This window comes from Bradyrhizobium sp. HKCCYLS20291 (genome assembly GCF_051167715.1).
Lineage (GTDB): Bacteria > Pseudomonadota > Alphaproteobacteria > Rhizobiales > Xanthobacteraceae > Bradyrhizobium.
The window spans coordinates 1-113,677 of record NZ_JBNPTO010000011.1 but is presented as its reverse complement, the minus strand read 5'-3'; the positions used below and the strand labels follow the sequence as shown (position 1 = coordinate 113,677).

At 66.4% G+C, this 113,677-nt stretch carries 100 protein-coding genes (1 of these 100 cut by a window edge); 43 read left to right on the top strand and 57 right to left on the bottom strand.

The features are described from left to right. A protein-coding gene (locus ACQR07_RS23330) for a DUF2339 domain-containing protein (RefSeq protein ID WP_434904474.1) crosses the window boundary here: on the top strand, window positions 1-2,460 show its 3' portion. 222 nt of this gene lie to the left of the window's left edge; only the last 2,460 of its 2,682 coding nucleotides appear in the window; its start codon lies off the left edge, out of view; it ends in the stop codon at window positions 2,458-2,460. Between the two features lie 3 nt (window positions 2,461-2,463). Here the strand turns inward: ACQR07_RS23330 and ACQR07_RS23325 are convergent, their stop codons facing one another. From ACQR07_RS23325 to ACQR07_RS23305, 5 genes are all read right to left on the bottom strand, one after another. Then, complete coding sequence (locus ACQR07_RS23325; RefSeq protein WP_434904473.1) at window positions 2,464-4,152, bottom strand: methyl-accepting chemotaxis protein; 1,689 nt, start codon at window positions 4,150-4,152, stop codon at window positions 2,464-2,466. A gap of 407 nt (window positions 4,153-4,559) precedes the next feature. Continuing rightward, window positions 4,560-4,793 (bottom strand): DUF6894 family protein, encoded by a 234-nt coding sequence (locus ACQR07_RS23320; RefSeq protein ID WP_434868502.1) that lies wholly within the window; start codon window positions 4,791-4,793, stop codon window positions 4,560-4,562. A gap of 179 nt (window positions 4,794-4,972) precedes the next feature. Further along, window positions 4,973-5,587, bottom strand: a complete 615-nt coding sequence (locus ACQR07_RS23315) for a hypothetical protein (protein ID WP_434904472.1) — start codon at window positions 5,585-5,587, stop codon at window positions 4,973-4,975. Between the two features lie 113 nt (window positions 5,588-5,700). After that, the gene (gene acuI, locus ACQR07_RS23310; protein ID WP_434904471.1) at window positions 5,701-6,687 is read right to left on the bottom strand and encodes an acrylyl-CoA reductase (NADPH); all 987 of its coding nucleotides are present in this window, start codon (window positions 6,685-6,687) and stop codon (window positions 5,701-5,703) included. A gap of 64 nt (window positions 6,688-6,751) precedes the next feature. Then, the gene (locus ACQR07_RS23305; RefSeq protein WP_434904470.1) at window positions 6,752-7,999 is read right to left on the bottom strand and encodes an MFS transporter; all 1,248 of its coding nucleotides are present in this window, start codon (window positions 7,997-7,999) and stop codon (window positions 6,752-6,754) included. 357 nt (window positions 8,000-8,356) lie between these two features. On the opposite strand from ACQR07_RS23305, the gene ACQR07_RS23300 reads away from it, so the two are divergent. The 3 genes from ACQR07_RS23300 (at window position 8,357) to ACQR07_RS23290 (ending at window position 13,791) form a co-directional block, all read left to right on the top strand. Continuing rightward, entirely contained in the window at window positions 8,357-9,955 is a 1,599-nt protein-coding gene (locus ACQR07_RS23300) for an L-aspartate oxidase (protein WP_434904469.1), read from the top strand. Window positions 9,956-10,531: 576 nt separating this feature from the next. Then, window positions 10,532-11,329: a hypothetical protein gene (locus ACQR07_RS23295; RefSeq protein ID WP_434904468.1), complete on the top strand. Its 798-nt coding sequence runs from the start codon at window positions 10,532-10,534 to the stop codon at window positions 11,327-11,329. 80 nt (window positions 11,330-11,409) lie between these two features. Further along, entirely contained in the window at window positions 11,410-13,791 is a 2,382-nt protein-coding gene (locus ACQR07_RS23290) for an ABC transporter substrate-binding protein (RefSeq protein WP_434904588.1), read from the top strand. An 88-nt stretch (window positions 13,792-13,879) separates the two neighbouring features. Here ACQR07_RS23290 and ACQR07_RS23285 read toward each other — a convergent pair whose 3' ends face one another. After that, window positions 13,880-15,364 (bottom strand): cell wall hydrolase, encoded by a 1,485-nt coding sequence (locus ACQR07_RS23285; protein WP_434904467.1) that lies wholly within the window; start codon window positions 15,362-15,364, stop codon window positions 13,880-13,882. Between the two features lie 156 nt (window positions 15,365-15,520). On the opposite strand from ACQR07_RS23285, the gene ACQR07_RS23280 reads away from it, so the two are divergent. Beyond that, window positions 15,521-15,706 (top strand): hypothetical protein, encoded by a 186-nt coding sequence (locus ACQR07_RS23280; RefSeq protein WP_434904466.1) that lies wholly within the window; start codon window positions 15,521-15,523, stop codon window positions 15,704-15,706. 379 nt (window positions 15,707-16,085) lie between these two features. On the opposite strand, the gene ppdK is transcribed toward ACQR07_RS23280, so the two are convergent. Together ppdK and ACQR07_RS23270 are read right to left on the bottom strand one after the other, a co-directional pair. Further along, window positions 16,086-19,034, bottom strand: coding sequence for a pyruvate, phosphate dikinase (gene ppdK / locus ACQR07_RS23275; protein WP_434904465.1), 2,949 nt, complete (start codon window positions 19,032-19,034; stop codon window positions 16,086-16,088). A 112-nt stretch (window positions 19,035-19,146) separates the two neighbouring features. Then, window positions 19,147-19,302 carry a DUF3096 domain-containing protein gene (locus tag ACQR07_RS23270; RefSeq protein WP_434868509.1) on the bottom strand — a complete coding sequence of 52 codons (156 nt, stop codon included), beginning with the start codon at window positions 19,300-19,302 and terminating at the stop codon, window positions 19,147-19,149. Between the two features lie 238 nt (window positions 19,303-19,540). On the opposite strand from ACQR07_RS23270, the gene ACQR07_RS23265 reads away from it, so the two are divergent. Next, window positions 19,541-19,891 carry a DUF1236 domain-containing protein gene (locus tag ACQR07_RS23265; RefSeq protein WP_434904464.1) on the top strand — a complete coding sequence of 117 codons (351 nt, stop codon included), beginning with the start codon at window positions 19,541-19,543 and terminating at the stop codon, window positions 19,889-19,891. A 264-nt stretch (window positions 19,892-20,155) separates the two neighbouring features. Here the strand turns inward: ACQR07_RS23265 and ACQR07_RS23260 are convergent, their stop codons facing one another. From ACQR07_RS23260 to ACQR07_RS23225, 8 genes are all read right to left on the bottom strand, one after another. Further along, a complete protein-coding gene (locus ACQR07_RS23260) occupies window positions 20,156-20,749 on the bottom strand; it encodes a class I SAM-dependent methyltransferase (RefSeq protein WP_434904463.1) in 594 nt (197 codons plus the stop codon). Window positions 20,750-20,751: 2 nt separating this feature from the next. Next, window positions 20,752-22,857 (bottom strand): glycine--tRNA ligase subunit beta, encoded by a 2,106-nt coding sequence (gene glyS, locus ACQR07_RS23255; protein ID WP_434904462.1) that lies wholly within the window; start codon window positions 22,855-22,857, stop codon window positions 20,752-20,754. 128 nt (window positions 22,858-22,985) lie between these two features. Next, on the bottom strand, window positions 22,986-23,231 hold the full coding sequence (locus ACQR07_RS23250; protein ID WP_434904461.1) for a CDGSH iron-sulfur domain-containing protein: 246 nt from the start codon (window positions 23,229-23,231) through the stop codon (window positions 22,986-22,988). Continuing rightward, on the bottom strand, window positions 23,228-24,160 hold the full coding sequence (locus ACQR07_RS23245; protein ID WP_434904460.1) for a glycine--tRNA ligase subunit alpha: 933 nt from the start codon (window positions 24,158-24,160) through the stop codon (window positions 23,228-23,230). The genes ACQR07_RS23250 and ACQR07_RS23245 overlap by 4 nt, the downstream gene beginning before the upstream one ends. Window positions 24,161-24,287: 127 nt before the next feature. Beyond that, a complete protein-coding gene (locus ACQR07_RS23240; protein WP_434904587.1) occupies window positions 24,288-24,479 on the bottom strand; it encodes a hypothetical protein in 192 nt (63 codons plus the stop codon). A gap of 105 nt (window positions 24,480-24,584) precedes the next feature. Continuing rightward, window positions 24,585-25,499, bottom strand: a complete 915-nt coding sequence (locus tag ACQR07_RS23235; protein WP_434904459.1) for a S49 family peptidase — start codon at window positions 25,497-25,499, stop codon at window positions 24,585-24,587. A gap of 242 nt (window positions 25,500-25,741) precedes the next feature. Then, the gene (locus tag ACQR07_RS23230) at window positions 25,742-26,503 is read right to left on the bottom strand and encodes a tRNA1(Val) (adenine(37)-N6)-methyltransferase (RefSeq protein ID WP_434904458.1); all 762 of its coding nucleotides are present in this window, start codon (window positions 26,501-26,503) and stop codon (window positions 25,742-25,744) included. Beyond that, on the bottom strand, window positions 26,496-26,723 hold the full coding sequence (locus ACQR07_RS23225) for a DUF2007 domain-containing protein (RefSeq protein WP_431334024.1): 228 nt from the start codon (window positions 26,721-26,723) through the stop codon (window positions 26,496-26,498). Before ACQR07_RS23225 ends, ACQR07_RS23230 begins: the two co-directional genes overlap by 8 nt. A gap of 152 nt (window positions 26,724-26,875) precedes the next feature. Between ACQR07_RS23225 and ACQR07_RS23220 the strand changes: the two genes are divergently transcribed. Next, window positions 26,876-27,886 carry a polyprenyl synthetase family protein gene (locus tag ACQR07_RS23220; protein WP_434904457.1) on the top strand — a complete coding sequence of 337 codons (1,011 nt, stop codon included), beginning with the start codon at window positions 26,876-26,878 and terminating at the stop codon, window positions 27,884-27,886. A 304-nt stretch (window positions 27,887-28,190) separates the two neighbouring features. Here ACQR07_RS23220 and ACQR07_RS23215 read toward each other — a convergent pair whose 3' ends face one another. The 3 genes from ACQR07_RS23215 to ACQR07_RS23205 form a co-directional block, all read right to left on the bottom strand. Next, on the bottom strand, window positions 28,191-29,093 hold the full coding sequence (locus ACQR07_RS23215) for a 4-(cytidine 5'-diphospho)-2-C-methyl-D-erythritol kinase (protein ID WP_434904456.1): 903 nt from the start codon (window positions 29,091-29,093) through the stop codon (window positions 28,191-28,193). Window positions 29,094-29,234: 141 nt separating this feature from the next. Further along, window positions 29,235-31,028, bottom strand: a complete 1,794-nt coding sequence (locus ACQR07_RS23210) for a tetratricopeptide repeat protein (RefSeq protein ID WP_434904455.1) — start codon at window positions 31,026-31,028, stop codon at window positions 29,235-29,237. Between the two features lie 239 nt (window positions 31,029-31,267). Then, on the bottom strand, window positions 31,268-32,926 hold the full coding sequence (locus tag ACQR07_RS23205; RefSeq protein WP_434904454.1) for an electron transfer flavoprotein-ubiquinone oxidoreductase: 1,659 nt from the start codon (window positions 32,924-32,926) through the stop codon (window positions 31,268-31,270). Between the two features lie 305 nt (window positions 32,927-33,231). On the opposite strand from ACQR07_RS23205, the gene ACQR07_RS23200 reads away from it, so the two are divergent. Next, window positions 33,232-34,047, top strand: a complete 816-nt coding sequence (locus tag ACQR07_RS23200; protein WP_434904586.1) for a uracil-DNA glycosylase — start codon at window positions 33,232-33,234, stop codon at window positions 34,045-34,047. Between the two features lie 224 nt (window positions 34,048-34,271). Here ACQR07_RS23200 and ACQR07_RS23195 read toward each other — a convergent pair whose 3' ends face one another. The 4 genes from ACQR07_RS23195 to ACQR07_RS23180 all read right to left on the bottom strand — a co-directional run bounded on the left by ACQR07_RS23195 (window position 34,272) and on the right by ACQR07_RS23180 (window position 38,547). Continuing rightward, window positions 34,272-35,780, bottom strand: a complete 1,509-nt coding sequence (locus tag ACQR07_RS23195) for a glycosyltransferase family 39 protein (RefSeq protein WP_434904453.1) — start codon at window positions 35,778-35,780, stop codon at window positions 34,272-34,274. A 194-nt stretch (window positions 35,781-35,974) separates the two neighbouring features. Next, window positions 35,975-36,823 carry a ribonuclease HII gene (locus ACQR07_RS23190; RefSeq protein ID WP_434904452.1) on the bottom strand — a complete coding sequence of 283 codons (849 nt, stop codon included), beginning with the start codon at window positions 36,821-36,823 and terminating at the stop codon, window positions 35,975-35,977. A gap of 79 nt (window positions 36,824-36,902) precedes the next feature. After that, the gene (locus tag ACQR07_RS23185) at window positions 36,903-37,352 is read right to left on the bottom strand and encodes a VOC family protein (protein WP_434904451.1); all 450 of its coding nucleotides are present in this window, start codon (window positions 37,350-37,352) and stop codon (window positions 36,903-36,905) included. Between the two features lie 16 nt (window positions 37,353-37,368). Then, window positions 37,369-38,547: a PA0069 family radical SAM protein gene (locus ACQR07_RS23180; protein ID WP_434868523.1), complete on the bottom strand. Its 1,179-nt coding sequence runs from the start codon at window positions 38,545-38,547 to the stop codon at window positions 37,369-37,371. A gap of 192 nt (window positions 38,548-38,739) precedes the next feature. Here ACQR07_RS23180 and ACQR07_RS23175 point away from each other — a divergent pair, with 192 nt between their 5' ends. The 4 genes from ACQR07_RS23175 to ACQR07_RS23160 all read left to right on the top strand — a co-directional run bounded on the left by ACQR07_RS23175 (window position 38,740) and on the right by ACQR07_RS23160 (window position 43,692). Further along, entirely contained in the window at window positions 38,740-41,163 is a 2,424-nt protein-coding gene (locus ACQR07_RS23175; RefSeq protein WP_434904450.1) for a phosphoketolase family protein, read from the top strand. Between the two features lie 409 nt (window positions 41,164-41,572). Next, window positions 41,573-42,145 carry a glycosyl transferase gene (locus ACQR07_RS23170; protein WP_434904449.1) on the top strand — a complete coding sequence of 191 codons (573 nt, stop codon included), beginning with the start codon at window positions 41,573-41,575 and terminating at the stop codon, window positions 42,143-42,145. 66 nt (window positions 42,146-42,211) lie between these two features. After that, on the top strand, window positions 42,212-43,141 hold the full coding sequence (locus tag ACQR07_RS23165; protein ID WP_434904448.1) for a bifunctional helix-turn-helix transcriptional regulator/GNAT family N-acetyltransferase: 930 nt from the start codon (window positions 42,212-42,214) through the stop codon (window positions 43,139-43,141). A gap of 131 nt (window positions 43,142-43,272) precedes the next feature. Next, window positions 43,273-43,692, top strand: a complete 420-nt coding sequence (locus tag ACQR07_RS23160) for a hypothetical protein (RefSeq protein ID WP_434904447.1) — start codon at window positions 43,273-43,275, stop codon at window positions 43,690-43,692. A gap of 33 nt (window positions 43,693-43,725) precedes the next feature. On the opposite strand, the gene moaB is transcribed toward ACQR07_RS23160, so the two are convergent. Genes moaB through ACQR07_RS23145 form a run of 3 tightly spaced genes read right to left on the bottom strand, consistent with a single transcriptional unit; the run spans window position 43,726 to window position 45,460 of the window. After that, window positions 43,726-44,286 carry a molybdenum cofactor biosynthesis protein B gene (gene moaB / locus ACQR07_RS23155; RefSeq protein WP_434904446.1) on the bottom strand — a complete coding sequence of 187 codons (561 nt, stop codon included), beginning with the start codon at window positions 44,284-44,286 and terminating at the stop codon, window positions 43,726-43,728. A 12-nt stretch (window positions 44,287-44,298) separates the two neighbouring features. Beyond that, complete coding sequence (ypfJ, locus tag ACQR07_RS23150; RefSeq protein ID WP_434904445.1) at window positions 44,299-45,219, bottom strand: KPN_02809 family neutral zinc metallopeptidase; 921 nt, start codon at window positions 45,217-45,219, stop codon at window positions 44,299-44,301. Next, a complete protein-coding gene (locus ACQR07_RS23145) occupies window positions 45,206-45,460 on the bottom strand; it encodes a hypothetical protein (protein WP_434904444.1) in 255 nt (84 codons plus the stop codon). Before ACQR07_RS23145 ends, ypfJ begins: the two co-directional genes overlap by 14 nt. Window positions 45,461-45,607: 147 nt before the next feature. Between ACQR07_RS23145 and ACQR07_RS23140 the strand changes: the two genes are divergently transcribed. After that, window positions 45,608-46,741 carry a site-specific DNA-methyltransferase gene (locus tag ACQR07_RS23140; RefSeq protein WP_434904443.1) on the top strand — a complete coding sequence of 378 codons (1,134 nt, stop codon included), beginning with the start codon at window positions 45,608-45,610 and terminating at the stop codon, window positions 46,739-46,741. 3 nt (window positions 46,742-46,744) lie between these two features. Here ACQR07_RS23140 and ACQR07_RS23135 read toward each other — a convergent pair whose 3' ends face one another. The 7 genes from ACQR07_RS23135 to ACQR07_RS23105 form a co-directional block, all read right to left on the bottom strand. Further along, window positions 46,745-47,458 carry a hypothetical protein gene (locus tag ACQR07_RS23135; protein WP_434904442.1) on the bottom strand — a complete coding sequence of 238 codons (714 nt, stop codon included), beginning with the start codon at window positions 47,456-47,458 and terminating at the stop codon, window positions 46,745-46,747. 70 nt (window positions 47,459-47,528) lie between these two features. Then, the gene (locus ACQR07_RS23130; protein ID WP_434904441.1) at window positions 47,529-47,684 is read right to left on the bottom strand and encodes a hypothetical protein; all 156 of its coding nucleotides are present in this window, start codon (window positions 47,682-47,684) and stop codon (window positions 47,529-47,531) included. Between the two features lie 528 nt (window positions 47,685-48,212). Next, window positions 48,213-49,856 carry an EF-hand domain-containing protein gene (locus tag ACQR07_RS23125; RefSeq protein ID WP_434904440.1) on the bottom strand — a complete coding sequence of 548 codons (1,644 nt, stop codon included), beginning with the start codon at window positions 49,854-49,856 and terminating at the stop codon, window positions 48,213-48,215. Between the two features lie 141 nt (window positions 49,857-49,997). After that, entirely contained in the window at window positions 49,998-52,565 is a 2,568-nt protein-coding gene (locus ACQR07_RS23120) for an HWE histidine kinase domain-containing protein (protein ID WP_434904585.1), read from the bottom strand. 2 nt (window positions 52,566-52,567) lie between these two features. Further along, a complete protein-coding gene (locus tag ACQR07_RS23115) occupies window positions 52,568-53,161 on the bottom strand; it encodes a biliverdin-producing heme oxygenase (protein ID WP_434904439.1) in 594 nt (197 codons plus the stop codon). Between the two features lie 372 nt (window positions 53,162-53,533). Next, on the bottom strand, window positions 53,534-53,947 hold the full coding sequence (locus ACQR07_RS23110) for a nuclear transport factor 2 family protein (RefSeq protein ID WP_434904438.1): 414 nt from the start codon (window positions 53,945-53,947) through the stop codon (window positions 53,534-53,536). 33 nt (window positions 53,948-53,980) lie between these two features. Further along, a complete protein-coding gene (locus ACQR07_RS23105; protein WP_434904437.1) occupies window positions 53,981-54,406 on the bottom strand; it encodes a nuclear transport factor 2 family protein in 426 nt (141 codons plus the stop codon). 98 nt (window positions 54,407-54,504) lie between these two features. Between ACQR07_RS23105 and ACQR07_RS23100 the strand changes: the two genes are divergently transcribed. Then, entirely contained in the window at window positions 54,505-55,437 is a 933-nt protein-coding gene (locus tag ACQR07_RS23100) for a LysR family transcriptional regulator (protein WP_434904584.1), read from the top strand. Between the two features lie 49 nt (window positions 55,438-55,486). On the opposite strand, the gene ACQR07_RS23095 is transcribed toward ACQR07_RS23100, so the two are convergent. The 4 genes from ACQR07_RS23095 to mutY all read right to left on the bottom strand — a co-directional run bounded on the left by ACQR07_RS23095 (window position 55,487) and on the right by mutY (window position 59,657). Next, window positions 55,487-56,107 (bottom strand): glutathione S-transferase family protein, encoded by a 621-nt coding sequence (locus ACQR07_RS23095; RefSeq protein ID WP_434904436.1) that lies wholly within the window; start codon window positions 56,105-56,107, stop codon window positions 55,487-55,489. 135 nt (window positions 56,108-56,242) lie between these two features. After that, window positions 56,243-57,229 (bottom strand): MBL fold metallo-hydrolase, encoded by a 987-nt coding sequence (locus tag ACQR07_RS23090; protein WP_434904435.1) that lies wholly within the window; start codon window positions 57,227-57,229, stop codon window positions 56,243-56,245. Between the two features lie 312 nt (window positions 57,230-57,541). Next, entirely contained in the window at window positions 57,542-57,694 is a 153-nt protein-coding gene (locus tag ACQR07_RS23085) for a hypothetical protein (RefSeq protein WP_434904434.1), read from the bottom strand. A gap of 859 nt (window positions 57,695-58,553) precedes the next feature. Continuing rightward, a complete protein-coding gene (mutY, locus tag ACQR07_RS23080; RefSeq protein ID WP_434904433.1) occupies window positions 58,554-59,657 on the bottom strand; it encodes an A/G-specific adenine glycosylase in 1,104 nt (367 codons plus the stop codon). A 106-nt stretch (window positions 59,658-59,763) separates the two neighbouring features. On the opposite strand from mutY, the gene ACQR07_RS23075 reads away from it, so the two are divergent. From ACQR07_RS23075 to ACQR07_RS23035, 9 genes are all read left to right on the top strand, one after another. After that, entirely contained in the window at window positions 59,764-60,243 is a 480-nt protein-coding gene (locus ACQR07_RS23075; protein ID WP_434868543.1) for a DUF721 domain-containing protein, read from the top strand. A 118-nt stretch (window positions 60,244-60,361) separates the two neighbouring features. Continuing rightward, entirely contained in the window at window positions 60,362-61,018 is a 657-nt protein-coding gene (locus ACQR07_RS23070; RefSeq protein WP_434868544.1) for a DsbA family protein, read from the top strand. A gap of 276 nt (window positions 61,019-61,294) precedes the next feature. Then, entirely contained in the window at window positions 61,295-64,759 is a 3,465-nt protein-coding gene (gene smc / locus ACQR07_RS23065) for a chromosome segregation protein SMC (RefSeq protein WP_434904432.1), read from the top strand. A gap of 63 nt (window positions 64,760-64,822) precedes the next feature. Continuing rightward, window positions 64,823-65,812 carry a small ribosomal subunit Rsm22 family protein gene (locus tag ACQR07_RS23060; RefSeq protein WP_434904431.1) on the top strand — a complete coding sequence of 330 codons (990 nt, stop codon included), beginning with the start codon at window positions 64,823-64,825 and terminating at the stop codon, window positions 65,810-65,812. 144 nt (window positions 65,813-65,956) lie between these two features. Next, the gene (locus ACQR07_RS23055; RefSeq protein WP_434904430.1) at window positions 65,957-66,385 is read left to right on the top strand and encodes a COG4315 family predicted lipoprotein; all 429 of its coding nucleotides are present in this window, start codon (window positions 65,957-65,959) and stop codon (window positions 66,383-66,385) included. 186 nt (window positions 66,386-66,571) lie between these two features. Next, window positions 66,572-67,129, top strand: coding sequence for a LemA family protein (locus tag ACQR07_RS23050; protein WP_434904429.1), 558 nt, complete (start codon window positions 66,572-66,574; stop codon window positions 67,127-67,129). 33 nt (window positions 67,130-67,162) lie between these two features. Then, window positions 67,163-68,356 (top strand): M48 family metallopeptidase, encoded by a 1,194-nt coding sequence (locus ACQR07_RS23045; protein ID WP_434904428.1) that lies wholly within the window; start codon window positions 67,163-67,165, stop codon window positions 68,354-68,356. 261 nt (window positions 68,357-68,617) lie between these two features. Continuing rightward, the gene (locus ACQR07_RS23040; RefSeq protein ID WP_434868550.1) at window positions 68,618-69,379 is read left to right on the top strand and encodes a hypothetical protein; all 762 of its coding nucleotides are present in this window, start codon (window positions 68,618-68,620) and stop codon (window positions 69,377-69,379) included. Window positions 69,380-69,435: 56 nt separating this feature from the next. After that, complete coding sequence (locus tag ACQR07_RS23035; RefSeq protein ID WP_434868551.1) at window positions 69,436-70,104, top strand: hypothetical protein; 669 nt, start codon at window positions 69,436-69,438, stop codon at window positions 70,102-70,104. Between the two features lie 19 nt (window positions 70,105-70,123). On the opposite strand, the gene ACQR07_RS23030 is transcribed toward ACQR07_RS23035, so the two are convergent. Both ACQR07_RS23030 and ACQR07_RS23025 read right to left on the bottom strand, forming a co-directional pair. After that, window positions 70,124-70,663 (bottom strand): adenine phosphoribosyltransferase, encoded by a 540-nt coding sequence (locus tag ACQR07_RS23030; RefSeq protein WP_434904427.1) that lies wholly within the window; start codon window positions 70,661-70,663, stop codon window positions 70,124-70,126. Between the two features lie 117 nt (window positions 70,664-70,780). After that, a complete protein-coding gene (locus ACQR07_RS23025) occupies window positions 70,781-72,946 on the bottom strand; it encodes an anthranilate synthase component I (RefSeq protein ID WP_434904426.1) in 2,166 nt (721 codons plus the stop codon). A gap of 1,008 nt (window positions 72,947-73,954) precedes the next feature. Here ACQR07_RS23025 and ACQR07_RS23020 point away from each other — a divergent pair. After that, entirely contained in the window at window positions 73,955-74,083 is a 129-nt protein-coding gene (locus ACQR07_RS23020; RefSeq protein ID WP_434904425.1) for a hypothetical protein, read from the top strand. Window positions 74,084-74,497: 414 nt separating this feature from the next. On the opposite strand, the gene ACQR07_RS23015 is transcribed toward ACQR07_RS23020, so the two are convergent. Beyond that, a complete protein-coding gene (locus tag ACQR07_RS23015) occupies window positions 74,498-75,070 on the bottom strand; it encodes a TetR/AcrR family transcriptional regulator (protein ID WP_434904424.1) in 573 nt (190 codons plus the stop codon). A 132-nt stretch (window positions 75,071-75,202) separates the two neighbouring features. Here ACQR07_RS23015 and ACQR07_RS23010 point away from each other — a divergent pair, with 132 nt between their 5' ends. Further along, a complete protein-coding gene (locus ACQR07_RS23010; RefSeq protein ID WP_434904423.1) occupies window positions 75,203-75,619 on the top strand; it encodes a 4-oxalocrotonate tautomerase in 417 nt (138 codons plus the stop codon). A 79-nt stretch (window positions 75,620-75,698) separates the two neighbouring features. On the opposite strand, the gene ACQR07_RS23005 is transcribed toward ACQR07_RS23010, so the two are convergent. The 5 genes from ACQR07_RS23005 to petA all read right to left on the bottom strand — a co-directional run bounded on the left by ACQR07_RS23005 (window position 75,699) and on the right by petA (window position 81,564). Next, window positions 75,699-76,751 carry a hypothetical protein gene (locus ACQR07_RS23005; protein ID WP_434904422.1) on the bottom strand — a complete coding sequence of 351 codons (1,053 nt, stop codon included), beginning with the start codon at window positions 76,749-76,751 and terminating at the stop codon, window positions 75,699-75,701. A gap of 629 nt (window positions 76,752-77,380) precedes the next feature. Beyond that, window positions 77,381-78,055 (bottom strand): dienelactone hydrolase family protein, encoded by a 675-nt coding sequence (locus ACQR07_RS23000; protein WP_434904421.1) that lies wholly within the window; start codon window positions 78,053-78,055, stop codon window positions 77,381-77,383. A gap of 118 nt (window positions 78,056-78,173) precedes the next feature. Continuing rightward, window positions 78,174-78,506 (bottom strand): YnfA family protein, encoded by a 333-nt coding sequence (locus tag ACQR07_RS22995; RefSeq protein WP_434904420.1) that lies wholly within the window; start codon window positions 78,504-78,506, stop codon window positions 78,174-78,176. A gap of 401 nt (window positions 78,507-78,907) precedes the next feature. After that, window positions 78,908-80,971: a cytochrome c1 gene (locus ACQR07_RS22990; RefSeq protein ID WP_434904419.1), complete on the bottom strand. Its 2,064-nt coding sequence runs from the start codon at window positions 80,969-80,971 to the stop codon at window positions 78,908-78,910. 62 nt (window positions 80,972-81,033) lie between these two features. After that, window positions 81,034-81,564 carry a ubiquinol-cytochrome c reductase iron-sulfur subunit gene (petA, locus tag ACQR07_RS22985; RefSeq protein WP_434868789.1) on the bottom strand — a complete coding sequence of 177 codons (531 nt, stop codon included), beginning with the start codon at window positions 81,562-81,564 and terminating at the stop codon, window positions 81,034-81,036. Between the two features lie 266 nt (window positions 81,565-81,830). Between petA and ACQR07_RS22980 the strand changes: the two genes are divergently transcribed. The 5 genes from ACQR07_RS22980 to ACQR07_RS22960 all read left to right on the top strand — a co-directional run bounded on the left by ACQR07_RS22980 (window position 81,831) and on the right by ACQR07_RS22960 (window position 85,079). After that, entirely contained in the window at window positions 81,831-82,316 is a 486-nt protein-coding gene (locus ACQR07_RS22980) for a tRNA (cytidine(34)-2'-O)-methyltransferase (protein ID WP_434904418.1), read from the top strand. Then, window positions 82,313-82,945 (top strand): 7-carboxy-7-deazaguanine synthase, encoded by a 633-nt coding sequence (gene queE / locus ACQR07_RS22975; protein ID WP_434904417.1) that lies wholly within the window; start codon window positions 82,313-82,315, stop codon window positions 82,943-82,945. Before ACQR07_RS22980 ends, queE begins: the two co-directional genes overlap by 4 nt. Window positions 82,946-82,962: 17 nt before the next feature. Then, window positions 82,963-83,328, top strand: coding sequence for a 6-pyruvoyl trahydropterin synthase family protein (locus ACQR07_RS22970; RefSeq protein WP_434904416.1), 366 nt, complete (start codon window positions 82,963-82,965; stop codon window positions 83,326-83,328). A gap of 102 nt (window positions 83,329-83,430) precedes the next feature. After that, window positions 83,431-84,318 carry an oxygen-dependent coproporphyrinogen oxidase gene (gene hemF / locus ACQR07_RS22965; RefSeq protein WP_434904415.1) on the top strand — a complete coding sequence of 296 codons (888 nt, stop codon included), beginning with the start codon at window positions 83,431-83,433 and terminating at the stop codon, window positions 84,316-84,318. Window positions 84,319-84,350: 32 nt separating this feature from the next. Next, on the top strand, window positions 84,351-85,079 hold the full coding sequence (locus ACQR07_RS22960; protein ID WP_434868568.1) for an HAD family hydrolase: 729 nt from the start codon (window positions 84,351-84,353) through the stop codon (window positions 85,077-85,079). A gap of 9 nt (window positions 85,080-85,088) precedes the next feature. On the opposite strand, the gene ACQR07_RS22955 is transcribed toward ACQR07_RS22960, so the two are convergent. Further along, the gene (locus ACQR07_RS22955; RefSeq protein ID WP_434904414.1) at window positions 85,089-86,003 is read right to left on the bottom strand and encodes a LysR substrate-binding domain-containing protein; all 915 of its coding nucleotides are present in this window, start codon (window positions 86,001-86,003) and stop codon (window positions 85,089-85,091) included. A gap of 118 nt (window positions 86,004-86,121) precedes the next feature. Here ACQR07_RS22955 and ACQR07_RS22950 point away from each other — a divergent pair, with 118 nt between their 5' ends. The 3 genes from ACQR07_RS22950 (at window position 86,122) to ACQR07_RS22940 (ending at window position 89,974) form a co-directional block, all read left to right on the top strand. Further along, window positions 86,122-86,754 carry a DsbA family protein gene (locus ACQR07_RS22950; RefSeq protein WP_434904583.1) on the top strand — a complete coding sequence of 211 codons (633 nt, stop codon included), beginning with the start codon at window positions 86,122-86,124 and terminating at the stop codon, window positions 86,752-86,754. A 101-nt stretch (window positions 86,755-86,855) separates the two neighbouring features. Beyond that, window positions 86,856-87,755 carry an MBL fold metallo-hydrolase gene (locus tag ACQR07_RS22945; protein WP_434904413.1) on the top strand — a complete coding sequence of 300 codons (900 nt, stop codon included), beginning with the start codon at window positions 86,856-86,858 and terminating at the stop codon, window positions 87,753-87,755. A 278-nt stretch (window positions 87,756-88,033) separates the two neighbouring features. Beyond that, window positions 88,034-89,974 carry a diguanylate cyclase gene (locus ACQR07_RS22940; protein WP_434904412.1) on the top strand — a complete coding sequence of 647 codons (1,941 nt, stop codon included), beginning with the start codon at window positions 88,034-88,036 and terminating at the stop codon, window positions 89,972-89,974. 12 nt (window positions 89,975-89,986) lie between these two features. Here ACQR07_RS22940 and ACQR07_RS22935 read toward each other — a convergent pair whose 3' ends face one another. Genes ACQR07_RS22935 through ACQR07_RS22915 form a run of 5 tightly spaced genes read right to left on the bottom strand, consistent with a single transcriptional unit; the run spans window position 89,987 to window position 93,543 of the window. Further along, window positions 89,987-90,763 carry a TSUP family transporter gene (locus ACQR07_RS22935; protein ID WP_434904411.1) on the bottom strand — a complete coding sequence of 259 codons (777 nt, stop codon included), beginning with the start codon at window positions 90,761-90,763 and terminating at the stop codon, window positions 89,987-89,989. Then, window positions 90,760-92,013, bottom strand: a complete 1,254-nt coding sequence (locus ACQR07_RS22930) for a CCA tRNA nucleotidyltransferase (protein WP_434904410.1) — start codon at window positions 92,011-92,013, stop codon at window positions 90,760-90,762. Before ACQR07_RS22930 ends, ACQR07_RS22935 begins: the two co-directional genes overlap by 4 nt. Continuing rightward, on the bottom strand, window positions 92,010-92,273 hold the full coding sequence (locus ACQR07_RS22925) for a DUF6111 family protein (RefSeq protein WP_434904409.1): 264 nt from the start codon (window positions 92,271-92,273) through the stop codon (window positions 92,010-92,012). The genes ACQR07_RS22930 and ACQR07_RS22925 overlap by 4 nt, the downstream gene beginning before the upstream one ends. Then, on the bottom strand, window positions 92,270-92,914 hold the full coding sequence (locus tag ACQR07_RS22920) for a CoA pyrophosphatase (RefSeq protein ID WP_434904582.1): 645 nt from the start codon (window positions 92,912-92,914) through the stop codon (window positions 92,270-92,272). Before ACQR07_RS22920 ends, ACQR07_RS22925 begins: the two co-directional genes overlap by 4 nt. 26 nt (window positions 92,915-92,940) lie before the next feature. Continuing rightward, entirely contained in the window at window positions 92,941-93,543 is a 603-nt protein-coding gene (locus ACQR07_RS22915) for a DUF1285 domain-containing protein (RefSeq protein WP_434904408.1), read from the bottom strand. A gap of 263 nt (window positions 93,544-93,806) precedes the next feature. Between ACQR07_RS22915 and ACQR07_RS22910 the strand changes: the two genes are divergently transcribed. The 7 genes from ACQR07_RS22910 (at window position 93,807) to ACQR07_RS22880 (ending at window position 103,863) form a co-directional block, all read left to right on the top strand. Further along, a complete protein-coding gene (locus ACQR07_RS22910; RefSeq protein ID WP_434868577.1) occupies window positions 93,807-94,805 on the top strand; it encodes an AAA family ATPase in 999 nt (332 codons plus the stop codon). Then, window positions 94,805-95,761, top strand: coding sequence for a DUF58 domain-containing protein (locus tag ACQR07_RS22905; protein WP_434904407.1), 957 nt, complete (start codon window positions 94,805-94,807; stop codon window positions 95,759-95,761). Before ACQR07_RS22910 ends, ACQR07_RS22905 begins: the two co-directional genes overlap by 1 nt. Next, the gene (locus ACQR07_RS22900) at window positions 95,758-98,580 is read left to right on the top strand and encodes a DUF4159 domain-containing protein (RefSeq protein WP_434904406.1); all 2,823 of its coding nucleotides are present in this window, start codon (window positions 95,758-95,760) and stop codon (window positions 98,578-98,580) included. The genes ACQR07_RS22905 and ACQR07_RS22900 overlap by 4 nt, the downstream gene beginning before the upstream one ends. A 5-nt stretch (window positions 98,581-98,585) precedes the next feature. Further along, window positions 98,586-98,774 carry a hypothetical protein gene (locus ACQR07_RS22895; protein WP_434904405.1) on the top strand — a complete coding sequence of 63 codons (189 nt, stop codon included), beginning with the start codon at window positions 98,586-98,588 and terminating at the stop codon, window positions 98,772-98,774. Beyond that, the gene (locus ACQR07_RS22890; RefSeq protein WP_434904404.1) at window positions 98,771-100,834 is read left to right on the top strand and encodes a hypothetical protein; all 2,064 of its coding nucleotides are present in this window, start codon (window positions 98,771-98,773) and stop codon (window positions 100,832-100,834) included. Before ACQR07_RS22895 ends, ACQR07_RS22890 begins: the two co-directional genes overlap by 4 nt. Window positions 100,835-101,010: 176 nt before the next feature. Beyond that, complete coding sequence (locus tag ACQR07_RS22885; RefSeq protein WP_434904403.1) at window positions 101,011-101,379, top strand: DUF2946 family protein; 369 nt, start codon at window positions 101,011-101,013, stop codon at window positions 101,377-101,379. A gap of 159 nt (window positions 101,380-101,538) precedes the next feature. Continuing rightward, window positions 101,539-103,863, top strand: a complete 2,325-nt coding sequence (locus ACQR07_RS22880) for a TonB-dependent receptor (RefSeq protein WP_434904402.1) — start codon at window positions 101,539-101,541, stop codon at window positions 103,861-103,863. A gap of 138 nt (window positions 103,864-104,001) precedes the next feature. Here ACQR07_RS22880 and ACQR07_RS22875 read toward each other — a convergent pair whose 3' ends face one another. The 4 genes from ACQR07_RS22875 to ACQR07_RS22860 all read right to left on the bottom strand — a co-directional run bounded on the left by ACQR07_RS22875 (window position 104,002) and on the right by ACQR07_RS22860 (window position 107,416). Further along, complete coding sequence (locus ACQR07_RS22875) at window positions 104,002-104,514, bottom strand: GNAT family N-acetyltransferase (RefSeq protein WP_434904401.1); 513 nt, start codon at window positions 104,512-104,514, stop codon at window positions 104,002-104,004. A 119-nt stretch (window positions 104,515-104,633) separates the two neighbouring features. Beyond that, window positions 104,634-105,806 (bottom strand): M20 aminoacylase family protein, encoded by a 1,173-nt coding sequence (locus tag ACQR07_RS22870; protein ID WP_434904400.1) that lies wholly within the window; start codon window positions 105,804-105,806, stop codon window positions 104,634-104,636. Between the two features lie 106 nt (window positions 105,807-105,912). Then, window positions 105,913-106,845, bottom strand: coding sequence for a glycosyltransferase family 2 protein (locus tag ACQR07_RS22865; protein WP_434904399.1), 933 nt, complete (start codon window positions 106,843-106,845; stop codon window positions 105,913-105,915). A gap of 49 nt (window positions 106,846-106,894) precedes the next feature. Further along, complete coding sequence (locus ACQR07_RS22860) at window positions 106,895-107,416, bottom strand: NUDIX domain-containing protein (protein WP_434904398.1); 522 nt, start codon at window positions 107,414-107,416, stop codon at window positions 106,895-106,897. A 126-nt stretch (window positions 107,417-107,542) separates the two neighbouring features. Between ACQR07_RS22860 and ACQR07_RS22855 the strand changes: the two genes are divergently transcribed. Continuing rightward, window positions 107,543-108,427, top strand: coding sequence for a metallophosphoesterase family protein (locus ACQR07_RS22855; RefSeq protein ID WP_434904397.1), 885 nt, complete (start codon window positions 107,543-107,545; stop codon window positions 108,425-108,427). Window positions 108,428-108,435: 8 nt separating this feature from the next. Here ACQR07_RS22855 and ACQR07_RS22850 read toward each other — a convergent pair whose 3' ends face one another. Together ACQR07_RS22850 and ACQR07_RS22845 are read right to left on the bottom strand one after the other, a co-directional pair. Then, window positions 108,436-108,990, bottom strand: coding sequence for a hypothetical protein (locus ACQR07_RS22850; RefSeq protein ID WP_434904396.1), 555 nt, complete (start codon window positions 108,988-108,990; stop codon window positions 108,436-108,438). Between the two features lie 254 nt (window positions 108,991-109,244). Next, on the bottom strand, window positions 109,245-109,451 hold the full coding sequence (locus tag ACQR07_RS22845; RefSeq protein WP_006612464.1) for a DUF4170 domain-containing protein: 207 nt from the start codon (window positions 109,449-109,451) through the stop codon (window positions 109,245-109,247). A 186-nt stretch (window positions 109,452-109,637) separates the two neighbouring features. On the opposite strand from ACQR07_RS22845, the gene ACQR07_RS22840 reads away from it, so the two are divergent. Both ACQR07_RS22840 and ACQR07_RS22835 read left to right on the top strand, forming a co-directional pair. Beyond that, a complete protein-coding gene (locus ACQR07_RS22840) occupies window positions 109,638-111,083 on the top strand; it encodes a helix-turn-helix domain-containing protein (RefSeq protein ID WP_434904395.1) in 1,446 nt (481 codons plus the stop codon). 953 nt (window positions 111,084-112,036) lie between these two features. After that, the gene (locus tag ACQR07_RS22835) at window positions 112,037-113,539 is read left to right on the top strand and encodes a glucan biosynthesis protein G (RefSeq protein ID WP_434904394.1); all 1,503 of its coding nucleotides are present in this window, start codon (window positions 112,037-112,039) and stop codon (window positions 113,537-113,539) included. Window positions 113,540-113,677: the final 138 nt, after the last annotated feature.

Below are 113,677 nucleotides of genomic sequence, written 5' to 3'. Positions count from 1 at the left end.
GCCGAGCCTGCCCTGCAGCAAGCGGATCTCACGGCCGACGCGCCGGCCGCTGATCACCCGCCGTTCGTGCCGCCGCTGCCGCAGCCGGCGGCCGGCTTCGAGGAGACCATCGGCACCCGCTGGGTGGTGTGGATCGGCGGGCTGACGCTCGCGCTCGGCGGCTTCTTCATGGTGCGCTACTCGATCGAGGCCGGCCTGGTCGGCCCCGAGGTCCGCGTCGCGCTCGGCGCGCTGTTCGCCGCCGCGCTGCTGGCGGCGGGCGAATGGAGCCGGCGCAAGGAGAGCATCTCGCAGATTGCGGCGCTGCCGATCGCCAACATCCCGGCGATCCTCACCGCGGCCGGAACGGCAGTCGCCTTCGCCACCATCTACGCGGCCTACGCGCTGTATGAATTCCTGCCGCCCGCGATCGCCTTCGTGCTGCTCGGCGTCGTCGCGCTGGGCACGCTGGCGGCGGCGCTGCTGCATGGCCCGGCGCTGGCCGGGCTCGGTCTCGTCGCGGCGTTCACGACGCCGGTGCTGGTCTCGACCGGGCAGCCGAACTACTGGGCGCTGTACATCTATCTCGCCATCGTCACGGCGGCCGCGTTCGCGCTGGCGCGCGTGCGGCTGTGGCGCTGGCTGGCGATGACCACGATCGGGCTGTCGTTCCTGTGGACCCTGCCCGGCCTCGACGCGGGCGTCGAGACGGTCGCGCCGCACGTCTTCCACGTCGTCACGGGCTTCGCGCTGGCGGCGCTGATCGTGGCCTGCGGCTTCATGTTCGGGCCTGCAGCCGATAACGACGAGGTCGAGCCGATCTCGTCGGTGGGGCTTGCCGTCTATCTGCTCGGCGCGATGCTCGTCGTGCTCGCGAGCTTCCATGACGGCCTGGCGCTGATCGGCTTTACGGTGCTGGTCGCCGCGACGCTCGCGGTCGCCTGGCGCGCGCCGAGCGCGGCCGGAGCGGTCGCGGCTGCGGCGGGGACCGTGTTCGTCGTGTTCGTCGAATGGGCGCTGCGCGACAATCCGGACCTGCTGGTGCTGCCCGGCGGCGCGCTGCCCGGCATGGGCCCGAACCCGCTCGGCGCATCGGTCACGTCGCATCTGGTGACGGCGGCGATCTTCGCGCTCGGCTTCGGCGGCGCCGGCTTCCTGGCGCAGGGACGTTCGGAGAACGCGGTCGTGCCGGTGGTGTGGTCGGCGGCCGGCGTGTTCACGCCAACAGCGCTGCTGGTCGCGCTGTACGCGCGCATCGCCCATCTCGATCGCTCGATCCCGTTCGCGATCGTCGCCGTCGTGCTTGCCGCCGCATTCGCCGCCGCCACCGAAGCGCTGACGCGGCGCGAGGAGCGTCCCGGCCTCGGCGCCGCGATCGCGCTGTTCGCGACCGGCACGCTGGGCGCGCTGGCGCTGGCGCTGACATTCGCATTGGAGAAGGGCTGGCTGACGATCGCGCTGGCGCTGATGTCGCTCGGCACCGCCTGGATCTTCCAGAGCCGGCCGATCCCGTTCCTGCGCACGCTCGCTGCTGTCTTCGCCGGGCTGGTGGTGTTCAGGATCGGCTACGATCCGCGCATCGTCGGCGCCGATGTCGGCACCACGCCGATCGTCAACTGGCTGCTGTGGGGCTACGGCGTGCCGGCGGCCTCGTTCTGGGGCGCGAGCTATCTGATGCGCCGCCATGGCGACGATGCGCCGCTGCGCGCGGTCGAGGCCGCCGCGATCCTGTTTACGACGCTGCTGGCGTTCCTGGAGATCCGCCACGCCGTCAATGACGGCGACATGCTGGCGGCGCCCTCGCTCGCCGAAGTGGGACTCGACGTCTGCGTCGCGCTGGCGCTGGCGATCGGCCTGGAGCGGCTGCGCGAGCGCAGCGGCAGCATCGTGCACGACATCGGCGCCGCGATCCTCGCCGGCATCGCTGGCGGCGCGACCGTGCTCGGGCTCCTGCTGTTCGAGAATCCGATGATCTCGGACGTCGCGATCAGGGGCGGCATCCTCAACATCCTGATCCTCGCCTACGCCTTCCCCGCGGTGCTGATGCTGCTGTTGTCCTACGCTGTCGCAGGCCGCCGCCCGCCCGCCTACGGCAACACGCTTGCCGCCGGCGCACTGGTGCTGGCGCTGTCGTATGTGAGCCTGGAGATCCGCCGCATCTATCACGGCCCCAACCTGATGAGCGGCGTGACCAGCGCGGCCGAGCAATACACCTATTCGCTCGCCTGGCTGGCCTTCGGCGTGGTGCTGCTCGGCATCGGCGTCATCGTGTCGTCGCAGCGCGCCCGTCTGGCGTCGGCGATCGTGATCGCGCTGACGATCCTGAAGGCCTTCCTGGTCGACATGTCGGCGCTCACCGGGGTGTGGCGCGCGCTGTCCTTCATCGGCCTCGGCCTGGTGCTGGTCGCGATCGGGTGGCTGTACCAGAAGGTGCTGTTCCGGCGGCAGCAACAGGCGCCGCCGGCTCAGCCTGTGGCGTGAGCGTCAGGCCACCCGGACCGACTGCAGGAACGTGGCGACCTCGCGCTTCAGCCGGTCGCTGTCTGTGGCCAGCGATTGGGCTGCCTGAAGAACATGCGCCGACGCCTGACCCGTCTCCGACGCGCCGCGCTGCACGTCGACGACGTTCGACGAGACCTCCTGCGTGCCCTGCGAGGCCTGCTGGACGTTGCGCGAGATCTCCTGCGTCGCCGCGCCCTGCTCCTCCACCGCCGCAGCGATGGCCGACGAGATTTCCGACAGCTTCTCGATCGTCGACGAGATCGCCTTGATGGCGCCGACCGATTCCTGCGTCGCGGCCTGGATGCCGGAGACCTGCTGACCGATCTCGTCGGTCGCCTTGGCGGTCTGCTCGGCCAGCGCCTTCACTTCCGATGCGACGACCGCGAAGCCGCGGCCGGCCTCGCCGGCGCGCGCCGCCTCGATGGTGGCGTTCAGGGCGAGCAGGTTGGTCTGGCCGGCGATGGTGTTGATCAGCTCGACGACGTCGCCGATGCGCGCGGCCGCCTTGGTCAGCTCGCCGACGCGATCATTGGTCATGCGCGCCTGCTCGACCGCCTCGTTGGCCATGCGGGCCGATTCCTGCACCTGACGGCTGATCTCGGTGATCGAGGAGGACAGCTCCTCCGTCGCAGAGGCGACGGACTGCACGTTGGTCGAGGCTTCCTCGGACGCGGCCGCGACATGGGTGGAGATCTCCTGCGAGCGCGTCGCGGTGGACGACAGCGCCCCGGCGGAATGCTCGAGCTCGGTCGAAGCCGACGACACCGTCTGCACGATCTCGCCGATCGTCGCCTCGAACTGGCGCGTGATGTCATCGACGCGCCGTCCGCGCTCGATCTTGGCCTGGGCATCCCGGGCGGCGAGCTCGTCGGCCTCCTTCTTGGCGATCAGCGCTTCCTTGAACACCTGCAGCGTGTCGGCCATCGCGCCGATCTCGGTCGGCTCGCCGCGATGCGTCACCTCGGCGCTCAGGTCACCCTTGGCGAGCTCCTGCATCGGCCTGATGATCGAGGCGATGCCATGCGAGACGTTCTGCACCAGATAAAAGCCGACCACGATGCCGGCGACGATCACGGCAGCAATGATCGAGACGACCAGCCACAACGCACGCGAAAAACTGTCGGCAGCCTGCTTCGTCGCGATCTCGGCGCCCTTGTTGTTGAGCTCGATGCTCTGGATGAAGTACTTGTCGGCGTCGCGTGCGATCGCGGCGGCCGACTTCTCCAGCAGTTCGGTCGCCTCCTTCGGAGCGCGTCCGACGCTCTTGTTCGATTCGTCCATCACCTGCTTGATGGCGACGACGTATTTCTCCCAGGCCTGCACCCAGTTGTTGTAGATCGCGCGTTCCTCGGCCGACGTGATCATCGACTCGTAGGCCTTGCGGTCCTTGTCGATCGCCGCGAGAACTCCGTTGACCCGCGTGCCGCCGGCCTGCTTGGCTTCGGCCGTGTCGGCCATCACATGCGCGCGCAACGCGATGCGCAGCAGGTTGATGTCGGCCCGCAACTCACCGACGGTGCGCACGCTGGGCAGCCAGTTGGTCGCGATATCGACCGTGCTTGCGTTGATGGAATGCATGCTGGTCACGGCGAGGACGCCGAGCCCGGACATGGTCACCAACATGAAGGCGATGACCGCAATGATCTTCGTGCGAATGGACATTTTTGACACCGGTCGACCCCAGATGGCTGTGCGGCTATTGCCGCTCACTGCCGACACTCGGGACGATCCGTCCAGGCGTGGGCAGCTGATCGGGGCCTTAAGCGGACGTTCCCCGACGGGAACCATTTGCAGATAAAGCAACCAAATATAGGTTAAGCCCATCAGCCGTAGGAATACGGAGACGGAGCGCTACTGGGGCGCTTCGTCTTGGCGGTGGCCCTGCAGGAGACCGCATCGGTGCTCCCCGCCGATCGCCCGGCGCAGCTTCGGGCGAACTCGTTCCCTACTAGGGGTTGCGGCGGTCGCGACGCTCCCCGCCAACAAGAACCCCTGATCGCGCTTCGATCTCGAGCGAATGCCCGAGCAACCCTGCGGCCGAACGAAACCCGTCCAGGCCGCACTCTCGATCCGCCCGCTCAGCTGACGGCTTCCGACACCAGGCGGATCCGGAACACCGGCTGCTTGGCTTCGTCGAGCAGTTCCATCTGCCACTCTGTCCCCTGTTGAAGAGTGCGCGAGATGCCCCCGATGAGATCGGAACAGACGGCAGTCAGCTCATCCCAGGCAGATTCCTTGTTGGCGAACTCATACGGCTGATCAGCCGCGCCGGAATAACGGCCCTGGCTGATGCGGAAGAAGTACAGCGACATTATCGACCCTTTCTAGTGGGCCACCCCCCTGGGTCGCAAACTGCATCGTGAGTCGCTACCGAGGCATGAATTTGAGATGCCGTACGATTACGGCGCAATGACCACTAGCGTGCGCTGGGCACGGAAAATACTGATCTATGTTAATCTGGAACTTGTTTTGATGATCGGTGAACTAACAACTAATCGGTCGAGCGACGCAATTCCGGCGCGGCATCCGTCTTCGCGCTTTCGGACTTGCTGCTGTCGCTCTTCGCGGATTCCGTGCGAACCGGCTCCACCTTGCTGCGTTCCACCCGCGGCGTCTCCACCCGGGCCGCCACCTCCGTCTGCGCCGGATCGACGGCCATCACTGCAGCGCGTGCGGTGCGCGGCCGGGCCACCGTGCGGGCCATCAGCATCGTGGCGCCGCCTTGGTGCTGGAAGTCGCAATAGGCAAACGAGCCGAGGCCCGAGACCGAGCCACGGAAGCTGCGGTCGTCCTTCTTGTCGAGATTGAAGCAGGGCTCGAACGGCATGCCCTTGATCGAGGCGCAAACATTCTGGCCGCGAATCTGCAGCGTATTGCCGGGCAGACGAATATGACGAACCGGCCCGGAACCGTTGAATTGCACCGCGCCGGTCGCGCCCATGTCATCGAGAAGCCGGCCCGCGCCGCGGGTGCCGTCAACACAGGTGAACGCGAACACCTTGCCAGCGACGAATTTGCGCGCCTCGTCGGCCGTCATCGATCCGGCAATCGCGGGAGCGACGACCGCGCCCGCCGTCAGAGTCCCCAACAAAAAACGCCCGAGCATGTATCAAACTCCACTTAACCCCACGCAGCGGGTAAGGCGGTATCTTTACCCCATGCTTACCATACCAACCATGGCAACAATGGAGCATCATGGTTTGAAAAGTCTGAAGATCCTCAGGATATTCTTACCACCGTGCGGCCGCGGACCTGGCCGGCGAGGATCTGCGGACCCAGTGACGCTACCTGGTCCAAAGCGATTTCGTGAGTGATTTCAGACAGTTTTGCGCGATCCAAATCGGTCGCCAGACGCGCCCAGGCGGCCTTGCGGGCGGGCAGCGGGCACATCACGGAATCAATGCCGAGCAGGCTCACGCCGCGCAAAATGAACGGTGCGACCGATGACGGCAAATCCATGCCGGCAGCAAGGCCGCAGGCCGCGATCGCGCCACCATATTTCGCCATGGCCAGCAGGTTGGCGAGCGTGTTGGAGCCGACGCTGTCGATGCCGCCCGCCCAGCGCTCCTTGGCCAGCGGCTTGGCCGGCGCGGACAGCTCGTTGCGGTCGATGACCTCGGCGGCCCCGAGCGACTTGAGATAATCTGCCTCGGCGAGGCGTCCGGTCGAGGCGATCACGTGGTAGCCGAGCTTGGCGAGCACGGCGGTCGCCACCGAGCCGACGCCACCGGCCGCGCCGGTCACCACCACCGGGCCGCTGGCCGGCGTCACGCCGTGCTTCTCCAAGGCGAGCACCGCCAGCATGGCCGTGAAGCCGGCCGTGCCGATCGCCATCGCGTCACGGGCCGACAGCCCCTGGGGCAGGCCCACCAGCCAGTCGCCCTTGACCCGTGCCTTCTCGGCGTAGGCGCCGAGATGGGTCTCGCCCATGCCCCAGCCGGTGCAGATCACGGCGTCGCCGGGCTTCCAGTGCGGGTGGCTCGACTGCTCGACCGTGCCGGCGAAATCGATGCCCGCGATCATCGGAAAGCGCCGGACCACCGGCGCCTTGCCAGTGAGCGCCAGCCCGTCCTTGTAGTTCAGGTCGGACCACTCGACCTTCACCGTGACGTCGCCGTCCATCAGCTCGGCCTCGTCGAACTGCGTCAGGGCAGCAACGGTTCCCTTGTCGGCCTTGTCGATCCGGATCGCCTTGAACGTTCCCACAGCGGCACTCCCTGCGCTCTCTTCGATTGAGCCCATGTTTAGCCGATCGGGTCGGCCACGCAACTCAGGTGGCGGGCACGGCGCGTGCCACCGGCTTCTCGACGATCGGCAGATTGATCAGCGCCGACAATACGCCGAACAGGATCGAGAGCCACCAGATCGGCGTGTACGAGCCGTAGCGCTCGAACACGATGCCGCCGAGCCAGACGCCGAGGAAGCCGCCGACCTGATGGCTGACGAAGGCGAAGCCATAGAGCGTGGCGAGCCAGCGGGTGCCGAACATGATCGCGACCAGCGACGAGGTCGGCGGCACGGTCGAGAGCCAGGCCAGCCCCGATACCGCGCCGAACGCGATCGCGGTCGCCGACGTCACCGGGAAGGAGATGAAGGCCAGCGTCGCCAGCGCGCGGGTGAAGTAGATGAACGACAGGATGTAGCGCTTCGGCAGCCGGCTCTGCAGCCAGCCGACGCTGAGCGAGCCGATGATGTTGAACAGGCCGATCACCGCGATCACCCAGCCGCCGGTCTGCGCCGACAGGCCGCGGTCGACCAGGAACGCCGGCAGATGCACGGTGATGAAGGCGAGCTGGAAGCCGCAGGTGAAGAAGCCCAGCACCAGCAGCACGTAGGAGCGGTGGCCGAACGCCTCCATCAGCGCCGTCGTGAACGACTGCTGTTCGGCCTCGGTCGGCTTGGCCTCACTCGCCGGCGGCGTTGCGACCGCGAGTGACAGCGGCACGATGAACAGCATCAGCGTCGCAAACACCATCAACGCGCTCTGCCAGCCGAACTGATCGATCAGCGCGACGCCGAACGGCGCAAACAGGAACTGGCCGAGCGAGCCGGCCGCCGTGCCGGCGCCGAGCGCCAGGCCGCGCCGCTCCGGCGGCAGCAGCTTGCTGAAGGCCGACAGGATGAGATTGAACGAACAGCCGGACAGGCCGAAGCCGACCAGCACGCCGGCACCGATGTCGAGCTGCAGCGGTGTCGCCGCGTAGCGCATCATCAACAGCCCGCCGGCATAGAGCAGCGCGCCGACGCAGATCACGCGCATGACACCGAAGCGGTCGGCGATGGCGCCGGCAAGCGGCTGGCCGAGACCCCAGAGCAGGTTCTGCACCGCGACCGCCAGCGCGAACACGTCGCGGCCCCAGGCGAATTCGCGGCTCATGGGCTGAACGAAGAAGCCGAGGCTGGAGCGCGGCCCGAAACTGAGCAGCGCAATGGCGCAGCCGCAGACGATGATGACGAGCGGCGTGCGCCAGTTCGCAGCGCGGGAGGCTGCGCCGAGATCACCCGACTGTATCGACATCCATGCTCCTCCCTGCGCGCCGCCCGGCTCGGCAGCGCGACAGGATTAATGCATTTGCATTGAACGCCCAAGCTTCAAATGCGGAACTCAGCCATGAAAATATCGATGCCGCTGCGCTCGCCGCTTGGAACCTGCCGACGGAGGTCCAATCGAAGGAACTTACGAATGTGGCCCATTGCGCCGGTCGACTCATCCTGTCGCGCGAGTGAAGAGTTACGTTTCACCTCTTGCGCGAATGACATTCAGAACGGCCGCGATTTGTCGCCAAACAACGCTAAACAGCGAAGGATGTCTCTGAAGAAGAACTAACTGGTTACGAGGTACCACTTCCACTCGGACGTTGGAATTGGGCAGCACATGGACCACGAGCAGATCGAGACTTCAGGCGATGTCGTCATTATCGGCGCCGGAATCGCAGGCCTGTTCTGCGCGCTCAAGCTCGCACCTCGACCGGTCACGCTGATCTCCGCGACAGCTCTCGGCGAGACATCGTTCGGGACGACGATGCAGGCGGATATCGCGTCCGCGGTCGCGGCCGGTGACAGCCCGGATGCGCACGCGGCCGACATGATCGCCGCGGGTGCGGGCCTGGTGGATTCCAAGGCTGCAGTCGATCTCGCCCGTGACGCCGCAGCGCGGATCGAGGATCTGCTGCATCTCGGCGTGGCGTTCGATCGCGATCACAAGGGCGACCTGGCGACGTCTCGCGCTGCGGCTCATTCCGCCCGGCGTATCCTCAGCGTGAAAGGCGATTTCACCGGACAGGCGATCATCGCGGCGCTGGCCGCCGCGGTCCGCGCGGCGCCCTCCATTCGCGTGATCGAGAACCATGTCGCCGATGCTCTGCTCACCGAGCACCGTGTGGTGCGCGGGCTGAAGCTGCGCCGCATCGACAGCAGCGCTGCGCCGCCTGTACTGATTCCAGCAAACAGCGTGGTCCTGGCGACCGGCGGCCTCGGCCACCTGTTCGCCGTGACGACCAATCCATCCCACGCCAACGGCGTTGGCCTCGCGATCGCCGCGCGCGCCGGCGCCATCATCGCCGACCCCGAGTTCGTGCAGTTTCACCCGACCGCGATGATGGCCGGGTCCGATCCTGCGCCCGTGGTCAGCGAAAGTCTGCGCGGCGCCGGCGCTGTTCTCGTCAATCGGCGCGGCCAGCGCTTCATGCTGCCGCGGCATCCGCTGGTGGATCTCGCCCCGCGCGACACGGTCGCCCGCGGCATCATCGCCGAGATAACAGCCGGCCGCGGCGCCTTCCTCGACGCGCGCGAGGTGCTCGACGATGATGTCGCGGAGCGCTATCCGATGCTGCACCGGGCCTGCGTCGCCGCGGGCCTGGATCCGACACGGCAACCGATTCCAGTGGCGCCGGCGGCGCATTTCCACATGGGCGGCATCGCGGTCGATCACCATGGCCGCAGTTCCATCGACGGACTCTGGGCTGCCGGCGAGGTCGCCGCCACCGGGACCGATGGCGCCAACCACATCGCCGGAAATGCGATGCTCGCTGCCTTGGTGTTCGCCCAGCGCATCGCCGATGACATCTCCGGCCGGACCGCGACGGCTTCGCCCGGTTTGCGCGACGTCGCCTTCGCTGAGCCATGCGGCACGGACTCGACAGTGACGGAGGCAGGTCTGCGTGAGATCATGACCAGCCATGTCGGCGTGATCCGCGACGAGGAACGGCTGGCCGAAGCCGTCGCGATCATCGCAAGGCTCGAACGGGACGCCGCCGATCCGACCCTGCGCAACATGGCGAGCGCAGCGCTTCTGGTCGCCACCGCGGCCTGGAGCCGGCGCGAGAGCCGCGGCGCGCATTGCCGCGCCGATTGCCCGGCGGAAAATCCGAGCTTTGCGCAGCGGACCATGACCACGCTGGCCGCGGCGCGTGAGACTGCCGACGAGATCGCCGCGCGTCCGTCGGCCCACCCCGCGCGGTCACTCAGCGCATAGCGGCGGCTCGCCTTCGGCGGGTCATGCAGAATCGAATGGTCGCTCGCAATCCTTGCAGAGACAGCGCCATTCGTTGTTGTCGCCTTGGCCGGCAAATTTGGACAGGTGCGAGCTGATTAGTACGCGCCCTCCTTATCGCAAAGCTCGTCCTTTGCGTGCGGTCGTCGAACAATTTAACTATGCCGACCCGTGAGCGCGCCGAGCTCATTGCTCCTGCACGCGATTAGTTCGCAATTGGCCGCCTCGACTACGCCACGATTACCTCCATCGTGGCTTGCAAGCGTGTTCGACAGGCACCGCCGCACCATCCCGCGTCGTGGACCCGCCGGCGGCATTTACCAGCATCAGCTAAATGGCTGGACAGGTGCATAAGGGATTCGGCACAAGCGACAGAACCGAACAAACAAGAATAAAACACAGCGAAAATTGCGGTGTCCAGGTAGTGCATATCTGTCCGTGTCGACCCGGGGGATCGCAGGAGTAGTCGAGATGAGTTCTGTATTGCGCAGTGGCGGATCGCGGATCGCTGCGGATGTTACGCAAGGCGGACGTTGGCCCTCGGCAAAACCTGCCTCCATGTCCGACATCCTCGCGAACGCATCGCTGGATCCGGATGCGGACACCGATCTTCCCGATCTCCCCGAGGCATGGCGGCGCAACGCCTCGGCGGTCAAACCTGCAGCAACGCCATTGCTGCCGGTGCAGGTGGACCGATCTCGGCAATTGGCGTCGCTCGATCCAGTCGTGATGCCCTCGCCACCGCCCGAACGGCTCGAGCTCAGCGCCGTCTTCCGGCTCGGCGCCGCGGTGGCCGTGCTGTCGTGCATCGCCTTCATTGCCATCCGCGTCATGCAGGCTCCACAAACAGACACGGCTGCGAGGTCGGGAACCGCCGCTGCATCGTCCTATCGAAATATCGGCTTGACGGACAAATTGAAGCTCGATGACGGCCCGGCCGCGGCGAACGCGAACGCACCGGCGGGGTCGATCGTGGCGTCGATCCCGGCCGTCAAGCCGGCTGCGAGCGGACGCGAGACCCCGCAGTCCAGTCCGCCCAAGGCGTCTCGGATGATCGCGACGGCAAGCCCGGCCCCCGTGGCCGCGGCCGCGCTGAGCAAGGACGAGATCAGCGAAATGCTGGCGCGCGGACGCGATCTGATCGGCGCAGGCGACGTTGCAAGTGCACGTCTGATTTTGGCGCTCGTCGCGGAAGGCGACGCCGAAGCATCGCTGATGCTGGCCGGGACCTACGATCCCGCGGTGCTGTCGAAAGTCAAAGCGGTCGGCGTCGCCCCCGATCTGACGACGGCCCGCGCCTGGTACACGAGAGCTGCCGAACTCGGATCAGCCGAGGCCCGGCGGCACCTCGAGTGACCACGTTCCGAGATCAAGTGATCATGTCGCGCGGGCGACGCATGTCCCCGCAAGTGTTGTGTTGCGTGATGAGGTTCATGATGGGAATGTTCGATCATCTGTTTCGGCGGGCCCGATCGTCGGTGCTGCCAAGTCTGCGGATGCCCGGCGCGCCGCACTTTCCGATCCTTGCGTTGGCTCTCGTAGTTGCCGCCGTGCCGGGCCTGGCGCGTGCCGCCGAGGGCGAGATCCGGATCGGCAATACGACACCCTATAGCGGGCCGCTGGCAGCCTACGGCAGCGTCGGCAAGGTGATATCAGCCTATTTCCAGAAGGTGAATGCGGAAGGAGGCATCAGGGGCCGCAAGATCACCTACATCTCCTATGACGATGGCTTCAATCCGCAGAAGACGGTCGAGCTGACGCGGCGGCTGGTGGAGGATGACAAGGTCGACGTCGTCTTCGCGAGCGTGGGAACGGCGACCAGCCTGGCGGTGCGGCCCTATCTCAACGCAAACAAGATCCCGCAACTGTTCGTCGGTTCCGGCGCATCGATCTGGGATCAGCCTCGCGAGTATCCCTGGACCATGGGAGCGCAACCCAGCTACCAGATCGAAGCCCACATCCACGCGCAATATCTGCTCGAGCAGCATCCAGACGGCGCGCGCATCGGCGTGCTCTATCAGGACGATGAGTTCGGCAAGGACTATCTGAAGGGCCTGAAGGACGGGCTGGGCGGCAAGCTGTCCATCGTCGCCGAAGCGGGCTACGCGGTCACCGATACCAACGTCAATCAGCAGATTGCCAAGCTCAAGGCCGCCGGCGCCGACATCCTCATCGACGTCAGCACCCCGAAATTCACGGTGCTCGCGATCCGCCGCCTCGCCGAGATCGGCTGGAAGCCCGAGCACATCATCCCCACGGTCTCGGATTCGGTTGCCGCCGTGCTGCAGCCTGCAGGGGTGCAGAATGCGGAAGGAATTCTCTCCGCCACCATCCTTTACGAGGGCGGCGAGCAGAGCGGCGGTCCCGGCTTTGCCGAGTGGTCCGCGTTCATGGACCGCTACGCGCCTGAGGTCAGCAAGAACAACAGCCTCGGCATCGTGGGCTATGCGCTCGCCAACCTGATGGTTGCAGTGCTGCGCAATTGCGGCGACGACTTCTCCCGCGACAACATCATGAAGCAGGCCCGCTCGCTGAAGGGGATCCAGCTTCCGATGCTGATTCCCGGCATCGTCGCCAGCACCAGCGCCAGCGACCATGCGCCGATCGAGCAGATGCAGATGAAGCGCTTCGCCGGCGGCCGCTGGGAGCGGTTCGGGCCGGTGCGCAGCGGCATCGACCCGGGCACGGTCAGCGATTCCTTCAAGGCGATCTTCCGCTATGCCTCGGCCAAGCGCGATCTCGCCACCCAGCTCAACGCCAATACGGTGAGCCTGATGACCGGCTCCTATGGCAGCACCTATTCGCAGATGGGCGCCGACGTCGCCTCGGTCCTCAATGACGGCCTCAACCTGCGGATCATGCCGGTGCTCGGCAGCGGCTCGGTTCAGGCGGTGTCCGACATCCTGATGCTCAAGGGCGTCGACGTGGGGATCGTGCGCAAGGACACGTTGTCGTATCTCGAGCGCAAGGACTTCGCGAGCAACATCCGCAATCAGCTCGTCTACGTCACCAAGATGTTCAACGAGGAAATGCACGTGCTGGCGCCGCGGTCGATCCGCACCATGCGGGACCTCGACGGCAAGACCGTTGCCGTCGACCTGCCGGATGGCAGCACCTTCGTGACCGCGATCAACGTGTTCGAGCGGCTCGAGATCAAGCCGCATCTGCTCTATATCGAGCCGCGCATCGCGCTCGAGATGCTGCGCAAGGGCGAGATCGACGCGATCATCACGGTGGACGGCAAGCCGGTGCCCTGGCTCAGCCAGATCACGGATGCCGACCTGCATCTCGTTCCCGTCGGCTACGAAAAGCCGTTGCGCGACGACTACCTGCCGTCGCGGCTCACCGCGGACGACTACCCCAATCTGATCTCCAAGTCCGAGCCGGTGGACACCATCGCCGCGGAGGCCGTGCTGGCGTCGTATAATTGGCAGCCGGGAAGCGACCGCTATCGCCGGCTGTCGCTGCTGGTCGAATCGCTGTTCTCGCGCATGGCGCAGCTGCAGCGGCCGCCCTTCCATCCGAAGTGGCGCGAGATGGCGCCGCGTGCGCCGGTCGCCGGCTGGACCCGCTTCCGCACCGCGCAGGAATGGCTCGATCGGGCAACCCGGACGTCGGAGGCCGCTCCGGCCGCCGCTGGCGTCGCGAAGCCGGCCGCGCCCGCCGCCGTCGGTGCGGCCAAGCCGGTTGCGGCGACAGCCGCCCTGCCCTCTGCGCGCGTTCCCGCCGCCGCGAAGCGGCCGGGCGCGACGCCGCCCGCACCGGCTCAGCAGACCGAGCTGTACCGCCGCTTCATGGAGTGGAATGCGCGCCCCTGATCTACGCCCTCCCCGGCATCGACGTCCTCATCGCCCTCCTCAGGCACGTGGACGTCGGTCGACCGGCCGGGAAGCCTGGACCTGGATCTCAGCGCCGGGTCCAGTTCGGATTGATCTCGGCCTCGCTCTTGGCGGCCTCGGCCAGTTCGGCCGAGATGGCCGCCGTCTGCTGCGGCGTGCCCCAGCTCGGCGCGTCGCTGCCGTCGCCCCACCGCTTCGGCCGGTAGAACGTATGGACGCCGAACTTGTACATGCGCTTCATTTCGGCGACCCAGGACGGACGTACCCAATAGGCATGATAGTGCGTCGACTTGCCGACCTCGGGCAGCCAGATCTCGCCGTCGAGCATCGCCTTGGCGATCTTTTTGGCGCGATCCCACATCTCGGGCTCGCGGATGACATCAGCATTGTTGTCGCAGGCGAAGGTGAACTGGCAGGCGAAGTGGCGGTACTTGTTCTGGTAGACGACGCCGCACACCGTGGTCGGATAGTAGCCGGAGAACGCGCGGTTCAGCACCACCTGGGCGACCGCGATCTGGCCGCGCACCGCCTCGCCGCGTGATTCGAAATACACCGCCTCCGCGAGGCACTTCTCGGACTTGAAGCGGACCTTGTCGTCGGCGAGACCGAGGCGCTCGGCCGGCGTTCTCGCCCGCTGATTGTCGGTGTTCACCTCGCCCTTCGGCGCGATGCTCTCGCCGCCGTCGCCGGCCTTGCCGATGTCGTCGGCCGGCGATGACAGCACGGCCATCGGCTTGAGGTCCGGATCCGGCATCACGATCAGCGGCGCCTCGCCCGGTTGCCAATTTTCCATCGTTCCGGCGGCACCGCCGAGCGACGCCGTGCCGAAATAGAGATTGGCGGTCTTGACGTTGAGGCCGTCATAGCTGACGGGCGCATCGGTCGCCGTCGGATCGGCGCCCGGCTTGAGCTCGCCCGAGGGCTGGATCTCGGGCTTCGTCGCGTCGTACTGCGCGAGCGGCGGGGCGCTCAGCGCTTCCTGCAATTCGGGGTCGAGGGCGGCACGTGGCGGCGGCGCTTCGGCCGGCGCCTCCGTGGTCTTGGTTCCGAACACCGACGAATTCGAATTGGGTTGTGTCGGAGCGGCCGGGGCCGGCTCGACCGGCGCCGGAGCGGGCTCGGCCGATTCGGTCGGGGCCGTCGAAGGCGTAGGCGAGGCCGGCGGACGCACGACGAGGCGATCGCCTTTCAGCGTGCGGTCGACGGTGGGAAAATCGGATGCCTGGTAGCGTGGCGCGACCTGCAGCGCCGGATTGCGCGGCGTCGATCCGGTGATGTCGACATCGCCGTCGTCGAGGCTTGCACGGCGAAGGCTCACGGCCCGCGGCGCCGACGTTCCGATCGGACGGCCGAAGCTGTAGGTGGCGAGCTGGATGGAGGCGCCGGCGGAGAACACGCGCTTCTGCCAGCGCTCGGCGACGCCCGGCTGGCGGGCGAGCAGAGAGGCGATGTCTTGATATCCGGTCTCTGTCGGCATCAGAGCGAAGACGCAGAGACCGAGTCCGAAGGACGCAAGACGCGCGCCCTTCGGACCGGGACGCAGAACTAACATCGATACGCTCAACGCAACGCTACGCTACTCACACGACCGAACGACAGTGCTTCCGTGCAATTCGATCTGTCACGTTCGTAACGGGTTTAGGTTGCTGAGGAGTTAACCCGCGTTGCACGATCGAAACACGCAAGCAGCGAGGTTGCAGAGCGCAGCGTGATCGAGATGCGTGGTAAACAGCGCACCGACGAGAGTGGTGAACATTCGGTCAACGAACGCGGTGAAATGATTTTTTCGAAGCGTGGAGAGATCGAAGCGCCGGTGCGAGATGTTCGTAAGTGGAACATTCGTAAGTTAGCATTGGGCAGCAGAATCGACCGACGAGATGCTGAGGAGAGTTGAATGCTTGCGGCGCTGACGGCGCAGCGCGCTCGGTGCACCTCTCCCCGCTCTTATGCGGGGAGAGGTCGGATTGCGCAGCAATCCGGGTGAGGGGCATGGCACGCGCGGAGTCCAGAACTCAAATCCATCGGACGGGCACGGCAACTCTACGTCGATGTGAACGACCTCTCAAAATAGCACTTCCCGTGCGTCTGCCCCTCACCCCAACCCCTCTCCCCGTGAAGAACGGGGAGAGGGAGCGCACCGTGCGTGCGGCACGCGTCCGCGTCATCTAGCTAAATTCACGCACGCACATCGCGACGAACGATGATGACCAACAACGAAAAAGGCCGGCAACATGTGCCGGCCTTCATTCAATTCACGTCGATCAGCATAGCAATCACGCCTGGCTGGCGATCTCCTTGCCGAGCGCGGATTGCGCGGCGGCGAGGCGGGCGATCGGCACGCGGTAGGGCGAGCACGAGACGTAGTTCATGCCGACCTTGTGGCAGAACGCGACCGAGGCCGGGTCGCCGCCATGCTCGCCGCAGATGCCGACCTTGAGGTTCGGCCGCGTGGCGCGGCCGCGCTCGACGCCGATCTTGACCAGCTCGCCGACGCCCTCGCGATCGAGCGAGATGAACGGATCGATCTCGAGGATGCCCTTCGAGACGTAGGCGCCGAGGAAGCTGCCGGCGTCGTCGCGGCTGATGCCGTAGGTCGTCTGCGTCAGGTCGTTGGTGCCGAACGAGAAGAACTCGGCGGCCTCGGCGATCTGCCCGGCCATCAGCACGGCGCGCGGCAGCTCGATCATGGTGCCGACCTGGTACTCCAGCTTGGCGCCGGTCTCGCGGATCACCGCCTGCGCCATCGCGTCGATGCGCGCCTTGACCAGGTCGAACTCGGCCTTGGTCGCGATCAGCGGCACCATGACCTCGAGGCCGACGGCCTCGCCGGTGCGCTTCTCGGCCTCGACCGCCGCCTCGAAGATCGCGCGCGCCTGCATCTCGGCGATCTCCGGATATGCGATCGCCAGACGGCAGCCGCGGAAGCCGAGCATCGGGTTGAACTCCGACAGCTCGCGGGCGCGGTCGGCCAGCCGGCGCGGATCGGTGTTCATTGCGCGCGCGACTTCCTCGACCTCGGCCTGGGTGTGCGGCAGGAACTCGTGCAGCGGCGGGTCGAGCAGACGGATCGTGACCGGCAGGCCCTTCATGATCTCGAACAGCTCGACGAAGTCGGCACGCTGCATCGGCAGCAGTTTCGACAGCGCGGCGCGGCGCTCCTGCTCTTCTTCCGAGAGGATCATCTCACGCACCGTGCGGATGCGAGTCTCCTCGAAGAACATGTGCTCGGTGCGGCACAGGCCGATGCCCTCGGCGCCGAACTTGATCGCGGTGCGCGCATCCTCCGGGGTGTCGGCATTGACGCGCACGCCGGTCTCGCGCACGGCGTCCGCCCAGCCCATCAGGGTGCCGAACTCGCCGGACAGCTCCGGCTCGATCATCGGCATGCGGCCCGCCAGCACCTGGCCGACCGAGCCGTCGATGGTGATGACGTCGCCGGTCTTGAAGGTGCGGCCGCCGATGCTCATCGTGCCCCGGCCGTAGTCGACGCGGATGGTGCCGCAGCCGGAGACGCAGGGCTTGCCCATGCCGCGCGCGACCACCGCCGCATGCGAGGTCATGCCGCCGCGGGTGGTGAGAATGCCTTCCGCGGCGTGCATGCCGTGGATGTCCTCCGGCGAGGTCTCGATGCGGACCAGGATGACCTTGCGGCCGTCAGCCTGCAGCTTGGTGGCCTCATCCGACGAGAACACGATCTCTCCGGACGCTGCGCCCGGCGAGGCCGGCAGGCCGGTGGCGACCACGTCGCGCTTGGCGGAGGGATCGATGGTCGGATGCAAGAGCTGATCGAGCGAGGCCGGATCGACGCGGAGCACGGCGTCGTTCTGCGAGATCAGGCCCTCATGGGCGAGCTCGACGGCGATGCGCAGCGCCGCCTTGGCGGTGCGCTTGCCGCTGCGGGTCTGCAGCATCCACAGCTTGCCGCGCTCGACCGTGAACTCCATGTCCTGCATGTCGCGGTAGTGCTTCTCGAGCAGCGTGTAGATGCGGGTCAGCTCGTGGAACGCCTCGGGCATCGCGCTTTCCATCGACGCCTTGTCGGAGCCGGACTCGATCCGGGCGTCCTCGGTGATATCCTGCGGCGTGCGGATGCCGGCGACGACGTCCTCGCCCTGGGCGTTGATCAGGAACTCGCCGTACAGCTTGCTCTCGCCGGTCGAGGGATTGCGGGTGAAGGCGACGCCGGTGGCCGAAGTGTCGCCCATGTTGCCGAACACCATGGCCTGGACGTTGACGGCGGTGCCCCAGGACTCCGGAATGTCGTGCAGCTTGCGATAGGTCACCGCGCGCGCATTCATCCAGGATGAGAACACGGCGCCGATTGCGCCCCACAGCTGGTCATGCGGATCCTGCGGGAAATCCTTGCCGGTCTCGTGGGCTACCGCTTCCTTGTACTTGCCGACCAGCATCTCCCAATCCTCGGACGAGAGATCGGTGTCGAGCTGATAGCCCTGCGTATCCTTGAAGCTGTCGAGGATGTCCTCGAAATGATGGTGCTCGAAGCCGAGCACGACATCCGAATACATCGTGATGAAGCGGCGATAGCTGTCGAAGGCGAAGCGGCGGTCGCCGGACAGCGAGGCCAGCGCCTCGACGGTCTGGTCGTTGAGGCCGAGGTTGAGCACGGTGTCCATCATGCCCGGCATCGAGGCGCGGCCGCCGGAACGCACCGACACCAGCAGCGGGTTTTCCGGATCGCCGAATGTCTTGCCGGTCAGCTTGCCGATATACTCGAGCGCCTTGTCGACCTGCGAGCGCAGCTCCTTGGGATAGGTCTTGTCGTTGGCGTAGAAGTAGGTGCAGACCGAGGTCGGGATGGTGAAGCCCGGAGGCACCGGCAGGCCCAGATTGGCCATCTCGGCGAGGTTGGCGCCCTTGCCGCCGAGCAGGTCGCGCAGGCCGGCCTTGCCCTCGGCCTTGCCGTCACCAAACGTATAGACCCACTTGTTCGGCTTGATGGCGGTGACCGAACCTTTGGCCGCACTCTTGGCGACAGGCTTTGCCGCCTTCGCGGCCGGCTTTGCAACGCTTTTGGCGGCCGTTTTGGCCGGCTTCTTCGGAGCGGTTTTCACTGGCGCCTTCGGCGCCGCCTTTGCAGCCGACTTCGGCGCCGTCTTCAGCGCCTTGCGCGGCGGAGCGAGCGGAGCGGCCTTGGCCTTGCCCGACTTGGAAGGCTTTGATTTCGCTGCAACTTTCTTAGACTTCGCTACCGCTTTGGCCATGAGATGGTTCGATCCGCAAATGGGAGGAGAAATCGCGCGCCTTACACCACTTTGGGCGCTGCAGCGCAAGCACAGAGGTTCCCGACCTTGGGACTAGCCGCCCCCCGGAAGGCTAGAAATGAAGCCACTTCAGCAGGCCCATACCAATCAGGCCGTTCAGGATCAGGAAGATCGCGACGATGTAAATCAGCAGGCGAGGCATGATCAGGATGAGCACGCCGGCGATCACGGACATGATCGGCGAAATGTGGGCAACGGTCAGGTGCATCGGCGGACTCTGAATGGATTGAAAGACGAGAGAGGGGCGATTCGAGTGGGCCGGACTTTATCCCGGCTCATCGTGGCGGAATAGGAGACGCACGGCACGGGTTCCGGTTCCCCAGGCGCAGCGCTGCCGCGAAAATGCCTCGGGTTCCCCGGGGAACGATGGCTTCGAGCCGGCATTGCGAGCCAGGTGCCGGCGCATGCCGGTCGTCTCTTGAGATCAACAGCAGGGAGCTCCGCTCATGCGCAACCAACTCACCCTTGCAGCTCTCGCTGCCGCCCTCATCATTCCCGCGGCTGCGCAAGCGCAGTCCACCACCATCGGCACTGGCCGCAGCGTCGTGGTCGAGGAGGATGCTCCGGTTATCACCGTGGAGCGCCGTCCGGAATTCCGCGAGTACGTCGTTCAGGTGCGTGTTCCCAACTATGTGATCCGCGATCGCGTAGTTGTGGGGACCGTGCTGCCCGAACAGGGTGTTACCTATTACGACGTTCCCGAGCGCTTCGGTGCGACACCTTATCGCTACACGGTGGTGAACGGCGAAACTGTTCTGGTCGAACCGCGATCGCGGCGGGATCATTCAGGTGGTTGAGTAGTTATCGAGCTGCATTTGGTCGCCAACGCCCCCGCAAGCGGCCAGATGTAAAGGCCCTGCCCGGTTCCCCCCGCCGGGTGGGGCTTACTTTTTTGCTGAGCGCGACGACTGCGTAGGGTGGGCAAAGCGGCCGCCGTCAGGCGGCAGCGTGCCCACCATCGGGCGGCGGCTTCGCGGTGAGACGGTGGGCACGGCGCCACCACGAGCGCACATGGGGAGAGACCACGGCAGCGCCTTTGCCCACCCTACTAGGGCGTGGTGTCAAGCGGCCTTCTTCACCACCATGCGGTGAATGATCTTGCCTGAGGACTCACTGACGACCTGCTCGTCGAGCAGCGTCGTATCTCCCGAAAAGACCGCGCGGATGGCTGCGAGATCGACCACGGCATACAACCGGCCGTGTGCGTCGCGCTGATCGGCGTGCTCCGTGACCCGCCAGCTCAGATACAGGATGCCGCCGGGCTTCGTGATCGCGCGCATCCGCCGCACCGACGGCACGACGTCGCTGCGGTCGAGATGCATCAGCACGGTCTCGCACAGCACATTGTCGAAGCTGGCGTCCGCGATCCCCGGGAGGTCCGGCAACGCGGCCGGTGTGAAGCGGGCGTCCGGATAGCGCCCCCGCGCCTCGTCCAGCAGCGCTTCCGACGCATCGAACCCCTCGGCCGGATAGAAGCTGGCATTGAGCCAGCCGACCTCGCGGCCGCTGCCGCAGCCAATGTCGGCGGTGCGGCCGCCCGCAATGAAGAAGCGCTTGATGATGGCGTGCAGATCGGCCGGCGCCGGCTGCGCATGCCAGTCGGCCGCGAACGCCGCCGCCTCACGGTCGTAAGCGGCGAGCGTCGGCCGATCCACGATCAGCCCTCGATCTTGGAGAAGTCGGCGACAGCCCGAGTTGCGCTGCGGATCTCGTTCAACAGCTTGAGCCGGTTCTCGCGGATCGCCGCGTCGTCGTCGTTGACCTTCACCTTGTCGAAGAACGCGTCGACCGCCGGACGCAGCTTGGCCATCGCGCGCATCGCCGCGGCAAAGTCCTCCTTGGCGACGGCAGCGCCCGCTTCCGCGGCCACTTCGCCGATCGCCTTGGCCAGCGCCTTCTCCTCGTCGAGCTTGTACAGCGCAACGTCGGGCGCACCGTCGAACTTGCGCTTGTCCTTCTTCTCCTCGATGGCGAGGATGTTGGAGGCGCGTTTGGTGCCGGCGAGCAGGTTCTTGCCGTCGTCGCTGTCGAGGAATTTGCCGAGCGCCTCGACGCGGCGGACGACCATCAGGAGATCATCCTGACCGCCGAGCGCGAACACGGCATCGACGAGGTCGTGCCGGGCGCCCTGCTCACGCAGTTGCACCTTCAGACGGTCGGCGAAGAAGGAGAGCAGATCGGCTGTGAGCTTGTCCGGCTCATGCGCGCTCTTTACCTGCAAGCCGACCAAGGCAGAGGCGGCGACCTTCAACAGTGACAGGCGCAGCGCGTTCTCGGTGATCAGCCTGATCACACCAAGCGCCGCGCGGCGCAGCGCATACGGATCCTTCGACCCCGTCGGCTTCTCGTCGATCGCCCAGAAGCCGACCAGCGTATCGAGCTTGTCAGCCAGCGCCACGGCGACCGCGACCTTGTCGGTCGGCACGCGATCGCCGGGCCCCTGCGGCTTGTAGTGCTCCTCGCAAGCAGCGGCGACAGACGCGTCCTCGCCCTGGGCCAGCGCGTAGTACTTGCCCATCAGGCCCTGCACTTCCGGAAACTCCCCGACGACCTCGGTCAACAGGTCGGCCTTGGCGAGCTTCGCCGCGCGCGCGGTCTTCGCGGCGTCGGCGCCGACCAGCGGCGCGATCTCGGCAGCAAGCTTCTCGATCCGCGCGATGCGCGCGGCTTGCGTCCCCAGCTTCTCGTGGAACACGATCTGCTCGAACTTCGGCAGCCGGTCCTCGAGCCTCGTCTTGAGGTCCGTCTCATAGAAGAACTTCGCATCCGACAGCCGCGCGCGGATGACCCGCTCGTTGCCGGCGATGATGGTCTTGCCGCCGTCGGTGGCCTCGATGTTCGCGGTCAGGATGAATTTCGGTGCCAGCCCGCCCGTCTTGGGGTCGCGCACCACGAAGCATTTCTGGTTGTTGCGGATGGTGGCGCGGATCACCTCGCCGGGGACCTTCAGGTAGTCAGGATCGAACGAGCCCATCAGCACGACCGGCCATTCGACGAGGCCTGCGACCTCGTCCAGCAGCACCTGATCCTCGACCAGCTCATAGCCTTGCGCGAAGGCGAGCTGCTTGGCGTCGGTGACGATGGTGTCCTTGCGGCGCTGCGGGTCGAGCACGACCTTGGCGTCGAGCAGTTTTGCCTCGTAGTCCTCGAAGCGGCGCACCGAGATCGGAGCTGGCGCCAGGAAGCGATGGCCATAGGTGGTCTGCCCGGCCTCGATGCCGTCGACGGCGAAACTGACGACATCGGGTTCCTCGGTTTCGAGACCGAACGTCGCGGTGATCGCGTGCAGCGGCCGCACCCAGTTCAGCGCGCCGGGCTTTTCCGAGCGCTTACCCCAGCGCATCGACTTGGGCCAGGGGAAGGTCCTGACGATGACCGGCAACATCTCGGCGAGCACATCGATGGTGGCGCGACCGGGCTTCTCGATCAGCGCGACGTAGAAATCGCCCTTCTTGGGGTCGCGCTGGATCGTCGCCTCGTCGAGCGAGGACAGGCCGGTGGCCTTCAGAAAGCCCTGGATCGCCGCGTCCGGACCGCCGACGCGCGGGCCCTTGCGCTCGTCCTTCAGATCGGCCTGCCGCGCCGGGATGCCGTGCACGGTCAGCGCCAGCCGGCGCGGCGTCGCGAACGCCTTGGCGCCCTCATAGACGAGGCCTTCGGCGACGAGCTTGTCGGTGACCATGCGGCGCAGATCCTCGGCCGCCTTGGCCTGCATGCGCGCAGGGATTTCTTCGGAGAACAGTTCGAGAAGGAGATCGGGCATTGCAACCGCTCTTGGCGCGACGTTGAGGCGCAAACAGGATGGAGCGACGGCGAGACGGCTCGCCGTCGCTCATGAGAACCGTGAGGGTGAGCTGCGCAGGGATCTCCGGATGAGATCCCGCGGCGGCGTCACGCCGGCAGCTTCGAATGCGCTCCGTCGCACAGCGGCGCATTGGCGGTGCGCTTGCAGGTGCAGAAGAACGCCTTCTTGGTTTCGGGCGCGGTGTACTGCATCGGCGCGAAGCTCGAGCCCGCATGGCTGCCGTCGCAGAACGGCTGCTTGGCGGACTTGCCGCAGGTGCACCACCAATAGTCCTTGCCCGCCTCGACCTCGACAGGAAGCGGTGTCCGGCCGCCGATTGCTGGTTCGCTCATGATGCCCCTCCGGCTTCGGTGTGCAGCCAGGCCTCGCCGCAGGCCTTGGCCAGCTCACGCACGCGCAAAATGTAACTCTGGCGCTCGGTGACGGAGATGACGCCGCGGGCATCGAGCAGGTTGAAGACGTGGCTCGCCTTGATGCACTGGTCGTAGGCCGGCAGCGCCATCAGGTGCTCCTTCCTGTTGCCCTCGCGCCAGCCGGCGTCGAGATACTTCCGACACGCACCTTCAGCCATCTTGAACTGCTCGAACAGCATGTCGGTGTCGGCATGCTCGAAATTGTGCCGCGAGTATTCCTGCTCGGCTTGCAGGAAGACGTCACCATAGGTGACCTTGGCGTCGCCGTCGCGGCCGTTGAAGTTGAGGTCGTAGACGCGGTCGACGCCCTGGACGTACATCGCGAGGCGCTCGAGGCCGTAGGTGAGTTCGCCGGCGACCGGCGCGCATTCGAAGCCCGCGACCTGCTGGAAATAGGTGAACTGCGACACCTCCATGCCGTCGCACCAGCACTCCCAGCCGAGGCCCCAGGCGCCGAGCGTCGGGCTCTCCCAATCGTCCTCGACGAAGCGGATGTCGTGCACGGCGGCGTCGATGCCGATCGCGGCCAGCGACTTCAGGTACAGCTCCTGAAGGTTCGGCGGCGACGGCTTCATGATCACCTGAAACTGGTAGTAGTGCTGCATCCGGTTCGGATTCTCGCCGTAGCGGCCGTCCTTCGGCCGCCGCGACGGCTGCACATAGGCCGCGTTCCACGGCTTCGGCCCGAGCGCGCGCAGGGTCGTCGCCGGATGGAAGGTGCCGGCGCCCATCTCCATGTCGTAGGGCTGCAGGATCACGCAGCCCTGCTCGGCCCAGAACCGTTGCAGGGCCAGGATGAAGCCCTGGAACGAGCGTTCGGGGCGCATGTGCTGAGGCAGCGAGTCCATCGTCGGGTTCGGTCTTTCACGCGGGTCTGAAAAGCGCGCGGACCGTATCGGCGAGGGCACCAGGAATCAAGGCAATAGGGACCAAGTCCAACGGCGGCGATGACCGCCGTTGGACGGCGGGACGCGGTCAGCCCGGCCGGTAGGCGCCCGTGACGGGATCACGGCGCAGGGTCTTGATCTCGGCAGTCTGGGCAGCCTCGGCGACGCGCGACAGCCGCGCCTCCTCGAGCTCCTGGTTGATCCTCTGCGCGGTCTTGTAGACCCAGCGAACCGCGGCAAGCCCGCCCAGCATACCCGCGAAAGCGACGAACGGCGGCATTGGTCGATCCTTGTTCATGAGGAGCCACCCCGATTCGTATTCTCGCCCATCCCGGTTCCCCCCGCAATCCGGATTACGGGGGGCAAATTGGCGCGGGAAGCGGCCCTAGAAGCCGAATCGGGCCCAGATCGCCCGGGTTTCGGCCGCCGAGATCAACTCCTCGGCCAGCCCCGACCAGCCGAACCCCAGCCCTCCCGTAGCGAGGCTCCCGGCCCCGGCCTTGCGTCCGAGCAGGCCCGACAGCAGGCCGGCGGCGGGCGCCACCACGGGCGTCGCGACCTTGTCGCCGAACCGGGCACGCAGCACCGCGCGCAGGTCGCCGATGGCGTCGGCAAGGCCGAGCGCCACGGCGGTGTCGCCGGCCCAGTACTCGCCGGTGAACAGCACGTCGTCCGCGCCCTTCAGCCGGCCGCTGCGGCTCTCCTTCACCAGCGAGATGAACAGCGCGTGGATTTCGCGCTGGATCTTCTTCAGCCGCGCCACGTCGTCGGGGTTTTCGGGCAGGAAGGGATCGAGCATCGCCTTGTGTGAACCCGCCGTGTAGAGCCTTCGCTCGACACCGATCTTCTTGATCAGGTCCTGCAGTCCGAACGAGCCGCCGACGACGCCGATCGAGCCAACGATCGAGGATGGATCGCAGAAGATCTCGTCCCCCGCGCAGGCGATCATATAGCCGCCGGACGCCGCGACGTCCTCGACGAACACCAGCACCGGCAGCTTCTTCTCCGCCGCGAGTTGGCGGATGCGCAGATAGATCTGGCGCGACTGCACCGGCGAGCCGCCGGGCGAATTGATCACCAGCGCCACCGCCTTGGCGTTGCGCATCGAGAACGCCCGCTCGAGCATCTTGGCGACGCCGGCGAGCGTCAAGCCGGGACGCAGCGGCGTCACCGCTCCGATCACGCCGGAGAGGCGGACGACAGGCACCACCGGCGCGCCGCGCAGCCGCGCCGGAAGCAGCGCCTTCAGGCGATCGAAGGGCCCGGCCACATCGCTGGGTTGTGTCAAAGTGTCCACCATTCAGTTACCTCGGATTTACCATTTTTTATCCCGCCACTGCCATTCAAAGGGCTGGAACGAGCCTTGCAATGGCTTGGGCAATTGCACGGCGAGCGAAGTTGCAGAGTGCCGCGGAGGAATGCATGAAGGTCTACCTGTTGATGCTGCTGATCGGTACTCTCTTGACGGCGATCCGTTTCATGCCGGTAACTGACCGCCGCTCCGAGACGCAGACACAGTAACGCCCGACCTCGATTGACCGTTCAGGGGGTGCCCAAAGCAAGCGCCCCCTGCCCTGCCAGCACACGCGCAACGTCTTCATTGGGCACACCTGCCGCGTCGTTGAGCACCACGCCTGCGAGAATCTGGGTCGGCGCCCGCCCTCCCTTAACGGCCCGGACCAGGATACGGATCGCCGGCTTGCCCGACTGGCCGTGAACCGGCTGCAGCGCCAGACTGCCGAAGCCGCGCCCCAGCGCCGTCAGCACCTCCCCTAACCCATCCGCCCGCCAGATCAGCGTCAGCACACCACCGGATTTCAGCATCCGCCGCGCGGCATGCGTCCAGGTCTCCAGCGTGGTCGCCGTCGCCAGATGCGCGCTGGCCCGCGCGGCGTCCGGCGAGGCGCGATGGCGTGCGGCGTCGTGGAACGGCGGATTCATCAGCACCGCGTCGACGCTGTCGGGGCCGAGCCCCACTGCTGCGAACGCGGCCGCATCCGCGGCGACGTCGAGCACCACGACGGCGGCGGGCAATCCATTGGCGTCCGCATTGTCGCGCGCGAGCTGCGCCAGATCGGGCGCGCGCTCGACCAGGGTCAGGCCGAGACCACTGACGCGCCGGGCCAGCGCCAGCCCGGCCGTTCCGACGCCGGCCCCGAGATCGACGACGCGATCGCCCGGCCGTGCGGCCGTTGCCGCCGCCAGCAGGATCGCGTCATGGCCGGCACGATGCCCCGAGGTCGGTTGTCGCAGCCGCAACTGGCCGCCGAGCACGGCGTCTTCGGAGATCGCAGCGTCACTCATCGGGACGCAGTTCGTGCGCCAGACCGGCATCGGTGAGCAGCCGGCGCGCCTGCAGATTGTCGTCCTCATGCACCAGGATCCGGCGCGGCAGGATGCCGAGCGAGCCCTCGATGATGCTCATGTTCTGGTCGAGCACGAGGTGGTGGATGTCAGCGCCGTCGAGCAGCGCTCCCACTGCCGAAACCAGCACGATATCGTTGGTCCGAACCAATTCCTTCAATCGTTATGTCTCCGTGCGCGCGCGTTCGAGCAAGGCTCTGGAAAAGGCCCCTGATTGGAAAAGGCCCCTGGGTCAAGGTTCCGTGTCCGCCCTTGCCGCCCGCGGCCGCAGTTTCTATTGTCGATCCCAGGATAGCAAAATTGGAGACCAGCGTGGCGGTTATCGTACCTTTCGAAAGCCCATCGGGTGCGTCGATCGATGGGCTGGTCGGCCTGGTTACCGCCGACATGGAACGGGTCAACGCCACGATCCTGTCGCGGACCGGCTCGGACGTGACGATGATTCCGGAGGTCGCCAATCATCTGATCTCCTCCGGCGGCAAGCGGCTGCGGCCGATGCTGACGCTGGCGATGGCGCATCTCACCGACTATGCCGGCGACGGCCACGTCAAGCTCGCCGCCGCGGTCGAGTTCATGCACACCGCGACCTTGCTGCACGACGACGTGGTCGACGAGAGCGAAATGCGCCGCGGCAAATTGTCGGCGCGCATGCTGTGGGGTAACGAGGCCAGCGTGCTGGTCGGCGACTTCCTGCTCGGACAGGCGTTCCGCATGATGGTCGAGGTCGGCTCGCTGCGCGCGCTCGACATTCTCTCGGCCGCTGCCGCCACCATCGCCGAAGGCGAGGTGATGCAGCTCGCCGCGGCCAAGAACACCGCGACCACCGAGGACGAATATCTCGCCGTGATCCGCGGCAAGACCGCCGAGCTGTTCGCCGCGGCCTGCGAGGTCGGCCCGGTGCTCGCCGAGCGCCCGAAGGCCGAGCAGACCGCCTCGCGCTCGTTCGGCATGAATCTCGGCATCGCCTTCCAGCTGGTCGACGACGTGCTCGACTATGGCGGCAAGGCCGCCAAGCTCGGCAAGAACGTCGGTGACGATTTTCGCGAGGGCAAGATCACCCTGCCGGTCGTTCTCGCCTTCCGCCGCGGCAGCGACAGCGAGCGCGCATTCTGGATCAAGTCGCTGGAGCGCGGCGAGATCAGCGACAGCGATCTCGACCACGCGATCGGCCTGATGAACAAGCACCGCGCATTGGAAGACACCATCAGCCGCGCCCATCATTACGGCGCGATGGCCGTCGATGCGCTGGCGCTGTTCCCGGCCTCGCCGATGAAGGCCGCATTGGAGCAGGTCGTCGCGTTCTGCTTGGCACGGTCGCATTAGTTGGTTGGTCTGTGCACTCCGCCGGGAGACTCATGTCCCGCGCAAGCGGTGCGCATTAATGCGCCCTCGCCCCCAAGGCGAAGCGAAGCTTCGCCAGGGTGGGAGAGGGCATGCAGGACAGATCAGCAAGCTCGCTTGGGTGAGGGGTATGCCTCCGCAAGCGCGGTGTCTGCGGAGAGATACCCCTCACCCAAGCGAGTACGCGGATAAGCCGGCGATGCCCTCTCCCACCCTGGCGAAGCTTCGCTTCGCCTTGGGGGAGAGGGCACTGTATCGGGCAACTGCTCGCATTTACTAATTGCTACTAACTCAACGTCCCCGCATGCACCCACCATTCCGGATGCGCGGTAGCGATCACGGCGCCGGCCGCTTTCGCATCCGCCTCGCTGCCGTAGATCGCAAAACACGTTGCGCCCGAGCCGGACATGCGCGCCAGCAGTACGCCGCCGCTCGCACGCAGCGCGTCGAGCACGGTGCCGATGATCGGCTGCACCTTCAGCGCCGGCGGCTCGAGGTCGTTGTTCACTCGGCCAAGTGCGGCGACCCAATCGCGGACGGAGGCGCCGGCGCCGGGCCAGGACGGCGACGTCAGCACGTCGCCGACGCCGACCAGCAGGTCGCCCGGCTTGAGACCGAGCGCCTGGAACACGTCCTTGGTCGCCACCGGCACGCGCGGATTGATCATCACGCAGGGCAGGACGGGAAGCGCGAGCGGCTGCAGATTTTCGCCGACGCCGGCCATGGTGCAGGCGCGCGAGGGCACGCAGACCGGCACGTCGGCGCCGGTCTTCAGGGCCACGGCCGCAAGCTTGGGATCGTCGAGCGCCAAACCGTTCAGCCGGGCCAGCAGCCGCAGCGCCGCAGCGGCATCGGCCGAACCGCCGCCGATGCCGGCTGCGACCGGCAGCACCTTCTCCAAGGTGAAGGCGCCGAGCTTGAGGCCAGGGACAGCGTCCGCCAGCAGCCGCGCCGCCTTCAGCACCAGATTGTCCGAGGTCTCGCCGCAGGCTTCCGCCAGCGGACCGGTCGTGGTCAGCGTCAGCCCCTCGCCCGGTACCAGCTTGAGTTGATCGGCGCAGTCGGCGAACGCGACCACGCTTTCGAGATCATGATAGCCGTCGACGCGGCGGCCGACGACCCGCAAAGTGAGATTGACCTTGGCGCGGCCCTGCTCCTGCAGCGCGCCGGTGACCGTGGACGCCATCATCGGCGCAATGCCCCCAACATCGTCATGTCAGGCGCGGCAGGTTCGGCGCCACGCCCTCTCAAAATCATCCGGGCTCCCCGGCAAACCGAGGAGCCCGTGACGGCTCTTACATCGTGATCCGGACGAAGTGATCCGGACGAACTAGCCGCCCTTGCCGTCGTCCTTCTTGGCGGCGGGTGCGTCCTTGGTGTCGGCACTGGCCGCCGCCGGCCCCGGCTCGTCGGTCAGACCGTTCTGGATCTTGGCCTCGATCTTCGGCAGCTCTTCGGGCTCGGGCTTGAGGTCCCGGGCGTGGGCCCACTGGAACTTGGCTTCCAGCTTGCGGCCGATCTTCCAATAGGCGTCGCCAAGATGGTCGTTGATGGTCGGATCCTCGGGCTTCAGATCGATCGCGCGCTCGAGGTTCTTCACCGCCTCCTCGTAATTGCCGATGCGGAAATAGGCCCAGCCGAGCGAGTCGACGATGTAGCCGTCGTCGGGGCGCTGCTCGACGGCGCGCTTGATCATCTTCATGCCTTCGTCGAGATTGGTGCCCTGGTCGATCCAGGAATAGCCGAGATAGTTCAGCACGTGCGGCTGGTCGGGCTGCAGCTCGAGCGCCTTGCGCATGTCGGCCTCGGCCTTCGGCCACTGCTTGGAACGCTCCAGGCAGATGCCGCGATAGTAGTAATAGACGCTGTTGCCCTTGTCGTTGTTGGCGGGCAGCGAATCGACGCCGAGCGAATAGGTCTTGGCGCAATCGGCGAACTTCTTGCGGCCGCGCTCGACGTTGCCGAGCGCCATGATGGCCTCGAGATCCTTCGGATCCTGGGCGATGACGTCCTTGAGGATCTTGATCGCCTCGTCGCTGCGGTCGGCCGAGTCGAGATCGGTCGCGAGCTGGATCTGCGCGTTGCGCTTCAGCGGCGAGCTCGCCGGCACCCGCTCATAGACCTTGATCGCCATCTGCGGCTTCTTCACCGTCTCGTAGAGATCGGCGAGCGACAGCAGCGCCAGCGGATGATTCGGCTGCAGATGCAGCGCGAGCTGCAGATAGACCAGCGCGAGGTCCTCGCCGCCGCGGCGGCTCAGGGTCGCGCCGATGCCGTACAGCGCCTCGGCGGCGCCGGCCTGCGGCGAATCGACCAGCGGCGGCATCTTCTTGCCGGCCTTGGTGTCGCGCAGGCCCTCTTGCACCAGCGGATGGCGCGCGAGCTTCTTGTCGAACGCCTCATAGATCGCGGTCGCCGAGGCCGCATCCTTGTTGCGCGACAGCCAGTGCGCATAGGCCTCGGTGATGCGCAGCATCGAATCGTCGAGCTTGTAGGCGCGCTCGAACCGCGTGCCGGCGTCCTTCTCCTTGCCGGCGAGCTCGAGGATCATGCCGGCATGCAGGTCCTTGAACAGCGGATACCATTCCGGGCCGGTCAGCTTGTCGATGTTGGCGACCGCGCCCTTGGCGTCGCCCGCGCCCGCGGTGGCCCAGGCCGACAGCAGGGTGGCGACGAGATCGGTGATCGGGCCGCGCACCGACTGGTTGATGTTGTTCTGAGCGGCCGCGTACTTCTTCTGCTTGATGTCCTGCACACCCATCACCAGACGGGCGATGCGGTTGGACTTGTCGACGGTCAGGATCCGTTCGGCGAGCTTCACCGCCTCGTCGATGTCGCCGTCGGCGACCGAGGAGATGAAGGCGCGGTCGAGCAGCTCGTTGTTTTTGGGATCACTGCGCAGCGCCGAGCGATAGAACGCGGCGGCCGAGGCGGCGTCGCGCTCGACGCTGGCATGGCGGGCCGCCAGATAGCTGCCGGACGTGGTCAGCGATTTCAAATCGACATTGGTCGGAAACTTCGCCGTGTCGGCCGGATGATCCGGCGTCTGAGCCAGGGCGACACCCGGGAGCAGCACGGCAGCAACGGCAAGGGCAGTCCAGCGATTGCAGCGAATTGAAAACATCACGGTGCGCTCTGATTGTTGGAAAGGACGGTCGTACGCGGATACGAACCCGGTCGGCTCTTCAAGGCGCCGACAATGCCGCGTTTGGCGGCCAACCGCAAGGATTTGCAGGATATTCGGGTCAGCCGGAAGCCCCTTTGGCAAGGTCACCTGCGTCAAACCGCGCCAGTATGGCCGTATCGTGGCCGGCCGCCCCCGGAGGCGCGGCCGACTCACGCAAACGTGCGTGAGGTGCGAAGTTACATGGCCTCGTAGTTGGGACCGCCGCCGCCTTCCGGAGGAACCCAGGTGATGTTGCCGTTGGGGTCCTTGACGTCGCAGGTCTTGCAGTGGACGCAGTTCTGCGCGTTGATCACGAAGCGCGGGCTCGAGCCGTCCTCGACCCACTCGTAGACGCCCGCCGGGCAATAGCGGTTCGACGGTCCGGCGTAGACATCGTGCTCGGAGCTCTTCTGCAGGGCCATGTCGGCGACCTTCAGATGCACCGGCTGGTCTTCCTCGTGATTGGTGTTGGAGAGGAATACCGACGACAGCCGGTCGAAGGTCAGCTTGCCGTCCGGCTTCATCGCCGGCCTTGGCTGGTGCGCCTTGGCGGCATCGAGCGTCGCGCGATCCGGCTTGGCGTGGGACTGGGTGCCGAAAAGCGAGAAGCCGAGCGTGTTGCACCACATGTCGAAGCCGCCAAGCATGACGCCAAGCACGGTGCCGAACTTCGACCACAGCGGCTTGACGTTGCGCACCTTGAACAGGTCCTCGCCCACCGGCGACGACCGCCAGGCGTTCTCGTACTCTACCAGTTCGTCATTGGCGCGGCCGGCGGCGAGCGCCGCATTGAGATGCTCGGCCACGAGCATCGCGCTGCCCATCGCATTGTGCACGCCCTTGATGCGCGGCACGTTGACGAAGCCCGCGGCGCAGCCGATCAGCGCGCCGCCGGCGAACGACAGCCGCGGCACCGACTGATAGCCGCCTTCGGTGATGGCGCGCGCGCCGTAGGCCAGGCGCTTGCCGCCTTCGAGCACGCCGCGGATCGACGGGTGCGTCTTGAAGCGCTGGAATTCCTCGAACGGCGACAGATACGGATCGTCGTAGTTCAGATGGACGACGAAGCCGACCGCGACGAGGTTGTCGTCGTAGTGATACAGGAACGATCCGCCGCCGGTCTTCATGTCGAGCGGCCAGCCGAACGAGTGCTGGATCAGGCCCTTCTGGTGCTTGGCGGGATCGATCTGCCAGACTTCCTTGAGGCCGATGCCGAATTTCGCCGGCTCGCTCTTGGCATCCAGCGCGAACTTCGAAATCAGCTGCTTGGACAGGCTGCCGCGCGCGCCCTCGGCGAACAGCGTGTACTTGCCGAGCAGCTCCATGCCGCGGGTGAACGAGGCCTTCGGCTTACCGTCCTTGCCGATGCCCATGTCGCCGGTAGCGATGCCGCGCACCGCGCCCTGCTCATCATAGAGCACCTCGGTCGCCGCGAAGCCCGGATAGATCTCGACGCCGAGCGCCTCCGCCTTGCGCGACAGCCAGCGGCAGACGTTGCCGAGCGAGCCGACGAAGCAATGATGGTTGTCCATGAAGGGCGGCATCGCGAAGCCCGGCAGCTTGATCGCGCCGCTCTCGGTCATCCAGAAGAACTTGTCGTCCTTGACCTGGGTCTTCAGCGGGCAGTCGTCGTCCGAGCGCCAGTCCGGCAGCAGCTTGTCGAGCGCAACGGGATCGATCACCGCACCGGACAGGATGTGCGCGCCGACCTCGGAGCCTTTCTCGACGACGACGATGTTGAGGTCGGCATTGAGCTGCTTCAGCCGGATCGCGGCGGTCAGGCCCGCGGGGCCGGCGCCGACGATGACGACGTCGAACTCCATGGATTCGCGCGGAGGTAATTCTTCGGTGCTCATCTCTCTCGATCTCAGGCCGGCCGATGCAGTGGATGTGGCCCTTGCAGCCCCCCGGCGCAAGCAAAGGCCAAACCCGCAAGCTGCAATGGCAACAATGACTTATCTAGGGTTCCTCGAGGCGTTCGCGTTTCGCTGGAGGCTGGTCCTGGAGGGGAGCGAAGGCGGCCGCCGGAACACTAGGGCGTTCCGTCCCATTTTTGGGCTATTCCCAGCTCTTGTTTCCGATTTTTCCGGGCAGGACAACCACGGAAATGCATTCCGCCATGCATCGGGGCGGCGTAGACTGCCTTAATCGATCGATCATGATGAATCCTGACCCCCTCCCCAACGTCCGGCAATTGCTCGCCTTCTATCTGGAGGCCGGGGTCGACTGCGCGCTCGGCGACGAGCCGATCAACCGGCTGGTCGAGCCCGAACCTGCGCCTGCTGCGCCCGCCGCGCGGCAGGCCGCGCCACCACAGCCGAGCCGGCCGGCGGCGCCTGCGATCATCGCGCCGCGCGGCGATGCGCCGCCTCCGCCGGAGGCCGCCATCGCCTCGGCGCGCGAGGCCGCCCGGACGGCGCCATCGCTGGAGGCGCTGCGCGCGTTGCTGGAGGCGTTCGACGGCTGCGCGCTGAAGCAGACGGCATCGCGGCTGGTGTTCGCCGACGGCAATCCCGAAGCCCGCATTATGCTCGTCGGCGAGGCGCCGGGCCGTGACGAGGACATCGAGGGACTGCCGTTCGTCGGCCGCTCCGGCAAGCTGCTCGACCGCATGATCGGCGCCATCGGGCTCGACCGCAGCAAGGTCTACATCGCCAACGTGATCCCGTGGCGGCCGCCGGGCAACCGCACGCCGACGCCGCAGGAGACGCAGATCTGCCTGCCGTTCATCCGCCGCCAGATCGAACTGGTCGATCCCGACGTGCTGGTGACGCTCGGCAACCCATCGACGCAGGCCCTGCTCGGCACCACCGAGGGCATCATGCGCACGCGGGGCAAATGGCGCGACTACGACACCGGCAAGCGCACCATCCGTGCCATCGCCACCTTCCACCCGGCCTATCTGCTGCGCTCGCCGTCCTACAAGCGCCTGTCCTGGCAGGACCTGCGCGCCATCGCGACGGTGCTGGCGGTTTGAGCCAAACTCTCTCGGCGCCATTGCGAGGAGCGGAGCGACGAAGCAATCCAGAGTCGCGGGCGGGACTCTGGATTGCTTCGCTGCGCTCGCAATGACGGTTGGGGCGGGCACCTCGCCCTCCACAAACTCCGTCATCGCGAGCGCAGCGACGCGATCCAGGGGCCACGGCGGGACTGGGGATTGCTTCGCGAATAGTCCTCGCAATGACGAAGTTCGTGGCGAGACTACTGCCCCTTCGGCCGGACGATCGCCCAGCCGATGCGCAGCACCGGCTGGCGGCCGTTGATCAGCCAGTCGAAGCTGCGCGGCACCTCGGGCACCAGGCCCGGAAAGCGCTGGGCGAGGTCCGGCGGCGGCGTGCCGACCGTATCGGAGGCGCGCCACACCACGACGCCGCCGGTCTCGGCGAATTTCGCGGCCGTGAGCCACGGCGTCCGCTGCGGCGTGGCGTCGAGGAACAGGTGCGCGCGGCGGCGGCCGAGCGAGACCAGGCTGGCGAGCTGTGGGTCGCCGGCCACCGCCTGAAGCCGCTGGCTGGTGCGGCGCTCAAAGCTCTCGACGAAGAAGCGGGAGATATCGCGGGCCGGCATCGACGTGGTGAGCTCACCATCACCGATCAGGGGTAGTACCACCGCGCTGCCAGCCACCAGAACGGCCGGAGCGGCCACCGCGGCAGCCCAGACCATCCGCAGCAAACGCTGGCGCCGCAGATAGATCAGATCCCCGGAGGCGACCACCATGGCGAGGCCGACCATGCTCAAGGTGACGGCGCCGCCGCCGAACACCGTGGGCAGGCCGAACAGCGCCGCGATCAGGCTTCCAGCCAGCGCTGGTGCGATCGCGAAGCAATAGACGAAGTCGCGGGCGAGCGGCGCGACGGGCCGGCGATAGATGATCGGCGCGTCGGTGTCGCTGCGCCCGGCCCAGCTCGCGTCGAGGATGACGAGCAGCAGCACGGCCGCGACCGCCAGCAACAGGCCACCCGCCAGAGCGAGCCATTGCCAGGCGCGTGCCGACAGCTCGGCCAGGAGCGGCAGCGCCGGCAGCCCGACGCTGTCGGACCGCATCACGAAGATCAGATAGGGCAGCGCCAGCGCCAGCACGACGAGCAGCGCGAACAGCGGATCGAACGAGCGCAGCACGCGACGGCCCTGCACAGTCGAAACTGTGAATCCGACGATCAGGAGCAGCAGACCGGCGGCCGCCGGCGTGGTCAGCAGCAGAAGGCCGGCCTCGATCGACCAGGCGAACCAAGCATTGCGCCGCCCCTGCCCCAGGATCTGCCAGCTATGCAGCAGCAGCAGCGCCCAGAGTGGCCGCGCCAGCACCTCGGGGCCGAATTCCAGGGTTGGCGCGCCGAACGCGGTGATCGTCATGGTCAGCAGCACGGCAAGCACCGCCTGCTGGCCGCCGACGATGGTGCGCGCCAGGAGATAGATCACCCAGAGCGCCAGAGCCGAGCACAGCAGCGCGACGACGTAGACGCCGAACACATGGTTGCCGGCGACGCGATAGGCGATGTCCGAAAGCCAGAACGTCAGCGGCGGTCCCAGATCGGTGCCGACCTGGTACTCCCGTCCGAATGCGATTCCCGTGGCGAGCTGGCCGGGCGGGCTGCGATAGAACAGCACGGCGACGCCGAGCCAGAGCACGGCCTGGCACAGCACCACGATGACGACGACCAGCCGCGGCCTTGCGCGGATCAGTTCGACAACCAGTGACGTGAAACGCATGAACGGCTGGATCGCTTGAAACGTCAGGAGGCCGGCAGAACCGTCCCTCATCCGCAGCTTTGTCCGACGCCCGCAATCGATACCGCGTGATCGAGGCGCACAAGACCGCCCCCGCCGCGGGGAGTGACAATTCGTGCTGGTTGGCTATCTCAAGCTTTAAGACCGCGGCGCCATCGAGGCAACCGGCATCAGGCTCACAGCGAGATTTCCGTGGATGTCACCACGGTGATCTCCGCGAACAGATCCGGTTCGGGCATATCGGTCCAAGGCTGATGCTTGCGCCGCGCGGCCACGACCGGGGCGAACAGGCTGCGATGGTGCACCGATGGACCGAGGCGGTCGAGCGCGGCGAGATGCTCCGGCACAGCATAGCCCTTGTGCTGCTCGAAGCCATAACCAGGGCAATCCTGCGCCAGCGCGCACATCAGCCGGTCGCGCGTGACCTTGGCGACGATCGAGGCCGCGGCGATCGACATCACCAGGCCGTCGCCGCCGATCACGGCCTCGCAGTTGCAGTCGACGTCGATCCGATCGCGGCCGTCGACGAACACATGCTTTGGCGCTTCCGGCAGCGCCCTCACCGCGCGCGACAGCGCCCACAGCGAGGCCCGCAGGATGTTGTCGCGATCGATTCGCGCCGGCGACGCCATTGCCACCGCGAAGGAAGACGTCTTGCAGATCTTGTCGAACAGCACCTCGCGCTGCTCGGCGGTCAGCCGCTTGGAATCGTCCAGGCCCTTCGGGATGCGATTGGGATCGAGAATCACGGCGGCGGCCACGACCGGTCCAGCCAGCGGCCCACGACCGGCCTCGTCGCAGCCAGCGACCGGCCAGATGCCCTGTTTGAGCAGCGCGCGCTCACGGCGGAAGCTTGGCGGCGCCACCGCGATGATGCCCTTGCCGGCTTTGACTGCCGTTTTGCGCGCAGCTTTCGCGGCGGCCGGCTCGGCCGCCCCCGTCACAGCGGCTCTCTTCATCGCCGCTCCAGCTGTAGCTTTCGCTCTGCCCGGTTTGTTCGCTCGATCCCGAATCATGGCCGGCATCGTGCGGACCGGGGCACAGCAGCGCAACCTGCAACCGTTCTCAATTCCCCGCTATTCGCAGCGCAGTCATCGCCCCCGTCTACGCCGGCAGACGCACCCGGCCATCATCACCAACTTCGATGCCGGGCGCCACGACGGCTTCCCAGACATGGCCATCCGGATCGGCGAAATAGCCGCAATAGCCGCCATAGTGGGTCGTATGCGCCGGCTTCAGCAGCACGGCCCCCTTCTCCACTGCCGCAGCCAGGACAGCATCAACCTCAGCCTCCGACCGGCAGTTCCAGGCCAGCGTCACCCCGCGGAACGCCGGGGGCCTCGGCTGCTCCGGCAAACCAGCCTCTCGGGCCAGGGCTTGCCATGGATACAGCGCCAGGACGGTTGCTCCGGTGTCGAAAAACGCCACGGCCTCGCCGGTATCCGCAAACTTCCGGGCGAAACCGAGCGAGGCATAGAACGCAATGCTTCGCGGCATCTCGGACACGCCGAGCGTGATGACGGTGAAACGCGGGACCACGACCTCTGCATTCATGACGCTCTCCGCACGCCTAGAACAAACTCAACTGTTGCCCACCGCCCTTCGGCCGCACGAAGTGATCGGTCGTCAGCTTGGTCCTGCGCTTGTTCAGCCCGAGCTTCTCGCAGGCGATCTCGAAGCGGCGGCCGATCATCCAGGCCATCGGCCCCGTGCCCTTCATCCGCGTGCCCCATTGCGAGTCGTAGTCACGGCCGCCGCGCATGTCGCGGATCAGGGTGAAGACGTGGCGATAGCGGTCCGGATAGTGCTCCAGCAGCCATTCGCGGAACAGGTCACGCACCTCCAGCGGCAGCCGCAGCAGCACATACGCCGCCTCCTTGACGCCGGCGTGCGCGGCTGCATCGAGGATACGCTCGATCTCGCTGTCATTGAGCGCCGGGATCACCGGCGCCACCATGACGGTGGTCGGAATCCCCGCCTTCGACAGCGCCTGCAGCGCTTCCAACCGCTTTGACGGCGTCGACGCCCGCGGCTCCATGGTACGCGCCAGCTTCGGATCCAGCGTGGTCACGGAGATCGCGACCTTCGCCAGGTTCTTCTTGGCCATCCGCGCCAGAATGTCGGCATCACGCATCACCAGCGCCGACTTGGTGACGATTCCGACGGGATGGCCAACCTTTTCCAGCACCTCGAGGATGCCGCGCATAATCTTCCGCTCGCGCTCGATCGGCTGGTAGGGATCGGTGTTGGTGCCGATCGCGATCATCCGCGGCTCGTAGCCGCTGGCCGCGAGCTCCTTCTCCAGCAGCGCCGGCGCATCCGGCTTCACGAACAGCTTGGATTCGAAATCGAGCCCCGGCGACAGGCCGAGAAAGGCGTGGGTCGGCCGCGCGAAACAATAGACGCAGCCGTGCTCACAGCCGCGATACGGATTGATCGAGCGATCGAAGCCGATGTCAGGCGACTCGTTGCGGGTGATGACCTTGCGCGAGGTATCGGTCGCGACCGTCGTCTTGAACGGCGGCAGTTCCTCGAGGCTCTGCCAGCCATCGTCGAAGACAACGCGGGCCTCCGCCTCGTAGCGGCCGCTCGCATTGGATTGGGCACCCCGGCCGCGGCGCCGGCCCCGTTCGATGGCGACCGCGAGTTCGGGAAAGTCCTTTTCAGGACTGGAGGAAGGCGCGCCCACCGGCTCGGAGGGCACCGTGACCGGCGGGCGCTTGAGGGCATGTGAAGATGCTCGGCTCATGGCCAAGACATAGCACAAAAAGAGAACATAACAAGATCAAAATTGAACAAGCCCCAACCAATTGGTTCTGAGCCTGCGCCAGCCCAGCCATCACATTCCCGTTCTATGCTGCGGCCGCGTTGGAACGGGATGGTGTGGCGTTACTCTCCTGTACTCTCCCGCAGGCGCGAAATGGACGGCAAGCGAGGTCCCATGCAGATCAGTTCTCGTTCTCCCCAACCGCCCCTTCCCGCCGACGATCTCGACCTGCTCGATCGCTATTGGCGTGCGGCGAACTATCTCTCAGTCGGGCAGATCTATCTGCTCGACAACCCGCTGCTGCGCGAGCCGCTGAAGCCGGAGCACATCAAGCCGCGCCTGCTCGGCCACTGGGGCACCACGCCGGGTCTGAACTTCATCTACGCCCATCTCAACCGCGCCATCGCCGCGCAGGATCTCAACGTCATCTATGTCTGCGGTCCCGGCCATGGCGGCCCGGGCATGGTCGCCAACACCTATCTCGAGGGCACCTACAGCGAGATCTATCCGGACATAACCCGCGATGCCGACGGCCTGCGCAAACTGTTCCGGCAGTTCTCCTTCCCTGGCGGCATTCCGAGCCATGCGGCACCGGAGACGCCGGGGTCGATCCACGAAGGCGGCGAGCTCGGCTACGCGCTGGTGCACGCCTACGGCGCAGCGTTCGACAATCCCGACCTGATCGTCGCCTGCGTCGTCGGCGATGGCGAGGCCGAGACCGGCCCGCTCGCCACGTCCTGGCATTCGAACAAGTTCCTGAACCCTGCGCATGACGGCGCCGTGCTGCCGATCCTGCATCTCAACGGCTACAAGATCGCCAATCCGACCGTGCTCGGCCGCATGAGTGATGCCGAGATCAAGTGCCTGTTCGAAGGATACGGCTATGCGCCGCTGTTCGTCGCAGGCGACGAGCCCAAGGCGATGCACCGGCAGATGGCGGATGCGTTTGACGTGGCGTTCGCAAGCATCCGCTCGATCCAGCAGAACGCGCGTCAGCCCGATGCCGTGATCCAGCGCCCGCGCTGGCCGATGATCATCCTGCGCAGCCCGAAGGGCTGGACCGGGCCGAAAGAGGTCGACGGCCTCAAGGTCGAGGGTTTTTGGCGCGCGCATCAGGTGCCGATCTCGAATCCGCGCGGCAAGCCGGAGCATCTCGCGCTGCTCGAGGCCTGGATGAAGAGCTATCAGCCGGAGATGCTGTTCGATGCGCAAGGCCGTCTCGTGCCGGAGCTGCAGGCCTTGGCGCCGAAGGGCCCACAGCGCATGGGCGCCAATCCGCACGCCAATGGCGGGCTGCTCAAGCGTGAGCTCAAGCTGCCGGACTACCGGGCCTTCGCGGTCGAGGTGACCTCACCCGGCGAGACCATCGCGGAAGCGACGCGCGAACTCGGGAAGTTTCTGCGCGAGGTCATCACGCTGAACGCGGCCAACCGAAACTTCCGCATCATGGGCCCGGACGAGACCGCCTCGAACCGGCTCGACGCGGTGTTCGACGTCACCGAGCGGGTATGGATGGAGGGCATCGAGCCCTATGACGTGCATCTCGCGCATGACGGCCGCGTCATGGAAGTGCTCAGCGAGCACCTCTGCCAGGGCTGGCTCGAAGGCTATCTGCTGACCGGGCGCCACGGCCTGTTCTCCTGCTACGAGGCCTTCATCCACATCGTGGATTCGATGTTCAACCAGCACGCCAAATGGCTGAAGGTGTCGCGCCATCTGCCGTGGCGGCGGCCGATCGCGTCGCTGAACTATCTCTTGACCTCGCATGTCTGGCGTCAGGATCACAACGGTTTCAGCCATCAGGATCCGGGCTTCGTCGATCTCGTCGCCAACAAGAAGGCGGACATCGTCCGCATCTACCTGCCCCCGGATGCCAACACGCTGCTGTGGATCGCGGATCACTGCCTGCGCACCTACAACCGCATCAACGTCATCGTCGCCGGCAAGCAGCCCGCGCCGCAATGGCTGTCGATGCAGGACGCCGCTGTTCATTGCGACGCCGGCATCGGCATCTGGTCGTGGGCGGGCACCGGCCCCGCCGACGCCGAACCCGACGTCGTGATGGCCTGCGCGGGAGACGTCCCGACCCTGGAGACGCTCGCCGCCGTCGACCTGCTGCGCAACAGGCTGCCGCATCTCAAGATCCGCGTCGTCAACGTCGTCGACCTCATGACCTTGCAGCCTGAGACCGAGCATCCGCACGGCCTCAGCGACCGCGACTTCGACAGCCTGTTCACGACGAACAAGCCTGTGATCTTCGCCTATCACGGCTATCCGCATCTCATTCACCGCCTCACCTACAGCCGCACCAACCATGCCGGCATGCATGTGCGCGGCTTCATCGAGGAAGGCACCACGACCACGCCGTTCGACATGGTGGTGCTCAACGAGCTCGACCGTTTCCACCTCGCCATCGAGGTGATCGAGCGGGTGCCAGGGCTCAGCGTCTCCGCCGCGCATGTGAAGCAGGATTTCCGCGACGCACTGATCGCGCACGCGCGCTACGTCCGCGAGCACGGCGAGGACATGCCGGCCATCCGCGACTGGGTCTGGCCGAACAGCGCGGCCGGGACGACGCCGCCAGAGGCCGGCGAATGAGCCTCTCACCACCCGTGCATCGCACCGCCTGAACGCGCCGCGGCAGCTCTTTGTCGATGTGCAGCGCGGGCTTCGATCTGGACGGTCATCATGTCGCGCCGGTCGCGGAGCCCAACCCTCATGGTGAGGAGCGCCGAAGGCGCGTCTCGAACCATGAGGCCACCATCGGGCCTCGCCCTTCGAGACGCCCGCCTTCTGGCGGGCTCCTCAGGGTGAGGATCGAGAACCACACCGTGGCGATGAGCAGTGCGTCCCAGGAGAGATTTGCGCTCCAGCGAACTCGATTTCTCGCCGGAGCCCTGCGGCCCTCGCCAACTGCTGCAAAATTCCGCAGCGCAGCGGGCTGATTTGGCCGTGACAAAATGATAACACTCCGGGCGGAGGCACTGAAAATCCCGATGTCCGGTTCATGCTGAGCGTGATCATTCCGACCGCAGGAGTCGAGCAGACCGCCGTGGCCACCCTGTCCGCGCTGGTGCCGGGAGCTGCGGCAGGTGTCGTCACCGAGGTGCTGCTGGTCGACCGCTCCGCCGATTCCAGCGTGATCGAGCGCGTCGCCGACGTCGCCGGCTGTCACTTCATGACGTTCGAGGGCTCCCATGCCGCCGCGCTGGCGGCCGGCGCCGCCCAGGCGCGCGCCCCATGGCTTATGTTTCTGCCGGCCGGCGCAATGCTCGATCCCGGCTGGATCGATGAGACCGTGCAGTTCGTGCAGAGCGTGGCGGCGGCGGGCCGGCCGCGCGCAGGCGTGTTTCGCTACGCCCGCTCGCCCTACGCGGACACCAGCCTGCGCGACCGCCTGCGATCGGTTGCGCGGGCGCTGGTCGGGCCGCTCGGCGACCAGGGTCTTCTGATCGCCAGGGATCATTACCGCCAGATCGGCGGCTACAAGGCGGACGCCAAGCGCGCCGAAGCACAGCTGTTGCGCCGGCTCGGCCGCTCGTCGCGCACCATGCTGCGCAGCCGGATCGTCATGGTGTAGGCCACCTCCATACTTGCCAAAGTCAACAAATTTGTTGACAATGGCAAGCATCGAGGAGATGCCGCCATGCCCGATGTGCAGCCCGACGGTTCGGTCACTGCCGTTCGCGCCTTCAACCGCTTCTACACCAGAAAGCTCGGCGCGCTCGATCAGCATCTGCTGGACAGCCCGTTCTCGCTCGCCGAGGCGCGCGTGCTCTACGAGCTCGCCCACCGCGACGCGACGACGGCCAAGGAGATCGGCCTGCTGCTCGGTCTCGATGCCGGCTATCTCAGCCGCATCGTGCAGAGCTTCGACGAGAAGGGCCTGATCAGCCGCACGCCCCTGCCCTCGGACCGCCGGCAGCAGCAGCTCAGCCTCACCGCCAAAGGGCGCCAGACCTTTGCCAAGCTGGATCGCAGCTCGCAGACGGCGATCGCGGCGATGCTGGCGGCGCTCGGCGCGCCGGCACGTGAGCGGCTGGTCGGCGCGATGGGCACGATCGAGCGCCTGCTGCAGGAGCCGGCGCAGACACGTCCCACCGTCGTGCTGCGCAGCCACCGTGCCGGCGACATCGGCTGGGTCGTCGCCCGGCATGGCGCGGTTTACGCCCAGGAGTATGGCTGGAATGCCGAGTTCGAGGCGCTGGTCGCCGAGATCGGCGCGCAATTCATCCGGAGCTACGATCCGGCGCGCGAGCATTGCTGGATCGCGGAGCTGGACGGTGAGCCGGTCGGCTCGATCTTCCTGGTCAAGGCCAGCGACGACGTCGCCAAGCTCAGGCTGTTGCTGGTGGAGAAGACGGCGCGCGGCTTCGGCGTCGGCCGCGCCTTGACCGAGCAGTGCATCCGCTTCGCGCGCGAGACGAACTACAAGACGATCGAGCTGTGGACGCAAAGCATCCTCACCGCCGCGCGCGACATCTACGCCCGCGCCGGCTTCCGCAAGGTCGCCGAACAGCCGCATGCCTCGTTCGGCGTCGAGCTGATCGGCGAAACGTGGCGGCTCGAGCTTTGATTTGCCGATGGACGACAACTGCCGGTAGGTCGACATCATCTCCACACCACGCCGAGCATGCCGATTGCGGAGTTCCCGTGCTTCGGTAGTATCCCGCGAAACGGAGTGGGGTCTCAGCGGTGATGAACGTGATGATGCGATCGAAGCTTGCGGCGCTGGTTGCGCTCGCAAGCCTGTTTGGAGCCGGCACGGCGGCTCATGCCGCGCCGAAAGCAACCGGCAAGGAGCGCACGACGGTCACGATCACGCGCACGACCGATTTCCTGTATCTCGCTGCGCCCGCCGCGGTCGAGATCAACGGCACCAAGGTGGCGAGCCTCGGCCGTGGCGAGAGCTACAACGGCCCGCTCGTGCCCGGCGCCACGACCATCACCGTGTCGACATGGTCCACGCCGGGGTCTTCCAAGATCACTTTCAACGCCGTCCCCGGCAAGACCTATCGGATGGTGGTCGGCCCGCGCGGGGAGAATTTCGCGGCCAACATGCTCGGTGGCCTGATCGGCGCGGCGATCGAAGGCGGCGGCGCCTTCGGGATCGGTCCGGCGAAGTAACGCCGAACGAGCCGACGTCGTCGTCTCGCCGCGTTATGCCGTCGCGCCTTGCGCCTTCGGCCGGCGCAGATGCTCGTCGAGCCGCGGCATGATCTCGACGAAATTGCAGGGCCGCGTGCGGTAGTCGAGCTGCGCGGCGAGGATGCCGTCCCAGCCGTCGCGGCAGGCGCCGGGCGAGCCTGGCAGGCAGAAGATGTAGGTGGCGCCGGCGACGCCCGCGGTGGCGCGGCTCTGGATCGTCGACGTTCCGATCTTGGCGTGGCTGAGCAAATGGAAGGCGATCGAGAAGCCGTCCATGCGCTTCTCGAACAGCGGTTCGATCGCCTCCGGCGTGACGTCGCGGCCGGTGAAGCCGGTGCCGCCGGTGGTGATGATGACGTCGACGCCGGGATCGGCGATCCAGGACCGCACCACGGCGCGGATCTTCTCGACGTCATCGGTGACGATGTCGCGCGCCGCGAGCTTGTGGCCGGCCGCCGTCAGGCGGTCGCTCAAGGTGTTGCCGGACTTGTCGTCGGCGAGCGAGCGCGTATCCGACACCGTCAGCACGGCGATGTTGAGGGGGATGAAGCTCTTGCTCTCGTCGATCGCCATGATCGCTCCTCCCTACAGCGAATTGGCGGCGAACGTATTGCAGGCCTGCACCGTGCCCTGCTGATAGCCGACCATGAACCAGCGCTTGCGCTGCGCCGCCGAGCCGTGCGTGAACGAATCCGGCACCACGCGGCCGGTCGCCTGGCGCTGCAGGGTGTCATCGCCGATCGCCGACGCCGTCGTCAGCGCGGCGTCGATGTCGCCCTCCTCCAGGAAGCCCGGACGCTTCTTGGCCTCGCGATTGACCCAGACGCCCGACAGGCAGTCGGCCTGCAGCTCGACCTTGACCTGCAGCGCGTTGGCTTCCGCCTTGCTGCCGGACTGCTGCTGCATCCGCGTCACGCGCGGCAGGATGCCGAGCAGGTTCTGGATGTGGTGGCCGGCCTCGTGCGCGATGATATAGGCCGCGGTGAACTTGCAGGCACTGCCGGAGCAGCCGCGGAACCGGGTTTCCACCTCGCGGAAGAAGCCGGTGTCGAGGAAGATCTGCTTGTCCGGCGGACAATAGAACGGCCCCATCGCCGACTGCGCCATGCCACAGCGGCCGCCATTGGTGCTGTTGCGGAACAGCACGATCTTCGGCCCGCTATAGCTCTGGCCGCTGGACTGGAAGATCTCGGTCCAGCGGTCGTCGATCTCGCCGAGCACGCCGGCGATCATGTCGCCCATCTCGTCCTTCGGCGCGCCGGTCTTGCCGGACGACCGGCGGTCGGTCTGATAGGTCGGCGCGCCACCATGGGTGATCATCTCGGCGCCGCCGATCAGGATGCGCGGGTCGATGCCGAAGGCGTAACCGATCAGGCCGAGCACGATGATGGTGCCGATGCCGAGCCCGCCGCCGCCGATCGGCAGACCCATACCGCCGCCCATCCCGCCGCCCTCGTCGCGACGGTCGTCGATGTCGTCGCTGCGACGGAAATCATCGTAACGCATGGCGGCCTTTCCTCATGATCCCTAGCGCGGCTCTGCGCGAAATGCCCACGCGGCAAACAGGTAAAATTTCCACTGTGTTAATCAATAACCCGGCCGGCAAATTTTGCCTAGCGCGGCGCGAAAATTCCACCACCTTCGCCGCATCGATGCATGCCGGCGGTGCGCGCATCCATTCAAAAAAATCCACCGCGATCGCGACGTTGCGCACAAGTTGCAATTCATCGACGAGCGGCTTTTTCACCCGCGATGCGCATCATGAAAGCGCGCACATCGATGCGAAAAATTTTCCGGGTTAAGTCCATTTTTACTTTGCCACGCCAATGTGTGGCCAGTCGGTTGTTAGGTCCCGCGTCGCCGACAGCGTCGCCTGAGTCAGAGTTCTTGAGTCATGGTTGAGTCGCGTCGCGGGGCGTCTGCAAGGGCGCCCCGCACTAAATTTCAGGCTCTCGAAGAGCACCGAATCGTCGTCGGCGACTGCGTCGCCGAGATGTCGAAACTGCCAGGCGCATCCGTCGACCTGGTGTTCGCAGATCCTCCCTACAATCTGCAGCTCAAGGGTGAGCTCAAGCGTCCCGACGAATCGCAGGTCGATGCCGTCAACGACGATTGGGACAAGTTCTCCTCGTTCACCGCCTATGACGACTTCACGCGCGCCTGGCTGCTCGCCGCGCGCCGCCTGATGAAGCCGAGCGCGACGATCTGGGTGATCGGCTCCTATCACAACATCTTCCGCGTCGGCGCGATCATGCAGGATCTCGGCTTCTGGATCCTCAACGACATCGTCTGGCGCAAGTCGAACCCGATGCCGAACTTCCGCGGCCGCAGATTCACCAACGCCCACGAGACCATGATCTGGGCGGCGCGCGACGAGAAGGCGAAGGGCTACACCTTCAATTACGAATCGCTGAAGGCCTCCAACGAGGACGTTCAGGCGCGCTCCGACTGGCTGATCCCGCTGTGCACCGGCGAGGAGCGGCTGAAGGACGGCGGCGGCAAGAAGATTCATCCGACGCAGAAGCCGGAAGGCCTGCTGGCGCGGGTGCTGCTGTCATCCTCGAAGCAGGGCGACCTGGTGATTGACCCGTTCAACGGCACGGGCACCACGGGCGCCGTGGCAAAACGCCTCGGCCGCCGCTACATCGGCTTCGAGCGCGACAAGGTCTATGCAGAAGCGGCAGAACGACGCATCGCGGCGGTCGAGCCGCTGCCGGAAGCGACGCTCGCCCCGTTCATGACGGCGCGCGAGGCGCCGCGGGTCGCGTTCTCGGAATTGATCGAGCGCGGCATGATCGCGCCCGGCGCCAAGCTCGTCGATTCCAAGCGGCGCCACGGCGCGCTGGTGCGCGCCGATGGAGCCATCATGCTCGGCGACAAGGTCGGCTCGATCCATCGCATCGGCGCGGTCGCCCAAGGGCTGCCGGCCTGCAACGGCTGGACGTTCTGGCACGTCGAGACCAAGGGCGGGCTCAAGCTGATCGACGAGCTGCGCGCCGAGATCCGCTCCGAGATGACCGCCGCCTGACGTCTACGACTTGCGGCGGCCCTGCCCGGAATAGCGGGCCAGCAGATCCTCGACCTCGTACTGGTCGTCGTAGCGCACGTCGTCGCGCGGCACGACCGAGACCTGCGAGGCGCGCTGCGCCGGCTGCTCGCGGCGCCTCGACATCTCTTGATAAAGGCTGCCGACCGGCGGCAGGTGCATGTGATCGAGCTCCGGCTCCGCCGGCCAGCGCGACATGCGGCGCGTGGCGACCGGCTCGATCCGCAACTGCCGCCGCCTGGCACGGGCCCGTGCAAGCAGGACGCTGATCGAGAAACCGGCGACCGCGACCGCGGCGAGAAACGCCAACAGCCGCGTGCGCGCCGCATCGTCGCTGAAGCCGCCGACCGGCGCTACGGGCATCGCTTCGGCCACGGTCTGCGATGGCGCGGCCGGCGCGGCTGTCTCCGACGGCGCAACATCGCTCGATGCTGCAGCCAGCACGATGGACGTCGAGCGCGGTGCCGGCGCAGGCTGTGCCTGAAGGGTGTCGGACGTATCCGGCCAACGCGTCGCAACTGCGGATTCGCTCGCGACGGCAGCGGATTCATCGACCACGGGCGCCGATGTCAGCGGCTCGGCGCTCGCAGCGGCCATCGCGGCGGACGGCGAGGCAGCGGTCGCGCCAAGTGCTGCGACCGGCGGAAACAGCACCGTTGAACGCGCCGCAGCGCTCGGGATCGACGGCGACGACTTCACCTCGTCCGCCGCCCGATTGGGCGCTGACTGAATTTCTGCATGCGCATCGGCGGCCGATGACGACAGCGGCTCACGCGCCCGATGCGATGCCAGCTTGCGCTTGACCAGCGACGCACCCTGCGCAGCGCGGTCGTCGCCAAGATACCAGCACTGCTTCTTCGTCGTGCGATCGACGCGATAGAACCAATGCTTGCCCGCCGGCGTGCCAGCTGGCTTCGCCAAGCATTCGTCAGCAGCCGATGCCGGTGAAAACTCGATTGTCACCGCAGCCGCTCCCGCCAGCGCGACAGCTGCAACACACGGCAACAATTTCGCCGTTCGATTCGTCATCAGACCTCCGACGATTCAACGCCCCCGATGCGCCGTTTCGGCGATGACTACGTTCGGAATAAGGCTGCAGAGGTTCCATTTGTCGAAACAATGTTAGAACAGCGGTCGGCCTTGGATGCCTTCTAATTATTTGGAGCTGTTTTGTCGCAGCAACACGCGACGTTAGCCCGCCATGTGATCGCTTTACCTGCAGCGTCGCACTATCAACAACACGCGGATGTGAGACGGCGCGCACAGAAAAATTATGCACGCCAATCATCGCAAGCAGAGTATCGGCCACGAAGATCAACAAAGGCGGCGCGATTATTCAACCTTTGAGCTACAAGCCAGGAAGTGCCCGCGCCAAGGTTGATAGTTCGCCATGTCGGACGCGACAGCACGCTCGAATCACGCGCGAGCATCGCACCCGCATTGCGCATCCCGATCAGCGCGCGCGACAGACACTGCCCTTGCTCTCACCCGTCTCCTCAACGATGACGCAGGAGTGGCCGGGATCGCCGTCGGGGTAAGGCGTGCCCTTCATGACCAGGAAGGTCACCGAATGCGCGCCGTGCAGTCCGGCGGGAAAGCGAATCTTGCTGCGCACGATGTACTCGCCGCCGCGGTTTTCGCTGAGCGCGCCTGATGCAAGCAGCTGGACCAATCCGGCCTGGGAAGGCAGCACCTCGTAGGGCACCGCCGGCATTGAGCTCACCACGGTCTTCGGATCTATCTCCACGACGCCGCCGGGGAAGAAGCGCATCATCTCGTCGCGCGCGCGGCTCGGCCCCATCTGGATCGTGGCATTGCCGCCGCTGCCGATGATGGTCAGCGTACCCTCGCGCTTCCTGATGATCAGCGGGGTCTCGCGGTCGTCACGGACCGTCTCGATCTTGCCGGACGGGGCGAAGAAGGCGCTGACGGAGTATCTGCCAGCAATCACGTCCGGCGCCTTTCCGGTCATCCGGCGCACCGATCCCGCACTCATCAGCGAGCCGCTGGATGGCGCCTCGGAAAAATAGCTGAGGCAGTTCGTCCGCTTCAGGAAGCTGACGCGCTCGGCGGCAACGCCGGTCACGCCCGCCAAGGGCGCGGCTTGCGCGTCGGTCCGGTTGGGACGGTTCTCCATGCTGGTCGCGACGATCCGCTCGATGCGCTCGACGGCGCCCGAGACCTGCCAGATCGTGGCGCGATGGGTCGGAACCACGATGTAGAGCGGATCGCTGCCCGGCTCGATCACGATGCGCCCAGCGCGCACTTCGACGTCCTGCGAGCCCAGGGTGACGTTCGACAGCGCTTCCGCCTCGTAGCCGCCAAACAACAGCACCTTGGCGTTGTCGGATGCGGCCGGCAGATCGCAGCCGGCCCGCTCCACCTCTTCCTTCTTGGCTGCGGCCGCACGGACCATACTCTGGGTATAGTCGGTCGCCTCCTGCTGCGAGATCGTGCCGTTGCCGTCGGCATCGACCTTGCGGAACAGGGCTTCACCGACGCTCAGATAGTCCTGCAGAGTCACCTCGTCCTTGCCGGCGGCATCCAGCGTCTGGCGCGTGCGCGCCGCTGCTCCGCTGCTGTTCCCCTGCGCGGCAGGCGGCTTGGCCGCCTCCGCCATCGAGATCCAGCCGTCCTTGTCCGCGTCGAGCGCCATCAGCCGCTGAACGGTGCTGTCGATCTGCTTGTCCGGAGAGAAGCCGCTGCTGACACTTTGAGCCTGCCCCAGTTGGAATCTCAGCTCATAACGCATCATCCGGCGGATCTCGTCCTCGGTGACGAAGCCGTCACCGTTCAGATCGTACCGGAGCACACCCATCATCAACTGGTGCCTGGCCTGGGCCGCCTCCACGGTGCCGTGCAGATCGACATCGCGCGCGGTGAGCCGGCCATCGCCGTCGGCATCGAGTTGCAGAAACTCGTTGCGCTGCTGTTCCAGAACATTCTCGAGCGTCGCACCCGCCTGAATGCGCGCCAGCAAAAGCGGCGGAGCCCAATCCGGCCTCCGCTCTGCGCGCACGGGCGACACGGCCACCATCATTGCTGCCATCGCGCCGGTCACGATCGCGAATTGAAGTGTGCTTTGCTGACGAGACATGCGTCCTCCCCACTGGCTGCATGGTCTCCTCTAGCGCAGATCGTGGACAGTTCGGACCACACGTCCGAACGAATCGCGCGCCAGCGTAAATCGGTTCGCGCAGCCAAGATGAAATTGCGCAGCGTCAGCGTAATGATCGATTTACCGAGCAGGATCGTCGCGACCGGCGGCCGCCTGCTTCAGCATCTTCGGCAGGGCCTTCTCGACCAGCTCGCGCGTGTACGGCTTCTGGATCACCGGCGCGTCAGCAAGCTCCGCAGGGATCGGCGCGCGCTCGCCATAGCCGGTGGCGAACATGAAGGGCACGTCGAGCTCCTTCAACCTGTGCCCGACCGCGAGGCTGCTCTCCGCGCCGAGGTTGATGTCGAGCAGCGCGAAGCTCGGCACTGCGCGTTCGATCGACTTCAATGCCTGATTGACCGAGGCCGCCGTATCGACATGCCGCGCGCCGAGCTCCAGCAGGATGACCTCGGCGCCCATCGCGATGATCAGATTGTCCTCGACGATCAGCACGGTGCCGGAGAGGCGCGGCATCTGCTCCTCCTTCGCGTGCTGACGCGAAGGTGCGCCGGACAGCGCCGGCACCATCTGCACGAAGTTTGCTGGGATGACGAAGCGCGCCTGCACGCCGAGCAGGTCGAAGCGGATTTCGGCGTCGCCCTTCAGATCGAACGGCACCGAGCGCTCGATGATGGTGGTGCCGAAGCCGCGCCGCGATGGCGGCTGCACCGGCGGCCCGCCGCTTTCCTTCCAGTCGATGACGAGGCTCGAAGCCGGATCCAGGCGCCAGATCACCTGAACCTGCCCGCTGGAATCCGCAAGCGCGCCATACTTTGCGGAGTTGGTCATCATCTCGTGCACGACGAGCGCGAGCGTTGCGAACGCCTTGGGGTCGAGCGCGACGTCCGGCCCCTCCATCCGCACCCGTCCCGCGCGCGAGCCGAGATAGGCGCCCGCTTCCGATTCGAGCAGATGGCGCAACGCCACCGGCGCCCAGTTCAGGTTCGTGATCTGGTCATGCGCACGCGCCAGCGCCTGGATGCGCCCGCCCAGCACCGCGGCAAACTCCTCCACCGAGGTCGCCGTGTCCTTGCTCTGCGCGACCAGGCCGCGCACCAGGCTCAGGATGTTGCGGACGCGGTGGTTGAGCTCGGCAATCATCAGCTCCTGCCGCTCCTGCGCGCCGCGGCGCTCGCGCGCGGCGAGCTCCGACAGCTGCAGGATCACCTCCAGGAGCGTGACACGCAGGCTCTCGGCAATGCGCAGGTCCGCCGCCGTCCACGGCGTCGACTGGCCCGCCACCGTCTGCTGCCACAACTCGAAGCTCTTGCGCGGCGTCAGCCGGGCGCCGAGCGGACCTTCGGCATAGGTCTTGTTGGGATCGCCCGCCCAGTTGACCGAGCGCAGCACTTCGCGGCGGAAGAAGATCAGGCAGTCGCGTGGCGTCCGCGAGATCGGGATCGCCAGGAACCCGGCGGCGCGGTCGCGGAACGACTCGCCCGCGGCATAGACCTTGGCGATCTCGGCGCTGGCGCAGATGCGGCCGGGCGAGGTGCGGTTGATGAAGCCGACGAGATCCTGCACTTCCTGCTCGGTCGGCGTCTCGCCATCGAGCGTGATCTCGTCGTCGGACCACACTGCAATGCCGTCGCATTCGATCATCTGCCGATAGTCGGCGACGAAATCGAGGATGGCGCGCTTGCTGTGGGCCTGTGCCGCCGCGCGCTCGATCAGCCGCTCCTGGATCTGATGCGCGCGCGTCTCGTAGGCAACGTCGGTCTCGCGCTCGCGCGCCTCGAGCAGCCAGGAATACATCTGGCCGAACAGCTCCGCGGCGGTGCGCTTCTCGAACGACAGATGCAGCGGCGAATAATGATGACAGGCGAACAGGCCCCACAGCTTGCCGTCGCGCAGAATGGACACCGACATCGACGCCGCGACGCCCATGTTGCGAAGATATTCGATGTGAATCGGCGAGACCGCGCGCAGCACGCTCATCGACAGGTCGAGGAGGCCTGCATTGTGCGTGGGCGTCGACGTCAGCGGCGCCGGGGCGGCATTGATGTCGGCGATGATGCGCAACCAGTTGCGCTGGTAGAGCTGGCGGGCCTGTCGCGGAATGTCGGAGGCCGGATAGTGCAGCCCCAGAAACGGCTCGAGGCCGGAGCCTGCCGTCTCGGCGATCACCTCGCCCGAGCCGTCCGGGTGAAAGCGATAGACCATGACACGGTCGAAGCCGGTGAGCAGCTTGAGCTGCCGCGCAGCCTCCTGCGCAAGGTAGATTGTGCCCGTCGTCTTGCGGATGCGGCCGAGCATCAGCCGCACCAGCTCGCCCGAATTGACGCCTGGCTCGACCATGCTCGGCTCGGCTTCGACGACGAGATACGCTCCGGAGAAATGGATGGCGAGATCGAACAGCCGGCCCTTGCCGAGCAGATCGACGCCGAACACCCGCTCGACCGCGTCAGGACCGCTCAGATAGTCGACACGGGCGCGGATCGCCGCAACCGCCGCCTCCGACAGCAGATCTGCGATCGGCCGGTTCAAGATCCAGGCGAGATCGCCGCCGAGATAGTCGGGCGCGTTCTCCGAGGCCATGCAGATCGTGAAGTCCGAGACCAGCGCCAGCAGGAAGCCGAATGGCTGCACGTGGCCGGGAACGTGGATCGGCTCGCGATCACAATTGGTAAGGTTGACCGGCTCGTTCATGGTCATGCGTTCGCTACCGCTGCCGCAAACAGCGCGAACGCGCCGAGCGCACTCTCCATCATCAGGATCTCGTCATCCGCCGTCGTCGGCCCGCGCGACAGCTGAGACAGGAAACCTTGCCAGAGCCCGGCGCCGGCGCCATGACGGAGATAATTCGTGGCTCGCCGCACCCGCGGGTCGGCCGATGCGGCAACGATGCGCAACAGATAGGTCGCGCCCAGCCGCGATCCTTCGAGAACATAGAGCGTGCCGAAGATGAAGGCGCGATCGCGCCGTGCGAGCGGCAGGCTCATCGGACGCGCCACGCCGTCGAGTTCGCCGAGATCGGCCATGATCGCGGACGAGCGCCGCCTCAGGAACCAATCGTCGATGTGGCCGGCGACGCCCGCCTGCTCCAGCGCGGCCTCCAGCGGCAGCAGCGCGGCGGCGCTGGCTTGCAGAAAGCGGCGATAATGGACCGTCGTGGTGAGATCGAACTGGCAGAGCCGCTCATCCAGCGCATGATGCGCGCCGGCGGTGGCGAGCTTCAATCTGTGGCGGATCCCTTCGGTGCTACCGGCAAAAGGCGGGTCGTCGGAAATGGCAGCCAGCGGCATCGAGGGGCCCACAAAAAGGAGAGCGGCCGCAGGCGCGCGACGGCTCCAGTAAACGCCGATCGACGACTCTGGTTCCGGCTCGCTTCCATTGTTTTCCATGCGATGGCCAGGGCGAGAAATGGAGGTCCAGCGCGGCGCTCCGTCTCGCTTGGTCGTTGTCGCGACAAACGATCCTGGCAGTCGATGACTCCATCATGCCCGGGCTTGTCCCGCCTGCGCGGCCGAAGCCGCCTCGGCGCGGCGAAGGCCCGGGCATCCACGTGGTTCTCGGCGTGCTGAACGACGTGGATGGCCGGGACGAGCCCGGCCATGACGGCGCAGAGACAGACGAGCGCACCACTCCGATCGTCATCTTAGATAGCCCTGCACCGTCTAGGGTGGGCCGAGCACGTTTTCGATCAGGAGCGTGTCGCAATATTCGATCCATTCCGTGATCAGTCCGTCCTCGAGCCGAAGCACGTTGCAATAACTGTTGTCGTAGGCGCGTCCATCCGCAGTGGTGTTGCGGCCGCGGGCCTGGACGACGACGCGATCGCCTTCCGCGATCAGCCGGAGCGGAATCGTCGTGATCCGGCCGAGTCGGGCCCGCAGCGGCGCGAACAATTCGACGAGAACCGTCTCCTTGCCGTCATAGCTGCGCGACCACGAGCCGCTGCCCATGATGACGAAGCGGAACGAGTCGGACAGATGCGCCAGCAGCGGCTGCGGATTGCTCTTGGCCAGTTCGTCGAACACGTGCTGGACGATCTGCTTGTTCTGTTCACTCGTCATGCCCGCATCGCTCATCGGTAATTCTCCTTCGATCCTGTGATGTCGGCATCAGCCGGCCTGCCTGAGCGAGGGCGGAAACGGCCCGAGCACCGCTTCCGTCAGCGCCGAGTCGCAATACTCCCGGATCTCCACGATGCGCGCCTCGCGCAATCGATAGATCAGGCAGTAGTCGTTGTCGTACGCCCGTCCGTCCCTGGTGCGCATCGCCCCCTTGGCTTCGACCACGACGATGTCATCCTCGGCGATGAAGCGCAGCGGGACGGCGCGGCGTCCCTCCGCGAGCAGGCTGGCGAGGTGACCATGGAGATTGCGCAGCAGCGCCTCCTTGCCCCTGATCGTCTGCGACCATGAATATTGTCCGGTGATCACCATCGTGACGTCATCGGCGATGGCCGCGACATAGGCCGTGCGGTCGCCCGCGGCCGCCGCCGCGAGCAGATCATGCATCAATCGCTTATTGGCGCTGGCGCTCATGACATCGTTCCTCCTGAACTCTCGGTGGGAGCAGAACGAGCTTGAGCCAGGTCACGGCATTCTTCCAATCGATATCGAATATGATATCTATTCGTCTGATGAATTTGGCCGCGCTCGATCTCAACCTGCTGGTGGCGCTTGATGCGCTGCTCCGCGAGAGCAGCGTCAGCCGGGCCGCCCTGCGCATCGGCCTGTCTCAGCCGGCCACCAGCCACGCGCTGCAGCGGCTGCGCGAGCTGCTTGGCGATCCGCTGCTGGTGCGGACCGGCGCGCGCATGGAGCCGACACCCCGCGCGCTCGCGCTGCAGGCGCCGCTGGCGCAGGCGCTGGATCAGGTGCGCGGCCTGTTCACCCCGGATGTCTTTGACTCCAGCAGCAGCGAGCGCCAGTTCCGGCTGATGATGCCTGATCTGGCGGTCGAGCTGCTGATGCCGTCCCTGATGGCCAAGGCGACGCGGTCCGCTCCGCATGTCCGCATCGACGTGGTGCCGTGGCGGGGACCTGCGATCTTCCACGCCGAGTTCGCCCGCACCATCGACATGGTGATCTCGATCGGCAACGCCTTCAAAGGCTTTCACCGCCAGTTGCTCTACACCGACAGCGATGCACTTGCGGTCCGGCGCGGCCATCCTGCAACCAGGCGGCTGAGCCGGCGCGAGGGCTTTCTCGCCGCCCGGCATGTCGCCGTGGTCCTGCGCGGCCAGAGCGAGGACCTGATCGACAACTGGTTGCGCAGCAAGGGCTGGGAGCGGCGAATCGCGCTGGTGGTCCCGAGCTACATCGAGGCGCTGCACGTCGCCGCGCGCACCGATCTCGTCGCCTTCGTGCCGCGCCGGCTGATCGCGGCGCTAGCCCGGCCGTTGTCGCTGGCAACCGTGACGCCGCCGCTCGATCCCGGTCTCGACGAGCAATACATGTTCTATCCGACGCGGGCGCAGGTCGAGCCTGGCTCGATCTGGCTGCGCAACCTGATGCTGGAGACCGGCCGCGAACTCGGCAGCGCGCCTGCGCGCGCGGTGAAAGGCAGATGAGCGGACGATGCGGGCCGTCTCCGGAGCCCGCAGTCCGCTGACGACGCCGTCAGGCCGCGAGCTCGGCGAACGCCTTCTGCACCGCCGGCCGCTCCGACATGCGCTTGAAGTGGTCGGCGACCTTCGGGAAGGCGTTGATGTCGACGCTGTCGCCTTCCAGCCATTGCGCGAGCGTGAACAGATACGGATCGCAGATCGTATACTGCTCGCCCATCACCCAGGGGCCGCGCAGCATCTTCTGCTCGATCAGGGCGAAACAGGCGCCCATCGTCTCCGGCACCTTCCGCTTCATGTCGGCGAAGGAGGATTCCTCGGTGGCCCAGCGGTGGCCGCGCATCTTGTGCGCGTGGGCGATGTGGACGGTCGAGCAGAGATAGCTGGTGAACGACTGCACCTCGGCGAAGGCGAAGATGTCGTCGAGCGGCGCGAGACGCGCCTCTGGGAAGCGCTGCGCGATATAGGCCAGCATCGCTGGCGTCTCGGTCAGGATGCCCTGCTCCGTCACCAGCGCCGGAACCCGTCCCTTGGGATTGATCGCGAGATATTCCGGACTGGTCTGCTGGCTGGTCTTGAAGCTGAGCTTCTCGACCGCGTAGGAAGCGCCGGTCTCGGCGAGTGCAATGTGGGAGGCGAGCGCGCAAGTGCCCGGCGCGACATAGAGCTTGAGCATGATGATCCCCGGATGAAACGAGCTGCGAACCTAGCGGCAGCGGCATCGGCCGTCCATCCCGCTTGTCCGGGGAACACGTCCGCGCGGCCAGCATGCGCTGGCCGTCGCGGGAATGCGGGGTCAGTCAGCCTCCGGTCAGATCGGCGCTACGTCCATGGTATGCACCGCCGTCGGATAGTAGCGGAAGCCGTCGCCGAGCTTGCCGATGTGGCCGATGCCCGGCCACGGGAAGTGATAGCCGAGAATACGCGTGCGGTTCGCCGCGAGCATGTCGAGCACGCGCACGCGGGTCTTGGCGGCCTGCTTCGGATCGGTGTCGTAGGCGAACTCGATCAGCGGCTTCTCGATCAGCAGCACCGGATGATGCGAGATGTCGCCAATATAAGCGAGCTGATCCTTGCCGGACTGGATCAGGAAGATGGTGTGCCCGACCGTGTGGCCCGGCGTGAACATCGCCTGCACGCCCGGCAGGAACTCCTGGCCGTCCTTCAAGAAGGTGATGCGGTCCTTGACCGGCAGAAGATTGCGCACCGCCTGCTCGTAGAAGGGCTTGTAGTTGGGGCCGACCTTGGCCTCGTCGGTCCAGAAGGTGAAGTCGGCCTCGGAGATGAACAGCTCGGCATTCGGGAAGCTCGGCTTGCCGTCCGGCCCTACCACGCCGCCGCAATGGTCGATGTGCGCGTGCGTCATCACCAGCGCATCGACGTCCTTCGCCTCGATGCCAGCCTGCTTCAAGGTCATCAGCATCTTGCCGGTGGTGTCGCCGAACAGTTTCGAGACGCCCATGCCGTTGTCGAAGATGATGATCTTGTCGCCGGTGTTGAGCACCAGGATGTTCTGCTCGAGAGTTGCGGCGCCGACCGGCAGGAAATTGTTCGTCAGCATCGAATCGAGCTCGCCGGGGGAAATGCCGAGGAACGCCGCATGGGGATCGCCGAGCGGCAGCACGCCGTCGGAGATGATGGTGGCCTCGGCCGTGCCGAGCTTGAAGCGAAAGAAGGTCGGCGCCTGCGTGTTCAGGAATGGGCCCTTGGCCAGGACGGGACTGACGAGTCCGGACAGTCCTGCCGCAGCGCCAAGACCGATCATCGAGCGACGTGAGAGTCCCGTAAGCTTTGCCATCTTTGCCTCCCTCTTACCAATCTGTTTCTTGCTCGCGTTGGTCCGAGCTGCCGCCTTCGATATCGTGACTCCACGATCACCCGACGCTCTCTTCTCCAAGAACACGCGGCTCATGGCCGTGTGCAGCCCCGGCTTCCAAGCTGACTCCTCATGGTGAGGAGGCGCGCAGCGCCGTCTCGAACCCATGAGGCCCCAGCGCGGGCCTCGCCCTTCGAGACGCCCGCCTGCGGCGGGCTCCTCAGGTGAGGAGCAGCAGTCGACACCGATCCACCCGCTCAAAGAGCGTGAACTTCAAACACAATCTAAGATTATCTACATCCGCAAGGCAGTCGCAACGTAAAAGAACGTCGGAACGAAAGGATTCGGCGCTGCAGTCGCGAACTCCGCCGCAGCGCGCGAGCGACGGAACAAGCGAAGCTTCGCCTTCTGAAAAAAATAAAAACCTTGCGCTTTATCGGAATCCATGATTGTCTCTCGCCATCCCGCCTCGAGCAGAGGGACGTTGCGCGCGATCGTCACGACACGTGAGGCGGGGAGCGATGGCCGAATGGTGCCGCAGCGTGTCCGCAAGGATGCGCCGACGAACGGCAGCGTGCGGACGTGAAGTCGCAGCGTGCTGGCACCCCGAAGCTGGTGTCCCGCGCAGTGCGCAAGCATTGTCGCGAATGGTGGCCAACAAGCCGGCGCACCAGGCAGACTGCGTATAAGCGTGAAGACCATCGCGCAGGGAATGCCGGCTGTGTTCGGCTGAACCTGTGGTACCTGCCGCCTGCATTCTTTTCGCAGGCGGGCCATGGGTGCGGCCAGCATCCGGCATTCCCTGCGCCCTCTGCATTTGCAGGGGGACGAGCGATCGCAAGCCTCGGGCATGCTATGCCGCGAGAATACGATGTCATGTTCATCGCCTCTCTGACTTTATCTTTGATATAACTCTCTATCGCTCATGCTCGCCGCTGTTTGAACCGTGAATCCTCCTTCACCCTCGGTTGTCGTCCCGGACAAGCCACGGCGCGCGACAGCGCGTCGTGGCGCCGATCCGGGACCCACACTCCGCAGCGGTCGTGATGCGCGAAAAGCCAATGGCCAGCGTGCCCCAATCCGCTCCCTGGGGGTATGGGTCCCGGCGTTCGCCGGGACGACGGCGGTGAGTGTTCGAAACGGCTGCCGTAGGGTGGGCAAAGCAGCCGCCGAAGGCGGCAGCGTTCCCACCGTCGTGCAGCGCAATCGGAGCCAGATGGTGGGCACGGCGCGCGCGACAGCGCGGCATGAGGCGTGCGCAGTGCTGCGCGCCTTTGCCCACCCTACGGACCGAGAACTACGCGCTTCACTCCCCCAGTCCATGCGCCACGACCTTGCGCATCACGTTGGGCAGCGCCTCGCCGTCGAGCGTGGCGATCGGCACCCAGCGCATGTCATCCGGCGCGCGCGTGCGGGCCGGCACCTTGGCGGTGTAGACTACGAGCTCCAGCGGAAAGTGGGTGAAGACATGCGTGACGACGCCGAGCTTGCGGTGCCAGCGCTTCACACCCGCCAGCTCCGGCGCCTGCGCCAACGCCTCCGCATCCTCCTGGCCGGCCAGCCACGCCGAGCCGGGGACCTCGGTCATGCCGCCGAGCAGGCCCTTCGCCGGGCGCGAGCGCACCAACAGCTCGTCGGCTCTGACGACGACGAAGGCGGCGCCGCGCCTGAGTGCGCCGGTCTTCTTCGCCGCCTTGCGCGGGAACGTCTCCTGGTCGCCGCGCTCGCGCGCCGCGCAGTCCTCGTTCAGCGGACAGAGCGCGCAGGCCGGCTTCTTCGGCGTGCATATGGTGGCGCCGAGATCCATCAGCGCCTGCGCGCTGTCGCCGGCACGTGACGGGCCGAGCAGGGTCGCGGCCAGCGCCTGGATTTGCGGCTTGGCCTGCGGCAGCGACTCCTCAACCGCGAACAGCCGCGTCGTCACGCGCTCGATGTTGCCGTCGACCGGCATGGTATGGCGATCGAACGCGATCGCGGCGATCGCGGCTGCGGTGTACGGGCCGATGCCGGGCAGCTTGCGCAGCCCGTCCTCCGCGTCCGGGAACACGCCGCCATGCTCGCGCATCACGGTGACCGCGCAGGCATGCAGGTTGCGCGCCCGCGAATAATAGCCAAGCCCGGCCCACATCCGAAGCACGTCGTCGAGCTCGGCGCTGCCGAGCGCGGTGACGTCCGGCCAGCGCGCCAGGAATTTTTCGAAATAGGGCCCAACCGCCTTCACCGTGGTCTGCTGCAGCATGATCTCCGACAGCCAGACGCGATACGGGTCGGAGCGATGCCCCGCCGGCGCCCGCCACGGCAGCCGCCGGCGATGACGGTCGTACCAGGCGAGCAGCTGCGCCGGGCGCTCGGCGGCTGGATCAATCCGCTGTTGGTTCTTGCGCTTGGAAGGAAGGGCTGATGACACCATTGGCTTAATCTAGTACGTCAGGAGCGATCGTCGCCCGCGGAACAGCGGTCTCGTCCACGGCTTTCTTCGCGCCGGACCGACGACCGCACCACGAGACCCGTTCATCATGGCAAAGCCCGGCCGCCTCACCGCAAAGCCTCTCTCGCTGATGATGGGCGACGTGCTGTCGGCCGCCTATGCCAAGCAGGGGTTTGCCGCGCGTGAGCTGGTGACGCGCTGGCCGGAGATCGCCGGGCGCGACATCGCCGAGCATGCCCAGCCGCTGAAGATGCAATGGCCGCGGCCGGTCGAGGGCCAGCCGCAGGAGCCGGCGACCTTGATCCTGCGCGTCGAGGGGCCGATGGCGCTGGAGATCCAGCATTCCTCGGATGTGATCCTGGAGCGGGTCAACCGGTTCTTCGGCTGGCATGCGGTGGGCAAGCTGGCGCTGCGACAGGGCCCGCTGACCCGCCCGCCGGTGAAGCGCCGCCCGCCCCCGCCCGATCCGAAGTCGGTGGCAAAGGTCGCCTCGACCCTGACCGCGATCGAGGACGACGCGTTGCGCGACGCACTCGCCCGTCTCGGCGCCGCCATCAAGCGAAATTGACGCTTGCCCTTCGATCCTGCTTTGCGGCCCGGCATTGCCTCAGACCGGGTTTCAAGCTAGCGAAAAGTCGAGTTACGAGCGTTTCAGGCGCGAGATGCGCCCATTCCGGAGCAGAGCCTTGATCATCACCCGCCGCGCCTTCACCGCTGCCCTGTCGCTGACCGGCCTCGCCGCGCTGGCCGGCTTCTCCCCGCTGCGGCTGATCTCGGACGCCCTGGCGCAGAGCGCCTCAGACGTGGCCAAGCCGCAGTCGCTGCCCGACATGGCGATCGGGCCCGCGGACGCTGCCGTCACCATCACCGAATACGCCTCGATGACCTGCCCGCATTGCGCGGCGTTCAACGCCACCGTGTTCCCGAAGCTCAAGGCCGAATACATCGATACCGGCAAGATCCGCTACATCTTCCGCGAGTTCCCGCTCGACATCAAAGCCGCGGCCGGCTCGATGCTGACGCGCTGCATCGCCAATGGCGACGCTCAGAAGTATTTTGCCGTCACCGACATGCTGTTCCGTTCGCAGAACGACTGGGTGGTGAAGAACACCACCGAGACTCTGACCCGTATCGGCAAGCAGGCCGGCCTCAGCCAGCAGCAGGTCGAAGCCTGCCTCAAGGACCAGGCGCTGCTCGACAAGATTGCCGCCGACCAGAAATACGCCAGCGACATTCTCAAGGTTGATTCGACGCCGACCTTCTTCATCAACGGCGAGAAGATCAAAGGCGAGTCCTCGATCGAGGAGTTTCAGAAGCGCATCAACCCGCTTCTGAAGAGCTGATTCGAGTCAACCCGAAATTACTTGAGAATCACTTGGGACTCACTGAGTCCTGCAAGTCACAGCGCGGCCCCTTCGTGGGGCCGCTTCTGTTTGTTGGGCCCGCTGCCGCGAGAAAGCCTTGGAAAAGCAGGGCCGGCGGGTTGCCCCGGGGACCGGCCATCGCCATTGTCCCGCCCTCAGAATGGGGCGCAACGGCTATTCAGTCCACATTGACATTGCCTTCCATGGTATTGTCGGGGCTGTGAGATTCGTCTCCCGCCAACAGAGAATCTGTGCATGAAACTCACGCGTCTACGTCTTCACGGTTTCAAGACGTTCGTCGAACCGACTGATTTCGTGATCGAACCCGGCCTCACCGGCGTCGTCGGTCCGAACGGCTGCGGCAAGTCGAATCTGGTCGAGGCACTGCGCTGGGCGATGGGTGAGACCTCGCACAAATCGCTGCGCGCCGCCGACATGGACGCGGTGATCTTCTCCGGCTCGAACACGCGCCCGTCGCGCAACCACGCCGAAGTGGTGATGACGATCGACAACAGCGATCGCACCGCACCTGCCGCCGTGAACGACCGCGACATTCTCGAGATCTCGCGGCGCATCGAGCGCGAGGCGGGCTCGGTGTATCGCATCAACGGCCGCGACGTGCGCGCCCGCGACGTGCAGATCCTGTTCGCCGACGCCGCCACCGGCGCGCGCTCGCCGGCGCTGGTCCACCAGGGCAAGATCGGCGAGATCATCCAGGCAAAGCCCGAGCAGCGCCGCCGCGTGCTGGAAGACGCCGCCGGCGTCGCCGGCCTGCATGCGCGCCGCCACGAGGCCGAGCTGCGGCTGAAGGCGGCCGAGACCAACCTGCTGCGCGTCGAGGACGTCATCGGCCAGCTCTCCGGCCAGATGGAAGGCCTGCGCAAGCAGGCGCGCCAGGCGATCCGCTACCGCGAGGTCGCCGCCAAGGTGCGCAAGGCCGAGGCGACGCTCTATCATCTGCGCTGGATGGGCGCCCATGCCGACCTGAACGACGCCGCGCATACGCACGACGTCGCCGTGCGCGAGATGGCGGAGCGGACCCGCGAGCAGGCCGAATCGGCCCGCATCCAGGCGATCCGATCCTCGCATCTGCCGGCGCTGCGCGAGGCCGAGGCCCGTGCGGCCGCGACGATGCAGCGGCTGAAGAATGCCCGCGACCTGCTCGACCGCGAGGAGGTGCGCGCCAAGGAGCGCGCCGGCGAACTCGATCGCCGCCTGATGCAGCTCACAGCTGACGTCTCGCGTGAGCAGCAGCAGAACCAGGATGCCCAGGTCGCGCTGCAACGTCTTGAAACTGAAGACGCGGAGCTGAAGGAAGAGATCAAGGCGCGCGTCGAGATGCGCAGCGGCGTCGACGAGCGCGTCGCCGAAGCCGAGGCGCTGCTGGCCGAGACCGAGCGCCAGTTCACCGAGCTGACGACGCAGCTCGCCGATCTCACCGCGCGCCGCAACCAGCTCGAGGCCAACGTCCGCAGCCATCGCGACCGGCTGGCGCGCCTCGACCAGGACATCGCCAACGTCCGCGCCGACGAGGCGCGGCTGGCGCAGGAGACCGCGCATCTCGGCGACCTCGACACGCTCGCCGCCACACTCGAAGCTGCAGAAGAAGCCGAGGCCCAGGCCGAAGCCGCGGTGCAGACCAACGAGGCCGCGCAGGCCAATGCCCGGCAGAAGCTCGAAGCCTCCCGCGCCCCGCTCGCCGAAGCCGAGAAGCGCGCGCAGCGGCTGGAGACGGAAGCGCGCACCATCTCCAAGATGGTGAACAGCGAGACCAAGAATCTGTGGCCGCCGATCATCGACGGCGTCACGGTGGCCAAGGGCTATGAGAAGGCGCTCGGCGCCGTGCTCGGCGACGACCTCGATGCGCCGGTCGATGCCTCGGCGCCGATGCACTGGACGGTGGCCGGCGCCGAGGTCACCGATCCCGCGCTGCCCGACGGCGTCGAGCCGCTCGCGGCGTATGTGCAGGCGCCGCCGGAGCTGTCGCGCCGTCTCGCCCAGATCGGCGTGGTGTCCAGGGATCGCGGCGCGCAGCTGGTGTCGCAGCTGCGCACCGGCCAGCGGCTGGTGTCGCCGGAAGGCGACGTCTGGCGCTGGGACGGCTTCATCGCCGCGGCGCATGCGCCGACCGGCGCGGCCCGCCGGCTCGCCGAGCGCGCCCGCCTGATCGACATCGAAAGCGAGCTGGAGCAAGCCCGCATCGACGCGACCAACAAGCGCCAGGCGCTGGAAAGCGCCGAGGCGGAGGTCAGGGCCGCGACATCAGCCGAGAGCGCCGCGCGCGAAGCTTGGCGCGCCGCCCAGCGCGAGGTGAACTCCGGGCGCGAGCGCCACGCGAATGCCGAGCGCGAGATCAACCGCCATTCGGCGCGCAAATCCGCGCTGGTCGAAGCCTCGACCCGCCTCGCCCATGACCGCGCCGAAATCGCCGAGCTGCACCAGAATGCGCTCGAGGCGATCGAAGAGCTGCCGGCGACCACCGAGGCCGACGGCCGTCTGGCCGCCGTGCGCGCCGAGATCGAGACCAAGCGCCGCGCCGCAGCGCAGGTGCGCGCCGAGGCGCAGGCACTCGCCCGCGAGGCTGAACTCGCCGATCGTCGCGTCCAGGCGATCATCAACGAGCGCAACGACTGGTTCAACCGCATCCGCGGCGCCGGCTCGCAGATCGCCACCATCGAGGCGCGCATCGCGGAGGTCCGCGACGAGCGCGCCGAGCTCGACAACGCACCGGAGATCTTCGCCGAGAAGCGCAGCGCGCTGATCGACGAGCTCGCGATTGCCGAGGAAGAGCGTCAGGTCGCCGCCGACGCGCTCGCCGAAGCCGAGACCGCGATGGGCGACACCGACCGCGCCGCCAAGGCCTCGCTCGAAGCGCTGTCGAAGTCGCGCGAAGCAGCTGCCCGCGCGGAAGAGCGGCTGGAGAGCGCCAAGCGCCGCGTCGCCGATGTCGAGCGCGAGATCCACGACATGCTCGAATGCGAGCCGTCCGCGGTCGCCGCCATGGCCGAGATCGGCCCGGACACGCAGCTGCCGCCGCTGGCCGAGATCGAGGACAGCCTGGAGAAGCTGCGTCGTGACCGCGAGCGGCTCGGCGCCGTCAATTTGCGCGCCGAGGAGGAGCTCACTGAGGTCGAGGGCTCGCACACCGGGCTGACCACCGAGCGCGACGACCTCGTCGAAGCCATCAAGCGGCTGCGCCAGGGCATCCAGAGCCTCAACAAAGAGGCGCGCGAGCGCCTGCAGTCCTCGTTCGAGACCGTCAACGACCACTTCAAGCGCCTGTTCACCGAGCTGTTCGGTGGTGGCGAGGCGGCGCTGCACCTGATCGAGAGCGACGATCCGCTCGAGGCCGGCCTCGAGATCATCGCGAAGCCGCCGGGCAAGAAGCCGCAGACGCTGTCGCTGTTGTCGGGCGGCGAGCAGGCACTGACGGCAATGGCGCTGATCTTTGCGGTGTTCCTGACCAACCCCTCGCCGATCTGCGTACTGGACGAGGTCGACGCGCCGCTCGACGACCACAACGTCGAACGCTTCTGCAACCTGCTGCACGAGATGAAGGGCTCGACCGAGACCCGCTTCATCATCATCACCCACAACCCGATCACCATGGCACGCATGAACCGTCTGTTCGGCGTCACCATGGCCGAGCGCGGCGTGTCGCAGCTGGTGTCCGTGGCGCTCGACGAGGCCGTGAAGATCCTCGACCAGCAGGTGGCGTGATCGTGCTCCGTCATTCCGGACTGTCGCGACCGCGGCACCCGGAATGACGCACGGAGAGGACGAATGATCTCTCCCGATCTTCCCGCCGCGCTGAAGGCCGCGCTGGAGACCAGGCTGCACGGCCAGTCGCGGCAGGATGCGGCGGCCCGCGCGGCCCGAATCTCGAACACCTACCGCAGCGGCGGCAATTCCGGGACGATCACGAGCGAAGCCGACGCGATCGCCTACGCGACCGTGAGGATGCCCGCGACCTACGCGGCGGTGGCTGCAAGCCTCAACGCCGTGATGCAGGCGAGCAAGGACTTCGCCCCGGTCTCGCTGCTCGACGTCGGCGCCGGGCCGGGCACCGCGAGCTTCGCCGCGGCAGAGGCCTTTTCGTCGTTGTCATCGTTCAACGCCGTTGATGCCAATCCCGCCTTGCGAACGCTGGCCCTGACGCTGGCTGAAGACACGATGCGAATCCGTGGTCTCGATTACGTGCTTGGTCCAGCGCGGGCGCAGCTCGATCGTGCCGCAAGCGCCGATCTCATCATTGCCAGCTACATGATCGGCGAGTTGACCGACCGCGAGCGCGTCGCGGTCGTCGATGCGCTGTGGGCGAAGACCAACGATACGCTCTTGATCGTCGAGCCCGGTACGCCGGCCGGCTATCGGCGCATCATCGCCGCGCGCAACCAGATCATCGCGGCCGGCGCCCATGTCGCCGCGCCCTGCCCGCACGCGGCGGCGTGTCCGCTGGTCGCTCCGGACTGGTGCCATTTCGTCCAGCGGCTGGCGCGGTCGCGGGCGCATCGCGAGTTGAAGGGCGCCGACGTTCCGTTCGAGGACGAGAAGTTCAGCTTCATCGCATTGACCCGGCAGCCAATCCCGCATCGACCGGACGCACGCGTCCTCGCCCCGCCGGTGGTGACCAAGATCGGAGCCAAGGCAAAGCTGTGTCGGGCCGACGGGACTGCGGCCGCAGTCAGTATTCCCCGCCGCGACAAGGCGGCGTTCGCCGCGGCACGGCGCTGGGACTGGGGCGACGGTGTGGAGCGGCCGCCACATCCATAGATACCGCTGCGGTGCAGCATGGTTAACTCCGGGTCGTGCCGGTCTGTCATTTTTGCAACTTCGCGAAACCCGAGAGAAATTCACGTTTGCTACGGTGAGCTGCAACAGGCGCTGAAGGCGCTGCTCACATGGGGACGCGTTTCGATGTTCAGGACGATGACGATCGCTGCAATGCTGCTCGCTTCGGCAGGAACCGCCTTCGCCGGCGGCCATGGCGGTGAGTCCTCGGCACCGCCACCTCCGAAGCAGGAAGGCCCGCCGGCCAAGGCGGTCATCGGCAAGAACGGCCCTGTCCTGACCGACCCGAAGGGCATGACGCTCTACTACACGGAGCGCGATAACACCGGCCGAAATTCGACCTGCGACGGCGATTGCGCCGAAAAGCGGCCGCCGCTCATCGCGCCCGACAATGCGATTGCCAGCGGCGATTTCACGGTCATCACCCGCAGCGACGGCAAGAAGATGTGGGCCTACCGCTACCGCCCGCTCTACACCTCGCAGCTCGATAGCGCCCCCGGCGAGATCAAGGGCGATGACCCCGGGCAGAAGTGGCGCATCGCCCGCCCCTATTGAGGCCTGCGTATCCTTGCGTTCGGCGCCCCATCCACTGGGGCGGCCACCGAACGGTCCAGCCGGCTCAGAGCGGCTTGAACGGGCGTCCCTCCTGCCGCGACCAATGCACGCCGGTTCACCCCAGAACCGGCGGCGCTGCTGCGTGTCGGCCGCCTTGTCCTCCTGCCCTCTCCCTCGGAGCCCGTCATGTCCGGCTGGATCGTCCTCGGCATCCTCGTCATTCTCGTGCTGTTCGCCTTCGGCGCCTACAACCGGCTGGTGGCGCTCAGCCAGCGGGTCGGCCAGGCCTTTGCCGACATCGATGTCCAGCTCAAGCTGCGCCACGACCTGATCCCGAACCTCGTCGAGACGGTGAAGGGGTACGCGGCGCATGAGCGCGGCACGCTGGACGAGGTCATCAAGGCGCGGAATGCTGCGATTTCGGCCCAGGGACCGGCTCAGGTGTCCGCCGCCGAAGGCCAGCTGTCCGGCGCGCTCGGTCGCCTGATCGCACTCTCCGAGAGCTATCCAGACCTCAAGGCCAACGCCAATTTCCAGCAGCTCGCCGGCGAACTCTCGGACATCGAGAACAAGATCGCCGCCAGCCGCCGCTTCTTCAACAACGCGGTGCAGGAGTACAATACCGGCATCCAGCAGCTGCCTGCGGCGCTGTTCGCCGGCACCTTCGGCTTCACCCGCAAGGATTTCTTCGATCTCGGCACCAGCCGCGCCGAGGTCGAGGCGGCCCCGAGCGTCAAGTTCTGAGCCTGCGCCCTCGCCGCTGAAGGGCCCGACACCATGGCCGCCTACGGTCTCTACACCCACATCGCATCGAACAAGACCCGTTCGGTGCTGCTGCTCGGCGGCCTGTTCCTGCTGATCTACGTGCTGGTGTTCGCCGGCGCACTGATCGCGGAGGTGATGATCAACGGCAATGGCAGCGTCGCCTATTACATGAACGCTGCCACGCGCGACCTGATCAAGGCGCTGCCCTTTGCCACGATCGCAGCCCTGGCCTGGATCGTGATCGCGTATTTCTTCCACCAGAAGATGATCGACGCCGTGACCGGCGGGACTGCTGTGACCCGCCAGGAGCAGCCGCGGCTGTACAATCTGCTCGAAAATCTCTGTATTTCCCGCGGCATCACGATGCCGCAGCTGAAGATCATGGACAGCCCGGCGCTCAATGCCTTCGCGACCGGCCTGAACCCGCGGCAATATTCGGTCACCGTGACCACCGGCCTACTCGATGCGCTCGATGACCAGGAGATCGAGGCCGTGCTGGGCCATGAGCTGACCCATATCCGCAATGGCGACGTCCAGCTGATGGTGGTCGCCGTCATCATCGCCGGCGTCGTGGGCTTCTTCGGCGAATTGTTCTTCCGCCTGTTCACCAACATGAGCTGGGGCGGCGGCTGGGGCCGTTCGTCCTCCTCCTCTTCCTCGTCGTCCTCGTCGGATTCGGACCGCAAGGGCTCGGGCGGGGGCGCGATCGTCGTCGTGATCATCGCCGTGGTGCTGATCGTGCTGGCCTGGCTGATGTCCCAGGTCGTCAAGCTGGCGCTGTCGCGGACCCGCGAATACCTCGCCGATGCCGGCTCGGTCGAGCTGACCAAGAACCCGGACGCCATGATCAGCGCGCTGCGCAAGATCGAGGGCCGCGGCGAGCTGCCCGGCGCGACCTCGGCGGTCATGGAATTGTGCGTCGACAATCCGCGCGAGGGTTTTGCCGATCTGTTCGCCACCCACCCCTCGGTCGATGCCCGCGTCCAGGCGCTGATCAAGTTCGCCGGCGGCCACGATCCGGGTCCGCTGGCGCTGCCCGCGGACCCACAGCCGGACGAGCCCGAAGCCAACGCCACAGATGGCTCCGCACCACCGCCGCTGCCGCCGGCGGGCCCCTGGAGCAATGCCGATGCCCCGGCCTCCGGGCAAGCGGCTCCCGGAGGACCTTGGACGACACCCGCTGCAGGCCCGTGGGGGCGGCACTAGCTCCGGCTGCGGTACGATTTGGGTCTCGATCCCGCGCCGCGGGCAATCCTTCTGCCACTCCCTCTCAAGTACCTCCGCGCCGGCCGGAATGTTTGGACCCAAAGCCGTCCGGGTACTTCGCCCTGGCGTGGCGAAGCCGCAAATTTCCTCTTTTCCGTGCTGCAATGAATTTGAATTCTCCAGCGTTTCTGCCATGTTCGCGCCCAAAGCAGAATGGCAAGCGCCGGCCCCCTGGCCGGCCTCAGGGCTGAAGGACTTTCCATGGCGAAACCGGCAGTGGTTGTGGTGGGCGCGGACAAGGGCGGGGTCGGCAAGACCACGGTGTCGCGGACGTTGCTCGATTATTTCAGCGCCAACAACGTCCCCACCCGCGCCTTCGACACCGAGCATCCGCGCGGCACCCTGAAGCGCTTCCACCCGGAGATCACCGAGATCGTCGACATGAATTCGACGCCGGACCAGATGAAGATCTTCGACACCCTGAGCGCAGTGGCGCCGTCGGTGACCGTGATCGACGTCCGCGCCGGCCTGATGTCGCCGACGCTGGCCGCACTGCGCGACATTGGCTTCCTCGACGCCGCCCGCTCCGGCCAGATCACCTTTGCCGTGTTCCACATCCTGGGATCGTCGATCGCCTCGCTCGACGAGATCGCCGAGACGGCGAGCTACATGATCGGGGCGAAATATTTCCTGGTGAAGAACTTCATCAACAACACCAGCTTCTTCGAGTGGGACCAGTCGACCTACAATTCCTACTTCCACCGCATCAAGGATGCGACCGAGCTGACCATCCCCAAGCTCAACGAGATGGCGTTCGAGCAGGTCGAGGTGGCGTCGGTGCCGTTCCTCAAATTCGTCGCCAACAAGGGCCCCCACGACGAGTCCGCCAACTACTCCTTCGTGCTGCGCGGCTATGTCCGGCATTGGCTGGCCAATGTCTGGAGCGAATATGACCGCATCAAGCTCACCGACATCGTCGGCTCGACCAAGGCGGCGGCGCCGCGGCCCGCCGGGGAAAAATAGCGCCTCCGTGAATGATGGGACTTTATCGCGACCGCATTTGACCTGATATAGGCTGGATGCCCGCGACGCCCGTCTACATTGTCTGCTCACCCCGGCCGCAATCCGGGAAGACGCTGCTTGCGCGGGTGCTGGCGGAGTTCCTACTGCTGAAGAACGGCCAGGTGCAGGCTTTCGACGTCACCCTGCGCGAGCCGTCGCTGCTCGACTTCCTGCCGCAGATCACGGAAACCGCGTCGATCGAGGACACCCTCGGCAAGATCCAGCTGATGGACCGGGTGATCCTCAACGACGGCATCCCCAAGGTGATCGACCTCGGCTACTACTCGTTCGACGAGTTCTTCAAAATGTCCGAACAGATCGGCTTTTTGAAGGAGGCCGCGCGGCGGAGCGTGGTCCCGATCGTTCTCTTCTGCGCCGAGGGCGACCGGGTCTCGATGCGCGCCTATGACACCCTGCGCCGGCAGATTCCGAAGCCCCAGCTGATCGTGGTCGAGAACGACCACGTGCTGCGCGAGGATCTGCCCGAGCTCTACAACCGCAGCAAGCACCTGAAGATCGCCGCCCTGCCGGCGTTCCTGAAAACCTACATCGAGCGCTTCTCGTTCTCCTTCACCAATTATCTGCGCCAGGAGAAGGACCCCTCCACCGAGCTCTACCAGTGGATCCGCCGCAACTATTATTCGCTGCGCGAGATCGAGACCGAGCTGCTGATGCAGCGGTCCTGACCCCGCGCCGGACGCCGCCTCAGTGCCCCTCGAACGCGATCAGCGAGCGCACGGGCACGTCGAGCGCGCGCAGCTTGGCGGCGCCGCCGAGGTCCGGCAGGTCGATGATGAAGCAGGCGGCCACCACGGTGGCGCCGATCTGGCGCAGCAGCTTCACCGCGGCCTCAGCCGTGCCGCCGGTCGCGATCAGGTCGTCGACCAGGATCACGCGCTCGCCGGGCTCGACCGCGTCGACATGCATCTCCATCTCGTCGGTGCCGTATTCCAGCGCGTAGGACATGCTGACCGTCTTGTGCGGCAGCTTGCCCTTCTTGCGGATCGGCACGAACCCGGCCGAGAGCTGATGCGCCACCGCGCCGCCGAGAATGAAGCCGCGCGCCTCGATGCCCGCGACCTTGTCGATCTTCGAGCCGGCCCAGGGATGCACCAGCTCGTCGACGGCGCGGCGGAACGCGCGCGCGTCCGCCAAAAGCGTCGTGATGTCCCGGAACAGGATGCCCGGCTTCGGATAGTCAGGAATGGTGCGGACCGTGTTCTTGATGTCCAGATCGAACGTCATCGTGCTCTCATCCACTCTATGTGCTTGCCGCAATTGCGAGGAGCGAAGCGACGAAGCAATCCAGTTCTTTCTTGCAGCCCCTGGATTGCGCCGCTTCGCTCGCAATGACGGCCGTGATCAACTCCCCGGCTGCTTGAGCCGGAACGCATTCTCCACGATCCTCAACCCCACGGCATCGCCGAGCGACATCAGCGATTCCGGATGGAACTGCACGCCGCCGACCGGCAGCGTCTTGTGCTCGATCGCCATCGCCACGCCGTCCTCGGTCGCTGCCGTGACGGTCAGGACCTCGGGCATGCTGTCGCGCTCGACGTAGAGCGAGTGATAGCGGCCGATGACGATCTCGTTCGGCAATCCCTGCATCAGCCGTCCGCCGCGCACCTGGACCCGCGAGGGCCGTCCATGCGCAGGCTGCGCGAGCTGACCGAGCTGGCCGCCAAAATACTCGCCCATTGCCTGCACGCCCAGGCAGACGCCGAAGATCGGCAGCTTCTTCTTAAGCGCCGCATCGATGGTCGCGGAAATCTTGAAATCCTCAGGCCGCCCCGGCCCCGGCGACAGCACGATCAGATCCCAGCTGCGCTCGGCCAGCATTGTCTGCGCGTGGATGTAACGCACCACGGTGACGTTGGCGCCGACCTGGCGGAAATAATCCGCCAACATGTGCACGAACGAGTCGTCGTGGTCGATCAGCAGCACGTTCTTGCCCGAGCCGGTGGCGTCCGGCGCGGTCGACGACAGCGGCTTCGGCGGATCGCCGCGCAGCGCCTGGAACAGCGCCGCCGCCTTGACCTGGCACTCGCGATCCTCGGCCGCGGGATCGGAATCGAACAGGCAGGTGGCGCCGACGCGGACCTCGGCGAGCCCATCCTTCATCCGGATGGTGCGGATGGTCAGGCCGGTGTTGATGGAGCCGTCGAAATTCACCGCGCCGATCGCGCCGGCGTACCAGCGCCGCGGCGAGCGCTCGTTGTCCTCGACGAACTGCATCGCCCACAGCTTCGGCGCGCCGGTCACGGTGACCGCCCAGGCGTGCGTGAGGAACGCGTCGAGCGCGTCGAAGCCCGGCCGCAGCATGCCCTCGACGTGATCGACGGTGTGGAACAGCTTTGAGTAGGTCTCGATCTGCCGGCGCGCCAGCACCTTGATGGTGCCGGGCACGCAGATCCGCGCCTTGTCGTTGCGATCGACGTCGGTGCACATGTTGAGCTCGAACTCGTCCTTCTCCGAGTTCAGGAGCTGGCGGATCTGCTCGGCATCGCCGATGGCGTCGCGGCCGCGCGCGATGGTGCCGGAGATCGGACAGGTCTCGACGCGGCGGCCGTCGGAGCGCACGAACATCTCCGGCGAAGCCGACACCAGAAACTCGCCGTCGCCGAGATTCATCAGCGCGCCATAGGGCGACGGGTTGATGCGGCACAGCCGCTGGAACACTTCGGCCGGCGAGCGCTCGCAGGGCTCGGCGAACAGCTGGCCGGGCACCGCCTCGAACAGGTCGCCGCGCGCGAACGCGGCGCGCGCCTTCTCGACCGTGGCCTGGTATTCGCCGGCCGCGTGGTCTGCAAAGCCCTGGCGCGGCTCCTTCAGGTAGACGCTGGCGTCGGTGTCGCGCGGCAAGCCCGCGGTCGACTGGCCGTTCCAGGAAAAATCGTAAGAAAGAACGACGCCGCGACCGGTGGCGCGGTCATAGGCCAGGAGACGATCGGGCACGTACAGCACGATGTCGCGCTGGTCGTTTTCACGCGCACGCTTCTGCACGAGATCCTCGATCTGGAACACGAGGTCGTAGGCGAAGGCGCCGAACAGGCCGAGCAGCGGATCGTCATTGGCCGAGAGTGCTGCGATCATCGCCCGCACCAGCGACATCACGCTGGCGCGCCGGGTGCGCTGGTCCTCCTCGACCGGCGCCGGGCCGCGGACGATGTGCCCGGCGAGCCGCGCCGGCGAGGCCGCGGTGATGACCACACAAGGCTCGCGCAGCGTGTCCTTGAGGAACGCGATCAGCACCTCGCCGCGCTTGTTCAGCGCCTGCAGGGTGAAGTCGACGCCCTTGGTCTCCAGCACCAGCGGCGGATCGGCAAAACCGAGGTCGAAGCTCTCGTACCGTCCGGGCACGGTGGTGCCGGAGGACAGCACCACGCCGCGGCGGCGGTCGAGCAGGTCGATCAGGTCGTCGAGCCGGCTGGCGCCGCCGGAAAACTGCTCGACGGCGCGCGTGATCGCAAGACCGCTGGACGTGCGGTACTCGCTGCGGGCCGGAAGGGTGAAAACGGTCCTGTTCATGGGGTCCTCTTGGGCGTCCTCTTACGGAATTTGCCGAGGAAACGCCACACAGGACCAACCAGAAGCCGCCGCTGCGTGGCGGCCCCTCTGCGATCTCATGTCAAACAAATCGCACCGGCCACCTTTTACAAGGTGCGCCACCAGAGACGGGCTGGGCGGACAACGGTGCTCATGGGCCGGAAATGACCACGGGCGGCGGCCGCGGTCAAGGGCGGCGGGGACACAGGTGGGGGTGGGATGCGTCACTCCATCAGCACGGGCGCCGCAAACCCGCTGCCCGATACAGCGCCCTCGCCCCTTGTGGGAGAGGGCATGTACGGCCCATCCGCGAACGCGGTCGGGTGAGGGGTATGTATCGGCGAACTCGACTCGTGGAGGCATACCCCTCACCCAACCGCATTTGCCGCTCTGTCCTACATGCCCTCTCCCGCAAGGGGCGAGGGCGCAGTCACGACCAGCGGCGAGCCAACGATGAGACCTACTGTGGAATAGTGGACAGGACAGGCGCCAGCATTCTCGCGACACGATCTGCCCGAGTCATGATCTTCAATCCCGCCCTCATCCAAGTCGAGGGCGCAGGGAAGGCCGGACCTCGACTGAGGCCCGTGGCCCGCCTGCAGCAAAAAAAGCAGGCGGCAGTCACCACAGGTTCAGCCGGAAGACCGGCCCTCCCTGCGCGATGGCTTACGGCTTATACGCACTCTCCCCGGGGACCGGGCTTGTTTGCCCCCGTGACCGGCGGATCATCATCACCACCAGCGTAGCCTCAGCGTCGGGAGGCCAGGACCATGCGACTTCACCGTGCGCCTCCCGCCGTTCGTCCGCACGGCATGAGCCATGCTGCGACGTGACGCGCCCACCGCATCTCCACCCCGCGTGTCATGACGATCGCGATACGCCCCTCGTGCCGGGGTGGGACGCACGCATCAAAGCATGAATTCTGAAAAATAGAAACAAGAATATTTTTGCATCAGGGACTGGACAGGCCAAATCAGCTTGAGACGATTGATGAATTTTGCCATCTCGCGCACGGTGATCAGGCTGGATTCCAAGCTGACCGAGGCGCAGGTGAATCGGGACGAGGCGTACGCGCAAAGAAAGAGCCGCGACGCCGGTGACGCAGACGCCAAGCAATGAAGGCCGACGCGTTAGAAAAGCCCGCGTCATTGAACTCGATGGCGAGCGCTCTCCTCCCCCTTGCGGCAGTGCTATCACATACGAAGATGCGGGCTGCCGCCACCAACAATCCTGCTAATTAGTTACTCCATCATGCCCGAGCTTGTTCCGCCTACGCGGCCGAAGCCGCTTCGGCGCGGCGAAGGCCCGGGCATCCACGTGGTTCTCAGCGCGCTGAACGACGTGGATGGCCGGGACAAGCCCGGCCATGACGACGTGGAGGGACGACGAGCACACCGCCGCGACCGTCATGTGCAATAGCCCCGCCGCTTGCGGGGAGAGGCTCGGAGTTGGGAGGCTCGCTCTCCACACCCCCGTCGTCCGGGCGGGAGGTCAAGTCTCGAGTCGCAGAGTTGAGTACTCTCGCTCCATTGCCTAGAGAAGCGCCAGCGCGGCCTGTTTCAGATGTGCCGCAATCGCATCGCGGGCGTCGCGCGAGGCGACGCTGCGCGCCATGGTCACGCCGCCCGAGAGCAGCGCCATCAGGGCCCAGGCCTTTTGCATCCGGATATCGTCGGTGGGTCCCTGCAGCCCTTCCGCCAACTGCCGGGCGACGCGTTCGAGGGCGGCGCCGTAGCTGGTCCTGATGGCCTCGCTGGCGCGCGTGACGTCCGGGGTCAGGCTCTGCAGACCGCAGCTCGCATCCAGCGCGCAAGTGAGGCGCTCGCCGAGATAGAAGGCGATGAAGGTCTCGGCCCAGTGGGCGCCCTGCTCCGCCTGAAGCGCTGCGATGCCCGCTCTGAGGTCCTCGAGCCCGGCCAATGCAGCCGTTTCGAACGCCGCGTCCTTCGACTTGAAATGACCGTAGAACGCACCGGAGGTGACGCCGGCCTCCTTGGCCAGGCCATCGACGCCGATCCCGCCATAGCCGAGCCGGCGAAATCCGCGGCCTGCGGCTTCCAGCAGCTTCGCCTTTGCTTCCTGTCTGTGTTCGGCCTGGTACCGCATCTGGCGCCTTTCATAGCGATCGTTATTTCATGATTGACTCATAACGATCGTTATTCTATTTAACATCACGGTCGTTATATAATGGCCGCTGTTCCCCAGACAACCGCCGCTGAACGAGCACAGGAGGACTTAATGCCGATCACCCTCACATTGACCGAAGGCGTCATTGCCGCCGACAAGGCGCCGATCGCGGTCGCGCGGATCACCGATGCCTTCCTGAGGCACCATGGTCTGGCCGGAAACAGCATCATGACGCCGAATGTCACGACCCACCTGAACATCCTGCCGAAGGGCCGGACCTTCGCCGGCGGCAAGCCGGTCGACGGCGCCTGGATCGAGACCAAGACGCCCTCGTTTGCGCTGGCCAGCCAGGAGGTGCAGACGGCGTTCTTCGGCGAAGCCACCGACATCCTGCATGACCTCTCTGGCGGCACCCTGGCCAGAGACCGGATCTGGTCCAATGGCGTGCATGCGGTCGACGGCACATGGAATCTCGACGGCAGACCGCTGACCAACGCCGCGCTGGCGGGAGCCATCTCCGCAGCCTGACATCGAGTCAGGCTGACATCGAAGCCGGCGGCCGCGGCGATTCCTCATGCGCTGGCGGCCGCCACTCAGGCGGTTCAGGTCACGTCCCCGGCTTCGTCAGCTTGAGCTCCCGGAACTTCTGCTCCGTCGCGACAACCGCATTCTCATAAACCTCGCCGCGCTCGACGAAGTAGTTGAAGTAGCCGGCCGGCGTCTCCGGCTGGATCTCGACCAGCTCGACGGCCTTGTACTTGGGATCGGTGATGACGCCACTCGCGATCAGGTCGTTGATGCGCTTGAGCGCGTCGACTTCGGCCTTGTAGCCGACCGAGAACCACATCTCGGTGGTCCAGTCCTGCACCTCGAACCAGTTCTGCGGCGCATGCCCTTGCCAGCCATTGGCGAGCGGGCGGACGGCGAAGATGCGGTCGAAGCCGTGCAGCTCGGAGATGATGCTGGCGCGGTGATAGGCGCCGTCCATCTGGCCGCCCGGCAGCTTCGTGAAGCCATACAGCGACAGCCATAGCGCGGCCTCGATCGCCTCCGGGGTGATCGGGCGGATGGCGCGCTCGGCGCTGACGTCGGAGGCGTAGCGCAGGTCGCGCTTGGCGGCGGAGCGCTGCGCCTTGGCGGCATGGGCATTCGGAATCGACTTCTCAGGCGGCAGCAGCGCCCGCGCCGCATCGTTGCCGTAGAGCCAGCCGGTGCCGGCCTCGGGATCATAGGTGTTGAAGACGATGCCGATCGGCGTCGCGTTCAGGGTGTCGGCGGCGTGCTTGAAGTCGGCCTCGCTGCGCACCGGCACGTATTGCTGCGCCGGCAGCAGCCGGTCGGCGATGACGTTGAACGGCCCATCGCGCCAGTCCGGCCAGGAGGCGAAGCGCGCCAGCGCTTCCGCAAAGGCCGGCCTGAACACGCCGGGATAACCGAACATGACGGTCCGCAGCTGCGACGCCGGATCCTCCGGGCGGCTCGAGGAGATCAATTGATCGCGCAGGTCGAGGCCCTGCAGCCAGGCCGACAGAACCAGGATCTGGCCAGAGGTGGCGGTGACGAGGTCGGGAGCGACGCCCCAGGCCCGGGCGGTATCGAGGAAGCCGGCGCCATGGGCGTTCAGGCCGCCCAGCCCGGCCAGCGCAAAGGCGATACGCACGGCTCGCTCCATCAGCAGAGGATCGGCACATGCTACCTCAGATTGTTTCGGCAACGCAAACAAAGTGCACGCGGCCCTATTCGACCATCGAACGAGAATGCCCGGACGCGCCCGTGATCGGCGCTCAAAGACCCGCAATTCAACGGTGATTCGCGGGCATAGACGGGTCTCGGACGGCCTCGGAGCTGCATCCGCTGGCTGTGATCGGCGCCACAACCTCATGTTGCGCGCGTGCACCACTCCTACTTACCTACCGCCGGTTGTCATAATCTCAAAAAGTTACATAACTCGGCCGGGCACGAGGGCAACACTGTTGTCTCCTTGCCATAGTGTAGGCAATGATTGGTTAACCATATTGAATTACCTTGGTTAACATGGCTCGCGGCAAACAGCCTCCCGTGTCGCATGCGCTCCCGAAGCAGCAGACGCTGCTCGATTGCTTCCTCGAAGCGCAGGCAAAAAGGACGAAGCGTCGACGGCGCTCCGCCGACGCGACGACCCGTGCGGCCTCTGCAGACCGGGCCGACGGTAGTTCGGTGAGCGACGAGGCCGATCCTCTGTCGACGGACGCCGAGACCGTCCGCGCGGGTTGATCCCCGCGCGATCGATCGTTCGGTGCAGCGCTCAGATCATCCGAGATGCTTGTGGAAGAACGCCGTGGCGCGGCCCCAGGCCAGCTCGGCGGCGGCGCGATCGTGCACGGTCATGCGCTGCTCGTTCACGAAGGCATGCTCGGCGTCGTAGCGATACAGCTCGAGCGACTTGCCCGCCGCCTGCATCGCCTTCTCGAAGCCGTCGACCAGCGCCGGCGTGCACCAATCGTCGGTGTTGGCGAAGTGGGCCTGCAGCGGGATTTTGACGTCGGCGGGCTTCGCCGCCTGCTCCGGCGGGATGCCGTAGAACACGACGCCGGCCGCGAGCTCACTGATCTTGGTGGCGCCGATGATCGTCACCGCGCCGCCGAGGCAGAAGCCGGTCAGCCCGACCTTGGCGCCGTTGCGGGCGAGATATTGCGCGGCGCCCCGCACGGTCTGCGTGGTGGCATCCATGAAGTCGAGCGAGTTCATCTCGCGCCCGGCGGCATCCGTGTCGTGATACGGCACCACCACCCCCTTGTAGAGGTCCGGCGCCAGCGCGTTGAAGCCGGCCAGCGCGAAGCGGTCCGCCATGCCCTTGATCTGGTCCTGCAGGCCCCACCATTCCTGGATGACGACGACGCCGGGCGCATCGGCGCGCGCCGCCTTGGCGAGATAGCCCTTGGCCTCCTGGCCGTCGGGACGCTTGAAGCTGATCAATGTGCCCATGATGATCCTCCGCAGTTTCTGATTGGGGTTGGGATCGCGGTTTAGCGCAACTGGGCGTTCGACGCGACGGCAGGCCACCTGCTTTCGCTCGAACGTGAGCGGTCATCCAGGCCGCGCGCTACACCGGCATGGCGCGCGGCGCGAACAGGATGACGGCCATGCCGGCGAGGCAGATCATGGCGCCGGCGATATCCCAGAGATCGGGACGATGGCCTTCGACCAGCCAGCCCCACAACAGCGCTGCGGTGATGTAGATGCCGCCATAGGCGGCATAGGCGCGGCCGGCGAGCGGGCTGTCGACTGTGGTGAGTAGCGCGGCGAAGCCAGCCAACGCGGCCATGCCCGGCGCCAGCCACAGCGGCGACTGTCCCAGTCGCAGCCACGCCCAGAACGCGAAGCAGCCGCCGATCTCGAGGATGGCGGCGCCGGCGAAGGCGAGGAGTGAGGGCATGGGATGGACTCCGTGTTCTCGCTGGTGAGGCTAGCCCACGCGGCCCGCGATGGGCATTACATGTTGGCCCCGGTCTCGGCGGCGCGCTCGGTGTACCTCGCCCCGCTTGCGGAGGCGCGACGAGCTTCGCTCGCGCTGAGAGGTCGGATTGCATCGAAGATGCAATCCGGGTGAGGGGGTACAGGTCCCTCCGCGCACATCACTCGCGCGTCTGCCACTGACTCGGAGCTCTCACCACACGCACTGCCCGTGCGGCTGCCCCTCACCCCGCCCCTCTCCCCGTGAAGAACGGGGAGAGGGAGCGCACTGCCCGCGCGGAAAGGGTCGCGTTCAGCTAACAAACAGCCAATAAAAAAGCCCCCGGCGGGGGCTTTTTCAATCTCATGCTGTGTTCGCACCGCTCAGTGCGCGGCGGCCCAGACGCGCTTTTTGGTGAAGTACATCAGGCCGGCGAAGATGATCAGGAAGACGAAGACCTGGTAGCCGAGACGCTTGCGGGCTTCCATGTGCGGCTCGGCGGTCCACATCAGGAAGGTCGACACGTCGTGGGCATACTGCGCGACGGTGGTCGGCGAGCCGTCGTCGTAAGTGACCTGACCGTCCGAGATCGGCTTCGGCATCTTGATCGCGTTGCCGGGGAAGTACTTGTTGTAATACGAGCCGTCCGGGATGGTGACGCCGTGCGGCGGGGTGTCCTCATAGCCCTGCAGCAGGGCGTTGACGTAGTTCGGGCCCTGCTCCTGGAACTGGGTGAAGAAGTCGATCAGGAACCAGGGGAAGCCGCGCTTGTAGGAACGGGCCTTGGCGATCAGCGACAGATCCGGCGGAGCCGCGCCGCCATTGGCCGAGCGCGCCGCCTGCTCGTTCGGGAACGGCGCCGGGAAGTAGTCGGCCGGGCGGCCCGGGCGCTCGAACATCTCGCCGGCATCGTTCGGGCCGTCCTTGATCTTGTACTCGGACGCAAACGCCGCCGCCTGGGCCACCGAGTAGCCGGGACCACCGGGCTCGGCGAGGTTGCGGAACGCCACATAGTTCAGCGAATGGCAGTTCGAGCAGACTTCCTTGTAGATCTTCAGGCCGCGCTGCACGGCGCCGCGATCGAACTTGCCGAACGGGCCGGCGAACGACCACTTGGCCGACGGCGGGGTCTCCGTGCCCTCATTGGCCCGGGCGTCGCCGACGCTGCCGAACAGCAGGGACGCGGCCGCAACCAGGGCGATCGCGCCGCTGGCCACCACCTTGCCGGACTTGGCCAGGACGTCGTCGGCGATCGAGTTCGGCAGCGGACGCGGCGTCTCGATGCGGGCAAGCAGCGGCAGCACGATCAGGAAGTAGGCGAAGTACAGCACCGTCAGGATGCGGCCGGCGATGACGTAGATGCCCTCCGGCGGCTGCGCGCCGAGATAGCCGAGCAACACGCAGACGACGACGAAGATCCAGAAGAACTGCTTGCCGAGCGGGCGGTACTTGTTCGAGCGGGTCTTGGCGGCGTCGAGCCAGGGCAGGAACACCAGCACGATGATCGCCGCGAACATCGCGATGACGCCGGCGAGCTTGTTCGGCACCGAGCGCAGGATCGCGTAGAACGGCAGGTAGTACCATTCCGGCACGATGTGCGCGGGCGTCACGGCCGGGTTGGCCGGGATGTAGTTGTCGGCGTCGCCGAGATAGTTCGGCATGTAGAAGATGAACCAGGAATAGAAGATCAGGAAGCAGGTGACGCCGTAGAAGTCCTTGATCGTCGCGTACGGCGTGAACGGCACCATGTCCTTTTCGGTCTTGGGCTCGACGCCGGCCGGGTTGTTCTGACCGGCAACGTGCAGCGCCCAGACGTGCAGCACGACCACGCCGGCGATCAGGAACGGCAGCAAATAGTGGAGCGCAAAGAAGCGGTTCAGCGTGGGGTTACCGACGGAGTAGCCGCCCCACAGCAGGGTCACGATGCTCTCGCCGAAATACGGCACGGCGGAGAACAGGTTGGTGATGACGGTGGCGCCCCAGAAGCTCATCTGGCCCCACGGCAGCACGTAGCCCATGAAGCCCGTGGCCATCATCAAGAGGTAGATGATGACGCCGAGGATCCAGAGCACCTCGCGCGGCGCCTTGTATGACCCGTAATAGAGGCCGCGGAACATGTGGATGTAGACGGCGAGGAAGAACATCGACGCGCCGCAGGCGTGCATGTTGCGCAGGAGCCAGCCGTAGTTCACGTCGCGGACGATCAGCTCGACCGACTTGAAGGCGAGGTCGGCGTGCGGCGTGTAGTGCATCGCCAGGATGACGCCGGTGACGATCTGCACGCCCAGCATCATCGAGAGGATGGCGCCGAAGGTCCACCAATAGTTCAGGTTCCGCGGCGTCGGATAGGCAACGAAGGACGAGTGGACCAGGCCGATGATGGGGAGTCGCTGCTCGAGCCACTGCAAGGCGGGGTGGCTCGGCTGGTAGGTAGAAGGTCCACTCATGATGCGTTCCTGAAAGAATTATCTTGCACGATCGAGCTTGAGCTTGCGGACGTAACGTCCGCTCAGCCGATCTGGATCTTGGTGTCGGAAACGAACTGATAGGGCGGGACAGGCAGGTTGAGCGGCGCCGGTCCCTGGCGGACGCGACCGGAGGCGTCGTATTGCGAGCCGTGGCACGGGCAGAAGAACCCGTCGTAATTGCCTTCGTGGGCAATCGGAATGCAGCCGAGATGGGTGCAGATGCCGATCACGATCAGCCACTGCTCGTGGCCTTCCTTGGTGCGAGACTGGTCGCTCGCCGGATCGATCAGGCTCGACACCGGAACCGCGCGGACCTCCTCGACCTGCTTCTTGGTGCGGTGGGAGATGTAGATCGGCTTGCCGCGCCAGAACACCTTGATGTCCTGTCCTTCGGCGACCGGGGTGAGGTCGACCTCGATCGGCGCACCGGCCGCGATGGTCGAGGCATCGGGATTCATCTGAGAGATGAAGGGCCACAGGGCGGCCACGCCACCGACCGCTGCGGTCGCGCCCGTGGCGACGAAAAGAAAATCCCGGCGTGTCGGATGATCCGCAGTAGTCGCTGTCACGATTCCAACCCTTTCTTCGTTGCAGCCGGTGCAACCGCCCCGCTCGACGTTGGAATGCACGTGATCGGGAGATGCCTGCCGGCGCCCGCGTCCCCCGCGGCGGCAGCAAACAGCTCGTTCCACCGCCCCTGGTGGAACAAGCCGCTCAGAATCGTTCTATTGGCACTCTTGCGATACGCGCGCAAGCCCGCTATCGGCCCCGCAGCACGCCATGCACCAAATCCCGCTGAGCAAGCGGACTTTCCGCATCATACCTAAGACCAATTCGCATGCAGATCGCGCTCTATCAGCCCGACATCCCGCAGAACACCGGAACGATTCTACGGTTGTGCGCCTGCCTCGGGCTCGCCGCCCATATCATCGAGCCGGCGGGGTTTCCGGTGTCGGACCGCCAGTTCCGCCGCGCCGGGATGGACTATCTCGACCAGCTGAATTGGCAGCGGCACGATTCCTGGAGCGCGTTCGAGAGCTGGCGGGCGGCCGCCGGCCCTCGCCTGCTGCTGCTGACGACCAAGGCCGCCACCTCGTATCTCGACGTCAGCTATCGCCCGGACGACATCTTGTTGCTCGGCCGCGAGAGTGCCGGCGTGCCCGATACGGTCGCGGCCATGGCCGATGCCCGGCTACGCATTCCGCTCAAGCCTGGTCTGCGTTCACTGAACGTCGCGATGGCGGCCGCCATGGCAGCGGGCGAGGCGCTGCGCCAGGTTGGACAATTCGTCCAATTGCAATCGTCCAAAGGAGCGGAAGCGTGAGCTACGCGGTGAAGGAAATCTTCATGACCCTGCAGGGCGAAGGCGCCCAGGCGGGCCGCGCCGCCGTGTTCTGCCGCTTCGCCGGCTGCAACCTGTGGAGCGGCCGCGAGGCCGATCGCGCCGGCGCCGTCTGCCGGTTCTGTGACACCGATTTCGTCGGCACCGACGGCACGCTGGGCGGCCGCTACGACAGCGCCGCTGATCTGGCCGCGGCCATCGTCGGGCAATGGACAGGCGGGTCCGCCGACCGCTATACGATCCTCACCGGCGGCGAGCCGCTGCTGCAGGTCGATGCCGACCTGATCGCGGCACTCCACGCCCAGGGCTTCGCGGTCGGCATCGAGACCAACGGCACGTTGCTGCCGCCCGACGGCATCGACTGGGTCTGCGTCAGCCCGAAAGCCGGCGCCGAGCTGAAGCTCCGGCAAGGCCACGAGCTCAAGCTGGTCTATCCGCAGGACGGCGCCGAGCCGGAGCGGTTTGCCGACCTCGCCTTCGAGCGCTTCTCGCTGCAGCCGATGGACGGGCCGGAGGCGGCCGCGAACACGGCGCGCGCAATTCAATATTGCCAGCATCATCCGCGATGGCGGCTCAGCCTGCAGACGCACAAGATGATCGGCATCAGATAGGGATTGTTAACGAACAGATGTGGGAATTGACCAAGTCGTTCACCTTCGAGGCCGCGCATGCGCTGTCGCACACGACGCTCGGCGAGGTGAGCCAGGAGATCCACGGCCACTCCTTCCGCGCCGAGGTAACGGTGCGCGGCACTCCGGACCCCAAGACGGGGATGGTGGTAGATTTCGGCGTGCTGACGCAGCGCCTGGGCGAGATCCAGGCCACGCTCGACCACAAGTTCCTGAACCGGATCGAGGCGATCGGACTGCCGACCTTGGAGAACCTGTCGCGCTTCATCTACGAGCGCGTCCGCTCCATCGGCCACGTCACCAGGGTCAGCGTCCATCGCGACAGCTGCCGCGAGACCTGCACCTATTTCGGTCCGCAGGACTGATCGATTGTGGTAGGACCGAACCCGTAGTGCAACAATGCTGTCAGCTCCTGCTGTCATGGACTCTTGACAGGGAGGCGAAATGACAACTGCCGGGGGACGTCCATGACCACTGCCGCCATCGAGGATCGCAAGGCCCGCGCCCGCGCCTGGTTCGAGAGCCTGCGCGACCAGATCTGCGCGGCGTTCGAGCGGCTCGAGGACGAGGCGCCGGCCGGGCTCTATCCGCGTGCCCCGAGCCGGTTCGTGCGCACGCCCTGGGAGCGCACCGACCATGGCGGCGGACATGGCGGCGGCGGCGTCATGAGCATGATGCACGGCCGGCTGTTCGAGAAGGTCGGCGTGCACTGCTCCACCGTGCATGGCGAGTTCGCGCCGGAATTCCGCAGCCAGATTCCGGGCGCATCGGAGGACCCGCGGTTCTGGGCCTCGGGCATCTCGCTGATCGCGCATCTGTGGTCGCCGCACGTGCCGGCCGTGCACATGAACACTCGCTTCGTGGTCACCACCAAGGCCTGGTTCGGCGGCGGCGCCGATCTCACGCCCGTGCTGGATCGCCGGCGCAACCAGGAGGACCCGGATACGGTCGCCTTCCACGCCGCGATGCGGGGCGCCTGCGATGCGCACGCGGCGGTGGCCTCCTACGACAAGTACAAGAAATGGTGCGACGAGTACTTCTACCTGCCCCACCGCAAGGAGCATCGCGGCATCGGCGGCATCTTCTACGACCACCATGAATCCGGCGACTGGGACGCCGATCTCGCCTTCACCCAGGACGTCGGCCGCGCCTTCCTGAAGATTTATCCGGAGCTGGTCCGTCGCAATTTCGCCGCACCCTGGACCGAGGCCGACCGCGAGGAACAGCTGATCCGGCGCGGCCGCTACGTCGAATTCAACCTGCTTTATGACCGCGGCACCACATTTGGGCTCAAAACCGGTGGCAATGTGGAGTCCATTCTGTCGTCGATGCCGCCTGAAGTGAAATGGCCCTGAAACCCGCTTTTGATTGATCCGTAAGCCTCGTTATGACCATCACCCTGCCCCGCGCCATGCTGATCGACATGGACGACACCATCCTGTCGGCCTATGGCCGACCCGAGATCGCCTGGAACATCATCGCCACCGAGTTCGCCGACGAGCTGGCGCCGCATCGCTCGCAGGATGTGGCGGCGGCGATCCTGACCTCGGCGCGCAGCTTCTGGTCGGTGGCCGGCGCCGAGTGGCGGCTGAAGCTGATGCAGGCGCGGCAGGAGGTGGTGAAAGGCGGCTTCGCGGCGCTGAGCAGCGACGGCCCTGCCCTGCCGACCGAGCTTGCCATCCGCATGGCCGACCGCTTCACCACCTATCGCGACGAGCAGATGTTCGTCTTCCCCGGGGCACACGAGGCGATCGACGAATTCAAGGCGCGCGGCATCAAGCTTGCGCTGGTGACGAACGGCGAAGCCGGCCAGCAGCGCGCCAAGATCGAGCGCTTCGCGCTGGCGCATCGCTTCGATCACATCCAGATCGAGGGCGAGCACGGCTTCGGCAAGCCGGAGGAGCGCGCCTATTGGCACGCGATGGAGCGGCTTGGCGTCGGCCCCGAAGACACCTGGATGATCGGCGACAATCTGGAATGGGAGATCGAGGCGCCGCAGCGGCTCGGCATCTATGCGATCTGGATCGATGTCCACGGCGATGGCCTGCCCGAAGGCACCCACGTCAAGCCCGACCGCATCATCCGCTCGCTGACCGAGCTGGTGCCGGCGCGCTAGGCTTCCCGCTCATCGCGGCCGTTTCGGCGCACCCGCCGCCATGCGCTTGTGCGCGTCCATCAGCATCGCCGCGAACGCCGTCACCTTCGGCGCGCGAAAGCGCGCAGCCGGATAGACGACATGGATGCCGCCGGACGGCAGCGTCCAGGACGGCAGGATGTGGACAAGGCGGCCCGCCGCAAGATCGTTTCTGATCAGGAAATCCGGCAGCACCGCGAGACCGCCGCCGGCCACGGTCGCAGCGAGCACGGCAGGCGTCGTGTTGATGGTCAGCGCCTGGCTCATCTGGACGCTCTCCCGCTCCGCATCGCCTCTCGCGAACTGCCATGCCAGCGGCGCGCTCAGCGCGGCATTCGCGATGAACGGCAGCGCGGCGAGGTCCCGCGGATGTGCGACCCGCTTGACCACGCCCGGCGCGGCCACCAGCAACTGACGGAAGCTGTCGATCCGGCGCGTCTGCAGCGTGGAGTCGTCGAGCCAGCCCACCCGGATCGAGAGGTCGATCTGGTTGGCGATGAGGTCCACCCTGCTGTCGGCGAGCACCAGATCGACCCGGCAGGCCGGATAGGTGCGCGAGAACGCCGTCGCGATCGCGGCCAGGATGTATGTGCCGTAATCGTTCGGCGCGGCGATCCGCAGCAGGCCCATCGGAGCGGCGTTGGACTGCGCCAATTCAGCCATGGCGCTGTCGGCCTCGCGCAGGATCGCGGCGCACCGCGCATGCAGCAGGCGGCCGGCTTCCGTCGGCTCGACGCGCCGCGTGGTGCGCACGAGCAGGTCCGTCTTCAACTCGCGCTCGAGCGCGGCGACCTGCTGGCTGACGACGGCCTTGGTGATCCCGAGCCGGTCGGCGGCCCGGGTGAACGAGGCCGCATCCACCACGGCAGCGAAGTAGACCAGGCGATTGAGGTTGATCGGCTCCATGCCGCACTTCCTCGATTGTAAGTCCATGGCATACAGTTTGTCTGATTATGCTGTATTTATCAACAACGAAGACCGCGCTATCTCAGCGCCGTACCCCCTCCAAGACAGGATTTTCAGCATGCGACTGACCTACCTGTTCGATCCGCTGTGCGGCTGGTGCTACGGCGCGCGCCCCGCCCTCGACAAGCTCGCCGAGCTCGACGACGTCGCGCTCGAACTGCTGCCGACCGGCCTGTTCGCCGACAAGGGCGCACGCATGATGGACGCGCAGTTCGCGTCCTTTGCCTGGCGCAACGATCAGCGCATCGCCGAACTCACCGGGCAGCCCTTCTCGGAGGACTACCGCAAGCGCGTTTTGGGAGCGGTCGGCCCGTTCGACTCGGCCGCCGCATCGCTCGGCCTGACCGCGGTTCACGTCACCGATCCCGCCCGCGAGATGGCGGCGCTGAAGGAGCTGCAGCTGGCGCGCTACGTGCTCGGGCAGGATATCGTCAGCCTCACCGCCGTCAGCGAACTTCTCCGATCGATCGGGCTTGACGACGCTGCTGCGCGGCTGCTGTCCAGAAATCCGGAAATCGTCGAGATCCATAGCCGTCGCGTCCAGACGGCGCAGACGCTGATGCGACGCCACGGGCTCACGGGCGTGCCGGCCCTGCTGGTCGGTGACGGACCTGCCCAGAAGCCGCTGCGCAGCAACGGCCTGTTCGAACCGCCCTTCGATGGTTTGTTCGCGCAACTAAGCGCGGCCTGAACCGATCAGTTAGCACCTTAAGACCGCCCCTGCAGCGATCCGTTGCAGGCGTTGCGAGCTGCTGCCTTCCCGCGTCCTTCGTCATCACCAGGAAATCCCACATGTTCACACGGAGACAGATCATGACCTCAGCAGTGGCCGGCGGCGCCGCAGCCGTTCTCGGCGCGTCCGCGAGCGGCCAAGCCGCGGAGGCCAAGCTCGGCTGGACGCATTTTCCAGCCGGCCCCAACGGCTTCTTCCGTGCGCCCGTGCTGCTGTCGGGCCCGACCGAAGCGCTGCTGATCGACGGCGGCTTCAATTATCCGGACGGCCGTGCGGTGGCGGCCGCGATCAAGGCGTCCGGCAAGAAGCTGACCGCGATCTATGTCAGCCAGTCCGACCCGGACTATTACTTCAGCCTGAAGCCGATCCGGGACGCCTTCCCCGGCGTCAAGGTGATCGCCGCGACCGCCACGATCGAAGCGATCAAGGGCAATGTCGAAAAGAAGCTCGCGGTGTGGGGACCGCAGCTCAAGGAGAACGGCCCGCAGACGATGGCCGACATCGTGCTGCCCGAGGCCTTCGACGGCCCGTCTCTGTCGGTCGACGGCGAGACGGTCGAGATCGTGAACGCCGAGGGCCTCGCCAACCGCCGCTTCCTCTGGGTGCCCTCGCTGAAGGCGGTGTTCGGCGGCGTCATGATCTTCTCGGGCGTCCATGTCTGGACCGCTGATACGCAGAGCAAAGAGCAGCGCGCAGCGTGGATCGCGAACCTCGACAAGATCGCAGCACGCGCACCGGCCATCGTGGTCGCCGGCCACGGCGCGGCTGACGCTCCGACAGATCTCTCCGGTGTCCGGCATACCAAGGACTATCTCGTCGCCTTCGAAGAGGAACTCGCCAAGGCCAAGGACGCGGCGGCGCTGAAGGCCGCGATGGAGGCCAGGTTTCCAGGCCTCGGCATGGGCGTGGCGCTCGACATCGGCGCCAAGGTGGCCAAGGGCGAGATGAAGTGGGGCTGACGCCCGGCCCCTCTCGCGCCCTGCACGACAACACCTGCTCCCGGCATGGGCTTGCAACCCATGCCGGGCACCGTGTTAGGACGACGTTCACCGCTGCGCCACACGCACCGTTAACCAGGCGCAGCGGTCGCGGCCGCCCCCGTTGCCTTACGGAACTCCCGTAACCGAATTGAAATTGGCGCACCTCTCTACTGGGCGCGGGGCTTGGAGGGGAAAAGGCGCCGTCCCCGTGCGCGCCGCTTCGACCGATCGCAAGCCGTTGGTGCAGCATCGGTGTCATGTCTCTCAATCTGCCGCAGATCTCGCTGAGCGTGTCGATCAAGAACTCGCTCCTGACCTCCGTCTTTCTCCTGCTGGCGATCCTCGGCGGCGTGTCGGTCATGGCGACGATGCGGCTGTCGGCGCTGCAGGGCGCGGTCGAGATCATCAACCATGATCGCCTCCCGCAGATTCACGCGCTCGGCAATCTCGAGACCCAGATCGCCCACACCCATCTCGTCGCGATCCGCGCCGCGCTGTCCACGGCGGTCGAGCCGCGCGCCGATGCCGAGCAGGAATTGCGGCTGCGCACCGCCGAAGCCGACGCCAAGATCGCGCATTTCAAGGAAACCATCGGCGCCGATACGCCGATGAGGATGGCGTTCGAGCAGTTCATCCACAAATGGAGCCTGTACCTGAAGCTGCAGGCCGTCATGCTCGAGCCGGAGGTCGGCGCCAACCGCGAACGTCTCGAGCGTGTCGTCAACATCGACATGCCGCCCGTATTCCAGGCGGTGGTCGATGCGATCGGGCACGCCACCAGGCTCGCCGACCATCGCGCCGATACGGCGATCGACAACGCCAATCTCGATGCGCGGCTGTTTCGCCTGGTGCTGTGGACCGTCAACGGCATCAGCGTGCTGATCGGGCTTGCCACGCTCGGCTACGTCACCCGCCACGTCTCGCTGCCGATCTTCCGCATCACCCAGAGCATGGAGGCGATCGCGCGCGGGCGGCTGGACACCGAGATTCCCTATGCCGGCCACAGCAACGAGCTCGGCATGATGGCCCGGGCGCTCGCCTTCTTCCGCATCAGCCTGGTCGAGAACGAGCGGCTGAACGCGGCGACCCGCACGCTGTCCGAACTCAGCGAATGGCTGCAATCGGCCAAGTCCGAACCCGAGCTCTACCAGATGATCTCGACGGTGCTCGGTGGCCTGATGCCCGAATGCACCGGCGCCCTCTACATCTATGCCGACAGCCGCGACGTGCTCGATGTCGCCGCCGAATGGAACGGCCAGGCCCGCACCCGGTCGCTGAATCCGGACGATTGCTGGAGCCTGCGGCGCGGCCATGTCTACATCCACGGCACCAGCGAGGTCGAATTCCGCTGCGATCACGTCCATGACGGCGCCAACGAGAACTATTGCTGCATCCCGATCCTGGCCCATGGCGAGACCGTTGGTCTCCTACACGTCGAGTATGCGTTCAAGGGCGAGGAGAGCGCCGAAGACGCCAAGGCCAGATTCGCCGATCGTGCCCGGCTGGCGCTCGCCTGCGCCGAGCATCTGTCGATCGCCATCGCCAACATGAAGCTGCGCGAGGGCTTGCGCGATCAGTCGCTGCGCGACGCGCTGACGGGGCTGAACAACCGCCGCTGCCTGATCCAGACGGCGCGCCGCGAATTGCTGCGCGCCTCGCGCAAGCATACGCCGCTGAGCGTGGTGACCCTGGACATCGATCACTTCAAGTCCTTCAACGACAATCATGGCCATGAGGCCGGCGACGCGGTGCTGCGTCACGTCGGCGAGATCCTGAAGGCTGCGTTCCGCGATGACGACGTGCCGTGCCGGCTCGGCGGCGAGGAGTTCGTCGTGATGCTGCCGAACTGCACCATCGAAGAGGCCGCACTGCGCGCCGAGGAGCTGCGCGCCCGCGTCGAGGCGCTCAACGTCAGCTATGGCGAACGCATGCTGCCGCCGGTGACGATCTCGGTCGGCGTCGCCGCCTACCCCGAGGCCGGCATCGACCTGCCGGAGATCCTGCGCGTCGCCGACGGCGCGCTGTATCGCGCCAAGCAGAAGGGCCGCAACCGGGTCGAGCTCGCCTCGGGCGGCATGGTGCCGCCGATCGACGAGGTGACGAACCGCGCCGTGGCCACGCTGGACGCCATCGTCGCGCGTGCCGCGACGGACACGATCGCGCCGCCCGACGGGGATGCCGACCAGCGCGTGGCGTAACACCGCTCGCGACTACCCCGCCGGCAGCAGATGCCGCAGCGCCGAGGCGATCATCACACCGCCGCCAACGATGACGGCGGCGTCGAGAATGGCGGCGTGGATGTGCACCGGCATGCGCGCGACGAACGCCTTGGCGAGGAACGCGCCGGGCACCGCGACCACGCCGATCAGCAGCGCGAACGCCAGCACCTGGGCCGTCACCACGCCGGCGAGGCCGAACACCGAGATCTTGATGATGCCCGTCACCACCGAGATCATCGCATCGGTGGCAATGACCGCCGCGCCTTCGAGTCCCGCGGCCATCAGCAGCGACAGCAGGATCACGCCGGAGCCGGAGGTGCCGCCGACGAGTACGCCATAGCCGACGGCGCCGGCCGCGAGCCCGCCATTGCCGATCCGGACATCACGCTTGCGCAGGATCCGCCGCAGCGGAACGCTCATGATCAGCATGGTGCCGATGACGAACGCCGCGCCGGCATTGGTCAGCCGCGTGTAGCCGTAGGCGCCGAGCGCCGTCGTCAGCGCGGCCGCCATGATGACGATGCCGGCGCGCGTACGGTCGGCCTGCTGGAAGTAGGCCGCGACGCGGCTGAGATTGGTGAGGATCGCCGAGATCGCGATGATCGGCACGACCGGCTCGGCGCCGACCATCGGCACCAGCACCAGCGGCATCAGGGCGCCGGTGCCGTAGCCGGCGAGACCGCCGATGATGGAAGCAAACAGGGCGACGGCGGCGACGAGCAGGAGTTGCAGCAGCGAGATGTCGGCAAAGCCTGCCAGAAAATTCATGAACGTCCGTCGCGGTTGACACGCGCCGCCGCCTGATCGGCGATCGTGTTCAGCGAAGCCTCGTCGAGCGGGAAGTCCGCAGCCAGCCAGGCATCCTCTGCGAGGGTGAGCACATGACCGAGGAGCGGCCCCTCGGCAACCCCGCGGGCGATGAAATCGGCGGCCTTCAGCGGCAATTTCGGCGGCGTGAAGCGCTGCGGCAACAGCGCGCGCTCGCGCCAGCGCGGGTCGTCGCGATCGTTGCCCGCGCGCGCCCAGCCGAGCAGCAGGCGATCGCGATAGACCGTCTCACCCAGCCGATACAACAGCCGCCGCACGCGCGCTTCATCCGCGGAGGCAAAGCGCCACCACCGATGGCCCATGCCGTCGAGCGCCTTGGTCTCGGCATTGGAGAGCTTCAGCCTGACGCCGAGGCGGCGCGCATCTTCCGTGACCGCAACCGCGAGCGCGGCAAGACGGCGGACCGGGTTCGCCGGCAGCGCCAGCTCGCGCTCGATCTCGATCATCGCCGCGAACGGGCCGAGATAGGCGACGCCGCCGAGCAGCGTCGTCAGCAACCCGCCCTCGGCCATCGCGGTGATCGCACCGACCGCGCCAGCGGTGACGACCAGCTTCAGCATCTCCATCCGCACGCGCTCGGCCGACAATGTCGCAAGCCCGGCGCGGCCGGCGATGCAGGCGAGATAGCCGTCGCGGTCGGGAGCGCCGTGGCCGAACGCAGCGTGAATGCGGAAGAAGCGCAGGATGCGCAGATAGTCCTCGGCGATGCGCTGCGCGGGATCGCCGATGAAGCGTACGCGCCGCGCGGCGATGTCGTCGAGCCCGCCGACATGATCGTGGATGCGCCCGTCCGGGCCGACCGACAGTGCATTGATGGTGAAGTCGCGCCGATGCGCGTCGCCGACCCAGTCCCGGCCGAACTCGACCTTGGCCTTGCGGCCGAATGTCTCGGTGTCCAGGCGCAAGGTCGTGACCTCGAACGGATGGCCGTCGAGCACCAGCGTCACGGTGCCATGATCGATGCCGGTCGGCACGCTCTTGATCGATGCCGTCTTGGCACGCCGCGTCACCTCAGTCGGCAGCGCCGTGGTGGCGATGTCGATGTCGCCGATGTCGATGCCGAGCAGCGCGTTGCGCACGGCGCCTCCCACCACCCGCGCTTCCTCGCCGTCGCAATTGAGCAGCGTGAGCACCCGCGCCGCTGGGCCGGACGAGAGCCAGGGCGCGCTCAGCACCCGCGCGTCGGTCATTTCTCGACTCCGGGGACGAGCCTGCCGTTCTCGATGTGAGCGGGCACATAGGTGGAACGCGGCGGTGCGCCGGAGAACTCCGCGAGCAGGACCAGACTTGCAATCACCAACACCAGCGCGGCCACCGTCAGCTTTGCGACCAGATGCAGCGGCCACGAGGCTGGCACGAGCAGCCCGGACCGGGTCGCGATCAAGAACAGCACATAGAGGGCAAAAGGAATGAGGAAGATTCCGATTTCCGTCAACACAGGCCGGATCATGGCAGGTAGATCCGCTCGTAGAGCACCCGGAGGATTCCGGCTGTCGCACCCCAGATGTATCGCTCGGCGAACGGCATCGCGTAATACGAGCGCTCCATGCCGCGAAACTCCTTGGAATGCAGCTGGTGATTGGCCGGATCCATCAGGAACGCCAGCGGCACCTCGAAGGCATCATCGACCTCGCCTTCGTTGATCCGAAGCGAAAATCCCGGCCGCACCCGGGCCACCGTGGGCAGGATGCGGAAGCCGAAGGCGGTGCCGTAGACGTCGAGATAGCCGATCGGATCGACGAAGCTGCGATCGAGCCCGACCTCCTCCTCGGCCTCACGCAAGGCGGCATCGAGCGGCGTGGCGTCCGTGACGTCGATCTTGCCGCCCGGGAACGCGATCTGCCCGGCGTGGCTGGAGAGGTTCGGCGAGCGCTGCGTCAGCAGCACCGTCGGCTCGGGGTGATCGACCACCGGGATCAGCACCGCCGCGGGGCGGATGGGCTGCTCGCGGGCGATGATCTCGAGCATGCGGTCGGTGCCGGAATCGCCGCTGGTCGGAATCACGTCCGGATCGAGCAGCGCCGGCGGAACATCGAAACGCAGCCGCTCGCGGCCGCGCGCAAAGAACTCGGTCGAGCCTACTGCGGCCATCACATTCGTCGCCACCCTGGGCTCGTTCAAAGCGCCGCCCTCACCTCTTCTGCATTGGCCATGGGAAAGAACGCACCTGATGATTCCACCCCGAACATGACCTCACCATCGATCATCCGCTCCTCACCCATGTCAACCAGCTCATAATAGAGCGCCCGCGTCACCTTGGCCCAGAGCTCGGCGCGGACGTGCAGATAGGGCGTGAGGCCGCCGCTTTCGCCCGGCTCGAAGCGCAGCCGGTGCTCCGCGTCGCAGGCAACCCAATCGTCGACATTGGTGCGGAAATGCAGCGCCATGCCGCCGGCATCGCGCTGTTTCCGCATTTCTACCGCCATGAACGGCGCATCATCGACGCGGATGCCGACCTTCTCGACCGGCGTGACCAGGAAATAGCGGTCACCCTCGCGCTTGAGAATGGTGGAGAACAGCCGCACCAGCGCGGGCCGGCCGATTGGCGTGCCCATGTAGTACCAGCTACCATCGGCAGCGATTCGCATGTCGAGATCGCCGCAGAATGGCGGATTCCACAGATGCACCGGCGGCAGGCCTTTGCCGGATGCGTCAGCCTGCGCTGCGGCGGATGTCAGCCGCTCGAGTCCGTGGTCGGTTGTCTGCCCTTGCTTCGCCATGGTTTGCCTTGAGTTTGCGTGCACCTTGGCACGATTGGTGCATGATTGATCGCGCTCGTCTGTGCAAAAGTTCCTGGCGGCAGTGCACTGGATGTAAGGTCGCCATAACGTGATGCCGTCAATACCCCGGAATGCCGATAATATGGGGATAGTTTAACTCAACGAATACAGCGCCTTCGCATAGATTGGCATCCGCGTCCGGGCAAACTGGAGCGGAACGTCGGCAGGAATGCCGACGATGCGGGGCAGAAGGAGCGACGGGAATGGCTGAGAGTGCCGAGAAGCTCGAGGATGCGATCGTCCGATCGGCCGAACAGGTCTCCGGTCAGATCCGCGCGGCCAAGGAGGCGATCTCCGGCGTCATCTTCGGCCAGGACCGCGTGGTGGAAAACACGCTGGTGACGATCCTGTCCGGCGGCCATGCGCTGCTGATCGGCGTCCCCGGTCTCGCCAAGACCAAGCTGGTCGAAACGCTCGGCGTCACGCTCGGCCTCGACGCCAAGCGCGTCCAGTTCACGCCCGACCTGATGCCGTCGGACATTCTCGGCGCCGAGGTGCTCGACGAGAGCACGGTAGGCAAGCGCTCGTTCCGCTTCATCGCCGGCCCCGTGTTCGCGCAGCTCTTGATGGCCGACGAGATCAACCGCGCCAGCCCGCGCACGCAGTCGGCGCTGCTGCAAGCCATGCAGGAACAGCACATCACCGTTGCAGGCGCGCGCCATGATCTGCCCAAGCCCTTCCACGTGCTCGCGACCCAGAACCCGCTGGAGCAGGAAGGAACCTATCCCCTGCCCGAGGCGCAGCTCGACCGCTTCCTGATGGAGATCGACGTCGATTACCCGGATCGTGATGCCGAGCGCCGCATCCTGTTCGAGACCACCGGCGCCGAGGAGAGCGTCGCCAAGGGCGCGATGACCGCCGACGCGCTGATCGCGGCACAGCGGCTGGTGCGGCGGCTGCCGGTCGGCGATTCCGTGGTCGAGGCGATCCTGTCGCTGGTGCGCTCGGCGCGTCCAGGCCCGGAGGCCGGCGATGCCGGCAAGCTGATCGCCTGGGGCCCGGGTCCGCGCGCCAGCCAGTCGCTGATGCTTGCGGTGCGCGCCCGTGCGCTGCTCGACGGCCGCCTCGCGCCGTCGATCGACGATGTGCTCGACCTCGCCGAGCCCGTGCTCAAGCACCGCATGGCGCTGACCTTCCCCGCCCGCGCCGAGGGCCGCACGATTCCGGACGTCATCCGGCAACTGAAGAGCCGGATCGGTTGATGGCGACAGCATCAGGGCACGCCGACAAGGAGATCCTCGCGATACGGCGTGCCGACGGCGAAAGCCGGACGCTCGCCTCCTCGTTGCCGCGCCTCGTGCTCGAAGCCCGCCAGATCGCCGCCAACGTCATCCACGGCCTGCACGGCCGGCGCCGCGCCGGCTCCGGCGAAAGCTTCTGGCAGTACCGCCGCTTCGTCTCCGGCGAACCGTCGCAGCGCGTCGACTGGCGCCGCTCCGCGCGCGACGATCATCTCTACGTTCGCGAGCAGGAATGGGAAGCCGCGCACACGGTGTGGATCTGGCCGGACCGCTCGCCGTCGATGGCGTTCGCGTCGAAGGGCGCCCGCGACAGCAAGCTCGAACGCGCGCTGATCGTCACCTTTGCACTGGCCGAGCTGTTGGTCGCCGGCGGCGAGCGCGTCGGCATTCCCGGCCTGCTCAATCCGACGGCGAGCCGCAACGTCATCGACCGCATCGCGCAGGCGATGCTGCATGACGAGGCGTCCAGGCCGAGCCTGCCGCCCTCCTTCGTGCCGTCGGCGCTTGCCGAGATCGTCGTGCTGTCCGACTTCTGGTCACCGATCTCCGAGATCGGCACCATGCTCGCCGGCCTCTCGGCATCGGGCGCGCACGGCACCATGGTGCAGGTGGTCGATCCAGCCGAGGAGACCTTCCCCTATTCCGGCCGCGTCGAGTTCGTCGAGCCGGAAGGCGGCGAGGTGATCACCGCGGGACGCGCCGAGAGCTGGGCGCAGGACTACGTCGCGCGCGTCGCCTTGCATCGCGACCAGATCCGCGCCGAGACCGTCAGGCTCGACTGGCTGTTCACGACGCACACGACCAGCCGTTCGGCGGCCGAGCTGCTGCTGTTTCTCCATGCCGGCATGACGACCAGCAAGTTCGGTGCACGCGGCAGCGTCAAGGTCGGGGCAGGCGTTGGAGGATCGCGCGCATGATGGGTCTGCCGCTGTCCTTTGCCGAACCGTTGCTGCTGGCCGGCCTGCTCAGCCTGCCGGTGCTGTGGTGGCTGCTGCGGGTGATGCCGCCGCGGCCGCGGCGCATCGAGTTTCCGCCGACCCGCCTGCTGTTCGACATCACGCCCCGCGAGGAGACGCCGTCGCGTTCGCCGTGGTGGCTGACCCTGTTGCGTCTAATCGCAGCGGCGCTGGTGATCTTCGCCGCGGCCGGCCCGATCTGGAATCCGCGCACCGAGGCCGGCGGCAGCAAGGCGCCGCTGGTGCTGCTGCTCGACGACAGCTGGAGCGCGGCCGCGAGCTGGGAGACGCGCATCAAGGCCGCCGACGAGATCATCGCGAACGCCGATGCCGACCGCCGCGGCGTCGCGCTGGTGCCGCTGTCGGAGCCGGCGCGCGACCTTACTTTGATGCCGGCCGGCGCGGCGCGCGTCGCGCTGCGCCAGATCGCGCCGAAGGCCTACACCACCGAGCGCGCCGACGCGCTGCCGCAGCTCGACCGTTTCCTGAAAGCCACCGGCGATGCGGAAATCCTTTGGTTGTCCGACGGCGTCGATCCCGGCCGCGGCAGCGAGTTCGTCTCTGGGCTTGCCAAGACCATCGGCGAACGCAGCCTGACCGTGTTCGAGGGCGGCACGACGTCGACGCTGGCGCTTGCCGGCGCCGAGAATGCCGCCGCCAAGATGACGGTGAAGGTGCTGCGCGCCGATCTCTCGGTGCCCGGCGGCATCGTCCGCGCGCTCGATGCCAAGGGCTCGCCGCTCGGCGAGGCGCCGTTCAGCTTTGCCGCCAGTGCGCATGACGCCGAGGCGAGCTTCGACCTCCCGGTCGAGCTGCGCAACGACATCACGCGGCTGGAGCTCGCAGGCGAGCGCTCGGCCGGCGCCGTGCAACTGCTCGACAAGCGCTGGCGCCGCCGCGCCGTCGGCATCGTCTCCGGCGCCACCAGCGACACCGCGCAGCCGCTGCTCGCGCCGACGTTCTACCTGACCCGAGCACTGTCGCCGTTCGCCGATCTCAGACTCGGCGACCGCGGCGCCCCGCAGCAGGTCATCACCCAGTTCCTCGATCAGAAGGTGCCGATGATCGTGATGGCCGATGTGGGGACGCTGTCGCCGGAGTTGCGCGACCGCCTCAACGGCTGGATCGAGAATGGCGGCGTGCTGGTGCGTTTTGCCGGGCCGCGCCTCGCGCAGGGCGACGACGATCTCGTGCCGGTGAAGCTGCGCCGCGGCGGCCGCACGCTCGGCGGCAGCCTGACCTGGGAGAAGCCGCAGCATCTCGCCGCCTTCGCCGCCGACGGCCCGTTCGCCGGCATCGGCGTGCCGAAGGACGTCACCGTCAATCGCCAGGTGCTCGCCGAACCCGATGCGGTGCTCGCGACCAAGAGCTGGGCCTCGCTCGAGGACGGCACCCCGCTCGTGACCGGGGAGCATCGCGGCAAGGGCCTGATCGCGCTGTTCCATGTCAGCGCCGACATGCGCTGGTCGGACCTGCCGATGTCGGGCGCGATGGTCGAGATGCTCCGCCGCGTCGTCGACATGTCCGGCTACACCTCGACGCCGGGACCGGGTCCCGCCGGCGAGACCGCCAAGGCGACGCTGGCGCCGCTCCACATCCTCGATGGCTTCGGCGCCTTTGGACCGCCGCCTTCGACGGCCAAGCCGCTGCCAGCCGACTTCAACGACAGGGCTTCCCTGGATCATCCACCCGGCTTCTACGGCCCTGCCGAGGGACCCACCGCAGTGAACACGCTCAGCCCCGCCGACCGCATTCTGCAGCTCGACACGTCCGCATTGCGGGCCAAGCGGGCCAGCTACAGCACGGCGGAGCCGCGTGATCTCCGGGGCATCCTGCTGTCGACCGCGCTGCTGCTGTTCCTGATCGACGCCGTCATCGTCGCGTTGCTCGGCGGCGTGCTGGCCTCGCTGATCCGGCGGCGCCGCCCGGCCGCTGCAGTGCTCGCGTTCGCCATTCTGGCAACGGCTGCCGTGCTGGCGATCGCGATGCCGAGCTCGGCCCGCGCCGATGCGACCAGCGACGATTTCGCCATGCGCGCCGTGCAGCAGACGCGGCTCGCTTATGTCGTCACCGGCAATGCCGACGTCGATTCCATCGTCAAGGCCGGGCTGACCGGGCTGACCTTGTTTCTCGCGCAGCGCACCGCGCTCGAAGCCGGCGATCCCGTCGGCGTCGATCCGGCGCATGACGAGCTCGCGTTCTTTCCGCTGATCTACTGGCCGATCGTGCCGGGCGCGCCGAAGCCGCCGCAGGACGCGATCAACAAGATCGACGCCTATATGAAGCAGGGCGGCACGGTGATCTTCGACACCCGCGACGCGGTCGAGGCGCCGCCGGGCGACAATGGCGCCCAGCAGACGCCGGGCATGCAGTCGCTTCGTGAAATCCTGTCCTCGCTCGACGTGCCCGAGCTGGAGCCGGTGCCGCGCGAGCACGTGCTGACCAAGACGTTCTATCTGCTGCGCGACTTCCCCGGCCGCTTCACCGCAGGCCAGACCTGGGTCGAAGCGCTGCCGAAGGACGAGGATGAGGACAGCGCCGCGCGCCCCGCGCGCGGCGGCGACGGCGTGTCACCGATCATCATCACCTCCAATGACCTCGCCGGCGCCTGGGCGATCCGCCCGGACGGCCAGGCCATGCTGCCGATGGTGCCGGGCGAGCCGCGCCAGCGCGAATTCGCCTTCCGCGCCGGCGTCAACATCGTGATGTACACACTGACCGGCAACTACAAGGCCGACCAGGTTCACGCGCCGGCCCTGATCGAACGGCTCGGGCAGTGATGCTCATGATGCGCGCCGTGGGTCTCGATATCGCAACAACAACGGTCGTCATGGCCGGGCTTGACCCGCCTGCGCGGCCGAAGCCGCTTCGGCGCGGCGAAGGCCCGGCCATCCACGTGCATCAACGAATGCCGGACGACGTGGATGCCCGGCACAAGGCCGGGCATGACGACAACTGCGGGTCCGGCTCATGAACTACGGCATCGCGTTCACGCCTCTGGTCCCGACGATCGTGCTGTGGCTCGCGATCGCCGCGATCGCCGTCATCGCCGCGCTGCTGCTGCTGGGCCGTTCCCGTTCGGCCTGGATCCGCGTCACGGCGCTGGCCCTGATCGCGCTGGCGCTCGCCAACCCGCAATTCACGCGCGAGGACCGCGAGCCGCTGACCTCGGTCGCCGCCGTCGTCGTCGACAAGAGCCCGAGCCAGAATTTCGGCGACCGCAACAAGCAGACCCAGGCGGCCCAGGAGGCGCTGGTCGACAGCTTGAAGAAGATCAGGGGACTCGAGGTCCGCGTGGTCGATGCCGGCCAGGCCGACGGCGAGACCGACGGCACGCATCTGTTCAGTGCGCTGACCTCGGCGCTCTCGGACGTGCCGGTCGACCGTGTCGCCGGCGCCTTCCTGATCACCGATGGTCGCGTGCACGACATTCCCGGCAACATGGCCGCGCTCGGCTTCCAGGCGCCGCTGCAGGCCTTGATCACCGGTCAGAAGGCCGAGATCGACCGCCGCGTCGCGATCACCGCTGCACCCCGTTTCGGCATCGTCGGCCAGCCGCAGACGATCAACTACCGGCTCGACGACCAGGGCATCAGCGGCGCCAGCGCCAAGGTCGTGATCCGCCGCGACGGCGAGGTCATCAGCGAGCGCAGCCTGGCCAGCGGCCAGACCGCCAAGATCGACGTCGACATCAAGCACGAAGGCCAGAACATCGTCGAGATCGAGGCCTCCCCGCTCGACAACGAGCTGACGCTGGTCAACAACCGCGCCGTGGTCTCGATCGACGGCGTGCGCGACAAGCTGCGCGTGCTCTTGGTGTCGGGCGAGCCGCATTCCGGCGAGCGCACGTGGCGCAACCTGTTGAAGTCGGACGCCAGCATCGACCTCGTCCACTTCACCATCCTGCGGCCGCCGGAGAAGCAGGACGGCACGCCGATCAACGAGCTGTCGCTGATCGCGTTTCCGACCCGCGAGTTGTTCCAGCAGAAGATCAACGAATTCCAGCTGATCATCTTCGATCGCTACGCCCGCCAGGGCGTGCTGCCGATCGCCTATTTCGACAACATCGCGCGCTATGTCAGGAATGGCGGCGCCGTGCTGGTGTCGGCAGGGCCGGACTATGCATCCAACACCAGTATCTGGCGCACGCCGCTAGATTCGGTGCTGCCCGCCGAGCCTGTCGGCGTCACCGAGAAGCCGTTCTATGCGCACCTGTCCGACGCCGGCAAACGCCATCCGGTCACGCGCGGGCTCGAGGGCTCTGCGGTCGAGCCGCCGCGCTGGAGCCGCTTCTTCCGCACCGTCGAGACGCGCAACGCCGTCAGCCCGCCGGTGATGACCGGCGCCGACGGCAAGCCGCTTCTGCTGCTATCACGCTTCGGCGCCGGCCGCGTCGCGCTGCTGCTGTCCGATCACATCTGGCTGTGGGCGCGTGGCTACGAAGGCGGTGGCCCGCATCTCGATCTGCTCCGGCGCACGTCGCATTGGCTGATGCAGCAGCCTGATTTGGACGAGGAAGCGCTGCGGCTGCAGATCCAGGGCAAGGACCTCGCCGTTATCAGACAGACCATGGGCGACACCGTCCCGCCGGTGACCGTGACCTCGCCGTCGGGCCAGACGCGCGAGCTCACGCTCGCCCAAGGCGATCCCGGCGAATGGCGCGCGACCCTGCCGGCCAGCGAGCTCGGCCTGTGGCAGGCCACCGACGGCACATTGAAGGCGCTGATCAATGTCGGCCCTACCAATCCGAAGGAATTTTCGGAGGTCACCTCGACCACCGAGACTTTGAAGCCGCTGGCGCAGGCCACCGGCGGCGACGCCCGCCGCATCGCCGACGGCTCCGGCCTCGACATGCCGCGCATCGTCCCGGTCAAGTCGTCGACGCTGTTCAGCGGCGATGGCTGGATGGGCGTGCGGATGCGCGACGCCAGCGTCGTCAAGGGCGTCGGCGTGCTGCCGATGTTCGCCGGCGTGATCGGCCTTCTGCTGCTGCTCGGCGCGCTCGCTGCGACCTGGGTCCGCGAGGGGCGCTGACTTCGAAGAACGCAGGCTCGCGCGACGTGGCACGAAGGGCACAGCGAGCTACATTCCTCTGCTCGCCGTAGGACACCAATTGACAGCCGCAAAGCCGGCTTGCGATGTTACAATGTAACACCGGCTGAGCTTCTCAGCCGAACGGAGTGGCCGTTTCACATGAGCCAGAGCTGGCCATGAGCTGGTTTCGCGCGAACATCAAGCAAGGCTCGCGGCTGGCGCTGATCGCGCTGCTGTTGCAGTTCGCGCTCGCGTTCGGCCATGTTCATTGGATCGCTGGGCAGGCTCAGGGCGGCGGTGTCACCGTCGCCGAGCGTCATACCGCTCCCTCTCCGGCCGACCAGGACCGCGATCAGCAACCATCGCCCGATGGCTGCGCCATCTGTGCCGTCATGGCGATGGCGCAATCGATCTTGCTGTCGCCGCCGCCGGTTCTCACTCCACCTCAAGCGGTCGCTTCCCGTCTGCCCGATGCGCTGACGGCCTACGTCACGGAAGCGGTCATCGCGCCCGCGTTCCAGCCGCGCGCCCCTCCCGTCGCCTGATCTCAACCACTCCACGCTGCGACCGTTGCGCTCACGCGCACGGCGTCAGCTTGCAAGCTTGGTCCGTCGCAAAGCGACGGCAGGCGCATCCCGCCCGCAACGAAGCGCGTGGGACGCCTGATCTGGATCAGGAATTGAATGATGTTCGCGAGAGCTTTGATGTCGGGCTGCAGCGCCGCAGCCTTGTTGTGCATGCTTGGGACGTCGGCGCGCGCCGACGATCCGAAGCCGGTGACCGAGTTGCCCGAGGTCAACGTGACCGCGCCGAGCCCGATCCGGGCCCGCAAGCCGGTGGTGCCGCGCCCCAACCCCACGGCCCGCATCGCACGAAGCGGCACCCGCGCGCCGGCGCCGGTGCGCGAGGCCCAGGCGGCACCGCCAGCCCCGCAGCAGGGCGTGCTGCCGGTCGTCACCGATCAGTTCGCGACCGTCACGGTGGTACCGAACGAGGAGATTCGCCGCTCCGGCGCGGCCACGCTCGGCGACCTCCTGAATTCGAAGCCCGGCATCACCGGATCCAGCTTCGCGCCGGGCGCGTCGAGCCGGCCGATCATCCGCGGCCTCGACGTCAACCGCGTCGGCATCGTCGAGAACGGCATCGGCGGCGGCGGCGCGTCCGATCTCGGCGAAGATCATTTCGTGCCGATAGATCCACTCACCAGCGACCAGGTCGAGGTCGTCCGGGGCCCGGCGGCGCTGCGCTATGGCTCGACCTCGATCGGCGGCGTCGTCAGCGCCACCAACAACCGCATTCCAAGCGCATTGCCGACCTGCGCTACGGCGCCGTTCCAGACCTATGGCCTGCCGGCGAGCGCGCCGGCCGCAGGCGCCGCGCCTTGCGTCACCGCGGAGACGCGGACGTCCTTCAGCTCGGTCGACCGCGGCGTCGAGGGCGGCGTGCTGCTGGATGCCGGCGGCGGCAACTTTGCCGTTCACGCCGACGCCTATGGCCGCAAGACCGGCGACTACTCGATCCCCGGCTATCCCTATCTGTTCGATCAGACGCGGCCAGTGAACGGACGCCAGCCGAACTCGGCCGTGCAGAACGACGGCGTCTCACTCGGCGGCAGCTACTTCTTCTCTGGCGGCTTCATCGGGGCTGCGATCACGCAGACCGATGCGCTCTACCATATCCCCGGTATCGACGGCGCCGACAGCCGGACCCGGATCGACGCGCATCAGACCAAGATCACTGCGAAGGGCGAATACAGGCCGGACTCGGCTGCCATCGACGCGATCCGCTTCTGGGCCGGCGCGACCGACTACCGGCACAACGAGATCGGCCTTGCCGATCCTGCCGATCCAACTACGGACGGCGTGCGGCAGACCTTCACCAACCGCGAGCAGGAAGCCCGCGTCGAAATGCAGATGATGCCGGTCAATCTGCGCTTCGCAACGCTGACCACCGCCTATGGCGTTCAGGCGGGCCATCAGGAGCTGAACGCGCCGAGTCCTGACAATCCCGGCTCCGTCTTCAACGGCCTGTTCGGCCCCAACACCAACAACCGCATTGCCGGCTATGTCTTCAACGAGCTCGCCTTCTCGCCGTCGACCAAGGCGCAAATCGCGGGCCGCATCGAGCACGTCTCGCTCGACGGCTCCACGCCAAACTTCCCGGCCGACTATCTCCCAGACGGCACGCCGCAGGCCAACATCGCGCGCAATCCGGCCTATACGCCGAAGAGCGCGAGCGTCGGCCTGTTGCAGAATCTGCCCGGCGATCTCGTGGCCAGCGTGACCGCACAATATGTCGAGCGCGCACCGAAGGCGGCCGAGTTGTTCTCACGCGGCGGCCACGACGCAACGGCAACCTTCGACATCGGCAATCCGAACCTGACGATCGAGACCGCCAAGACGGTCGAAGTGGGCTTGCGCAAGGCCACCGGCCCGTTCCGCTTCGAGGCCACCGCCTACTACACGCAGTTCAGCAACTTCATCTATCGGCGGCTGACCGGTGTGATGTGCGATGGCGAATTCGCCTCCTGCGGCACCACCGGGACTGAGCTGAACCAGGCGGTCTACTCGCAGCGCAACGCGCTGTTCCGCGGCTTCGAGTTCCAGAGCCAGTACGACGTCGCTGCGCTCGGCAGCGGCATCTGGGGCATCGAGAACCAGTTCGACGTCGTGCGCGCCACGTTCCCCGACGGCACCAACGTGCCGCGGATTCCACCGATGCGCGTCGGCGGCGGCCTGTTCTGGCGCGACGCCAACTGGCTGACCCGCATCAACCTGCTGCACGCCTTCGCGCAGAACGACATCGCGCCCATCGCGGAGACGCCGACCCCGGGCTACAATCTCCTCAAGGCGGAGGTCAGCTACCGGACCAAGCTTAATCCCAACATGTTCGGCGCCCGCGAGATGCTGGTCGGGATCGTCGGCAACAATCTGCTCAACGAGAAGATCCGAAATTCCGTGTCCTACACCAAGGACGAGGTGCTGCTGCCCGGCATCGGCGTGCGCATCTTTGCCAATCTGAAGTTTTGATTCGGAGCTCAGCGGGGCGCAGGCGACGATCGACCTGCGCTCCCTCCTTCGTCATTGCGAGGAGCGAAGCGACGAAGCAATCCAGAGCTTCATCGGGACTCTGGATTGCTTCGCTTCGCTCGCAATGACGAAGAATTTTTAACGCGCGTGATCCCAATCGGGCCGGATCGCGCCTGAGACGCCTTCGAAGGCGCCCTCCACCAGTTCGTTCACCAGCAGGCGATTGTAGTCGACCGGGCCCGGCATCGTCGCCCTGCCCTTCGGCACCGGCGTGAAGCCGACGCGGGTGTAGTAGGCGGCGTCGCCGACCAGCAGGATGAAGCGGTGGCCCTGCGTCCGCGCGTCTGCGATCGAGCGCTCCATCAGCATGCGGCCGATGCCGTGCTTGCGGAACGGCGGCTCGACGGTCAGCGGTCCGAGCATCAGCGCCTTGGTGTCGCCGACGCAGATCGGTAGCTGCCGCACCGAGCCGACCAGCAAGGTGCCGATATGCGCCGTGAACGACAACGGCAACAGATGATCGACATCTTCGCGCAGGCGGTAGGCGCTCAGCACGAAACGGCCGGGGCCAAAGGTACGCTCATGCAGCCGCTCGATGGCTTGCGCATCGCCGGGCTTCTCGGCGGATATCGTAATGGACAGGTCACTCATGTGGGGTGGCGAGATAGCATTTGGGAGCGGCGCGGTCCATGGCCGTTCGGCAGCGCCGCGCCGGCCAATTGCGTCGTCATGGCGGCGAAACTGGACCGGACGCGGAGTTCCGGACGGACCTAGGCCGCCGGCATCGTCTTCTCGACCAGCCGCACCCAATAGGACGCACCGTGGCCGAGAATGTTGTCGTTGAAACGGTAGGCCGGATGGTGGCAGTCCTTGCCGTCGCCCATGCCCAGGAAGACGAAGGCACCCGGGCGGGCCTGCAGCATGAAGGCGAAATCCTCCGCGCCCATCAGCGGCGGCGCGTTGTCGACGACGCGCTCGGCGCCGACCACGTCGCGGGCGACATCGGCGGCGACGCCGGTCTCGCGCACATGGTTCATCGTGATCGGATAGAGCCGCGTGTACTTCGTCGTCGCCGTGCCGCCATAGGTCCGCGCGATGCCGTCGGCCACCTCGGCGATGCGGCGCTCGACCAGGTCCTGCACCTCGGCATCGAGCGTGCGCACGGTGCCCTTCAGCTCGACGGTCTCCGGGATGACGTTCATCGCCTTGCCGGCCTCGACCATGCAAATCGAAATGACGGCCGATTTGATCGGATCGACGTTGCGCGACACGATCGACTGCAGCGCGGTGATGATGTGCGCGGCGATCAGCACGCTGTCGACCGCCTTGTGCACGCCGGCGCCGGCATGGCCGCCCTTGCCGTGCACGGTGATCTCGAGCTGGTCGGACGAGGCCAGCATCGGACCCGGCCGCAGCGCGAACACGCCCTCGGGGACACCCGGCGCATTGTGCAGGCCATAGACCTCCTGAATACCCCAGCGGGTCATCAGCCCGTCATCGACCATCGCCTTGCCGCCGGCGCCGCCCTCCTCGGCGGGCTGGAAGATCACGATCGCGGTGCCGTCGAAATTGCGAGTGTCGGCGAGATGCTTGGCGGCGCCGAGCAGCATGGCGGTATGGCCGTCATGGCCGCAGGCATGCATCAGCCCCGGCGTCTTCGAGGCATAGGGCACGCCGGAGGCCTCCTCGATCGGCAGCGCATCCATGTCGGCGCGCAGGCCGATGACGCGGCTGGAGTTCGTCTGGCGGCCACGGATGACGCCGACCACGCCGGTGCGCCCGATGCCCGTCACCACCTCGTCACAGCCGAACTCGCGCAGCCGGTCGGCGACGATGCCGGCGGTGCGGTGCACCTCGTACATCAGCTCCGGATGCTCGTGGAGATCGTGGCGCCAGGCGGCCATGTCGTCGGTGAGCGCGGCGATGCTGTTCAGGATGGGCATGGGAGGCGGTGTTCTCGTTGGATGGATCTGACCAGCCCGAACCATGGCCGGAATGGCCGGCGGACACAAGCATCGGTCCCGCAATGGCCCCCGCGCAGTCCCAGCGTCAGCCTCCCACCGGTGATTGCGACAGATAGGCCAGCAGCTTCATCTCGCGCCGGCCGCGCGTGACGGTATCGAGCACCAGGCCCGAGGAGGCCGACAGCAGCGCCATGATCATCAGGCCCATCGAAAGCACCGCGGTCGGCAGCCGCGGCACCAGCCCGGTCTCGATATAAGTGACGAGGATCGGAATGGCGAAGCCGATCGAGACCAGCGCGAGGAAGATGCCGATCGCGGTGAAGAACCGCAGCGGCTTCTCCGAGCGATACAGTTTCAGGATCGTGCCGAGAATACGAAATCCATCGCGCCAGGTGTTGAGCTTGGACACCGAGCCTTCGGGCCGGGCATAATACGGCGTCGCGATCTCGGCCACCGGCAGCGCCAGTTCCAGCGCATGCACCGTCAGCTCGGTCTCGATCTCGAAGCCGTCGGACAGGACGGGGAAGGATTTGACGAAGCGGCGCGAGAACACGCGGTAGCCGGAGAGGATGTCCTTGAAGGCCTGGCCGAACACCTCGGCCAAAAAGCTCGTCAGCATCCAGTTGCCGGTGCGATGGCCCATGCGATAGGCGGCCTGCTCCTGGTCGACCCGCAGGCCCACCACCATGTCGAGCCGCTCGGCCACGAGACGCTCGATCATTCCAGGCGCGCTCGGCGCGTCATAGGTCGCGTCGCCGTCGACCAGCACGTAGATGTCGGCATCGATGTCGGCGAACATGCGCCGGACCACGTGGCCCTTGCCCTGCCGCCGCTCGCTGCGCACCTCGGCGCCGGCCGCGCGCGCAACCTCGATGGTGCGGTCCTTCGAATTGTTGTCGTAGACATAGACAGTCGCCGCCGGCAGCGCCTGCTTGAAGTCCCGGATAACGGCGGCCACTGCCGCCTCCTCATTGTAGCAGGGCACCAGCACGGCGACCCGCATCGATGGTGAACTCATTGACCCATCTCCCCAGGGGCGGGAGACTGCCGCCTTTGGGTGCAAAAATTCATAATGATCCGTTGGCCACGCGCGTTTCCGGGCGCCAGGTGGGAATGATCTTAACGCCGTCTAGCACCTCGCGCAGGCGCGACAGCGTGCCGAGCGTGGTTCCCTCCGGCAGCGCATCGCGGGCGAAAAACCCGGTCTCGACGATCTCGTGGTTCGGCTCCGGCGGGCGGTCCTGCGTAAACCCCTTGATAACGAATACGGCGACGTGGTCGCGCGGCGAGACGTGGCTGTTGAGGAAGATGCCGTGCAGCTCCGGCTCGCCCGACAGCGCGATCCGCCCTTCCTCGAACAGCTCCCGGGTCAGCGCCTGCAGGAAGGTCTCGCCGACCTCGACGCCGCCGCCCGGCAGGTGCCAGCCGGAGACGTAGCCGTGACGGACCAGGAACACGCGGTTGTCGGCATCCAGCACCACGCCGCGGACGCCCAGCGTCATGCCGCGGGCGAACCGCCAATACAAATGGAAGCCGCGCCGGAGCACCGGTTCGAACCGGATCCGCAACCTGCTGAGGTCTGTCGTCATCAATTCCGCCGTCCCAGATGTTCTTGCGCTTGTCCGCCGGGCTTGCCATGAGAGCCGAACAGCATGGGGATAGCATGACATGACATCAGAGCGCGCCTTCATCCGCCATGGGCATCGCGAGGCGTGATGGCCGCGTTCACGCTCGCCCATCTGTCCGACCCGCACCTCGCCCCGCTGCATCGGCCGCGGCTGTCCGAGCTCGCCGGCAAGCGGGCGCTCGGCTATCTCAACTGGACGCGCAACCGCTACAAATATCATCGCCGCGACATCCTCGATTTGCTGATCTCCGATCTGCAGGCGCAGATGCCGGACCAGATCGCCGTGACCGGCGATCTCGTCAATTTCGCCCTGGAGTCCGAATTCCCGCTCGCCCAGGCCTGGCTCAGGACGGTCGGCCCGCCCGACAAGGTCACCGCGATCCCCGGCAATCACGACGCCTATGTGCGCTCGACCCGGCTGCGCTTCGCCGAGAGCTTTGCCGACTATTTCGGCGCCGATGCCACGAGCCCCGCCAGCTTCCCGTCGCTGCGCCGGCGCGGGCCGCTGGCGCTGATCAGCCTGTCCTCGGCGGTGCCCTCGGCGCCGTTCATGGCGACCGGCCGGATCGGCAGCGCGCAGCTCGCCGCACTCGAGCAATTGCTCGAGACGCTCGCTCACGAGCAGCTGTTTCGCGTGCTGCTGGTGCATCATCCGCTACGCTCGGCCAATCGGATGAAGCGGTTGACCGACGCCAAGGATCTCATCGCCCTGCTCGGCCGCCATGGCGTCGAGCTGGTCCTGCACGGCCATGACCACGTGCATTCGACCATCTGGATCGACGGTCCCGATCGCCAGATTCCGGTCGTCGGCGTGCCCTCCGCCTCTTCGCTCGCGCACGGCCATTATCCGGCCGCCGCCTACAACATCTTCGCCGTCAACCGTGACGGCAACCACTGGCGCTGCGACATGACGGTGCGCTCCGTCAACGATGCGCTGCGCGTGCGCGAGATCCGCGAGATCCGCCTGCTCTGACCGGGTGGTCAGAAGGTGATCGGCTTCAGGCTCTCGTAGACCGCGACGGCAAACAGCGACAGCGCGCCGAGCACGAAGCCGAGCACGAACGGCCACACGCGGCTGCGCTGCCGCGGCTTGTCGTCGGCCGGCAGCGCCTGCACGTGCGTCACGCTGAAGGCGCGCTCGCGCTCGACCATGCGGCGGGCGACGTAGTCGGTCACGGCCTTCACGATGGCGGCGATATCGTGCGACTCGGCGAGCACGATGCGACCGTTGCGGGTGTCCTGCACGAAACGGTACTGCCGTTTGTCGCGCCCCATCACGACATGCGCGACGACGTCGATCCACAGCCGCGGCGTCTCGCCCTGGCTGATGCCGCGATCGAACAGGTCGATCTGGCCGGGGATCTCGTTGAACAGTGCATCCAGCGCGTCGTTGAGAATCTCGAGCCGGGCCACTTCGGCGTCGCGCAGATCGACCACGACGCCCGTTCGGTCTGCGGCCTCGATCCGGGCCTGGCGCAGGGCTTCGCGCAGCCGCACGGGACGAGCTTCGGTGGCGCTGTCGGGGGCCTCGGACATTGCTGACGCTTTCACGTTTTGGCCCTGGTTCTGCCAGGTTTCCACCGCGTTAACCTAGCAGTAACCCAGTATTCCGCAAACCCCTTTCATCTTCAATGGGTTATACGCACGCTGCCGTAACCACCCGGATCGAGCAGGCAACGCCATAACGGACGTGGGCGGCCTCCTCCGGTGTGACCCGGCTGAGACCGCCCCGTCCTTGGGCTCTTCCTCGAGCTTATTCAAATACCCGGCAATGCATTCCCAGGCGGCGCTCAGGCCGCCGGCGCGCGCTGCGGCTCCTCGACGATCGAGAAGCGGACGCCGGCCTTGTGGCGGTTCTCCTCGGAGACCTCGCGCCAGCAATCCTCGGCTTCCTTGCGCGACTTGAACGGACCCTTCACCTGGGCCGAACCTTCCACCAGCTTGTGGAAGTTCATCGAGCCGAACTCGCCGCCGATCACCCAGAAATTGCTGGTCATGAGACCCTCCTTCAACCGTCACAACTTTGACAGTGCATTGCGATTTGCGTGACCAGAGATAAACGCGAAACCGGCAGCTTCGTATAGAGGCCTTGTTTTCGAATGGTGATGTCATGTAACATCATCACTTGTCATAAATGTCATTTTGTAAAAAATGTCACAAATACGCAGGCCGAGGGGGTCGTCATGCCCGGGGGATCCGGAAAGAAGCTGTTCGTCGGCCCACGCTTCCGCCGCATCCGCCAGCAACTGGGCCTGTCGCAGACCCAGCTCGCCGAGGGGCTCGGCATCTCGCCGAGCTATGTCAACCTGATCGAGCGCAACCAGCGCCCGGTCTCGGCGCAGATCCTGCTGCGGTTGGCCGAAGCCTACGACCTCGATCTGCGCGACCTCGCCACCGCCGACGAGGACCGCTTCTTCGCCGAGCTCAACGAGATCTTCTCCGATCCGCTGTTCCGGCAGATCGAGCTGCCCAAGCAGGAGCTGCGCGACCTCGCCGAGCTCTGCCCCGGGGTGACCCACGCGCTGCAGCGGCTCTACGCGGCCTATGCCGAGGCGCGGCGCGGCGAGACTCTCGTCGCGGCACAGATGGCGGACCGCAATGCCGGCGGCCATTTCGAGGCCAACCCGATCGAACGGGTGCGCGACCTGATCGAGGCTAACCGCAACTACTTCGCCGAGCTCGAGCAGCAGGCCGAAGCCTTGCGCGATGCGCTCGACGTGCCGGCCGAGGGGCTCTACGCCGCCCTCGCCGCCCGCTTGCGCGAAAAACATTCGGTGCAGACACGGGTGATGCCGGTCGATGTGATGCGCGAGACGTTGCGTCGTTATGATCGTCATCGGCGTCAGCTGCTGATATCCGAGCTGATCGATGGCCCCGGCCGCACCTTCCAGCTCGCGGTGCAGCTCGGCATGGCCGAGTGCCTGCCGCAGTTCGAGATCATCATCGGCCGCGCCGGCGCGCTGGATGATACGTCGCGCCGGCTCTACCGCATGACGCTCGCAAGTTACTACGCGGCCGCCGTGATGATGCCCTACGCGCCGTTCCTCGCTGCCGCGGAGGCGCTGAGCTACGACATCAACGTGCTGGCGCAGCGTTTCAACACCGGCTTCGAGCAGGTCTGCCACCGCCTCACCACCTTGTCGCGGCCGAACGCGCGCGGCATCCCGTTCTTCATGCTGCGTGTCGACAATGCCGGCAACGTCTCCAAGCGCTTCTCCTCGGGCACCTTCCCGTTCTCCAAGTTCGGCGGCACCTGCCCGCTGTGGAACGTGCATTCGACCTTCGACACGCCGGACCGTCTCTTGAAGCAGATCATCGAGCTGCCGGACGGATCGCGCTATTTCTCGATCGCCCAGATGGTCCGCCGCCCGATCGCGCCGCACCCGCTGCCGCAGCCCCGCTTCGCCATCGGCCTCGGCTGCGAGATCCGTCATGCGTCGCGCCTCGTCTACGCCGCCGGCATGGACCTGGAGAAGACCGAGGGCACCCCGATCGGTGTCAACTGCCGGCTCTGCGAACGCGAAAACTGCGCCCAGCGCGCCGAACCACCGATCACGCGGACATTGATTTTGGACGAGACGACACGGCGCGTGAGCTCGTTCGCGTTCAGCAATGCGCGGGAGTTGTGAGGTCACCGCTCTCTCCTCCGTCATTCCGGGGCGCGCGCGAGCCGCGAGCCCGGAATCCATTGATCGACCCGGCTTGCTGCCCGATGGATTCCGGGCTCGCGCTTACGCGCGCCCCGGAATGACACCGAGTTTGTGGCACAACTCTCTCCGCGTCATTGCGAGCGAAGCGAAGCAATCCAGGGCCGCGCGCTGAGCCCTGGATTGCTTCGGCGCAAGGCGCCTCGCAATGACGTGGAGAGACATGTTCACCCTCTTGCAGAGACATGAGATCACCCTCTCGCGGCGCGCATCACGCCCGAGCTTTGCTGATTGTTCGCACCCTTCAACACAGAGGGCGCAGGGAAGACCGGGAGCTCGCCGCCCCCATGGCCCCCGTGCGAAAGAAATGCACGGGGCAGGAACCACAGGTTCGGCTGGGACATCCCGGCCTTCCCTGCGCAATGGCTTTACGGCTTACTCCGTGCTCTCCCCAGGGACCGGCTTGTTGACCCTGTCATCAGCGCCATCGTCGGCGCGAACTTGATCTCAGCACCGGGAGATCAGGACCACACGGCTTCGCCGTGCGCACCAAGCTGTTCGTCCGCACGATCGCTCGCGCTGCAGCCCGGCACGCCCATCGCATCCTACCCCCACGCTCGTGACGACCGCGATACGCCCCTCAGCTCGAGGCGGGACGAGCACATACAATCACGATTTTCGGAAAAAGGAAAGAGCCATCTAGCGTGCAATCGAATATTTTTCTGTAAATCAGCACCGCAATCGACGGGAGCGCGTCGCACTTGCGACTGTTCAACATCCGCTGCCATCGAAGGCCGGTCACTCTCGTCCGCCGGACTTCGCTCACATGCCGTTCATGGCGTCCCCCGCATGCTTCCATCCCATATCAATTGAAATGGAACCGCGCGGCCTCAGAAATGTTGCTCCGCAGTTCCATTCAGCAAAGTGAGAATAAGTTGAATCGCCGTCAGTTCATTCAATCTGCGGCTGCGATCCCGGTCGCCGCTTCCATTGCGCGGAGCGCATCGGCCGCGTCGGCGGCGCAGCCGTTCAGCGCGGCCACGGTGCGCAATCTCGCGCGCGCGCTCGCGGCCAAGCCGTATGCCGCGCCGGACGACAAGCTGCCGGATGCGCTGGCCAAGCTCAACTACGATGCCTATCGCTCGATCCGGTTCCTGCCGGAGCATGCACTGTGGCGCGATGAGAAGCTGCCGTTCCAGGCGCAGTTCTTTCATCGCGGGTTCATCTACAAGGATCGCATCGACGTCTACGAGGTTGCGGACGGTCAGGCCAAGCCCGTGACATATCGTCCGGAAGACTTCGCGTTCGGCCCGCAGGTACCGGCGTTTCCGGCCGCCGATCTCGGCTTCGCGGGATTTCGCATTCATACGCCCATGAACCGCCCGGACTATTACGACGAGGTCTGCGTCTTCCTCGGCGCGAGCTATTTTCGCGCGGTGGCCAAGGGCGAGATCTACGGGCTCTCGGCGCGCGGGCTGTCGATCGATACCGGCGAAGCCAAGGGCGAGGAATTTCCGGTGTTCAAGGCGTTCTGGCTGGAGAAGCCGGTCGCCGGCGCCACCGCGATGGTCGTGCATGCGCTGCTCGACAGCAAGAGCGCGGCCGGCTCGTATCGCTTCACCATCCGCCCCGGCGAGACCACCGTGTTCGACGTCGAGGCCTCGCTGTATCCGCGCGTCGAGATCGGCCATGGCGGGCTGGCGCCGATGACCAGCATGTTCCTGTTCGGCCCCAACGACCGCAGCGACAACGACGACTTCCGGCCCGCGGTGCACGATTCCGACGGGCTTGCGGTGTTCAACGGCAAGGGCGAGCAGATCTGGCGCCCCCTGAGCAATCCGCGCGACCTGCAGGTCAGCGTCTTCAACGACCTCAACCCGCGCGGCTTCGGCCTGATGCAGCGCGAGCGGCAATTTGCCGCCTATCAGGATCTCGAGTCGCATTTCGAGCGGCGCCCGAGCCTGTGGATCGAGCCGATCGGCGACTGGGGCGAAGGCGCCGTAGTGCTGTTCGAGATTCCGACCCGGGAGGAGATCCACGACAACATCGCCGCGTTCTGGCGGCCGAAGACGCCGCTCGCCGCCAAGGGCGAGCACAACATGACCTATCGCCTGCATTGGGGTCCGGACATGCCGAAGCCGCACGCCTTGGCGCGCTTCACCCGTACCGGCGTGGGCGCCCTGGGCGAAGGCCGATTGTTCGTGCTCGAGCTCGCGGGTGACGCTCTCAAGGGGCTCGATCCGGCGACAGTGAAGGCCGTGGTCAGCGCCGAGAAGACGGATGTCAGCAACGTGGTCGCCCAGCCCAATCCCGAGACCGGCGGATGGCGGCTGAGCTTTCAATGTGCCGCCAAGGACGCTTCTGTCGAGCTCCGAGCCGAATTGTTCGCGAGCGACAAGCTCGTTTCGGAGACATGGATCTATCGATGGACGCCGTGAGCGCCAGACTGCCGCGCCAGCCGCAGGATCAGGCTGGCTCGACCTTCCTCCCGGCGGAAGCCAGGGCTATCGCACGTGAGCGAGGAGTTCGAAAAAGAAGTCATCGCTCCAACCGGCGCGCTTGAGCTTGAGACGCAA

Excerpts from the sequence above, each read along its gene's own strand:
- ACQR07_RS23230 (WP_434904458.1), bottom strand. The coding sequence starts at position 26,503 with ATGAGTGACGCTGCGATCTCCGAAGACGCCGTGCTCGGCGGCCAGTTG.
- ACQR07_RS22980 (WP_434904418.1), top strand. The coding sequence starts at position 81,831 with ATGCAGATCGCGCTCTATCAGCCCGACATCCCGCAGAACACCGGAACG.
- ACQR07_RS23205 (WP_434904454.1), bottom strand. The coding sequence starts at position 32,926 with ATGAGCACCGAAGAATTACCTCCGCGCGAATCCATGGAGTTCGACGTC.
- ACQR07_RS22870 (WP_434904400.1), bottom strand. The coding sequence starts at position 105,806 with ATGCCCATCCTGAACAGCATCGCCGCGCTCACCGACGACATGGCCGCC.
- ACQR07_RS22885 (WP_434904403.1), top strand. The coding sequence starts at position 101,011 with ATGAGCTGGTTTCGCGCGAACATCAAGCAAGGCTCGCGGCTGGCGCTG.
- smc (WP_434904432.1), top strand. The coding sequence starts at position 61,295 with ATGAAACTCACGCGTCTACGTCTTCACGGTTTCAAGACGTTCGTCGAA.
- ACQR07_RS23050 (WP_434904429.1), top strand. The coding sequence starts at position 66,572 with ATGTCCGGCTGGATCGTCCTCGGCATCCTCGTCATTCTCGTGCTGTTC.
- ACQR07_RS23130 (WP_434904441.1), bottom strand. The coding sequence starts at position 47,684 with ATGCTTGGCGAAGCCAGCTGGCACGCCGGCGGGCAAGCATTGGTTCTA.
- ACQR07_RS22860 (WP_434904398.1), bottom strand. The coding sequence starts at position 107,416 with ATGACGACAGACCTCAGCAGGTTGCGGATCCGGTTCGAACCGGTGCTC.
- ACQR07_RS22880 (WP_434904402.1), top strand. The coding sequence starts at position 101,539 with ATGTCGGGCTGCAGCGCCGCAGCCTTGTTGTGCATGCTTGGGACGTCG.
- ACQR07_RS22920 (WP_434904582.1), bottom strand. The coding sequence starts at position 92,914 with ATGGCCGCAGTAGGCTCGACCGAGTTCTTTGCGCGCGGCCGCGAGCGG.
- ACQR07_RS23100 (WP_434904584.1), top strand. The coding sequence starts at position 54,505 with ATGAATTTGGCCGCGCTCGATCTCAACCTGCTGGTGGCGCTTGATGCG.
- ACQR07_RS23210 (WP_434904455.1), bottom strand. The coding sequence starts at position 31,028 with ATGTTTTCAATTCGCTGCAATCGCTGGACTGCCCTTGCCGTTGCTGCC.
- ACQR07_RS23170 (WP_434904449.1), top strand. The coding sequence starts at position 41,573 with ATGCTGAGCGTGATCATTCCGACCGCAGGAGTCGAGCAGACCGCCGTG.
- ACQR07_RS23090 (WP_434904435.1), bottom strand. The coding sequence starts at position 57,229 with ATGGCAAAGCTTACGGGACTCTCACGTCGCTCGATGATCGGTCTTGGC.
- ACQR07_RS23185 (WP_434904451.1), bottom strand. The coding sequence starts at position 37,352 with ATGAATGCAGAGGTCGTGGTCCCGCGTTTCACCGTCATCACGCTCGGC.
- glyS (WP_434904462.1), bottom strand. The coding sequence starts at position 22,857 with ATGCCCGATCTCCTTCTCGAACTGTTCTCCGAAGAAATCCCTGCGCGC.
- ACQR07_RS22955 (WP_434904414.1), bottom strand. The coding sequence starts at position 86,003 with ATGGAGCCGATCAACCTCAATCGCCTGGTCTACTTCGCTGCCGTGGTG.
- moaB (WP_434904446.1), bottom strand. The coding sequence starts at position 44,286 with ATGGCGATCGACGAGAGCAAGAGCTTCATCCCCCTCAACATCGCCGTG.
- ACQR07_RS23240 (WP_434904587.1), bottom strand. The coding sequence starts at position 24,479 with ATGCCGCCGTTCGTCGCTTTCGCGGGTATGCTGGGCGGGCTTGCCGCG.
- ACQR07_RS22865 (WP_434904399.1), bottom strand. The coding sequence starts at position 106,845 with ATGAGTTCACCATCGATGCGGGTCGCCGTGCTGGTGCCCTGCTACAAT.
- ACQR07_RS22925 (WP_434904409.1), bottom strand. The coding sequence starts at position 92,273 with ATGATCCGGCCTGTGTTGACGGAAATCGGAATCTTCCTCATTCCTTTT.
- ACQR07_RS22970 (WP_434904416.1), top strand. The coding sequence starts at position 82,963 with ATGTGGGAATTGACCAAGTCGTTCACCTTCGAGGCCGCGCATGCGCTG.
- ACQR07_RS23040 (WP_434868550.1), top strand. The coding sequence starts at position 68,618 with ATGGCGAAACCGGCAGTGGTTGTGGTGGGCGCGGACAAGGGCGGGGTC.
- ACQR07_RS23105 (WP_434904437.1), bottom strand. The coding sequence starts at position 54,406 with ATGAGCGCCAGCGCCAATAAGCGATTGATGCATGATCTGCTCGCGGCG.
- ACQR07_RS23160 (WP_434904447.1), top strand. The coding sequence starts at position 43,273 with ATGATGCGATCGAAGCTTGCGGCGCTGGTTGCGCTCGCAAGCCTGTTT.
- ACQR07_RS22845 (WP_006612464.1), bottom strand. The coding sequence starts at position 109,451 with ATGACCAGCAATTTCTGGGTGATCGGCGGCGAGTTCGGCTCGATGAAC.
- ACQR07_RS23270 (WP_434868509.1), bottom strand. The coding sequence starts at position 19,302 with ATGCACCTGACCGTTGCCCACATTTCGCCGATCATGTCCGTGATCGCC.
- ACQR07_RS23010 (WP_434904423.1), top strand. The coding sequence starts at position 75,203 with ATGCCGATCACCCTCACATTGACCGAAGGCGTCATTGCCGCCGACAAG.
- ACQR07_RS22950 (WP_434904583.1), top strand. The coding sequence starts at position 86,122 with ATGCGACTGACCTACCTGTTCGATCCGCTGTGCGGCTGGTGCTACGGC.
- ypfJ (WP_434904445.1), bottom strand. The coding sequence starts at position 45,219 with ATGCGTTACGATGATTTCCGTCGCAGCGACGACATCGACGACCGTCGC.
- ppdK (WP_434904465.1), bottom strand. The coding sequence starts at position 19,034 with ATGGCCAAAGCGGTAGCGAAGTCTAAGAAAGTTGCAGCGAAATCAAAG.
- ACQR07_RS22910 (WP_434868577.1), top strand. The coding sequence starts at position 93,807 with ATGGCTGAGAGTGCCGAGAAGCTCGAGGATGCGATCGTCCGATCGGCC.
- ACQR07_RS23290 (WP_434904588.1), top strand. The coding sequence starts at position 11,410 with ATGGGAATGTTCGATCATCTGTTTCGGCGGGCCCGATCGTCGGTGCTG.
- ACQR07_RS23055 (WP_434904430.1), top strand. The coding sequence starts at position 65,957 with ATGTTCAGGACGATGACGATCGCTGCAATGCTGCTCGCTTCGGCAGGA.
- ACQR07_RS23190 (WP_434904452.1), bottom strand. The coding sequence starts at position 36,823 with ATGCCGGCCATGATTCGGGATCGAGCGAACAAACCGGGCAGAGCGAAA.
- ACQR07_RS22990 (WP_434904419.1), bottom strand. The coding sequence starts at position 80,971 with ATGAGTGGACCTTCTACCTACCAGCCGAGCCACCCCGCCTTGCAGTGG.
- ACQR07_RS23235 (WP_434904459.1), bottom strand. The coding sequence starts at position 25,499 with ATGGTGGACACTTTGACACAACCCAGCGATGTGGCCGGGCCCTTCGAT.
- ACQR07_RS23295 (WP_434904468.1), top strand. The coding sequence starts at position 10,532 with ATGTCCGACATCCTCGCGAACGCATCGCTGGATCCGGATGCGGACACC.
- ACQR07_RS23140 (WP_434904443.1), top strand. The coding sequence starts at position 45,608 with ATGGTTGAGTCGCGTCGCGGGGCGTCTGCAAGGGCGCCCCGCACTAAA.
- ACQR07_RS23115 (WP_434904439.1), bottom strand. The coding sequence starts at position 53,161 with ATGCCGCTGGCTGCCATTTCCGACGACCCGCCTTTTGCCGGTAGCACC.
- ACQR07_RS23285 (WP_434904467.1), bottom strand. The coding sequence starts at position 15,364 with ATGTTAGTTCTGCGTCCCGGTCCGAAGGGCGCGCGTCTTGCGTCCTTC.
- ACQR07_RS23025 (WP_434904426.1), bottom strand. The coding sequence starts at position 72,946 with ATGAACAGGACCGTTTTCACCCTTCCGGCCCGCAGCGAGTACCGCACG.
- ACQR07_RS22840 (WP_434904395.1), top strand. The coding sequence starts at position 109,638 with ATGCCCGGGGGATCCGGAAAGAAGCTGTTCGTCGGCCCACGCTTCCGC.
- ACQR07_RS23165 (WP_434904448.1), top strand. The coding sequence starts at position 42,212 with ATGCCCGATGTGCAGCCCGACGGTTCGGTCACTGCCGTTCGCGCCTTC.
- ACQR07_RS22940 (WP_434904412.1), top strand. The coding sequence starts at position 88,034 with ATGTCTCTCAATCTGCCGCAGATCTCGCTGAGCGTGTCGATCAAGAAC.
- ACQR07_RS23305 (WP_434904470.1), bottom strand. The coding sequence starts at position 7,999 with ATGTCGATACAGTCGGGTGATCTCGGCGCAGCCTCCCGCGCTGCGAAC.
- ACQR07_RS22895 (WP_434904405.1), top strand. The coding sequence starts at position 98,586 with ATGATGCGCGCCGTGGGTCTCGATATCGCAACAACAACGGTCGTCATG.
- ACQR07_RS22850 (WP_434904396.1), bottom strand. The coding sequence starts at position 108,990 with ATGTCCGAGGCCCCCGACAGCGCCACCGAAGCTCGTCCCGTGCGGCTG.
- ACQR07_RS23120 (WP_434904585.1), bottom strand. The coding sequence starts at position 52,565 with ATGAACGAGCCGGTCAACCTTACCAATTGTGATCGCGAGCCGATCCAC.
- ACQR07_RS23320 (WP_434868502.1), bottom strand. The coding sequence starts at position 4,793 with ATGTCGCTGTACTTCTTCCGCATCAGCCAGGGCCGTTATTCCGGCGCG.
- ACQR07_RS23250 (WP_434904461.1), bottom strand. The coding sequence starts at position 23,231 with ATGAGCGAACCAGCAATCGGCGGCCGGACACCGCTTCCTGTCGAGGTC.
- ACQR07_RS22935 (WP_434904411.1), bottom strand. The coding sequence starts at position 90,763 with ATGAATTTTCTGGCAGGCTTTGCCGACATCTCGCTGCTGCAACTCCTG.
- ACQR07_RS23200 (WP_434904586.1), top strand. The coding sequence starts at position 33,232 with ATGAATCCTGACCCCCTCCCCAACGTCCGGCAATTGCTCGCCTTCTAT.
- ACQR07_RS22900 (WP_434904406.1), top strand. The coding sequence starts at position 95,758 with ATGATGGGTCTGCCGCTGTCCTTTGCCGAACCGTTGCTGCTGGCCGGC.
- ACQR07_RS22905 (WP_434904407.1), top strand. The coding sequence starts at position 94,805 with ATGGCGACAGCATCAGGGCACGCCGACAAGGAGATCCTCGCGATACGG.
- ACQR07_RS22960 (WP_434868568.1), top strand. The coding sequence starts at position 84,351 with ATGACCATCACCCTGCCCCGCGCCATGCTGATCGACATGGACGACACC.
- ACQR07_RS22995 (WP_434904420.1), bottom strand. The coding sequence starts at position 78,506 with ATGCCCTCACTCCTCGCCTTCGCCGGCGCCGCCATCCTCGAGATCGGC.
- ACQR07_RS23085 (WP_434904434.1), bottom strand. The coding sequence starts at position 57,694 with ATGGATTCCGATAAAGCGCAAGGTTTTTATTTTTTTCAGAAGGCGAAG.
- ACQR07_RS23195 (WP_434904453.1), bottom strand. The coding sequence starts at position 35,780 with ATGCGTTTCACGTCACTGGTTGTCGAACTGATCCGCGCAAGGCCGCGG.
- hemF (WP_434904415.1), top strand. The coding sequence starts at position 83,431 with ATGACCACTGCCGCCATCGAGGATCGCAAGGCCCGCGCCCGCGCCTGG.
- ACQR07_RS23095 (WP_434904436.1), bottom strand. The coding sequence starts at position 56,107 with ATGCTCAAGCTCTATGTCGCGCCGGGCACTTGCGCGCTCGCCTCCCAC.
- ACQR07_RS22915 (WP_434904408.1), bottom strand. The coding sequence starts at position 93,543 with ATGGCGAAGCAAGGGCAGACAACCGACCACGGACTCGAGCGGCTGACA.
- ACQR07_RS23300 (WP_434904469.1), top strand. The coding sequence starts at position 8,357 with ATGGACCACGAGCAGATCGAGACTTCAGGCGATGTCGTCATTATCGGC.
- ACQR07_RS23265 (WP_434904464.1), top strand. The coding sequence starts at position 19,541 with ATGCGCAACCAACTCACCCTTGCAGCTCTCGCTGCCGCCCTCATCATT.
- ACQR07_RS23245 (WP_434904460.1), bottom strand. The coding sequence starts at position 24,160 with ATGGACTCGCTGCCTCAGCACATGCGCCCCGAACGCTCGTTCCAGGGC.
- ACQR07_RS23060 (WP_434904431.1), top strand. The coding sequence starts at position 64,823 with ATGATCTCTCCCGATCTTCCCGCCGCGCTGAAGGCCGCGCTGGAGACC.
- ACQR07_RS23035 (WP_434868551.1), top strand. The coding sequence starts at position 69,436 with ATGCCCGCGACGCCCGTCTACATTGTCTGCTCACCCCGGCCGCAATCC.
- ACQR07_RS23030 (WP_434904427.1), bottom strand. The coding sequence starts at position 70,663 with ATGACGTTCGATCTGGACATCAAGAACACGGTCCGCACCATTCCTGAC.
- ACQR07_RS23000 (WP_434904421.1), bottom strand. The coding sequence starts at position 78,055 with ATGGGCACATTGATCAGCTTCAAGCGTCCCGACGGCCAGGAGGCCAAG.
- ACQR07_RS22930 (WP_434904410.1), bottom strand. The coding sequence starts at position 92,013 with ATGACCGACGCGCGGGTGCTGAGCGCGCCCTGGCTCTCGTCCGGCCCA.
- ACQR07_RS22890 (WP_434904404.1), top strand. The coding sequence starts at position 98,771 with ATGAACTACGGCATCGCGTTCACGCCTCTGGTCCCGACGATCGTGCTG.
- ACQR07_RS23125 (WP_434904440.1), bottom strand. The coding sequence starts at position 49,856 with ATGTCTCGTCAGCAAAGCACACTTCAATTCGCGATCGTGACCGGCGCG.
- mutY (WP_434904433.1), bottom strand. The coding sequence starts at position 59,657 with ATGGTGTCATCAGCCCTTCCTTCCAAGCGCAAGAACCAACAGCGGATT.
- ACQR07_RS23110 (WP_434904438.1), bottom strand. The coding sequence starts at position 53,947 with ATGAGCGATGCGGGCATGACGAGTGAACAGAACAAGCAGATCGTCCAG.
- ACQR07_RS23180 (WP_434868523.1), bottom strand. The coding sequence starts at position 38,547 with ATGAGCCGAGCATCTTCACATGCCCTCAAGCGCCCGCCGGTCACGGTG.
- ACQR07_RS23075 (WP_434868543.1), top strand. The coding sequence starts at position 59,764 with ATGGCAAAGCCCGGCCGCCTCACCGCAAAGCCTCTCTCGCTGATGATG.
- ACQR07_RS23215 (WP_434904456.1), bottom strand. The coding sequence starts at position 29,093 with ATGATGGCGTCCACGGTCACCGGCGCGCTGCAGGAGCAGGGCCGCGCC.
- ACQR07_RS23175 (WP_434904450.1), top strand. The coding sequence starts at position 38,740 with ATGCAGATCAGTTCTCGTTCTCCCCAACCGCCCCTTCCCGCCGACGAT.
- ACQR07_RS23015 (WP_434904424.1), bottom strand. The coding sequence starts at position 75,070 with ATGCGGTACCAGGCCGAACACAGACAGGAAGCAAAGGCGAAGCTGCTG.
- ACQR07_RS23315 (WP_434904472.1), bottom strand. The coding sequence starts at position 5,587 with ATGCTCGGGCGTTTTTTGTTGGGGACTCTGACGGCGGGCGCGGTCGTC.
- ACQR07_RS23020 (WP_434904425.1), top strand. The coding sequence starts at position 73,955 with ATGAATTTTGCCATCTCGCGCACGGTGATCAGGCTGGATTCCAAGCTG.
- ACQR07_RS23045 (WP_434904428.1), top strand. The coding sequence starts at position 67,163 with ATGGCCGCCTACGGTCTCTACACCCACATCGCATCGAACAAGACCCGT.
- ACQR07_RS22875 (WP_434904401.1), bottom strand. The coding sequence starts at position 104,514 with ATGAGTGACCTGTCCATTACGATATCCGCCGAGAAGCCCGGCGATGCG.
- ACQR07_RS22945 (WP_434904413.1), top strand. The coding sequence starts at position 86,856 with ATGTTCACACGGAGACAGATCATGACCTCAGCAGTGGCCGGCGGCGCC.
- ACQR07_RS22855 (WP_434904397.1), top strand. The coding sequence starts at position 107,543 with ATGGCCGCGTTCACGCTCGCCCATCTGTCCGACCCGCACCTCGCCCCG.